Annotated in this window: 114 protein-coding genes, 2 tRNA genes, 2 pseudogenes and 2 riboswitches (2 of these 120 cut by a window edge); of the genes and pseudogenes, 68 read left to right on the top strand and 50 right to left on the bottom strand. The window is 56.9% G+C overall.

Translation table 11 applies throughout. The annotated features are described in order from the left end of the window. The 3 genes in view from ABGT66_RS12350 to ABGT66_RS12340 are tightly spaced (each overlapping or abutting the next) and all read left to right on the top strand, a layout consistent with a single transcriptional unit that may run on beyond the window. A protein-coding gene (locus tag ABGT66_RS12350; RefSeq protein ID WP_346691011.1) for a sugar ABC transporter ATP-binding protein crosses the window boundary here: on the top strand, positions 1 to 428 show its final stretch. It extends 1,084 nt beyond the left edge of the window; 428 of the gene's 1,512 nt are visible here — the last part of the coding sequence; its start codon lies beyond the left edge, outside the window; it ends in the stop codon at positions 426 to 428. After that, positions 428 to 1,456, top strand: a complete 1,029-nt coding sequence (locus tag ABGT66_RS12345) for an ABC transporter permease (RefSeq protein WP_346691009.1) — start codon at positions 428 to 430, stop codon at positions 1,454 to 1,456. The genes ABGT66_RS12350 and ABGT66_RS12345 overlap by 1 nt, the downstream gene beginning before the upstream one ends. Further along, positions 1,449 to 2,465 (top strand): ABC transporter permease, encoded by a 1,017-nt coding sequence (locus ABGT66_RS12340; protein ID WP_346691007.1) that lies wholly within the window; start codon positions 1,449 to 1,451, stop codon positions 2,463 to 2,465. Before ABGT66_RS12345 ends, ABGT66_RS12340 begins: the two co-directional genes overlap by 8 nt. Before the next feature lie 131 nt (positions 2,466 to 2,596). Here ABGT66_RS12340 and ABGT66_RS12335 read toward each other — a convergent pair whose 3' ends face one another. After that, positions 2,597 to 3,352, bottom strand: a complete 756-nt coding sequence (locus ABGT66_RS12335; RefSeq protein WP_346691005.1) for a methyltransferase domain-containing protein — start codon at positions 3,350 to 3,352, stop codon at positions 2,597 to 2,599. 151 nt (positions 3,353 to 3,503) lie between these two features. Beyond that, positions 3,504 to 3,623, top strand: a riboswitch (molybdenum cofactor riboswitch). Between the two features lie 78 nt (positions 3,624 to 3,701). On the opposite strand from ABGT66_RS12335, the gene ABGT66_RS12330 reads away from it, so the two are divergent. The 4 genes from ABGT66_RS12330 to ABGT66_RS12315 all read left to right on the top strand — a co-directional run bounded on the left by ABGT66_RS12330 (position 3,702) and on the right by ABGT66_RS12315 (position 9,177). Continuing rightward, positions 3,702 to 4,397 (top strand): response regulator, encoded by a 696-nt coding sequence (locus ABGT66_RS12330; RefSeq protein WP_294194905.1) that lies wholly within the window; start codon positions 3,702 to 3,704, stop codon positions 4,395 to 4,397. Positions 4,398 to 4,879: 482 nt separating this feature from the next. Continuing rightward, positions 4,880 to 5,029, top strand: a riboswitch (molybdenum cofactor riboswitch). Between the two features lie 121 nt (positions 5,030 to 5,150). Continuing rightward, a complete protein-coding gene (locus ABGT66_RS12325; protein ID WP_346691004.1) occupies positions 5,151 to 7,997 on the top strand; it encodes a molybdopterin-dependent aldehyde oxidoreductase in 2,847 nt (948 codons plus the stop codon). Positions 7,998 to 8,078: 81 nt separating this feature from the next. Further along, positions 8,079 to 8,522: a cupin domain-containing protein gene (locus tag ABGT66_RS12320; protein WP_294194903.1), complete on the top strand. Its 444-nt coding sequence runs from the start codon at positions 8,079 to 8,081 to the stop codon at positions 8,520 to 8,522. A 7-nt stretch (positions 8,523 to 8,529) separates the two neighbouring features. Then, a complete protein-coding gene (locus tag ABGT66_RS12315) occupies positions 8,530 to 9,177 on the top strand; it encodes an N-acetyltransferase (protein WP_346691002.1) in 648 nt (215 codons plus the stop codon). An 84-nt stretch (positions 9,178 to 9,261) separates the two neighbouring features. Here ABGT66_RS12315 and ABGT66_RS12310 read toward each other — a convergent pair whose 3' ends face one another. From ABGT66_RS12310 to ABGT66_RS12290, 5 genes are all read right to left on the bottom strand, one after another. Beyond that, positions 9,262 to 10,440, bottom strand: coding sequence for an MFS transporter (locus ABGT66_RS12310; protein WP_346691000.1), 1,179 nt, complete (start codon positions 10,438 to 10,440; stop codon positions 9,262 to 9,264). Positions 10,441 to 10,636: 196 nt separating this feature from the next. After that, complete coding sequence (locus ABGT66_RS12305; RefSeq protein ID WP_346690998.1) at positions 10,637 to 11,098, bottom strand: GNAT family N-acetyltransferase; 462 nt, start codon at positions 11,096 to 11,098, stop codon at positions 10,637 to 10,639. A gap of 9 nt (positions 11,099 to 11,107) precedes the next feature. Next, on the bottom strand, positions 11,108 to 11,626 hold the full coding sequence (gene gpt / locus ABGT66_RS12300) for a xanthine phosphoribosyltransferase (protein ID WP_346690996.1): 519 nt from the start codon (positions 11,624 to 11,626) through the stop codon (positions 11,108 to 11,110). 24 nt (positions 11,627 to 11,650) lie between these two features. Continuing rightward, positions 11,651 to 11,872, bottom strand: coding sequence for a hypothetical protein (locus ABGT66_RS12295; RefSeq protein ID WP_346690995.1), 222 nt, complete (start codon positions 11,870 to 11,872; stop codon positions 11,651 to 11,653). Next, positions 11,869 to 12,726 (bottom strand): ComEC/Rec2 family competence protein, encoded by an 858-nt coding sequence (locus ABGT66_RS12290; protein ID WP_346690993.1) that lies wholly within the window; start codon positions 12,724 to 12,726, stop codon positions 11,869 to 11,871. The genes ABGT66_RS12295 and ABGT66_RS12290 overlap by 4 nt, the downstream gene beginning before the upstream one ends. Before the next feature lie 47 nt (positions 12,727 to 12,773). On the opposite strand from ABGT66_RS12290, the gene ABGT66_RS12285 reads away from it, so the two are divergent. Then, on the top strand, positions 12,774 to 13,751 hold the full coding sequence (locus tag ABGT66_RS12285; protein WP_346690991.1) for an AEC family transporter: 978 nt from the start codon (positions 12,774 to 12,776) through the stop codon (positions 13,749 to 13,751). A 207-nt stretch (positions 13,752 to 13,958) separates the two neighbouring features. Beyond that, the gene (arcC, locus tag ABGT66_RS12280; RefSeq protein WP_346690989.1) at positions 13,959 to 14,954 is read left to right on the top strand and encodes a carbamate kinase; all 996 of its coding nucleotides are present in this window, start codon (positions 13,959 to 13,961) and stop codon (positions 14,952 to 14,954) included. Between the two features lie 168 nt (positions 14,955 to 15,122). On the opposite strand, the gene ABGT66_RS12275 is transcribed toward arcC, so the two are convergent. Continuing rightward, on the bottom strand, positions 15,123 to 15,623 hold the full coding sequence (locus ABGT66_RS12275) for a L,D-transpeptidase (RefSeq protein WP_346690987.1): 501 nt from the start codon (positions 15,621 to 15,623) through the stop codon (positions 15,123 to 15,125). Then, entirely contained in the window at positions 15,613 to 16,689 is a 1,077-nt protein-coding gene (locus ABGT66_RS12270; protein WP_346690985.1) for a DUF2157 domain-containing protein, read from the bottom strand. The genes ABGT66_RS12275 and ABGT66_RS12270 overlap by 11 nt, the downstream gene beginning before the upstream one ends. Positions 16,690 to 16,963: 274 nt before the next feature. Between ABGT66_RS12270 and ABGT66_RS12265 the strand changes: the two genes are divergently transcribed. From ABGT66_RS12265 to ABGT66_RS12235, 7 genes and pseudogenes are all read left to right on the top strand, one after another. Beyond that, positions 16,964 to 17,049 (top strand) — tRNA-Tyr (locus ABGT66_RS12265). Positions 17,050 to 17,089: 40 nt separating this feature from the next. Continuing rightward, positions 17,090 to 17,165 (top strand) — tRNA-Thr (locus ABGT66_RS12260). 228 nt (positions 17,166 to 17,393) lie between these two features. Then, complete coding sequence (locus ABGT66_RS12255; protein WP_346690983.1) at positions 17,394 to 17,654, top strand: helix-turn-helix domain-containing protein; 261 nt, start codon at positions 17,394 to 17,396, stop codon at positions 17,652 to 17,654. Beyond that, positions 17,654 to 18,277, top strand: coding sequence for a hypothetical protein (locus ABGT66_RS12250; RefSeq protein ID WP_346690982.1), 624 nt, complete (start codon positions 17,654 to 17,656; stop codon positions 18,275 to 18,277). The genes ABGT66_RS12255 and ABGT66_RS12250 overlap by 1 nt, the downstream gene beginning before the upstream one ends. Beyond that, positions 18,172 to 19,017: a DnaB-like helicase C-terminal domain-containing protein gene (locus tag ABGT66_RS12245; RefSeq protein WP_346690981.1), complete on the top strand. Its 846-nt coding sequence runs from the start codon at positions 18,172 to 18,174 to the stop codon at positions 19,015 to 19,017. Before ABGT66_RS12250 ends, ABGT66_RS12245 begins: the two co-directional genes overlap by 106 nt. After that, on the top strand, positions 19,014 to 19,883 hold the full coding sequence (locus ABGT66_RS12240; protein WP_346690980.1) for a hypothetical protein: 870 nt from the start codon (positions 19,014 to 19,016) through the stop codon (positions 19,881 to 19,883). The genes ABGT66_RS12245 and ABGT66_RS12240 overlap by 4 nt, the downstream gene beginning before the upstream one ends. A 125-nt stretch (positions 19,884 to 20,008) precedes the next feature. Continuing rightward, a pseudogene (locus ABGT66_RS12235) lies at positions 20,009 to 21,286 on the top strand (IS256 family transposase). Positions 21,287 to 21,478: 192 nt separating this feature from the next. Here ABGT66_RS12235 and ABGT66_RS12230 read toward each other — a convergent pair. Further along, a complete protein-coding gene (locus ABGT66_RS12230) occupies positions 21,479 to 21,946 on the bottom strand; it encodes an NUDIX hydrolase (protein ID WP_346690979.1) in 468 nt (155 codons plus the stop codon). 73 nt (positions 21,947 to 22,019) lie between these two features. On the opposite strand from ABGT66_RS12230, the gene ABGT66_RS12225 reads away from it, so the two are divergent. Then, complete coding sequence (locus ABGT66_RS12225) at positions 22,020 to 22,781, top strand: hypothetical protein (protein WP_346690977.1); 762 nt, start codon at positions 22,020 to 22,022, stop codon at positions 22,779 to 22,781. Between the two features lie 110 nt (positions 22,782 to 22,891). Here the strand turns inward: ABGT66_RS12225 and ABGT66_RS12220 are convergent, their stop codons facing one another. From ABGT66_RS12220 to ABGT66_RS12205, 4 genes are all read right to left on the bottom strand, one after another. Further along, positions 22,892 to 23,665 carry a hypothetical protein gene (locus ABGT66_RS12220; protein ID WP_346690975.1) on the bottom strand — a complete coding sequence of 258 codons (774 nt, stop codon included), beginning with the start codon at positions 23,663 to 23,665 and terminating at the stop codon, positions 22,892 to 22,894. Positions 23,666 to 23,738: 73 nt separating this feature from the next. After that, the gene (locus ABGT66_RS12215; RefSeq protein WP_346690974.1) at positions 23,739 to 24,467 is read right to left on the bottom strand and encodes a hypothetical protein; all 729 of its coding nucleotides are present in this window, start codon (positions 24,465 to 24,467) and stop codon (positions 23,739 to 23,741) included. Positions 24,468 to 24,929: 462 nt separating this feature from the next. Next, the gene (locus ABGT66_RS12210; RefSeq protein WP_346690972.1) at positions 24,930 to 25,145 is read right to left on the bottom strand and encodes a hypothetical protein; all 216 of its coding nucleotides are present in this window, start codon (positions 25,143 to 25,145) and stop codon (positions 24,930 to 24,932) included. Between the two features lie 14 nt (positions 25,146 to 25,159). Continuing rightward, the gene (locus ABGT66_RS12205) at positions 25,160 to 25,720 is read right to left on the bottom strand and encodes a hypothetical protein (RefSeq protein ID WP_346690970.1); all 561 of its coding nucleotides are present in this window, start codon (positions 25,718 to 25,720) and stop codon (positions 25,160 to 25,162) included. Positions 25,721 to 26,282: 562 nt separating this feature from the next. Here ABGT66_RS12205 and ABGT66_RS12200 point away from each other — a divergent pair. The 8 genes from ABGT66_RS12200 (at position 26,283) to ABGT66_RS12165 (ending at position 33,322) form a co-directional block, all read left to right on the top strand. Next, complete coding sequence (locus ABGT66_RS12200) at positions 26,283 to 26,840, top strand: hypothetical protein (RefSeq protein ID WP_346690968.1); 558 nt, start codon at positions 26,283 to 26,285, stop codon at positions 26,838 to 26,840. A gap of 7 nt (positions 26,841 to 26,847) precedes the next feature. Beyond that, entirely contained in the window at positions 26,848 to 27,585 is a 738-nt protein-coding gene (locus ABGT66_RS12195; protein ID WP_346690967.1) for a hypothetical protein, read from the top strand. Positions 27,586 to 27,655: 70 nt separating this feature from the next. Then, positions 27,656 to 28,228: a hypothetical protein gene (locus ABGT66_RS12190; protein ID WP_346690965.1), complete on the top strand. Its 573-nt coding sequence runs from the start codon at positions 27,656 to 27,658 to the stop codon at positions 28,226 to 28,228. Between the two features lie 33 nt (positions 28,229 to 28,261). Then, positions 28,262 to 28,882, top strand: a complete 621-nt coding sequence (locus tag ABGT66_RS12185) for a hypothetical protein (RefSeq protein ID WP_346690963.1) — start codon at positions 28,262 to 28,264, stop codon at positions 28,880 to 28,882. A 170-nt stretch (positions 28,883 to 29,052) separates the two neighbouring features. Next, a complete protein-coding gene (locus ABGT66_RS12180) occupies positions 29,053 to 29,745 on the top strand; it encodes a hypothetical protein (protein WP_346690962.1) in 693 nt (230 codons plus the stop codon). 36 nt (positions 29,746 to 29,781) lie between these two features. Next, positions 29,782 to 30,228, top strand: coding sequence for a hypothetical protein (locus ABGT66_RS12175; RefSeq protein WP_346690961.1), 447 nt, complete (start codon positions 29,782 to 29,784; stop codon positions 30,226 to 30,228). Between the two features lie 167 nt (positions 30,229 to 30,395). Beyond that, a complete protein-coding gene (locus tag ABGT66_RS12170) occupies positions 30,396 to 31,778 on the top strand; it encodes a DUF2130 domain-containing protein (protein WP_346690959.1) in 1,383 nt (460 codons plus the stop codon). A gap of 290 nt (positions 31,779 to 32,068) precedes the next feature. Then, the gene (locus tag ABGT66_RS12165) at positions 32,069 to 33,322 is read left to right on the top strand and encodes an ATP-binding protein (protein ID WP_346690958.1); all 1,254 of its coding nucleotides are present in this window, start codon (positions 32,069 to 32,071) and stop codon (positions 33,320 to 33,322) included. A gap of 133 nt (positions 33,323 to 33,455) precedes the next feature. Here ABGT66_RS12165 and ABGT66_RS12160 read toward each other — a convergent pair whose 3' ends face one another. The 6 genes from ABGT66_RS12160 to ABGT66_RS12135 form a co-directional block, all read right to left on the bottom strand. After that, positions 33,456 to 33,584 carry a hypothetical protein gene (locus ABGT66_RS12160; RefSeq protein ID WP_346690956.1) on the bottom strand — a complete coding sequence of 43 codons (129 nt, stop codon included), beginning with the start codon at positions 33,582 to 33,584 and terminating at the stop codon, positions 33,456 to 33,458. 69 nt (positions 33,585 to 33,653) lie between these two features. Next, positions 33,654 to 34,952 (bottom strand): RtcB family protein, encoded by a 1,299-nt coding sequence (locus ABGT66_RS12155; RefSeq protein WP_346690955.1) that lies wholly within the window; start codon positions 34,950 to 34,952, stop codon positions 33,654 to 33,656. 58 nt (positions 34,953 to 35,010) lie between these two features. Then, a complete protein-coding gene (locus tag ABGT66_RS12150; protein ID WP_346690954.1) occupies positions 35,011 to 36,690 on the bottom strand; it encodes an RNA-binding domain-containing protein in 1,680 nt (559 codons plus the stop codon). A 239-nt stretch (positions 36,691 to 36,929) separates the two neighbouring features. Then, on the bottom strand, positions 36,930 to 38,180 hold the full coding sequence (locus ABGT66_RS12145; protein ID WP_346690952.1) for an ATP-binding protein: 1,251 nt from the start codon (positions 38,178 to 38,180) through the stop codon (positions 36,930 to 36,932). A gap of 154 nt (positions 38,181 to 38,334) precedes the next feature. Continuing rightward, complete coding sequence (locus ABGT66_RS12140; RefSeq protein ID WP_346690950.1) at positions 38,335 to 39,360, bottom strand: PDDEXK nuclease domain-containing protein; 1,026 nt, start codon at positions 39,358 to 39,360, stop codon at positions 38,335 to 38,337. Positions 39,361 to 39,937: 577 nt separating this feature from the next. After that, positions 39,938 to 41,143, bottom strand: coding sequence for a site-specific integrase (locus ABGT66_RS12135; RefSeq protein ID WP_346690949.1), 1,206 nt, complete (start codon positions 41,141 to 41,143; stop codon positions 39,938 to 39,940). A 588-nt stretch (positions 41,144 to 41,731) separates the two neighbouring features. Between ABGT66_RS12135 and ABGT66_RS12130 the strand changes: the two genes are divergently transcribed. From ABGT66_RS12130 to ABGT66_RS11950, 37 genes are all read left to right on the top strand, one after another. Beyond that, a complete protein-coding gene (locus ABGT66_RS12130) occupies positions 41,732 to 43,072 on the top strand; it encodes an ATP-binding protein (RefSeq protein WP_346690947.1) in 1,341 nt (446 codons plus the stop codon). A gap of 154 nt (positions 43,073 to 43,226) precedes the next feature. After that, a complete protein-coding gene (locus ABGT66_RS12125) occupies positions 43,227 to 43,415 on the top strand; it encodes a hypothetical protein (protein ID WP_346690946.1) in 189 nt (62 codons plus the stop codon). Between the two features lie 85 nt (positions 43,416 to 43,500). Then, positions 43,501 to 43,707 carry a hypothetical protein gene (locus ABGT66_RS12120; RefSeq protein ID WP_346690944.1) on the top strand — a complete coding sequence of 69 codons (207 nt, stop codon included), beginning with the start codon at positions 43,501 to 43,503 and terminating at the stop codon, positions 43,705 to 43,707. A gap of 241 nt (positions 43,708 to 43,948) precedes the next feature. Continuing rightward, positions 43,949 to 44,890, top strand: coding sequence for a bile acid:sodium symporter family protein (locus ABGT66_RS12115; RefSeq protein WP_346690942.1), 942 nt, complete (start codon positions 43,949 to 43,951; stop codon positions 44,888 to 44,890). Between the two features lie 159 nt (positions 44,891 to 45,049). After that, positions 45,050 to 46,273, top strand: a complete 1,224-nt coding sequence (locus ABGT66_RS12110; RefSeq protein WP_346690940.1) for a M20 family metallo-hydrolase — start codon at positions 45,050 to 45,052, stop codon at positions 46,271 to 46,273. A 737-nt stretch (positions 46,274 to 47,010) separates the two neighbouring features. Continuing rightward, complete coding sequence (gene secA, locus ABGT66_RS12105) at positions 47,011 to 49,722, top strand: preprotein translocase subunit SecA (protein ID WP_346690938.1); 2,712 nt, start codon at positions 47,011 to 47,013, stop codon at positions 49,720 to 49,722. 20 nt (positions 49,723 to 49,742) lie between these two features. Further along, entirely contained in the window at positions 49,743 to 51,557 is a 1,815-nt protein-coding gene (locus ABGT66_RS12100) for a hypothetical protein (RefSeq protein WP_346690937.1), read from the top strand. 33 nt (positions 51,558 to 51,590) lie between these two features. Beyond that, positions 51,591 to 53,267, top strand: coding sequence for an arginine--tRNA ligase (gene argS, locus ABGT66_RS12095; protein ID WP_346690935.1), 1,677 nt, complete (start codon positions 51,591 to 51,593; stop codon positions 53,265 to 53,267). A gap of 21 nt (positions 53,268 to 53,288) precedes the next feature. Next, a complete protein-coding gene (locus ABGT66_RS12090) occupies positions 53,289 to 53,588 on the top strand; it encodes a septum formation initiator (RefSeq protein WP_294193992.1) in 300 nt (99 codons plus the stop codon). A gap of 28 nt (positions 53,589 to 53,616) precedes the next feature. Continuing rightward, complete coding sequence (rpsF, locus tag ABGT66_RS12085; RefSeq protein ID WP_346690933.1) at positions 53,617 to 53,961, top strand: 30S ribosomal protein S6; 345 nt, start codon at positions 53,617 to 53,619, stop codon at positions 53,959 to 53,961. 5 nt (positions 53,962 to 53,966) lie between these two features. Beyond that, positions 53,967 to 54,524 (top strand): single-stranded DNA-binding protein, encoded by a 558-nt coding sequence (gene ssb, locus ABGT66_RS12080; RefSeq protein ID WP_294193994.1) that lies wholly within the window; start codon positions 53,967 to 53,969, stop codon positions 54,522 to 54,524. A gap of 17 nt (positions 54,525 to 54,541) precedes the next feature. Beyond that, positions 54,542 to 54,781 carry a 30S ribosomal protein S18 gene (rpsR, locus tag ABGT66_RS12075; protein ID WP_294193995.1) on the top strand — a complete coding sequence of 80 codons (240 nt, stop codon included), beginning with the start codon at positions 54,542 to 54,544 and terminating at the stop codon, positions 54,779 to 54,781. An 81-nt stretch (positions 54,782 to 54,862) separates the two neighbouring features. Next, a complete protein-coding gene (locus ABGT66_RS12070) occupies positions 54,863 to 55,816 on the top strand; it encodes a DUF2232 domain-containing protein (RefSeq protein ID WP_346690930.1) in 954 nt (317 codons plus the stop codon). A gap of 2 nt (positions 55,817 to 55,818) precedes the next feature. Further along, positions 55,819 to 56,265, top strand: coding sequence for a 50S ribosomal protein L9 (gene rplI / locus ABGT66_RS12065; RefSeq protein ID WP_294193997.1), 447 nt, complete (start codon positions 55,819 to 55,821; stop codon positions 56,263 to 56,265). A 2-nt stretch (positions 56,266 to 56,267) separates the two neighbouring features. After that, complete coding sequence (dnaB, locus tag ABGT66_RS12060; protein WP_303146655.1) at positions 56,268 to 57,626, top strand: replicative DNA helicase; 1,359 nt, start codon at positions 56,268 to 56,270, stop codon at positions 57,624 to 57,626. Positions 57,627 to 57,645: 19 nt separating this feature from the next. Further along, positions 57,646 to 59,502 carry an O-antigen ligase family protein gene (locus tag ABGT66_RS12055; protein WP_346690929.1) on the top strand — a complete coding sequence of 619 codons (1,857 nt, stop codon included), beginning with the start codon at positions 57,646 to 57,648 and terminating at the stop codon, positions 59,500 to 59,502. Beyond that, the gene (locus tag ABGT66_RS12050) at positions 59,492 to 60,160 is read left to right on the top strand and encodes a type II secretion system protein (protein ID WP_346690927.1); all 669 of its coding nucleotides are present in this window, start codon (positions 59,492 to 59,494) and stop codon (positions 60,158 to 60,160) included. The genes ABGT66_RS12055 and ABGT66_RS12050 overlap by 11 nt, the downstream gene beginning before the upstream one ends. Next, entirely contained in the window at positions 60,147 to 61,049 is a 903-nt protein-coding gene (locus ABGT66_RS12045) for a hypothetical protein (RefSeq protein ID WP_346690925.1), read from the top strand. The genes ABGT66_RS12050 and ABGT66_RS12045 overlap by 14 nt, the downstream gene beginning before the upstream one ends. A gap of 24 nt (positions 61,050 to 61,073) precedes the next feature. After that, positions 61,074 to 62,270 carry a type II secretion system protein GspL gene (gene gspL / locus ABGT66_RS12040; RefSeq protein ID WP_346690924.1) on the top strand — a complete coding sequence of 399 codons (1,197 nt, stop codon included), beginning with the start codon at positions 61,074 to 61,076 and terminating at the stop codon, positions 62,268 to 62,270. After that, the gene (gene gspM, locus ABGT66_RS12035; protein ID WP_346690922.1) at positions 62,267 to 62,743 is read left to right on the top strand and encodes a type II secretion system protein GspM; all 477 of its coding nucleotides are present in this window, start codon (positions 62,267 to 62,269) and stop codon (positions 62,741 to 62,743) included. The genes gspL and gspM overlap by 4 nt, the downstream gene beginning before the upstream one ends. Then, positions 62,740 to 63,333, top strand: a complete 594-nt coding sequence (gene gspN / locus ABGT66_RS12030; protein WP_346690920.1) for a type II secretion system protein GspN — start codon at positions 62,740 to 62,742, stop codon at positions 63,331 to 63,333. Before gspM ends, gspN begins: the two co-directional genes overlap by 4 nt. Beyond that, positions 63,330 to 64,361: a type II secretion system protein GspC gene (gene gspC / locus ABGT66_RS12025; RefSeq protein ID WP_346690919.1), complete on the top strand. Its 1,032-nt coding sequence runs from the start codon at positions 63,330 to 63,332 to the stop codon at positions 64,359 to 64,361. Before gspN ends, gspC begins: the two co-directional genes overlap by 4 nt. A 4-nt stretch (positions 64,362 to 64,365) precedes the next feature. Then, entirely contained in the window at positions 64,366 to 64,842 is a 477-nt protein-coding gene (locus ABGT66_RS12020; RefSeq protein ID WP_346690918.1) for a prepilin-type N-terminal cleavage/methylation domain-containing protein, read from the top strand. A gap of 57 nt (positions 64,843 to 64,899) precedes the next feature. Beyond that, complete coding sequence (gene gspD / locus ABGT66_RS12015; protein ID WP_346690917.1) at positions 64,900 to 66,936, top strand: type II secretion system secretin GspD; 2,037 nt, start codon at positions 64,900 to 64,902, stop codon at positions 66,934 to 66,936. A 1-nt stretch (position 66,937) separates the two neighbouring features. Further along, positions 66,938 to 68,434, top strand: coding sequence for a GspE/PulE family protein (locus tag ABGT66_RS12010; RefSeq protein ID WP_346690915.1), 1,497 nt, complete (start codon positions 66,938 to 66,940; stop codon positions 68,432 to 68,434). 2 nt (positions 68,435 to 68,436) lie between these two features. Then, positions 68,437 to 69,510: a type II secretion system F family protein gene (locus ABGT66_RS12005; protein WP_346690914.1), complete on the top strand. Its 1,074-nt coding sequence runs from the start codon at positions 68,437 to 68,439 to the stop codon at positions 69,508 to 69,510. An 805-nt stretch (positions 69,511 to 70,315) separates the two neighbouring features. Beyond that, a complete protein-coding gene (locus tag ABGT66_RS12000; RefSeq protein ID WP_346691147.1) occupies positions 70,316 to 70,741 on the top strand; it encodes an O-antigen ligase family protein in 426 nt (141 codons plus the stop codon). 1 nt (position 70,742) lies between these two features. Next, entirely contained in the window at positions 70,743 to 71,045 is a 303-nt protein-coding gene (locus tag ABGT66_RS11995; protein WP_346690912.1) for a hypothetical protein, read from the top strand. A 49-nt stretch (positions 71,046 to 71,094) separates the two neighbouring features. Further along, positions 71,095 to 72,111 (top strand): glycosyltransferase family 8 protein, encoded by a 1,017-nt coding sequence (locus tag ABGT66_RS11990; protein ID WP_346690910.1) that lies wholly within the window; start codon positions 71,095 to 71,097, stop codon positions 72,109 to 72,111. A gap of 414 nt (positions 72,112 to 72,525) precedes the next feature. Next, positions 72,526 to 73,920: a glycosyltransferase gene (locus ABGT66_RS11985; protein ID WP_346690909.1), complete on the top strand. Its 1,395-nt coding sequence runs from the start codon at positions 72,526 to 72,528 to the stop codon at positions 73,918 to 73,920. Between the two features lie 260 nt (positions 73,921 to 74,180). Further along, complete coding sequence (locus tag ABGT66_RS11980) at positions 74,181 to 74,708, top strand: glycosyltransferase family 4 protein (protein WP_346690907.1); 528 nt, start codon at positions 74,181 to 74,183, stop codon at positions 74,706 to 74,708. Then, positions 74,705 to 75,064 carry a glycosyltransferase gene (locus ABGT66_RS11975; RefSeq protein ID WP_346690905.1) on the top strand — a complete coding sequence of 120 codons (360 nt, stop codon included), beginning with the start codon at positions 74,705 to 74,707 and terminating at the stop codon, positions 75,062 to 75,064. The genes ABGT66_RS11980 and ABGT66_RS11975 overlap by 4 nt, the downstream gene beginning before the upstream one ends. Positions 75,065 to 75,427: 363 nt before the next feature. Next, positions 75,428 to 76,264: a glycosyltransferase family 9 protein gene (locus tag ABGT66_RS11970; RefSeq protein ID WP_346690903.1), complete on the top strand. Its 837-nt coding sequence runs from the start codon at positions 75,428 to 75,430 to the stop codon at positions 76,262 to 76,264. Between the two features lie 24 nt (positions 76,265 to 76,288). Beyond that, on the top strand, positions 76,289 to 77,278 hold the full coding sequence (locus tag ABGT66_RS11965) for a glycosyltransferase (protein WP_346690901.1): 990 nt from the start codon (positions 76,289 to 76,291) through the stop codon (positions 77,276 to 77,278). Between the two features lie 156 nt (positions 77,279 to 77,434). Continuing rightward, positions 77,435 to 78,292: a hypothetical protein gene (locus ABGT66_RS11960; protein ID WP_346690899.1), complete on the top strand. Its 858-nt coding sequence runs from the start codon at positions 77,435 to 77,437 to the stop codon at positions 78,290 to 78,292. Between the two features lie 34 nt (positions 78,293 to 78,326). Beyond that, a complete protein-coding gene (locus ABGT66_RS11955; RefSeq protein ID WP_346690897.1) occupies positions 78,327 to 79,130 on the top strand; it encodes a hypothetical protein in 804 nt (267 codons plus the stop codon). Next, entirely contained in the window at positions 79,130 to 79,375 is a 246-nt protein-coding gene (locus ABGT66_RS11950; RefSeq protein WP_346690895.1) for a hypothetical protein, read from the top strand. The genes ABGT66_RS11955 and ABGT66_RS11950 overlap by 1 nt, the downstream gene beginning before the upstream one ends. Positions 79,376 to 79,385: 10 nt before the next feature. Here ABGT66_RS11950 and ABGT66_RS11945 read toward each other — a convergent pair whose 3' ends face one another. From ABGT66_RS11945 to ABGT66_RS11920, 6 genes are all read right to left on the bottom strand, one after another. After that, complete coding sequence (locus ABGT66_RS11945) at positions 79,386 to 80,210, bottom strand: hypothetical protein (protein WP_346690893.1); 825 nt, start codon at positions 80,208 to 80,210, stop codon at positions 79,386 to 79,388. A 141-nt stretch (positions 80,211 to 80,351) separates the two neighbouring features. Then, on the bottom strand, positions 80,352 to 80,504 hold the full coding sequence (locus ABGT66_RS11940; RefSeq protein ID WP_346690891.1) for a hypothetical protein: 153 nt from the start codon (positions 80,502 to 80,504) through the stop codon (positions 80,352 to 80,354). Continuing rightward, positions 80,498 to 80,971, bottom strand: coding sequence for a hypothetical protein (locus tag ABGT66_RS11935; RefSeq protein WP_346690890.1), 474 nt, complete (start codon positions 80,969 to 80,971; stop codon positions 80,498 to 80,500). Before ABGT66_RS11935 ends, ABGT66_RS11940 begins: the two co-directional genes overlap by 7 nt. 26 nt (positions 80,972 to 80,997) lie before the next feature. Beyond that, a complete protein-coding gene (locus tag ABGT66_RS11930; protein ID WP_346690888.1) occupies positions 80,998 to 81,993 on the bottom strand; it encodes an MBOAT family O-acyltransferase in 996 nt (331 codons plus the stop codon). 236 nt (positions 81,994 to 82,229) lie between these two features. After that, entirely contained in the window at positions 82,230 to 86,594 is a 4,365-nt protein-coding gene (locus ABGT66_RS11925) for an acyl-CoA dehydratase activase (RefSeq protein WP_346690886.1), read from the bottom strand. A 159-nt stretch (positions 86,595 to 86,753) separates the two neighbouring features. Then, entirely contained in the window at positions 86,754 to 87,128 is a 375-nt protein-coding gene (locus ABGT66_RS11920) for a hypothetical protein (protein WP_300260490.1), read from the bottom strand. A gap of 227 nt (positions 87,129 to 87,355) precedes the next feature. Here ABGT66_RS11920 and ABGT66_RS11915 point away from each other — a divergent pair, with 227 nt between their 5' ends. The 3 genes from ABGT66_RS11915 to ABGT66_RS11905 all read left to right on the top strand — a co-directional run bounded on the left by ABGT66_RS11915 (position 87,356) and on the right by ABGT66_RS11905 (position 91,345). Continuing rightward, on the top strand, positions 87,356 to 88,660 hold the full coding sequence (locus ABGT66_RS11915) for an NCS2 family permease (protein WP_346690883.1): 1,305 nt from the start codon (positions 87,356 to 87,358) through the stop codon (positions 88,658 to 88,660). 12 nt (positions 88,661 to 88,672) lie between these two features. Beyond that, the gene (locus tag ABGT66_RS11910) at positions 88,673 to 89,035 is read left to right on the top strand and encodes a VOC family protein (RefSeq protein WP_346690882.1); all 363 of its coding nucleotides are present in this window, start codon (positions 88,673 to 88,675) and stop codon (positions 89,033 to 89,035) included. A 225-nt stretch (positions 89,036 to 89,260) separates the two neighbouring features. Then, entirely contained in the window at positions 89,261 to 91,345 is a 2,085-nt protein-coding gene (locus ABGT66_RS11905) for a Synerg-CTERM sorting domain-containing protein (protein ID WP_346690880.1), read from the top strand. A 91-nt stretch (positions 91,346 to 91,436) separates the two neighbouring features. On the opposite strand, the gene ABGT66_RS11900 is transcribed toward ABGT66_RS11905, so the two are convergent. From ABGT66_RS11900 to ABGT66_RS11835, 14 genes and pseudogenes are all read right to left on the bottom strand, one after another. After that, complete coding sequence (locus ABGT66_RS11900) at positions 91,437 to 92,453, bottom strand: homoserine dehydrogenase (RefSeq protein ID WP_346690878.1); 1,017 nt, start codon at positions 92,451 to 92,453, stop codon at positions 91,437 to 91,439. A 150-nt stretch (positions 92,454 to 92,603) separates the two neighbouring features. Beyond that, entirely contained in the window at positions 92,604 to 93,986 is a 1,383-nt protein-coding gene (locus ABGT66_RS11895) for a V-type ATP synthase subunit B (protein ID WP_346690876.1), read from the bottom strand. A gap of 2 nt (positions 93,987 to 93,988) precedes the next feature. Next, a complete protein-coding gene (locus tag ABGT66_RS11890) occupies positions 93,989 to 94,987 on the bottom strand; it encodes a hypothetical protein (RefSeq protein ID WP_346691146.1) in 999 nt (332 codons plus the stop codon). Continuing rightward, a pseudogene (locus tag ABGT66_RS11885) lies at positions 94,891 to 95,742 on the bottom strand (hypothetical protein); the annotation flags it as partial. The pseudogene ABGT66_RS11885 and the gene ABGT66_RS11890, both read right to left, overlap by 97 nt. A gap of 64 nt (positions 95,743 to 95,806) precedes the next feature. Next, positions 95,807 to 96,274: a V-type ATP synthase subunit E family protein gene (locus tag ABGT66_RS11880; protein WP_346690875.1), complete on the bottom strand. Its 468-nt coding sequence runs from the start codon at positions 96,272 to 96,274 to the stop codon at positions 95,807 to 95,809. Positions 96,275 to 96,522: 248 nt separating this feature from the next. Next, positions 96,523 to 96,831, bottom strand: coding sequence for a V-type ATP synthase subunit F (locus tag ABGT66_RS11875; RefSeq protein WP_294193289.1), 309 nt, complete (start codon positions 96,829 to 96,831; stop codon positions 96,523 to 96,525). Positions 96,832 to 96,850: 19 nt separating this feature from the next. Further along, complete coding sequence (locus ABGT66_RS11870) at positions 96,851 to 97,084, bottom strand: ATP synthase subunit C (protein ID WP_346690873.1); 234 nt, start codon at positions 97,082 to 97,084, stop codon at positions 96,851 to 96,853. Positions 97,085 to 97,097: 13 nt separating this feature from the next. Beyond that, the gene (locus tag ABGT66_RS11865) at positions 97,098 to 97,280 is read right to left on the bottom strand and encodes a hypothetical protein (RefSeq protein WP_346690871.1); all 183 of its coding nucleotides are present in this window, start codon (positions 97,278 to 97,280) and stop codon (positions 97,098 to 97,100) included. Positions 97,281 to 97,352: 72 nt separating this feature from the next. Further along, positions 97,353 to 97,568 carry a hypothetical protein gene (locus ABGT66_RS11860; RefSeq protein ID WP_346690869.1) on the bottom strand — a complete coding sequence of 72 codons (216 nt, stop codon included), beginning with the start codon at positions 97,566 to 97,568 and terminating at the stop codon, positions 97,353 to 97,355. Beyond that, positions 97,568 to 99,100 carry a V-type ATPase 116kDa subunit family protein gene (locus ABGT66_RS11855; RefSeq protein WP_346690867.1) on the bottom strand — a complete coding sequence of 511 codons (1,533 nt, stop codon included), beginning with the start codon at positions 99,098 to 99,100 and terminating at the stop codon, positions 97,568 to 97,570. Before ABGT66_RS11855 ends, ABGT66_RS11860 begins: the two co-directional genes overlap by 1 nt. A 79-nt stretch (positions 99,101 to 99,179) precedes the next feature. Then, a complete protein-coding gene (locus tag ABGT66_RS11850) occupies positions 99,180 to 99,341 on the bottom strand; it encodes a hypothetical protein (protein ID WP_346690865.1) in 162 nt (53 codons plus the stop codon). After that, on the bottom strand, positions 99,332 to 100,429 hold the full coding sequence (locus ABGT66_RS11845; RefSeq protein ID WP_294193295.1) for a V-type ATPase subunit: 1,098 nt from the start codon (positions 100,427 to 100,429) through the stop codon (positions 99,332 to 99,334). Before ABGT66_RS11845 ends, ABGT66_RS11850 begins: the two co-directional genes overlap by 10 nt. 49 nt (positions 100,430 to 100,478) lie before the next feature. Next, a complete protein-coding gene (locus ABGT66_RS11840; protein WP_346690864.1) occupies positions 100,479 to 100,754 on the bottom strand; it encodes a hypothetical protein in 276 nt (91 codons plus the stop codon). Between the two features lie 53 nt (positions 100,755 to 100,807). After that, positions 100,808 to 101,425 (bottom strand): V-type ATP synthase subunit D, encoded by a 618-nt coding sequence (locus ABGT66_RS11835; RefSeq protein ID WP_294193299.1) that lies wholly within the window; start codon positions 101,423 to 101,425, stop codon positions 100,808 to 100,810. A 67-nt stretch (positions 101,426 to 101,492) separates the two neighbouring features. Between ABGT66_RS11835 and cobT the strand changes: the two genes are divergently transcribed. Then, a complete protein-coding gene (gene cobT / locus ABGT66_RS11830; protein ID WP_346690862.1) occupies positions 101,493 to 102,653 on the top strand; it encodes a nicotinate mononucleotide-dependent phosphoribosyltransferase CobT in 1,161 nt (386 codons plus the stop codon). Between the two features lie 121 nt (positions 102,654 to 102,774). Here cobT and ABGT66_RS11825 read toward each other — a convergent pair whose 3' ends face one another. The 8 genes from ABGT66_RS11825 to lysW form a co-directional block, all read right to left on the bottom strand. Then, positions 102,775 to 103,683: a hypothetical protein gene (locus ABGT66_RS11825; RefSeq protein ID WP_346690860.1), complete on the bottom strand. Its 909-nt coding sequence runs from the start codon at positions 103,681 to 103,683 to the stop codon at positions 102,775 to 102,777. Between the two features lie 103 nt (positions 103,684 to 103,786). Beyond that, positions 103,787 to 104,101, bottom strand: coding sequence for a hypothetical protein (locus ABGT66_RS11820; RefSeq protein WP_346690858.1), 315 nt, complete (start codon positions 104,099 to 104,101; stop codon positions 103,787 to 103,789). 128 nt (positions 104,102 to 104,229) lie between these two features. Further along, entirely contained in the window at positions 104,230 to 105,264 is a 1,035-nt protein-coding gene (locus tag ABGT66_RS11815) for a M20/M25/M40 family metallo-hydrolase (RefSeq protein ID WP_346690856.1), read from the bottom strand. Further along, on the bottom strand, positions 105,264 to 106,418 hold the full coding sequence (locus ABGT66_RS11810; protein ID WP_346690854.1) for an aminotransferase class III-fold pyridoxal phosphate-dependent enzyme: 1,155 nt from the start codon (positions 106,416 to 106,418) through the stop codon (positions 105,264 to 105,266). The genes ABGT66_RS11815 and ABGT66_RS11810 overlap by 1 nt, the downstream gene beginning before the upstream one ends. After that, the gene (locus ABGT66_RS11805; RefSeq protein ID WP_346690853.1) at positions 106,403 to 107,212 is read right to left on the bottom strand and encodes a uridylate kinase; all 810 of its coding nucleotides are present in this window, start codon (positions 107,210 to 107,212) and stop codon (positions 106,403 to 106,405) included. Before ABGT66_RS11805 ends, ABGT66_RS11810 begins: the two co-directional genes overlap by 16 nt. A 13-nt stretch (positions 107,213 to 107,225) precedes the next feature. Beyond that, on the bottom strand, positions 107,226 to 108,275 hold the full coding sequence (gene argC / locus ABGT66_RS11800) for an N-acetyl-gamma-glutamyl-phosphate reductase (RefSeq protein WP_346690851.1): 1,050 nt from the start codon (positions 108,273 to 108,275) through the stop codon (positions 107,226 to 107,228). A gap of 201 nt (positions 108,276 to 108,476) precedes the next feature. Then, positions 108,477 to 109,313, bottom strand: a complete 837-nt coding sequence (lysX, locus tag ABGT66_RS11795) for a lysine biosynthesis protein LysX (protein ID WP_346690849.1) — start codon at positions 109,311 to 109,313, stop codon at positions 108,477 to 108,479. Then, the gene (lysW, locus tag ABGT66_RS11790) at positions 109,313 to 109,480 is read right to left on the bottom strand and encodes a lysine biosynthesis protein LysW (protein ID WP_346690848.1); all 168 of its coding nucleotides are present in this window, start codon (positions 109,478 to 109,480) and stop codon (positions 109,313 to 109,315) included. Before lysW ends, lysX begins: the two co-directional genes overlap by 1 nt. Before the next feature lie 585 nt (positions 109,481 to 110,065). Between lysW and sdaAB the strand changes: the two genes are divergently transcribed. Both sdaAB and sdaAA read left to right on the top strand, forming a co-directional pair. After that, positions 110,066 to 110,728, top strand: coding sequence for an L-serine ammonia-lyase, iron-sulfur-dependent subunit beta (gene sdaAB / locus ABGT66_RS11785; protein ID WP_346690846.1), 663 nt, complete (start codon positions 110,066 to 110,068; stop codon positions 110,726 to 110,728). Next, positions 110,728 to 111,609, top strand: a complete 882-nt coding sequence (sdaAA, locus tag ABGT66_RS11780; protein WP_346690844.1) for an L-serine ammonia-lyase, iron-sulfur-dependent, subunit alpha — start codon at positions 110,728 to 110,730, stop codon at positions 111,607 to 111,609. Before sdaAB ends, sdaAA begins: the two co-directional genes overlap by 1 nt. A 67-nt stretch (positions 111,610 to 111,676) precedes the next feature. Here sdaAA and ABGT66_RS11775 read toward each other — a convergent pair whose 3' ends face one another. The 3 genes from ABGT66_RS11775 to ABGT66_RS11765 form a co-directional block, all read right to left on the bottom strand. After that, on the bottom strand, positions 111,677 to 112,261 hold the full coding sequence (locus ABGT66_RS11775) for a LysE family transporter (RefSeq protein ID WP_346690842.1): 585 nt from the start codon (positions 112,259 to 112,261) through the stop codon (positions 111,677 to 111,679). Positions 112,262 to 112,499: 238 nt separating this feature from the next. After that, on the bottom strand, positions 112,500 to 112,883 hold the full coding sequence (locus tag ABGT66_RS11770) for a RidA family protein (RefSeq protein ID WP_346690840.1): 384 nt from the start codon (positions 112,881 to 112,883) through the stop codon (positions 112,500 to 112,502). Positions 112,884 to 112,971: 88 nt separating this feature from the next. Next, positions 112,972 to 113,698, bottom strand: partial view of an EamA family transporter gene (locus ABGT66_RS11765; protein WP_346690838.1) — the 3' portion only. The gene runs 203 nt beyond the window's last position; only the last 727 of its 930 coding nucleotides appear in the window; its start codon lies beyond the right edge, outside the window; the stop codon is at positions 112,972 to 112,974.

The following is a 113,698-nucleotide window of genomic DNA, read 5'->3' as shown; positions in this document are numbered from 1 at the left end:
TCAAGAAGAGCAATGGGATTGTGGACTTCGATAAAGGACGAGCCGATTCTAAAAAGTGGGTTGCAGATCTGGGAATAAAACTTGATAAACTTGAAGACGGCATCCAGACTCTGTCTGGAGGTAACCAGCAGAAAGTGGTCCTTGGAAAATGGCTTGAAACTTCGCCGAAAGTGCTTATACTCAACGGGCCTACTGTAGGCGTCGACATCGGAGCCAAGTTCGATATTCATAATTACTTGAGGGCTCTGGCCCAGCAAAAGAATATGGCTATCATATTGATTTCGGACGATATCAGCGAGATATTAATGAACTGCAACCGTATATTAATTATCAAAAATGGAAAAATCGTCAGTGAACATAAAAATACAGACCTGACGGTGGAAACACTTCAAAACCTTATCACGGGTAAGAAAGAGGCTGTTCTGTAATGAAGACGCTACTTAGACGCAGCGAGTTTTATGTGACGCTGATAATCATAGCTCTTTCTTTCATAATACAGGCTAAGAGCGGACAGTTTTTTACTGCGAACAATCTTGTAGACTTAGTGAGGAGCCTTATAGTTCCAGGGATGATGGCTGCTGGATTGCTTATGGTTATCGCATCTGGGAATATAGACGTTTCGTTTCCTTATAATGCAATGCTCTGTATGTTCTTTGTTACAAAGTTGTTTCAAACTACCCACTATACCGGCCCAGTCGTATGGGGATTTGTACTCGCTGGGGCTATCGGACTGCTTCTTGGTGTGATAAACGGCGTGCTAGCCGCTTGGCTGAGACTTCCCACGCTTATAATCACACTTGGCACATGCAGTATATATCTTGGCTTTACACAAGGGGTGCTGAAAAGCAGGGTAATCTCGTCTCTGCCTGCACCGCTTGCCGACATGGCTGCGGCGAACCTCTTTTCGGTCAGGAGCGCGGCGACTGGCCTAGGCAGTTCGATGCATGTCAGTATATTCCTCTTGATAGCCGTACTCCTGATAGTGCATTTTATATTGAAGTATACGCTCCTTGGTAGAGGGATATATGCGGTCGGCGGAGACATGGTCGCTGCTGAAAGGGCCGGTTTCAATGTTGCTTTCATACGTATTTTTGTCTTTGCGTTCATGGGCATCATAGGCGGCATTGCAGGACTGACGCAGGTTACTCTTTCTGGAATATGTCAGATAAACTTTTTCGACGGATACGAAATGACCATCATTGCAGCTGTCGTGCTTGGCGGTGCAAGTATCTCCGGAGGAAACGGTACTGTATTTGGTACTTTTCTTGGCGTGCTATTGATGAAGCTTATCTCAAACAATTTGATACTGCTCGGCATACCGACGAACTGGAGTAAGTTTATGACTGGGATACTTATAATCGCGGGAGTGAGCATGTCCGCCTATAAGCTGCTTTCTGCTGAAAGAAAAGTCTCTGGCAATATATTAGAAAACAAAGAAGGTTCTGACCATGAATAAGAACAGTTCCAGCATGCGCGGTCTGCTGCAGAAGAACGCCAACAACGTTAAATTGATAGTGATGTTTCTGCTCTCAGTTGCGGTACTTTACATCGCTACGCATGGGGCGTTTTCTTGGGAACAGCTGGGACTCGTTGCATATCTTTTCCCAGAAATGGGCGTCTTGGCTTTGGGAATGATGTTGGCGATGGTCAGCGGAGGCATCGATCTAACCGTCGTAGCTGTGGCTGATTTGGCTGGTATAGTCGGCTGCATGTTTATGAAAGCCGTGATGCCGGAAGGAGCTTCATTACTCGTCCAGGTCGCTGTTCTTATAGCTACCGTCATGTTAAGTCTTTTGGTCGGAGCGCTTTGCGGAATACTATCCGGTAGTTTTATAGCCCGTATAGGTATTCCTGCAATGGTTGCCACGCTTGGTGCGTCTGACATAATTCTTGGCATGGCTATAGGTATAACGAACGGCTCATCAATAAGAGGACTCCCGCCGATCTTAAATCATGTCGTAAACTATAAACTGTTTGAGATAATCCCGGTTACCGCGTTAGTCTTTGCCGTCTGTGCATGCGTTGTCGCTTTCATATTGTATAAGACTTCTCTTGGGTTCAAAATTTATATGGTAGGTTCGAATAAAGTAGCGTCGCGTTTTTCCGGCATAAACAACACAAGAGTTATCACGCTTACGTATATGATAAGCGGTATGCTTTCTGCCGTATCAGGACTTCTTATGTGCGGCCATTTCAATTCTGCACGGTCGGATTTCGGTAAATCATACCTCATGCCGGCTATCCTTATATGCGTACTTGCCGGGGTAAATCCCAATGGCGGTAAAGGTAAGGTCATGGGACTTGTAATAGCTGTCGTGATCCTTCAGACGCTTTCCTCTGGATTTGCAATGTTCCAGAATATATCGGATTATTACAAGAATCTGATTTGGGGACTCGTGCTTATCGCTGTAATGATAGCAAATGTAGTTTCAGAAAGACGGAATAGTAAGAAAACAAATAGCTGATTACTAGACGATATATTCTAAATTTAAACTTAGCGCTCCTAGCTTATGTGGTCAGTTAGGAGCGCTAAATTGTTCTTTATACTATTATAATAGATTTATAATAGTATAATCATTGCTTTTGCCTCCGTCGGCTACTCCTCCGGCTTCACTGCGAGGAACCTCAGACGCACATAATCGGCATTCCAGCCGTTGGCGTCGCTGTAGAGCATCGGGCGGCAGTAGTCCTCGACTTCCTTATAAAAAGCTTCTTTCTCTTCCGACGTAAAGCCGTCGGTGTGGCTCGCGGAGAACACCTCGAGCCAGCGGCGCAGGCCGTGGACCAGCGGCGTCGGGCGGTCGATGCGCGCGATGAACTTCACCTGAAAGCCCTGGTTTTCGAGAATGTCGGAGAAAGTGCCGAGCTCCGGGAACTTCCACGGGTTGCGCGCCTTGTAGTCTATGCCGCGCTTGATCAGCGCGATCTTCATGCCCTCGCGTATGACGCGCACGCAGCCCTCGCCTCCGCACTCGGCGGCGAAGCGCCCGCCCGGCTTCAGCAAATTCCAGACGCGGCGCACGACGGCGTACTGGTCCGGCATCCAGTGCAGCGCGTCGTTGCTCAGCACCGCGTCGAACTTTTCATCCATCTTCAGCGTCTGCGCGTCGGCGAGCCTCGCGTCCACTCCCGCCGTGCGCGCAGCCTCGACCATCTCGGGGCTCGAGTCCGTCCCGACGACGGTGCAGCCCGCCGCGGCGAGCTCCTTCGCGAGCACTCCCGTGCCGCAGCCGAGGTCGAGTATCCTTTCTCCGGCCTTCGGCTCAAGCAGCTCTATCACGGCCCGCCCCATCTCGGGGACGAAGTCCGCGCTCTTTCTGTATTCCTGCGGATTCCATATCTGATTCGTCATAGAGGGCACCTCTTTCCATGAATTGAGCGAGCGGCTCTTATGTGCGCTTCTATTATATACAACTTGCCGCCGCGGCGCATTTGCGAATCGCGCGGCGGCGCGCGCGCTTGTTGACAAGTGCACCTCAGTTGTTATAATCAAAAGCGGTTAAAAGTGAATAATACCCCGAGCCTGCCGACCTGCGGAAGCGCGCTTCTATGGCGTCAGGCCGATGGGTGCCCGCGGAAACGCCGGCGCCTCCCGTTTGGAAAGGGGAAAAGGATTCATGACTGAGCGCCCGCGCGCCCTTTTCCCGTTCCCGTACCCGCGGGAGCCCCGGCACAAAATACACGAGAGGGGGAACGGAGCGTTGCGCAGCCTGAAAGTCCTCATAGCCGAATCAGACCCGCTGCTTCAAAAATTATATTCCGACGTGATCCTCAACGACACATCCTTCACGCTGCTGAAGAGGGTCGACACCGGGCCGCAGATGTTCGAGGCGATGCGCTGCGTCGACGTCGACCTCGTGCTGCTCGACCTCTACCTCAAGGAGTTCAGCGCCTTCGACGAAATCGACGAGCTGCGCAAGGAGTTCCCGCGCACCGACTACATCGTCGTCTCGTCTGGCGACAACCCGGAGCTCGTGCGCAAAGCGATATGCGCGGGCGTCTTCGAGTTTCTCGTCAAACCCTTCTCGTTCGACCGGCTGCGCGCCGCGCTCAAAAATTACCAGATCTACCATCATTCGCTGACCGGGCGCACGAGCCCGTGGCAGCAGGAGGACATAGACGCGCTCGTCGCGATGAAGACGCACGACCCCTCGTGGGCCAACAACCGCACGATACCGAAGGGGCTGCAGCTCAAGTGCCTCAACGACATCGAGTCCTTCCTCAAGGAGAACGAAGGAACCTTCTCCGCGCAGGAGGTCGGCGACCGCCTCGGCATCTCGCGCTCGACGGCGCGCCGCTATCTTGAATTTCTGACGCTCAGCGAGCGCGTGGTCGTCGAGTACGCCTACCGCCGCGTCGGCCGCCCCGAGAAACGCTACCGCATGGCGCTGCTCTAGCGCTGAATTTACGAAAATCCGATGACTTCACGTCCCGCCGCGAAGCTTACGCGGCGGGACGAATTTTATGCGCGCCTCAGAGCGCCGCGCCGCGCCATAAACGCGCGCCCTTCCCCGCACGAACTGCGCACGCGCCGGAAGCGCGGCAGTCCGCGCGCGCGCCGCGCCGCCCGGCAAACGCGCGCGGCCCGTGCGTAAATTACGCCTGCGCCGTGAGCGCCAGGCGCTTCCGCACGATATTCGTCCTCGCCCTGCGCCGCGCGTCCGCGCGTAAATTGCGCGCGCTTCGCCGAAGCCGCGCCCGCGGCCGTAATTTTGCGCAGCTTCCCCGTGCGCGCCGCTCTTTACAAATTTTCTCCGTGAATTTTAATAAACATAAATCGACCAGAAAGGCGCACAACATTCCTAATTTCAACTAAATATTGCTCATTATTGTGTACTTTCGTATGATTTGTATAGAAAGTTTTGACATTTGTTGCAACGATGTTGCAACCCCGAGCCTCGCCGCCTAAAGCGCAAGCCAAGGAGACGGGGCCAGCGGACGGAAGTCCGCGAGGGCGCGAGCAAAAGCTCCGCGCCTCCCGGGACGCCCGAGGGCGTCCAAATTGGAAAGGGGTACAAGGTCATCCGGCGCCGCCGTACGGCGCGTTTTCCTTCCTTCTTCTCCAATTCGCGCAAAATATCTGTGTTCTTTGGGATTCCCGCCGCGCGCGGGAAAATGGAGAAATTCTATCACGAGAGAGGAGAGCAAATATGGCGAAGGAAATCACAATTCCGGCCGAGGCCAGCTATCATGTCAAGAACCTGATCATCAACGGAGTGCCGAAACGCGTAATCGGCAAGCCCGACGTATCGCTTCTGACGGTGCTCCGCGACCAGCTCAAAATGACGGGGACGAAGCGCGGCTGCGACTGCGGCCAGTGCGGCGTCTGCAACGTAATACTCAACGGCAAGGTCGTCCGCTCCTGCATCACGCGCTGGAAGAACGTGCCCGAGTTCTCGCAGATCACCACAATCGAAGGAATAGGCACGCCGGACAACCTCCACGCGCTCCAGTGGGCCATGATAGTCTGCGGAGCGATTCAGTGCGGCTTCTGCACGCCCGGCTTCATCACGAGCGGCAAGGCGCTCCTCGACCAGAACCCGAACCCGACGCGCGAAGAGGTCCGCGAGTGGTTCAGCAAAAACTGGATGGCCTGCCGCTGCACCGGCTACAAGCAGATAGTCGACGCGGTCATGAAGGCCGCCGCCATCCTGCGCGGCGAGGAAAAAATCGAAGACCTCGCGAAGATGTACAAGCCCGGCGACTCCGTCTGGAACAGCAGCTATCCGCGTCCCTCCGCGATATACAAGGCGACGGGGCTCTGGGACTTCGGCGACGACGACAGGCTGAAGCTGCCCGAGGAATTCCTCTTCGCATATCCCTACGCGCTTGAGGGCGTCCGCCACGCGAAGGTCAACAAAATCGACGTCAGCGAAGCGGAGAAGATGCCCGGCGTATTCAAGGTAGTCACCTACAAGGACGTCAAGGGAACGAACCGCATCCGCGGACAGGTCGGCTGCGACTCCGCGCTCACCGACGGCTGGGAGCGCCGCATAATGGTCGAAGAGGGCGACAAGATTCGCCAGTGGGGCGACGTCGTCGCCATCGTCTGCGCCGACACCGAGACCAACGCGCGCGCCGCGGCGCAGAAAATCAAGGTCGATTACGAGCCGCTGCCCGAGCTCATCGACATCTACCAGGCCAAGGCTCCCGACGCGATAAAGGTCTACGACGACATCGACGGCTACGACGGAATGCCGAACGCGTGGAACAAGCGTATGTTCCAGAAGGGCGACGACCCGAAGGAAGCGCTCGACAACGCCGCCTACGTCGTCGACGACGAGTTCCTCAGCTCGCGCCAGCCGCACATGGTTCTCGAGACGGACTGCGGCTACGCCTATTACGACGAGAACGGCCTTCTCACGATAGCCTCGAAGTCGATATGCGTCTACCGCCACCAGATGATGATTGCGCGCGGCGTCGGCGTCCCGCCGTCGAGAATCCGCGTCATCCAGAACAACCTCGGCGCTTCGTTCGGCTACAAGGTCGCCCCGACCAACGAGCCGTTCCTCGCGATAGCGCTCATCGCCTGCGGACGCCCCGTCTACATGCGCGTCAACATGAAGGAGCACAACGTCCGCACGCCGAAACGCTCGCCGTTCCTCATGCACATCCGCATCGGCGCGGACAAGAGCGGCAAGATAGTCGGAGCCGAGCAGACCTACTGGGTCGACCACGGCCCGTTCAGCGAGTCCGCCAACGACCTCACCAACAAGGGCGGACAGTTCTTCATGGCCCCCTACGCCTACGACAAGATGCGCGTAACGGGCTACACCTGCTGGAGCAACCACCGCTGGAGCGCGGCATTCCGCGCATACGGAGCGCCGCAGACCTACTGGGGCGGCGAAACCGCGATAGACATGCTCGCGAACAAGTGCGGCATCGACCCCTTCGACTTCCGCGAGATGAACCTGCTCGAGTGGGCTCCCTTTACGGAGAACCCGCGCGGACAGTTCCCGTCGGGCTACGCGCCGGAAGTATTCCCGCTTCCCGAAATGATGAAGAAAGCGCGCCCCTACTACGAAGATATGAAAAAGAAAGCCGCCGAGCTCTCCAACGATAAGGTCAAGTACGGCGTCGGAGTCTCGATAGGCATCTACAACTCCAACGACGACGGAGCCGACGAAGCCGCGAGCAACATCGAACTCACGAAAGACGGCGTCACCATCTACAACACCTGGGAAGACCACGGACAGGGCGCCGACATGGGCTGCATAGGCACCGCGCACGAGGCGCTCAAGCCGCTTAACCTGCGTCCCGAGCAGATAAAGCTCGTCCTCTCCGACACAGCGAAGGCCCCGAACAGCGGAGCCGCCGCCGCGAGCCGCTGCCAGGTCATGGTCGGAAACGCCATCATCGACAGCTGCAACAAGCTCCTCGACGCGATGCGCAAGCCCGACGGAACCTACCGCACTTACGACGAGATGATAGCCGAGAACATCCCGACCTTCTACGAAGGCTACACGCAGGCCAAGATACTCCACGCCGACGGCTCGACGGAAGTCTGCTCCGGCAACGATAAGGACACCGGCCTCGGCAAGCCCTTCGGCTTCCACATGTTCGCCGTCAACCTCGCGATGGTCTCCGTCAACATGGACACTTGCAAGGCGCACTGCGAGAAATTCGTCCTCGTCGGCGACGTCGGCGTCATCAACAACTACCTCGTAGTCGACGGCCAGCAGTACGGCGGTATCGCGCAGGGCATCGGCCTCGCGCTCACCGAAGACTTCCTCGACGAGAACAAATACAACAGCTTCGTCGTCATGGGACTGCCCTACATCAAGGACGTTCCCGACGACCTCACGCTCGTCCACGTCGAGACGCCGCGCCCGCTCGGACCATTCGGAGCCGCGGGAACCGGCGAAATGCCGCTCGCCGCGCCGCACGCGGCAGTCTGCAACGCGATACACGACGCGTGCGGAGTCCGCATCAAGGCCATCCCCGCGAAGCCCGAAAAGATCCGCGCCGGCCTCGAAGAGCTCAAAAACGCGAAGTAAAATTCTGATATAATCAGAAACAGCCCGGCATTGCCAGAGACACCGGCAATGCCGGATTTTTATAAGGAGGGGAAAATTTTTATGAGCGAAACCGCGAAAAACTACGGCTCCATATACGACCTGCCGCTTCAGAACGCCTCGGCGCTCGCGCCCGAAATCGAAAAACGCACCGTCTACGGCCCCGAGGGCGGCGTCTGGAAAGACTACGTCATGCGCCACTTCATACTCCCGCCGCACCGCGGCATCCCCGCGCACGTACACGACTGGGACCACCTCATGTTCACCCTCTCCGGCGACGGCGTCGTCGAAGTCGAGGAAGAGCCCGGCAAGCGCACGCCCTACCTCATGAAGACCGGCTACTGGACGCGCGTCCCAGGCGGCCTCGTCCACGAATACAAAAACGACGCGGACATCCCGCTCGAATTCTTCTGCATAGTCCCCACCTGCGGCGACCCGCACGCAAAAAAATACGCGATGCGCGCCGAACGCGCCGCGCGCAAAGAAGCGGAGAAGGACGGGGAATAACGCGCCGGTGATAGAGATAAGCCGCGAGACGGAGGCCGAGCGTTTCGAGATGGAAAACGTCATGCGCGAAGCCTTCTGGAACTATTATTCGCCTGCGTGCGCCGAACATTACCTCGTCCACGTGATGCGCGGATGCCCAGCCTTCGTCCCAGAGCTGTGCCTCGCCGCCCGCGACGGCGGCAAGGTCGTCGGCGGCTCAATGTGCGTAAGAGCCCGCATCGACGGTGACGACGGAGTCCGCCGCGAGGTCCTTACGCTCGGGCCTATAGGCGTCCTGCCGGAATACCAAAGGCGCGGCATAGGCGGGGCGCTCATAGAACGCACTGCAGAAATCGCGCGCGGCATGGGATTCCGCGCGATACTGCTCTGCGGCGACCCCGACTATTACACGAGACGCGGCTTCGTCCCCACGGAAAGCTTCGGCATACGGAACGCCGAAAACATGTACGCCGACGCGCTCTACGCGCGCGAGCTGTACGACGGCGCGCTCGCCGGCGCGGCGGGAATATACTTCGAAGACGAAATCTACAACATAGACGAAACGCTCGCCGCCGAATACGACAAGCTCTTCCCGCCGAAAGAGGCCGTCGGCGGCACGGAAACGCAGAAAAAATTTGAAACGATGGTGAAAAGAGTAAGGCCGTACCGCGCGTGAGGCGTGCTGCGGAATGATAAATATAAGCGCCGCGGGGATGAACTATGTCCCCGCGGCGCTTGTTTTTGCTTTTGCGTGGATTTGTTACGCGCGCTGTTCCCCGGCTTCGTCCTCCGCGGGCTTCAGGAAGAATGAAGCCGTCAGCGGGACGACGGCGAGCGCCGCCATAGCGCAGAAAGCCGCGGAGAGGCTGAAACGGTCTGCCACCATGCCGAGCACGGGGGCCATTATGCCGCCGATGCTTATCGCGAGGCCGAGCGTGACGCCCGAGGCGAAGCCGACGTGGTTCGGAAGGTACTGCTGTCCAAGGACGACCATCGGGCTGTATGAGAAATAGAGCGAGGCGACTATCGGCAAGAGCAGCAGTCCGGCGAGGTAGAGGTTGTGCGTGAATACGAGCAGCAGAATTGCGGGGATGAAGAACGAAAGGCTTATCCTTATCATCCTGCGGCAGCCGAAGCGGTCCGCGAGCCTGCCGCCCAGCAGCGTGCAGATCGCGCCCATCGCGTAGTAGACGCTGAGCGCAGCGCTGCCGGCGCGCTCCGTCTGGCCGAGCTCGTGGATCCAGTAGAGCGCGAGGAAGGTGTTCATCCCGCACATCATTATGGAGCGGCCGAAGATCACGAAGCAGAGCCGCCCGAAGGCGCGCCAGTCGTCCGCGCCCGCCGCGCCGCCGCCGGAACCGGCACGCGAACGTCCGGCGCCGAGCTCGGACATGCTTTTATACTGCGAGAAGAATATCGTGCTCGACACCAGCGCGAGCGCGAGAAATACCGCCGTGCCGTGCATGCCGACGGCGAGGATGGCGGTCGAGACCAGCATCGGCCCAAGCGAGAAGCCGAGGCTTCCGCCGAACGAGAAGATGCCGATGCTGCGCGCCTTATTGTCCGCGTCTGAGGCGTAGTTGACGAGCTTGACCGCCTGCGGGTGGAAGAGCGAGACGCCGGTGCCGCTTATGACGACCGCTATGCAGAGGCCGAAGAAGCTCGAGGTGAAGCCGGTCAGCGCAATGCCGCTGCCCGCCATCAGCACTCCGGCGGGGATGGCCCACGTAGTGCTGCGCTTGTCCGAGAGATAGCCGATGAGCGGCTGCACGGCGGAGCCGACGAGGTTCGATATCATGACGAGCGAGGCCGCCGTCGCGTAGCTGTAGCCGTGCGCCGCGATGAGGAAGGGCAGCACGGCGGAGAGCGCCCCCTGGTTTATGTCGGAGCAGAAATGCCCGAGCGACATCAGATATTTATATTTAGTGTTCTGCTGCAAAGCGCCCATCTCCCCGCCGTAAATGCTTTTGCCGTTTAAGTAATATTGCTGATTCTAGCACTTTTTGTCGCGCCGCGAAACATCGGACGCGCGATATGTGCAGAAAAGCGAAACGGCGCGGAAGGAGCGCCGTTTTTTCATGTCTTGTTATTTTTCGCCGCGGCTATGCGCGCGCGTCCGCGCCTGTGAGGATGCGCTACAGCTCCATCCTCATGACGTTGACGATTTTTTTATAGCCCGTGCGTTCGTAGAGGCGGCGGGCAGCGGCGTTGGCTTCAAGGACGTTGAGCTCGAGGTATTCAAAGTTTTTCTCTCGCGCCCATTCTTCGCAGGCGGCGAGCATCGCGCTTCCTATTCCCCGGCCGCGCAGCTTTTCGTCGACGCATATGTCCATCAGGAACGCGTAGCGCCGCGGCGCGACGCCCGCGAGCTTCGCCGTCTCGCGGCCTTCGAGCAGGGCGAAGGCGAGCAGCCCGCCGTCCTCCTCGGCTACGAGGATTTCGGAGCTTTCGCATTCTATCGTCTTTTTTATAAATTCGTCCTCCTGCTCGCAGTCTACGCGGTAGAGCGGCGCGAGCTCGTAAAGGCGCGCGATTATCTGGCGGTAGAGCGGCTTTATGCGCGGAAGGTCGTCCGCCGTCGCTTTGCGTATCTTCATAGCCGCGCGCTAAGCCTCCGGCATCCCGCGCCGTATTTCGGCGATGGGCGGGACGAAGTCGGCGGCCGACGCGGCGTCCCACGGGAAGAGCACCCATGTGTCCTGGCTGACCTCGGTGACGAAACTGTCCACGAGCGCGCGGCCCCCGGGCTTTGCGTAGACGGTGGCGAAGTGCGCCGCGCCGAACATTTCGCGGACGATCTTCGCGGTTTTGCCGGTGTCTACGAGGTCGTCCACGACGAGCCACGTTTCGTCTACGCGCGCGAGGTCCGGGCGCTTTAATATCTCGGCGGAGGCGGACTGGTCGCGCATCGTGTAGCTCGATATGCAGACGGTGTCGACGAGGCGGATGTTGAGCTCGCGCGCTATGACGGCGGCGGGGACGAGGCCGCCGCGCGCGACGGCGACGATGCGGCTCCAGTCCGCGCGGATGTCTAGCAGCTTCCACGCGAGCGCGCGGCAGTCGCGCTGGAGCTGCTCCCACGATACGGGGTAATTTTTGCGGTATCTCGACGATGTGCCGGACATTTTGAAAATCTCCCTTCCAGGCCGCTACAGCGAGTCGCCGAGCGAATCGAGCAGCTTGTCGATGTCGTCCTTGTAGTCGTTCGCGGGCTCGAGCGAAAGGCGCATCGTCACGCCGTCGCCCTCGCGCGCGCCTTCCGGCAGCAGCGCCGCCGGAAATTCAAAAACGGCGCCGTCGAGCAGCATCAGCCGCGCAACGCCCGAATCCACCGCGTCTATGAAAAGCTTCAGCTCCTTCTGCGAACTCATTTGACCACTCTCTTTCTCTCGAATGTCACGGATTTGCCGTCGGTGCGCAGCTTGACGGGGCCGTCCGCCGTGTCGAAGCGCAGGATTTTTGCTTTGCGAATCGCCGCGACCGTCTCCCTGTGCGGGTGTCCGTAGCTGTTGCCGCGTTTGTAGCTGAGTATCACTATGTCGGGCGATACGTCGCGCAGCAGCGCCGCGTCGGTGCCGTTGGAGGCTCCGTGGTGCGCGGCCTTGAGCACCGCCGCGCGAGGCAGCGGCGAGACGGTCTCCTGTTCCTCCTTCTGCGCGTCGCCCATCATTAGGAAGGAGACATCGCCGTATGTGACGAGGACTATCAGCCCGTTGTTGTTCGCGTCGCTGCTCGTGCCCTTGAGCGGCCTCGCGGGGGCGAGTACCTTGAACTCAACGTCGCCCAGCTTCGCGGCGTACCCGCGCTTGGGCCGCCCGAAGGGGATTTTCTTGTCCTTTATCATCTGATAGAAGTCGCGCTGAACCTTAGAGCCGTGGTTGTAGCCCGAGTCCCATATTTGCTTGACGGGGATTTTCGACAGAAGCTCCTTCATGCCTCCGATGTGGTCCTCGTGCGGATGCGACGCGACGAGCAGGTCGATTTTGCGCACGCCGCACGATTTGAGGTAGTTGACGGTCTTTTTCGCGTTCGAGCGCGGCCCCGCGTCGAAGACTACGTTCCGTCCGTCGGGCAGCACGAAGAGCGAGCAGTCCCCCTGCCCTACGTCGAGCGCGTAATAGCGGAGCTGGCGCGCCTTCGCCGCCTCCGACGGCGATAGGAAGAGCGCGAGCGATACGACGGCCGCGAGCATAAGCGCGGCGAACGCTTTGAATTTTAATTTCATGGCATGACCTCCCGAAGGCGGGGCCGCGCCCCGCAATCTGCGCTATAATGGTACTTTATCAGGAGGAGAAAGGAAAGACGCCCATGTTTGGATTTTTGCTCGTAATGCCGCTGGTAATCATCATCGCGATGGGCAATATACTGAAGCGCCGCGGCTTCTACAGCGCCGCCGACATAGCCGCGCTTTCAAAGACGCTCTACTGGGTCATCCTGCCGCTGCTGCTGTTCCGCACGACCTACATTTCCGGCACGGAGGTGCTGGCGCAGCCGAACCTGCTTATTTCCGTCAATATTTGTTATCTTATGACCGTCGCGCTCTCGTGGAGCGGCGCGGCTTTATTCGTCCACAAGGGCGACATCCGGCGCGTCGCTGTCTCCGTCCTCTCCGGTTTCCGCTCGAACAACATCTACCTTGGATTCCCAGTCGTTCAGCTCGCGATGGGGGAGGCGGGGCTGCACCTTGCCTCCATTTATGTCGCTGTGTGCACGATATTTTTTCAGGTGATTTCGATAGGCGCGGGCGAGATTGCACTGAACGGCAGAATAACGCTGAAAAGCTTTGTTTCGATGGGGAAGCTCCTCGTCAGAAACCCGCTTGTAGTTTCATGCGTTCTCGGCGTCGGAGCGGCGCTCGCGCACGTCCCGATACACTTCGTCCTCGACGAGACGATGAAGCTCGTCTCCGGCGCGGCCACGGCCGTCGCGCTGCTCGCGCTCGGCGGCACGCTCGACATCCCGCGCATGGGCCGCGTGTTCGAGATAATCCGCCGCACATGGTTCGATATAATAATCAAGCTCGCCGTCAACCCGCTTATCATGTGGGGCGCGCTGCTGCTTTTCCCGGTCGACGCGGACCTTCTCAGGGTCACAGTCATGCTCAGCTCGATGCCCTGCGCCGTCAACTGCTTCATAATCGCGAAGGGCATGGGCATGGACGGCGAATACGCGGCGGACCTCGTCGCCTCGACGACGCTGCTCGGAATACTCTCCATCCCCGCGTGGGCCTACGCGCTCGGCATAGTGTAACGCCGCGCGCCGCAAATCCGTAAACTTTCCTCAAAGCCTCGGTTTCAGCAAAACGTGCGAAAAGCCGCGGCTTTCGCCGAATTTGCCAAAAATTCACGCTTCGGCAAATCGCATATTGAACTCTCGCGCTGTTTTAGTTTATAATATAGCTACTGTAACTCTTATATACGAAACGAAAAAATTTCATAACAAAGGGAGTGCGCTGCGATGATGGTACCACATTCACTACATGCGGAAAGAGACGGACACGCTACGAAGGTAGTAATAGCGCTCGGCGGCAACGCGCTGATGGAGGCCGGCACGCCTCCGACCGCGGAGGAACAGCTCAAGGTCGTCAAGAAAACCTGCGAGAACCTCGCCGACATCAGCTGCAGCGGCTACGAGATGGCCGTCGTCCACGGCAACGGCCCGCAGGTCGGACGCCTCGTGCTCCAGCAGGAAATTGCGGCGGCAGAGCAGCCCGACCAGCTTCCCGCCATTCCCTTCGACTGCTGCGGCGCGATGACCGAGGGCTACATAGGCTACCAGATACAGCAGAGCCTTCGCGACGCGCTGCGCAACAGAAACCGCAACGTCCCCGTCGTCACGCTCGTGACGCAGGTCGTCGTCGATAAGGACGACCCCGCCTTTGAAAAGCCGACGAAGCCGATAGGACGCTTCTACAACGCCGAAGACGCGAAGAAAATGGCCGAAGAAAAAGGCTGGACGATGAAGGAAGACTCGGGCCGCGGCTGGCGGCGCGTCGTCCCCTCGCCGAAGCCGAAGCGCATAGTCGAGCTCGACTCCGTCAAACGCCTCTGGGACACGACGATAGTCGTAACGGCCGGCGGCGGCGGAATCCCCGTAATTGAGAACATGGACGGCTCGCTCACCGGCGTCGCCGCCGTCATAGACAAGGACCTCGCCGCCGAACGTCTCGCCGAGGACATGGAGACCGACATACTCCTCATCCTCACGGAGGTGGAGAACGTCTACATCAACTTCGGCAAGCCCGACCAGAAGGCCCTCTCGCACATCACCGTCGCCGAAGCCATCAAATATATGGAAGAAAAGCAGTTCGGCGCGGGCAGCATGGAGCCGAAGGTCATGGCGGCCATCAAGTTCGCGCGCCGCTTCCCCGGCAAAAAAGCGATAATAACGTCGCTCGCCAAAGCCAAGGACGCGCTCGAAAACGGAGCCGGCACAGTCATCACGATGGCATAGCCGCAAAACCGCGCAAAAAGCAAAAAACAATCCCCGCGCCCTACCTCCCGCGCGGGGATCGTCTTTATATTTTGCTTTAGAAAAGCTATGCCGCGCCGCAAATTTTCCGCACCGGGCCTCGCGGCGGCATTTCGATTCTCGTTGCGGCTCCGCCGCGCGAAACCGCGGCTACGGCCTTATCACGATGCGCATACCTATTTTTATATATTTCTCCTTGAGCTTAGCGACGTCCTCGTTGCGGAGGCGGATGCACCCCTCCGTTGCGTCCGTCCCTATCGAGGCCGGGTCGTGCGTGCCGTGGATGCCGATGCCGCGCCAGCCCGTCTTGAGCCTGATGAACCACGGTCCGTACGCGCCTTTTATCTCTCCCTTTCCGTCGCCGAAATCGTGGCTCCACCACGAAGCGTCCTGAACTTGCTCTACGGTGAAGCTGCCTTCCGGAGTCCGCATATCGCCCGAGCGCCGTTTGTCTCCGGCGTTCTTTCCGACCGCGACGCCGAAAACCTCTAAAACCTCGTCGCCTGACATCACGCGCATAAGATGCTCGCCCTTTGAGATGTCGAGCCATATTTCCGCGCCGCCCTCCGCCGCGCGGCACGCTCCGGCAAAGAGTACGAGCGTTGCGAAAACAGCGGCGAAAACGCAAAACGCCCGAAATCTAATCGTCATCGTCAGCATCCTCCGGATCTACGCCGCGTCCGCGCCGCGCCGCGTTCCATATACGCTCCGCCTTCGAGCCGAGCAGCCACAGGCTCGCCCCCAAAATAAGGAAGAAAAGCCCCTTGTTCATCGCGTTCCAGAAATTCTCAAAAAATCTGGTATATACGTTGATTGCGAGAAACACGGCGCCGTAGCCGCGCAGCATCATATCGTCGCGCCTTATGCCGAGCCACAGCGAAACGCCCGCCGCAGCCGCGAACAGCGCGCACCAGAGAAAAAGCTCCGCGCGCCCTGCGGCGCGCCATTCGCCGTTAACGAGGCCGTCGTTGCCGAAAATCGACATCATCCAAAGGCTTACGAAAAGAAACAAAAGCCCCGTCGAAAGCGTAGGCCGCTGAAAGCCGGCGAAACGCGGAAAGCGCGCCATAAAATACTGCGCCGCGACTAGCGCGCCGCCGTAAAGCACGAAGCGCGCCGGGTAATTCATGCCCAGCCAATAGGCCCCCCATCCCGAGACGTAGCCCGTCTCCGCGCCCAGCCAGCTGCCGAGCGAAAAAAGCGCGAAAATCCACACCAGCGCGGAATTCATCGCGACGGCGATAACTGCATAGACGCCCGCCGCGAGCGCGAGCAGCAGCGAAAAATGGCGGCTCTCGCTTCCCAGCGCCGCACCGAGCCACGCGATCGACGACGCCGTCGAAAGCACGCCGAGCATCAGCAGCGCCTCGTTAGTAAAAACGCGCTCCGGCCTGCGCAGCCGCCGCCTGTACGCCGCGGCGTAGAAAACTGCGGCGAGCGCCGCGAAAAAGACGGACTTCACCGCCGGCGCGCTTCCGAAAATCCGCCGTATAAGCGCGACGAGCCACTCCGTCTGGAGCAGCGCCGCGATCCCGACTGCGAAACAGCAAAGCGCGAGAATCAGCAGCCATCGCGCAGCGCGCCGCCAGTCGAACGGAAGCGGCGAAACGCTGCCTCGCAAGCGCCGCGCCGTCTCCTTGTCCACAACGCCCTCTCGCTCCCAGACATCTATCATCTCAGTCACAACGGCGTAACGCCGCTTTGAAATCTCCGCCATAGGCCCGCCTCCTTCGAATTAGCGAAAATTCATAAAGCCACGCCGCTATTGTAAGCCACGCTCGAAAATTGAGCCAGAGCCGCCGATCCCAGCGGCGTGACGAAACCATGCGAGCCGCAGTCCGCCGCCGCGCGGACGCCCGCGCGCGGCCTTCGAAGCGCGATGTGACCCCGTAAAAAATTTGCGATGCGTAATCTGCCGCGCAGTATTGACCAAATCCTCAATATCATGTAAAATATCTGCTCGTAATGCCGCTGACGGCGGCGTTGTGAGTGCTAGGATGGCCGAGTGGTCAAAGGCAACAGACTGTAAATCTGTCGGCGAGAGCCTACGCTAGTTCGAACCTAGCTCCTAGCACCATTTTTTATGTAAAGCGTCCTTACCGCGCAAACAAACCAGCGCCGACTTAGCTCAGTAGGTAGAGCACATCCATGGTAAGGATGGGGTCTCCAGTTCGAGTCTGGAAGTCGGCTCCAGAAAACTCAGTAATAGCAAGGATTTCGCAGAGTTCGCGGCCTTGCTATTTTTTATTCCTTTTCCCATCAACCACTTATCAACCACTTCCAGATTCACCTCCTACTTTTCTGCGTCTTTTGTCCCCGCTCGTATCGCCGCAAAAAAAATTAAGCCCTACCCCACATTCATATACTCCATTTTAGACAGGGGCATTGACCTTGTAAATATTGACAGGAGGTTTTCATCGAATGACACAAGGGAAAGAGCTGACGAAGATATATCTTACAGAGGAACAGGCGGCGGAATTTTTGGGTGTTGCGGAGAGAACACTTCGAGACTGGCGATTTAAGGGGCGTCTTGATAAGAAAGGCACAAAGCCGCCACGGTCTTACGTGCGGGGCAAGCACATTTATTACTGTCAGGCCGAACTTATCGCATGGATAAAAGAGGGCGCAACCAACGCGGGGAGCGTTTCTGTTGTGTGTGCTAGGAAGAGGAGGACGCGCTAATGCAGACGTGGGAACTTAACGACCTTCCGGAGCCGCCAGAGATGGACGATGACTATGTAAACGACCTTGCACAGCAGTCCCTCGAGCATGAAATGAGCTGTGAGTATTCAGAATGCGAAAATGATGGATCTGGTATGGACGAATATACAGACAATTCCGACATCAATGAAGACGAGCAGGAAGAGTATGTCGAATCTGAAATAGCCAGGCACGCGGCTGGCACAACTGAAGTGTATGTGGACGAACTCGAGCTTGAGATGATGAATCAATATTGCGGTCAGGGCGAATATGCGGACGACTCCGACATGAATGAAGAAGAACTGGAAGAGTATGCTGAGCAGGAAATATCTAGGCATGCTGTCGTGGAGGAAGGCCTGAAATTGCAGACGTCTATGTTGAATCAGTTGCAGCAGGCCTCTTCCCTGCTTAGCGGCGTTCACCTGAAGCCGGCTCTCGCGGAGCTGGAGCGCCTGCCGGAAACACTTGAAAAATACAGCCATCCGGTAGCGACGGGATTTTGCGAATTGGACGAAAAACTGAACGGAGGGCTCCGCGGGCCATTTTGGGCGGACTCTCCGCGACGGGGAAGACCGCATTTGCGCTACAGATTGCCGACTACGTAGCGATGTCCCGGCCTGTATTGATATTCACGCTTGAAATGGCCCCGACTGAGCTGATATGCCGCAGCCTCAGTCGTTACGCGTTTGTCGATGAATGGCAGAAGATGGGAAAACAAATGGACTGGAACGGCGGGCCAAGCTTTACTGGCGTGGAGTGCGGATATACGACAGTCAGTCTGCTTACAACGAAATGTATTCCGTCTGGAGCGGGGTACGAACGGTACAGGACAAAAATCGCGCCCAACCTCTGCTTTATCGAGGATGCCCGCAATATTGCGGATATAGCGCGTACGGTCGTCACATTTATGCAAGAGCGCAGCATCAGGCCGTTCGTCGTAATAGATTACCTGCAAATTCTGGAAGAGCTTGACCCGCGCAGAGACAGCCGTCGAAATATCGACCTGAACGTAACTAACTTAAGGCGCCTTGTACGGGAGACAGACTGTTCGTTCCTGGTCATAAGCTCGCTCAACAGGGAAAATTATAAAGAAAGAATGTCTCTTGCTGCACTTAAGGAAAGCGGCGGTATAGAATACTCCTCGGACTGCATTCTTGGACTGCAATTCGCAAAAACGGGGCAAAAGGATTTCGACTTCGGGCGCGAAACGCGGAACGATCCACGTGCGCTTGAATGCGTGGTACTCAAATCCAGGACTTCAAAGGCATATGTTTCGGTCCCGCTATTTTATAAGCCTGCATACAACTTCTTTTGGTCGGGGAACGGAGGAAAAACGTGCATATGAGCCGTAGTTCGCAGCGCGTGGAGCATACACACGGAAAAGCGATAAGTGCTGACGGCGACAGGGCTTACATACCGCTGGCGCTCTTGCGGGCTCCTCTTTGGCCAATTACGGCATCCAACGCAAAGAAGCTGGAAGATGGGGAAACATACATACGCAGGCTGACAAACGCATACGGCGACCGAATCGCCATTCAATCGAACGCTATACTGCGCCCAAAACCAGACATGGGCGTTCTGTTGACGCTGACGGCCATGTTTCAAAAACGTATTTCAGGGAATCCGGCATACGATACCGGCCTGCCTGAAAATGAAGAGCGCATCTATTATGATTTTTCATGCCAAATAACGGAATTGATGCGGGAAACGGGGATCAGGCATGAGAGCCGCCTGACCGAATCGCTAAAACGTTTGGGGAGTGTACGGTTAAAATTCCAGCGGCAGAAAAGCGGCGCAGATTACGGGGAAACTTTCTTCGAAATTGACGGGATGTTTACGTTCCGCATAGAGCGGGTAGGCGGCGGAGAAAAGGCTATTAGGACCCATAAGGGCGACAGACTTGTAATTAATATGCATAGGGCATTTATCCCGAAGACAGATTACCTCTATCGTTCGGCGAAGCAGTGCAGGGCGCTGAGGACAGACACTGCGCGGCTAATATTCTGGGCGTTGTGCTCACGGCTGCATTTCAAAGGCACGGCGGAAGAATGGTATACGATTCTTAGCCCTGACACGAAAACGTACTGCGGGAAAATGCAGGAACAAGCACGGCAAAAACTGCAGTGGCAATGGGAAAATAAAAGTTTCAAACCGGCACTGCTGGAGTTAGCGAAAGCGGGCTTCTGCGAGAGTGTGAACAGAATTCTGTAAGTTGAAATCCATCCCACCCTGCTATGGTAGACTTGCTAGGAGGATGGTTTATTATGTCACGCATCAGCAAACAGCAGAGTTCTTCAGATGAGCCTAAGAAAACCAGGCGGCAGCGCCGTTCCGAGATGAGCCCGGAAAAGCGCGAGTTCCTCCGCAATTTCGTCGGTATGTACGATATCAAGACGGCGGCGGATCTCCAAGATGCCGTCAAGGACCTTCTCGGAGACACCATCAAGGATATGCTCGAAGAGGAAATGAACGAGCATCTTGGGTACGAGAAGTATAAACATTCAGACAACCCCGACAGCCGTAACGGATACAAATCAAAGGAAATCATGAGCAGCGCTGGCAGCATCACTATAGACGTTCCTCAGGATCGAGACTCAGCCTTTGAACCAAAGGTTGTGAAGAAGGGACATTACAAGCCGGCTGCGCGGAGCGCATTCAAAAATATCCTCAGCCGGCGCAGTATGCGGGGGCGTCTGCCGTAGAAGGATATCAACGCTATCGAGCAGAAGATAATCGCCATGTACGCACGAGGAATGACGACACGCAATATTTCCGACACTATCATGGATATATACGGCTTTGAGGTGTCAGAGGGATTCATTTCAGACGTTACTGATAAGCTTCTGCCTAAGATACAGGAATGGCAGTCACGTCCGCTCGAAGATGTATATCCGGTAGTCTTCATCGACGCAATTCACTACGCTGTAAGGGACGAGGTAGGCGTACGCAGGAAGGCTGCGTATATTGTTCTAGGCATATCTGCGAGCGGACACAAGGACGTTCTTGGCATCTACATTGGGGAGAACGAGAGCGCGAAGTACTGGCTTTCTATCCTTAACGAGCTTAAGAACCGAGGCGTAAAAGACATCCTTATCGTCTGTGCCGACGGCCTTACCGGCATCAAGGATGCCATAGAGGCGGCCTTCCCGCAGACCGAATATCAAAGATGCATTGTACATCAAGTCAGGAACACGCTGAAATATGTAAGCGACAAAGACCGCAAGGCGTTCGCGAACGACCTCCGCAGGATATACGGCGCACCCAGCGAAGAACTCGCCCTTGGCGAGCTTGACCGAGCCGCTGAGAAATGGCAGCAGAAATATCCTAACTCGATGAAATCGTGGTACAAGAACTGGGACGCCATATCTCCAATCTTCAAATTTTCGTCAGAGACAAGACGCGTCATATATACGACGAACGCCATAGAGAGCCTGAATTCCATATACCGGCGTCTGAACAGCCAGCGCAGTTCATTTCCCGGAGACCAGTCTTTACTCAAGGCGCTGTACCTCGCCACAATGGAAGCCACGAAGAAATGGAGGCTTCCAATACGCGACTGGGGCAAAATATACGGAGAACTGTCGATAATGTACGAGGGGAGGCTGCCTGAGTAGCCGTGACTTCATGCTAAAAAACGATACCGGCGTCAAATTGAGAAATTGACGCTTAGCGGCCTATACCCTATAGTAGAAACGTGACGGCGTCTGGCGAAAAGACGCCGCCACATCAAAATCAACTGCCACAGCAGCGGCAGTCTTGGATAACTTACAGAAAGAACTTCACAGGCTCGTGATTCTCGGAGGATACTATATAAGGCCGAGAGCAGTCAAGGCCTGTTTCACGACTCTTGCCCCGTCAGGGTTAAAATTGCTGTCAATATCGTCTATGCCGATATATTTGAATCCGTCGTTTTCCGGAAACGGAGATTCCCCCGGACGTAAATGGTTCTGTACTAATGACTTACAGATCATATCTTTTGTATCTACAGGGGTTGTTGTCTTATAGAGATAGACCACCAGGTCTTTGTCTATCTTGGCGCCGTTTCTGCCTTTCCTGTAATATTCAAATCTGCCTGCTTCCGTCAATTTTTGATAGTCTACAGTGACGTTAGTTTCTTCAAGCATTTCTCTGACAGCAGCTTTAGCTCCGTCCCCCATGTCGCTGTCTTCCATACGGCCTTTAGGCATACTCCAGAATTCTTCGTGCGTGGGGTGAACCACGAGAAATTTTTCTGTGTTGATATCCCAATAGATAACGGCATAAGAAATTTTCATAGAATTACCTCCTAATTTAACAATATACCGCTTATACAAAAGCAGCGCTACAATATACGAGGGTGATTTAGAAATGCACAGGAAGCATGTTGACGATATGTCTTATGTTCAAAAACTCCTTTCGTCTGATTTCAGTGAAGCGTTTCGGCTTTGGAAAAACGGAGTCCGACTTTATCGCTCGAGTGCAGACAACGGCATGGTCGATCTGGCAACGCCATTTTTCAGGACATCAGCCGGGACGGGAAACGAATACACTCTCCTTATTTCTGAGATTCTCCCCTCATGGCGGAACTATCCCAAAAGGAACCACTGTATTATCTGCGCCGGCAACAGATCTTCAGCGAAGGAATATCAAGAGCCCGGGAGAGCCATATATTGCGTCCTGCCAAAGAACGGCGCATCTATTGCGATTGCTCCGACTGCCGATATGTGGTACTCTTTTTCTATACTCAGAAAATACGAAATAGATACGCTTGATGATTTTAATCGGAAACTCGTCTCATTTCTCTCGTCCGCAAGCGGTATGCCGCAAAATGCAATAGAACAGATATTCCAAGATTCCGATGTGCCGGCAGTCCTTCAATTGTTTAAGGATATAGAAGCTGACGCCAAGACGCTAAAAAGGACTTCTTTGCCGAAATTTGAGGATTTTCTCGTTTCAGGACTTAACATAGGCGAGCCGCTGGCAATGCTGTTGGATAGGCTTCTTTCTCCCGACGCTAATGGATTCTCGGTCTGTCGTATCTCTGAGGTCGCAGAAGTTAAAACTGAAGCATGGACAAGTTCTGACTGTCTTTTCTTGGACGAAAAGATGCTTGCTCAGTTTTTAAGCTAGGAATTGTTAGGAACCAGCTTACTTGAAATATATACCATCATTCCAAGCGTCTTCCAAGGGCGTTGATTCTATCGTCCATTTGTTCCTTGACAATCTTCTCGCTCAAATTTCTAAGATATTGCTTCCTTTTCCGACTGCTCAAAAGATTTCTTCCTTTCTTCGATTACTTCCTTCGTGGGAATATAGCTTTCGGAGTTTTTGTCCATAGACTGGCGAATTATATTATAGTCTGGGTGGCAAAGAGTAGTCTCATCTTTTGCCTTTATAATTCGCTCCCGTCTGTTCCAGAAATCTTGTACGTACTTATCTAAATTGGTAATGGTGAGTTCATGCACGTCCAATGTCTGAGTTATGATAAGGCGTTTTCTTCCGGCCTTCACATCCATATTGCTATATATAGGCGGGAGCAGCTCGTCTATCTTTTCCCTGATATTAGGCCATATTTGAGCGTACATAAGTTCATAAAAAGACATAAAACCGAAGTCAGGATATATAGTCTTTGCAAAAAGTCTGGGATCAACAATATACCAGTCATTCTTTTTATCATACTTTGTTAGCATACGCAGTTCTTTTTTTCGTTGAGCTTTGCTTTTCTTATTGTCTTCATAAAATTCTTTGGAATCCTTATATCCTAGATATTGCGCTGTGAAATCCGCCATAATGTTCTCAAGCATATCCTCTGCTGTATAGTCTACTGTCCGAAGCAAAGCGACATAGCAGAGTTTCTTGTATCTTCTGGAAGGAAAATATATATCTTCCCAGACCAGTTTATCTCCTTGTTGGGCAAGATAATCCCAATCCGTCCATGTATACCACTCTACAGAGTCAGACCAACATCGCCCGCTTTTCATGAAACTGAAATATGCTTTCTTTCTGTAGCTCATACTTCTGTTCCAGACTGTCTTATGATGTCTTTTAATCATTATCTTTCCTACTTGTCTTCTGAAAAATTTAGTGCTAAAAGCATTCTTCCAATGCTTTGTCTATCTGTGCTTGACGTTGTTTGTTGGTAACAATCTGCATCATTCTTTGAGGGACGAATCCAACCCAGCCTGCAAAAGTTCTGATATAAAAATAATAACCGGCCTCGACATTATCCGACTCAATATTAAAGTTCTCTATCTTCTCATTAGAAGAGAAAGCAATATAATGATTTAAAACGTCTTTTAAAGCGCCATCGCCTACAAAAGGCTGAGTATAGGCAGATTCAAGTATATTTTGCTCATTCAGTTCACTGCCTTCTTTTTTGTATATCTCAAAATAGCAGGAAGTATCAGGCTCGTCAGAGTTTTCTTTCGGACGATAAATGGCCATAACTGTTTTTCCAATAATGCCTTTATCAATCAGCTCAGAAAGAGAAGAAAGCATCACTTGATTTTTCGTCGTCTTAAAATAAACTAACATATAAAGAGTATCTCTATTTGCCTTTTGGGATTTATAATCCTTCTCTCTCATATCTTTCCAAACAGAACTGATTTTCAGATATTCAATACTATTGGCATCAATATATTTCAGTAATTCAAACTCTTGATTTCTATCAGCCGGCTTAACTACAGCAAAAGGAATATGGCTGTAGAGCTTGATAACCGCTCTGCTAAGATCAGCCTTACTCAGTTCTATTTTTTCAAATTCATTATTTACGACACGCTCTCTTGTTCTCTGAATAAATGCTTCAGTCGGTACCATAAGAATTTCTCCTTTTTGTAGTTATTTAATAACAGCAGCTGTTTTTAGAGACCGAAGAATATACGAAGCGAGATTCCTCCTCGGCTTAATCATCCTGTGCCATGGCTGTCATCTGGCCGACCCATGGACGCAAAAAGCGGACGCAGCGTGGCTGCTCAACTGGTCGTGGATCTTTTGATTGTAGTAGTTGCGAAGACATTTATCTGTCAATTTCTTTTACTTTACTGTATAATGCCCTCTTTGTCATTTCTTTTATTTTGGGATGCTTGAGCAGAGTTATTTCATCCATTATACTCGTGTCTCCTTTTATAAATTTTGTTTGCTGACATTAGTGGAGGTATTACTTAAGCTGCAAAGATATATAAAGATGAATTTATCTATCGTACCGCATGTATTCAGCTGTTGAGAGCGCCAGCGGGCTTTATATCGCCCTATTGCCAGTTGCCCTTATATTTCCCCTGTTTAAATTGTTCTAGCCCCCCGCTTAATGACGATGGCGTCCTCTATTCCCAAATACTTATCTGCCGGGCTGTTTGCAATTTCTTTCACCGCCCATTCAATTTCAGCCCTAGAGGCGACAAAACCGCTGCGCAGCCTCACCCTTTCATATCCCCGTAATTTTTTTCTTACCTTTTTAAGATGGTTTTGTTCTATAGCCGTCAGTTGTTTATGTTTCATAATCTACTCTGCTGCTATCCTCTCTTCCTAATCAACGTATTGTCATCATCGACATCAAAGATTACCGTAACATTGCATTCTTTATCCTTATCAATATGAAAACGTGAGAAGTAACGCCTTTTCCCTTCTTTTTTAACATAAACACCACGCATAAAGGCGTCTTTCAGAAAATCTTTACGAGGTACTCTGTTTATGCAGAACTGGGAACAGTCACAATTACTGAGGAAGTCTCCCCTGTTTTCTATAATCTCAAAATCTGTAGTTTCAACATTTGCTATGACGTTATCAAGCTCATCTATTATGATAAATTCGTCGCAGCCGTCTTTTTCAAAGACTGCCTCCATAGTTATCCCCTTACGCCCTTTCTTCACATGGAGATTGCTGAAAGAGTATTTCTCACCTTGCCTGTCGAAGAAGGCTCTTTCCATAAACACGCTGCTTACACGCATTTTTTCTCTGAGCTCGTCAACGTCGATAAAGTAGCAATCAGCTTCCGGGCAATAATCACACTTCGCCCCTTTCACGACAGGGGCTCTGTCGTGGCTGACATAAACATTTACTTTCGGCCTCGGCATATCTATCATTCTCCTTTTACTTTTATCTGGCTTTGACAGTTGTTGGCTCGATCGTTTTATAATCACAAAAGGCATAGAATAGCTGTTTTTACTTACCAAGCGGCGTAGCGGCCTTTTTTAGGGCGTTATAAGGCATTTGCCATTCACTTCGATAAAGAAGTGTTTCCTTGCGGTAGATAAGCGACCAATAAATTTCTTAGCGCGGATATTATACACGCTCTTTCGATTTATATCAACACAAAATACATAAATTTCTCAAAAATCCATTGACATTTGCTGTTTATTCTGTATAATATGTCCTCGTCGTTAAACGACGTGTTCTTTTCAACTTATCAAGGTTAAACGATTGTCTGTTTTGTCAGTGTACGGCTTCTGCCGTCTGCTTAAAATAGAGAAAATCGGCAGTGTATGAACATGGATTTATGTTATGTGCAGCTGCCGCCGTGCAAAAATAGTTTTCTTGTCCCATGTAATTTTCTGTGTTGCCGAGGAATAAAAAATTTCAACAAGAAAGAGTGATATAGAAATGCAAAGAATGAAAGTTGCCATGTACTCTGATTTTATGACAGCAAAAATACTTTTTGACGGCATCAACTGCAACTATTCTCTGGCAGGGGACTATTTCTATATCGATGAAAAAGAGATTGCGGCCCATATTATGTTAAAAGAGCGTCATTTGAGATTTTGCTCTGAATACTTAAACTACACATATATTTTGAGACAAGGACGTAAATATCCATTCAGCAACGTATTGATAGAGAAAAAGTATAAAAACATGCTGGACTTCAAAATATATTATGAAAGAGAATGGGAGGATAAGTTTTATAAGCCTGAGAATTTTTACGATGCCGTCAGAGGCATAGACATTAACGACAAGAGATTTTTCCGTGAATCATGCGGCAGTGTATTCGTTACAATACCGACCACTCAGTTAGAAGGGCGAATGATACTCAAAGACACATTCGTCAGCGGCTTGTATATCCCCAGAGACGGCGAGAAATTATATTTTAGAAATGCAGAGATTGAAAAAGAAGGCGATTCAGCCTACCTATCCATCAGTTTTTCTTCGTTGGAAGAGGCTGGTTTTGTTCTGCATAGAGGCCTTGTGGATGAGGAGTAAGATGAACATGATGGACAAAGACAAAATCGTAAAAGAGCGTATCATCAACAACGAATACCCCAAGAAAGAGATACACGAAGTCGACCACTCTAAGCTGCTGGTCATGCTCTACAGCCATATCCCCTTCGTCCTTGCGTACATCAATCTCAGCAAAGAATCCGAGCTTCTTGATTTCATGAAAGCCAACCGTATGCAGTATATAAAGATAAGCTGCGTTTGGAAGGATATGAGGATCAAAGGCTATAAGGCTATGAAGGCGAACAGGGACGTTTTATATCTCATGGCCTTTGCCGAACATGCCGTGCATGACGAAGACGGGCTTCAAAAGATTATGCCGGTTATTGCTGAGATGACAGACGAAGAGCTGATAAGAAGCTCCTATATGATTCTCTATCGTGCGGAAGCTGAAGATAAGCCGGATATGTCCATACGATACGACATATACGACACAGAGGCCGATATGATGCCTATAAACGATAAGCACCTGATATACTCGGCCTCCATATATAACTTGTATCTGCGAGATGCATTAAAACATCTTATAGACGAATACATATCTGTATCACACGATATGCAGACGTTGGAAAAGGACGAATTTGGGGAACATGACGACATCCGTCTCAACGTCGACGGGCATTATTATGCATACCTCAGAGTACTGCCGTCCCTATTTTCTATTGTCGGCGGGGTTTTCCCGAGCAACATGATTCCTCTCACGTTTTACAACATAAAGGTCAAGTGGTGATATACAGGCAGGGACAGGCGTTAGTTTATCAGGGCAATGGCAAACAGTAATAAATAAAGGAGCGTTCCGTATGATAATCAATATCCACGGCTATAATGGAAAGGGAAACAATTCAAAATTTGAATGGCTGAAAGAACACTTTCCGGCAGAAACTATCATTTCTCCTACTTTGAATCATGGCGGCGGCATTACTCCGTCCCTGTCAAAGCTGAAATATGAGATGTTCATGCACGGATACGACAGGAAAGACGGCACGAAGAAAATACTGATTGCGACAAGTATGGGCTGTTTTGCCGGATATATTCTTCATACGAATTACGGTTTTGATAAAGCTATTTTTCTAAATCCCTGTTTTTTGCCGTTTCTGCACCTAAGCGGCGACGATAGAAAAGAATTTGTGTTAAAAGACTACGTTAAGCAATTTGAAAAAAATTTTTTCGATTGGGATGAAGGAGAAGATAAATTTATAAATAGAACCGTTCATATCGTATATGGCAGTAAAGATGAAAGAATCAATCACAAGATTGAGACCGTTCCTCTTATGCCGTATAACTTCAAGAACTGGCACGAAGTCGATACGTTTCATGATATTCATATTACAGGCGAAGTAGAAAAGACGGTTTTAGATATACTCAGCCAGTGACCTCAGGCAAACCCCAGAAAGGGGCTATGTACATTGGACAATACCAAGAAAATCATGACAGTCAAAGAACTAAAAGCCCGTATACCAGAAGTGATAAATGCGATCCCAAAAGATGAATTACAGGCTAAAGGGCTTACGCCCTATGTAGTATTCAGCTATATGGGGACAGACGGCAAAGAGCATAACGTAAAGCCCAGAAGGTGCGGAGGCGGTTATCTCTACGACGGTGCGTATCACCAAACGAAAAACAGGGTATTCAGGATTGAATACTGTATAAACGACTTGACGGATGCAAAAATAGTACTGGAAGGATTTGCGGAAGAATTTTTAACGATAGAAAGTCTTTTGACGGGGGTTAGCAAAAGCCTTATATTTTCATACAATATGCAGAACGCGCCCGTATGCTTCAGCCATAGAGAGTATGCCCATCAAGACAATATCCTCATAGGTATCTGTGACTGTGCTGTGGAAAACGATGAAGAAGGATATCTGGTATTAAAGCTCAAAGCGTCGGCAGATAAACGATATGACTTCGATTGGGATAATTTAAGCAAGGGGTCTGGATTTAACTTTGCTTTTTTCACCGAATATTGCGAATATCTTGAGTGGTTGGAAAAAAAGAAATCCGTTGATAAAAGCACAAATCTTGAATAATAGAAAAATCAAAAAAATAAGGCATATCTTTTTCTGAGAGGTACTCTTTCATCTTCTTAATAAAAAAGTGCCTGAAAATGCTAATTTTACACGCAAACAGGCTAAAAAACGACAGAAATCAACGCTAATTTATGCGTTTTTGACAAGCGATTGAAGAAAGGAAGAAAGCCATGTCCCTAACAAAAACTCTCCTGTTAAAGTCTATAAGTGAAAAAGAAAGATATTACTCAAACAAGATATTTGTTAAGCAGAATACCCAAGACTTTGAACGGCTGCTTGATACAAAATATGCAGGTAAGATAACCTACAAGCTCAACACGAGCAACCACAGCCGTTCAAACAATACCGCCTATTACGATGTTGATTTCGTTAATTTGGCAGATAACGATACGTATAAGAATGTGATAGTAAGGATCGGCGACTACCCTCAGGAGTTTGACGAATTTATGCCACACTGTAATACATCTAAAGCTATGTTCAGCATAGCGCCTGACGAAATTACCATTGACGAGCTGGAAGAACAGTTCGACAGGATACTGGGCAATGAGGAAATAATATCTGTAACAGCCAGAAAAATACTAGCAGGCGAAGAGAAAATAGAAGATGACTATATATTGTTATACCGGTTTGATGCCGATATTAAGGCGAGGGCAGGATATGTGACAGGAAGTTCCGATAAAGGCGTCAGCAGCGCCGTCAGAGATGCATTCAGCGAAGGCAATAAAGATAAATTTCCGACTCTCTCAACGAAAGAATACGGCGAGTTAGGAGACTGCATCCTCGGAATATTGCAGGAAGAGGCTGATAATATGAAAAAGAGACAAGATGATACGGATGATATGGAAATAATAACAATAGTCTGATTAATTGAGATAAAAACATAAAGGTGTAATAATGTAATGAGACTGACAACTAATATAACATTCGACTCTTGCATAAAAGAAAACGGTAAATACTTATATGAAATACATATAGACAATCCCTTGTTATCTGATATCACCTTTAAGTTTAGAACAAGTTTTTATATCAATGATGATTATAAAATAGAAATACACATATCAGATATACTCTATGATAGAGACAATATTGACGGTGTAATGACCGATATTCAAAGAGTATGGATCGAAGGCAGATACCTTGATTCTAATAGATTTTCTGCCAGATGTGCACAAATCGGAACCGGCAAAAAAGCAATGACGCTTGTTCGTCAATTCCCGGCTGAAATGGTGTATTGGTATAATAAAAGGCCGGAAGAAAAATTTGGCGCTATTGAATTGGTTATGACTAATAAAAAAGAGTTTGGTTTTCTTGTTGAAATTATACCTGTAGGTTTTGTAAGAATATAATATTTTAGAGATGACAATCTTTTCTTAGTAATACAAGCGAAATAGCAATTTATTCCGCCGGTGTTCTTAAAGGAACGATGCCTGCATTTGACTTATTGAGACTTAAGCAAAACGAAGCGTGTATAACATTGTTCTCGAAAATATAAAAGCTGAAGGAGTGTTTGAATATGCCGGAAATAAGATGTCCCAAATGCGGCGAGGTATTTCAGGTCGATGAAACAGGCTATGCCAAAATAACACAGCAAGTGCGTGACAAAGAGTTTGAAAAGGAGCTCGAACGTTGTAAAAAAGAACTGGCGGCAAGACAGGAGCAAGAACTTGAGGTGCTTCGCCTACAGACAGAGAAAAAACATGCAGAAAGTATTACACAAAAGGACGCAGAAATTTCTGCCAGAGATAAAAGGATTAGCGAGTTACAGTCCAAACTGGATGTGAGCGAAAAGGATAAAAAACTTGCTGTTGCGGAAGCTATAGTCAAGAAAGACGCAGAATTGGCAAAAGAAAGAAAAGAGTACTCAGAAAATCTCGCGCAAAAGAACTCGGAGATTTCAGATCTTGGCCAAGAGCTTACAAAACTGCAAACTCAGTTGGACGGCAGCGCAACAGAAATGAAACTCGCCGTAAAGGAAGCTGTCGAGAAGAAAAACGAAGAACTGTCCCAGAAAGCGACCGAGATTGTTGAACTCGAAGGAATGTTGAAGAACCAAGAAACGGAGAGCCGTCTGAACGAGAAAGCGCTGAAAGAGCAATTTGAGAGAGAAATCAAACGTATGACTGAGCAGCTCGAATACTACAGGGATTTCAAAGCGCGCCAGTCTACTAAGATGATTGGAGAAAGCCTGGAACAGCATTGCCTTACGCAATTTAACTCTATTCGGATGACTGCATTTCCTAATGCTTATTTTGAAAAGGACAATGACGCCCGGACAGGCAGTAAGGGGGACTTCATCTATCGTGAATATGGTGAAGACGGCACGGAATATATCTCCATCATGTTTGAGATGAAAAATGAGGCGGACGAAACATCGACCAAGCATAAGAACGAGGACTTTTTGAAGGAGCTGGACAAAGACCGAAACGAAAAAAACTGCGAATATGCAATTCTTGTCTCTCTGCTTGAAATAGATAACGAGCTTTACAACAACGGGATTGTTGACGTATCCTATAAGTACCCTAAAATGTATGTCATCCGTCCACAATTTTTCATACCGATGATTACCCTTTTGCGAAATGCGGCGCTGAACGCCTTGCATTATAAGCAAGAGCTTCAGGTTGTCCGAAATCAGCAAATCGATATCAGCCGTTTTGAGGAGAACATGGAAACGTTTAAGCAAGGGTTTGCCCGCAACTTCCGGCTGGCCAGTGAAAAATTCAAAAACGCGATCGATGAGATTGATAAAACCATAGAGCATCTGCAAAAGGTAAAAAACAATCTCATTTCGTCTGAAAACAATCTTCGTCTTGCGAACGAGAAAGCAGAGGATCTCACCATCAAGAAACTCACTAAAAACGCCCCTGCCGTTAAAGCAATGTTTGATGAGCTTAAATAAGAAGCCGTACTAATAATAGAAAAAACTATAATAAGCCCATTTGTAGTTAAGTACAGCGCCTTGCCGGCATGTCACGGCGTGCCAGCAAGGCCTGCGACCCATAAGCTATATCAGAATATTTCTTCGCAAGTGAAGGTGGCGGAGATCTACAGTAATCGGATGCATGGTAAAGATAAAGGCGATCTGGTGTCTGCCTAACGGCTCAACTAGCAAATGCTTCTTACGCGCTCTATATGGATTTATTTCGAGAAATTGCATATAATGCAGATAGTTCGAAATAGGAGGGCGCAATGGAGCAGATCAGACGCGATATTTACTTAAAGAGGCTGATTGACAGGAGAGAGAACGGGCTGATAAAGATCATCACCGGTATTAGGAGGTGCGGAAAGTCATACCTCCTCTTCAACCTGTATCGCCAATATCTGCTGGACTCCGGCGTCGATGCGTCAAGGATAATCTCCGTCCCGCTGGATGACGAAGATTATCTGGAACTGCATGACAGCGGGAAGCTGAGCGAATATATCAAACAGCGCCTGACCGAAAGCGGCATGTGGTATGTGTTTCTTGACGAGGTACAGCTCTGCAAGGGATTTGAAGCTGTGCTCAACGGGCTGAACAGGCGCGGCAACGTCGATATTTACGTAACCGGAAGCAACTCTAAATTTCTTTCTTCCGATGTCCTGACGGAATTCCGCGGGCGCGGGGACGAGGTAAGAATTTACCCGCTGGCCTTTTCCGAATATCTGCCGGCGTACCGGGGAGACAAGTATGACGCATGGCTTGATTACTACACCTACGGCGGGCTGCCGCTGATCCTCAGCAGGAACACCGACGAGCTGAAGTCGAAATATCTGATAGACCTGTGCAGGGAACTTTACCTGAAGGACATCGAAGAGCGGCACAACATACGCAACGACGAAGTTATGGCCGCGCTCGTAAATATTCTCGCGTCTGCGGTGGGTTCCCTCACCAACGCCAATAAACTTGCAAAAACGTTCGTCAGCAGCGGCGTCAACGCCAACGACAAGACGATCGGGGCATATATCGGCTATCTTCTCGACGCATACTTCATCAGCAAGGCGGAACGCTACGACATAAAAGGAAAGAAATACATTGCTTCCCCGTTCAAGTATTACTTTACCGACGTGGGCCTTCGGAACGCGCAGCTTAACTTCCGCCAACAGGAAGAAAACCATATTATGGAGAACATCATATACAACGAGCTCCTTTTCCGCGGTTTTAACGTGGACGTGGGCATCGTCGAATATTCCGAACGCTGCAGCAGCGGCAAATCGGTCAGGAAAAAGCTGGAAGTAGATTTCGTCTGCAACCGCGGCAGCCAAAGATATTATATCCAGTCCGCGTTCGCCATGCCCGACCAGGAGAAAATGCGGCAGGAACAAAAATCGCTTGTACATATCGGCGATTCGTTCAAGAAAATCATCGTCGTAAAGGACAGGATAAAACCGTGGCACAACGAACAGGGCATCCTGGTGATGGACGTTTTGGATTTTTTGCTGAACCCCAACAGCCTGGAGTTGTAAAACAAGCATAATGCGGCCGGCGAATAGAACGGTCTTTCGTCTGTTAAGGCATATAACGTAAATTCATTCAACGCCTGCTTGATACAGCCAGCCATACAGCTCCCGCTGCGTATGCGACTGGAAAGATTATGATTCAGCCGGGGGCTATCTCCGATTTTGGGCAAACACCCAAAGCGGTGCGAATAGGGCGGTATTCATTGTCCAGACCGTCCTCGATGAACTCGGCGATGGTTTCCCTGAACAAGTTTTGGATGTCGTCCATGCTGCTGATATTCGCCGTATGCAGCAGATCACGGATTTTCTCTCTTTTCCGAGCTGACGTTCTCGTCCTTTATTTGCGGCGCATGCCTTTCGGTTTCTCTGCGGCTTTGAAGTTGTATATCGGTCTTGCCGTTTCTATTATTTCCGCAGTATCTGAGATAGCCGCCATTATGGATTCGGCCGGCTTGTACGCCATCGGGGATTCGTCCAGTGTGTCTTCGCTGACCGAGGTCGTGTATATGCCGTCCATAGCGCTGCGGAAATCGTTCATGCTGAGGTTCTTGTGAGCGGACTTCCGAGACATCAGCCGTCCGGCCCCGTGAGGCGCGGAGCAGTTCCAGTCCGCGTTTCCCTTCCCGATGCAGATGAGTATCCCGTCGCGCATATTCATCGGTATGACGAGCTTCTCTCCGGCCTTTGCGGAGACGGCTCCTTTGCGCAGAATCATGCTCTCTATGTCTATATAGTTATGTACCGTCTCGACGGACTCGCCGAGTTTCCAGCCCATCCTGTCCGCTATCTCGCGGGCCATCGCGGCCCTGTTGAGGACTGCGTACCTCTGTACCGTCTCCATATCGGCGATATAGTCGTCGTATTCTGGTCCCTGCGACTTGTCCAGCCAGCAGAGGTCTTCGGGTACATCCGTTGCTTTAGTTCGCAGTTCCTTGATTTTTTCGCCGATCATCTTAGTCTTATCTTTGTACTGCTCTTTTATCGCGGCGACCATATCGTTATAGCTTCCGTAGTCTTCATACTTTCTCTGGGAGACCGCGAGCTCCTGATAGTGCGCCGCCGTCCCCGTGCCGAGGCTGCGGCTTCCGCTGTGGATCGCCAGCCATATCCGTCCTTGTGAATCCCTGTCCAGTTCGATATAGTGGTTGCCGCCGCCCAGCGAACCTATAGACTGCTTTGCGCGTTTCAAATCGACTTTCTTCGCGCAGCGCAGTTCGTCGAGTTCCGTCTCCTCGAAACCTGTAAGTCCGAAGAAATCGGGGCCGGATTTGCCGTCCGTATGGCTACTGCTCCAATGCCCGTCCCGAACGTCGAAGCCGGAGGGAATATAGGCGCGGATCGTTTCATCAAGTTTCTGAAGTTCCGGCTCATCCATATCGCCCTTCTCGTCGATAAGCGTCAAAAGCACCCCGCAGCCGATATCTACGCCTACGAGGTTGGGGACTATTTTGTCATGTATAGTCATAGTAGTGCCGATGGTGCAGCCCTTGCCGCTGTGTACGTCGGGCATTATCGCGATTGACGAGCCTTCCGTAAAAGGCTGGTTGAGCATACCCATGATCTGGCTTACGGCGTCTTGTTCCACAAGCTCGGCGTAAATCCTGGCCTCCGCGTATTTGCCAACTATCGTCTGCATCGTGACATATCCTTTCCTGGCTGTTCTATTATGGCATAAAGGGGCATGGCATTCATTCTTACACTTCAGGGCTGTTTAATTTGTACTTAGCATACCTGCCTTTATTGACAGGCTGTAGTATATTTTGTTTTACAAGTTGTCTGAGAAGAGTATATGCCTTAGAGTCGTTTACGTGCAAAAGATTCATAACGTCGGCGCGAGCTATGAATTCAGTTCTCTTTGCCATATCGACGATCATTTCGGCGTACCGAGCTTCGTCGATATCTTTTTGCAGTACGTATCCTGCTGTCTTATCCTTATCGTGGTATAGCTTATGCGACAGCATATAGGTGCGGCCTCTTCCTGCGCCGTATGCCTCAGCCAGCCCATCCTCGATAGATTGGTTCAAGACCGATTTGACGACAGATTCCGATAGATTTACGGTTTGACATATTTGCTTTATATCGCTGCGGGGAGAGTCCTTCAAGGCATTCAGCACCATCAGCAGGGTAATTGTCAAAGGCCTGCCCAGTCGGTTTTGTTCATTGGCAATCATACGGGACAACTGAACGTCCGGTTTACTGCGCGGAATAAACAGCGAAACCGTCGTTGGGGTGGTTCTTGAATAGTCGGGCAGCGCCCGCCCATAAATAAGAGAGCCCTCAAAAATCCTGTCTATCCCTCTTCCTGTTTTTTCCGCCAATCCGACACGCTTTAACGCATCCGCCAGCAGCTGGTTTCGCCCATGTGGTTCCGCCGTCAACAGGTTATCGATCGTGACTCCTTCTATGAAGCCTCCGGGATTAGTCACGGTAAGCCCTTCGTCTTCTATGGCGACGCGCACTCTTCCCATTACCGAATAATCGCGATGACAGAAAGCGTTGACGATTGCCTCGCGCAGAGCTCTGTTATCGAATTCCGGCGCTGGCATCCTGAATAGGCCGAGCTCCAATTCCTGTTGCGGATTCCATACTTCTATATAAGAGATGATTTTTTCAATAGCGGCGAGGATTGGAAGGTCATAGTCTTCGTTTACTCTCACGCTCGTGCCGGCCAACACTTGAAAAGATGACTTCGCCGTCGGCACGAACCTTTTTATGCTTTCTGTCTTTCCAAGCATCAGAATCCCGGCGACTGTAGGATAAACAACGCCGTTCTGTTCCCTGCTGAAGCCGAGCGCTTTCAGCAGCTCTTCGTCATTCAGCTCCAGCATCGCCTTGTCGCCGTCGTATGCAAGGATTATCCTACGCATCCGTTCTATTTCCAAAGGATCTATATCGGACAAAGTACCTTCTAATACGATCATAGTGGAATAATCCAACAGCCTTAAGTCCGATAATCTGGCGACAATTTCGATAGGGTACATTGGAATGTTTTCCGGCGTGTTGTCTATTTTCATCCTGCGCCGCAAAATTTTCCCAGCACGTGTAGCGGCAATGCCGCCGTAGGATTTAGGTACAGAAATCTTTAAGACGGGGCGATCTTCTCCGATAATTTCGCATCGGGTAGAAATCGGAGGGACGGTATTATTTGCAATATATGCCCCAAGTGTCACTGGATTAGCATGTTCTTTATGAACGCCGGTAATCGTCCCGTCATCCTCAACGCCTATAAACAGGTCGCCGCCTTCGGTATTGGCAAAAGCGACGACGTCTTCAAACAAATCCGTGTCGCCATATTTCTTCAGGTCGCTTTTGAATTCTACCGTCAATGTTTCTTTTGTGGGAATCAAGCGTTCTATAATACTCACCTCCAACATTTTTAACGCAATAATTCTAACGCAAATCTGCGTTGGAATAAAGATTTCAACGCAGATTCAGCGTTAACGCGATAGAAAAGCGTTAAATAATGCGTTAGGATGTGTTGAAGCCGCATTACAGTCAGGTCTTTGAGTGTTTAGAAGTAAGTCGTATTTCGAGAAAATGCATATAGTGCGGATAGTCCGAAATAGGGATGAGGCGATGGACGACGAAATTCTGCTGCCGTCCATGTTCCTCCCTATATCAGCCACGCAGGCACATACCAATTTTTTCCATCGACCGGCAGTAAGTCGCGCGCCATGCAGATTACATTGCCCGTCCCGATTTCAACCTTCAGCTCACGCATCGCGCCGAAACGCTCCGGCGTGCCGAGCGGGGAGAGCACTGAGAAATTCTTTACCGCGTCCCTGCCCGGGGATGCCGCCTTCTTTATCTCTATGGGGCAGACAGTGCCGTCCTGATACAGCAGCAGGTCTATCTCTTTCTGATCCTTATCGCGGTAATAGAACAGCGGCGGCTCCTTCCCCGCGTTCAGGTAACTCTTATAAATTTCCGAGAAAACGTAGCTTTCAAAGAACGCCCCGGCCATGATGCCGCGTTCAAGAACTTCCGGCCCGCCCCACTTAAGCAGATACGCGGCGAGCCCCGTGTCCAGAAAATGCAGCAGCGGCATCTTTACGGCGCGCTTCAATATATTGTTTGAATACGGCTGCACAAGCGCGACTATATGCGATGAAACGAGAAGTGAAAGCCATTTCTTTGCCGTAGGCGCGCTTACCCCCGCCGCGTTCGCAAGTTCTTCATAGACGACCGGCTTCGACGTATGCGCCGCGGCGGCGGTCATAAAATTGTAGAACTGCATCTCGTCCGCCACCTGCGACAGATCCCGAATATCGCGCTGAAGATACGTGTCGACGTACGAACGGTAGTAAGTCTCCCAGTCGGCCTCCCCAGCGTACAGCGCCGGCATTGAGCCCTTGAATATCCTCGCGTATATTTCGTTCAGCCCTCGCTCTTTTACAGCGCCGAGACGTTTCATCAGGCGTTCCGGTTCCGTGGTATAGGGTGCGCTGCCGTATCCGTATATCTCAGCGTCCGACAAACCGGGCAGATTGACGATGCCTACGCGCCCCGCGAGGCTCTCGCTCACGTTCTTCATAAGCCGGAACACCTGCGAGCCGGTTATCCAGTAATCGCCCTTATTGCCCGAACGGTCGGCCCCCATCTTGATATAAGACAGAAGCTCCGTAGCATACTGAATCTCGTCGATAAGGACAGGCGGCGTATACCTCTGCATAAACAGCGCCGGGTCGCGCTTCGCGAGATACCGCACGTCGGGGTCGTCCAGCGTCACATACTTGCGCTCGGGCCCCATCAGCTTCTGCAAAAGGGTAGTCTTGCCCACCTGCCTTGGCCCTGTCACCAGAAGGACGGGAAACATGCCCGACAGCCTCAGCACAGTCTCCTCTATAGCGCGCTTTATATACATGGCCGTCACCTCTCCATGGCTATTCTAAACTCATATTTTATTATAGACATAAATATAGAAATGCCAATGCGTATAGGCGATGCCGCGCCGAGATTGGGATCCCCATCGGCTTCCATAAGATGCACACACCTAAGCATCATGGTGCTGCTGTTAATTACAAAGGCGGTAATTTTGTGCTTTCCGGCAATACGGCGTTTTCAAGAGCGGAGTATTCCCTGTTCAGTTCCCGCAGCAGCTCTTCCTCCGACGGCAGGTATAGCTTGTAGCGCGACGCGAATATCTGTTTTTCATTCTCCGGAAGCGTGTACTTCACCAGCGATTCGCTCTTACTTGCGCACAGTATGATGCCTATCGGCGGGTTGTCTCCCTCGTTCATCAGTTCGCGCTCGTAGTAGTGTACGTACATCTGCATCTGGCCCAAGTCCTGGTGCGTAAGGTCGCCGACCTTCAGGTCTATCAGTACGAAGCACTTCAGAATGTAGTTGTAAAATACCAGGTCTATTCTGAAATGCCGTCCGTCGACCGTAAATCTCTTCTGGCGCGCGACGAAAGAAAAGCCGCGTCCAAGTTCGAGGAGGAATTTCTGAAGGTGGGTGATAAGCGCGCTTTCAAGGTCGCTCTCGTAAAAATCGGCGTTCGGAGAAATCCCCAGAAATTCCAGCACGTAGGGATCGCGTATAACGTCTTCCGGCATCCGTTCGGGTTCCAGTTTCTTTATCTCCGAAGCTACTCCTGCTTTATCCTTGCTGGAAAGCAGCCTCTCGTAAAATAAGGTGCTTATCTGGCGTCCCAGCTGCCTCGTGCTCCATCGCGACTTTACGCATTCGTCAAGATAGAAGCTGCGCGCCCTCTCGTTTTCTACGCGCATGAGCAGACGGTAGTGCGACCAGCTCAATTCGCTACGCAGTGCGTAGCCATTTGGAAATGTCAGATAGAACTGGCGCATATTCTTAAGATTGGCGATTGTGAAGCCTTTGCCGAAATCCTTCGTCATCTGTGCCGAGAGCTCTTTTATAAGCCCTGATCCGTATTCGGCCCTGTCTTCACCGCCCTGCCGTTCGACGATATGCCGCCCGATATTCCAGTACGCTTCCACCATGGCTGAGTTTGCGGCTGTGTATGCCTTCTGCCTGGCCGTCTCCAGAATGTGCTTTATCTGTTCATAAAACTGCCTGTCCATAGCGCGCCTCCGTCCGTACCAAGCCTGGGGCCACGTTCCACATCTCTCTATATTTTATAACATCACGACCGATAAACGGCAAAAAGCCGCCGTCACTGTGATTATCGGCGGCTCTGACGTCGTTCAGTGTTGAAATATCTGCCTTGTAGATCAATATAAATTGTGTGATTTACATTTGATTTTTATCGATGTTTACGCTGAATACGCCTATCTACTTGGGTCTTAACATTGTTTACCGCGCATAGGCCATGAGCGCGCCGTCTTAATCGCCGAGCAGTACATTCAGCACATCCGAGTAATCAACCAGCGGCACGAAGCCGAGCTCGCTGGCCCATCTTTCCGGCAGCCTTGGTAAAGATATTTATATCTAATTACGATTTACTAAAATATAACTTACTAACTTTATAACACACCACATATGCGACGAAGGCCAAGCACGCGCTGTGTCGCAGTGTGTACAGCCACTAGGCCGAGAATAAGTTCTCAAGCCTCTTGACGAGACGTTGAGATGCCGATTTTTTACGTCTTTAGCTTTGCGGCTGAAGAATGATAAAGCCCCCGCATGAGGGGGCTTCTGTCACGCCGTTGCTGCTGTTTTCTGAGAATCTCCGAAATTCAGCAGGTTTGCTACCTGCTTCTGGTGTTCGTAATCCGCATGGATATATTTCTGTGTAGTCCGAAAGCTGCGATGACACATCTGAATTTGAATCTCGACAGGGCTGGCTCCCGCGAGGTAGAGCGATGTCGCGTAGTTATGCCGCAGGCTGTAGGCACTGTACTTTCCAAGCCCAGCGTCGAGCAATAGCTTTTTTATCGATTTATTTATGTACTCTACGGTGTACGTTGTGAAAATTCTATCCGTCTCAGCATGACCGGCTTTATACAAGGTCCGTAAAACAGATGCCGCAGCCGCAGAGAGAGAAATATTCTCATCCTTGCGCGTCTTTATGCAGGCCGCGCGGATATGAAGTTCCCCGCCGTCCTCGTCCAGCCGCACCACGTCGCGCCATTCCAGCTGCACTAAGGATTTTATTCGGATACCGGTATTCAGAGCGAAAAGGACAATCGGACGTAAGTACGCTTTCTCCGGCTTTTCCTTAACCAGCTTATCCGTAGCGCCCAACAGCTTCTGCACTTCAACATCGCTCAAGTGGTCTGTTTTCGGAGAGAGCATCGCTTCGCTCAGCGCCTTCACGCCTTCCGGGTATTTAAACTCCTCGGAAAGAAGCCCTTGAGTTGACGCCCATGTATAGAGATACTTCAGTTCACGGAGATTCCTGTTGATAGTGCTGGGTTTGTTGCCTTTCTTCGTGCGCTCGTTCTTATAATTCTCAAGGTCGCGCGCCGTCAGAGACTCCGCTTTCTTTTTCTCAACATCGAAATATTGGGCGATAGCTCCTATCATATTCTTTGTCGTGATTCTATCTAGTTTCTGATCTTCCGCCCATTTTTCCCATTTCTTGTAAAGCTGCATCATCGTAAGCTTCGAGGCGCTCTTCTTCTTGGCATCAACCCTCAACGGGTCTCCGCCTTTTAGATATTCTCCAATAAGTTCCTTCGCACGGGTACGCGCGGCGGCTAAAGTCATGGACTCCACAGGCGCGAACGTCCGGCATTCGCGCCGTCCCTTATGCTGGAAGCGAATAATATATGACTTCGCCCCGGTAGACGTGACCTGCACGCCGAACCCAGGGAGCGCGGCGTCCATAATGTAGTCAAACCTCTTCCCAGCGTGGCATGACGCATTGTTTACAACTTTCTGAGTGAGCTTTTCTCTATCCATAGATTTATTTCCTCCGTTCCAAGTCTAGAGGTCAGCCATATGGAAAATTCCATCAACCACATATCAACCACTTTTTTCTGTTTTTGCTCGCCACATCTCGGTTCGTGGCGTCGCGTTTCGCCGATCGGCAGAGTGGCGTTTATGCGGTCTGCGGCTGCCTCTATCTTAAATATATAAGTCTGGAACGGGCTTAATTCAGAGCGGTGATTTTGGAGCTTTGGAGCCATGGTAAGGATGGGGTCTCCAGTTCGAGTCTGGAAGTCGGCTCCATGAATCCAATGATAGCAAGGTTTCGCAAAGTTCGAGACCTTGCTGTTTTTTATGCCTTTTTCCCGTCAACCGCGCGTCAACCACATCCTTGCGTCGCCTCCTTCGTATGCGAATTCCCTACATAAATATCGCCCCATAGAAATCAAGCCTGACATAAACCGCTAACCTTCATCACATCCATGCGGTTCCGCGCAGAGGCGTAAATATACTCTAAACCCATGGCTCTATGCCGGCGCTGTATGTCTATATCGCGCGATAATATATAATTATGTGATAGAATACACGTAAATATATATAATTATGTGAGATGATTTTTCTATGAAACGTCTGATCATGCAGCAGCTGATAAAGTGGAAGGATTCGCCTTACCGCAAGCCGCTTATCCTGAAAGGCGTGCGGCAGGTGGGCAAGACATGGCTTCTGAAGGAATTCGGCCGGCTCTGTTATGAGAACACGGCGTATTTCAACTTTGACGAGAACGAGGAGTACCGGCAGTTTTTCGAGACCACCCAAAGCGTGGAACGCATATTGCAGAATCTCATGCTGGCGAGCGGGCAGAAAATTCTGTCGGAGAAGACGCTGATAATTTTCGACGAGGTGCAGGACAGTCCGAAGGTCATCAATTCCATGAAATATTTCTGCGAGAACGCTCCGCAGTATCACGTCGCCTGCGCCGGTTCGCTGCTGGGGATAGCCCTTGCGAAGCCCGCCTCTTTCCCCGTCGGCAAGGTCAACTTTATGCAGGTCAATCCGATGACGTTCAGCGAATTCCTCCTGGCAAACGGCGACGGAAATCTCTCCGCGTTCATGGACAGTGTGGATGTCATTGAACCGCTGCCGGACGCCTTTTTTAATCCTCTGTGCGAAAAGCTCAAAATGTATTATGTGACCGGCGGTATGCCGGAGTCTGTGCTTATGTGGACGGAGGCCCGCGACGCAGAGGCCATGCAGACGGCGCTCTCCGACATTATAGACGCGTACGAGCGCGACTTCGCGAAGCATCCGAGCGTGAGCGAGTATCCAAAAATTTCTATGATATGGAAGTCCGTCCCGTCGCAGCTGGCGAGGGAAAATAAAAAATTCCTGTACAGGGTCGTAAAGGAAGGGGCCCGCGCGCGGGAGTACGAAGACGCGCTGCAGTGGCTCGTCGACGCGAGACTCGTGCATAAGGTATACAGAAGCTCCGCTCCTAAACTGCCGGTCTCCGCATACGACGACCTCTCCGCGTTCAAAATTTACCTTGCGGACGTAGGGCTTCTGCGCCGTCTGGCGCAGCTGGCCCCTACCGCCTTCGGGGAAGGCAATCGACTGTTCACGGAATTTAAGGGCGCTTTGTCGGAGAACTATGTATTGCAGTCGTTAGTGACACAGTTTGAAACAACGCCGCGCTACTGGAGCCGGGTTAATCCGCCGTACGAGGTAGATTTCCTGATCCAGAGGGAAAACGACATATTCCCCATCGAGGTCAAGGCCGAAACCAACGTCGGCGGCAAAAGCCTCCGTAAATTCAAGGAGCTGTTCGCGGAGCAGGTAAAGCTGCGGGTGCGGCTCTCGCTGGAAAATCTGAAGCTGGACGGCGACCTCCTGAATATTCCTCTGTTCATGGCAGACTATACGGACAGGCTGATAGGCATGGCGATGAAGCGGCTCGGTCGTTAAAAAACGTTTGCCGCGCGTTTTTGCTTTCCTCGGCATGCCGCTCATCCCGCGGATGAGAGCTGCTGCCTCGTATTTTTTAGAGTAGCGCAAGCTAACTAAATAGGATAAAATATAAACAGTAAGCTTAAGCTAATTTCTGTGGGGAGCTGATACGATGCACGGTTCGTCGGATGCTGTGAGTCTGTTGGTGAAGGGGCTGCTGCTCGGGATGTCGTTCGGCGCGGCGATATACGGAGAGGAGCGCGTCGGGAAGGCCGCGGCGGCGACGGGGCTGATGCGTGAGACCGCGAAGGCGCTGAGCCCGGCGCCGAGCGGGCGCGGACGCCGCGGGCGCAGAGGCTAGCCCCGCGCCGGTGTATCTTTGTGCGTTCGGGGAAACATAGTTTCCCGCGCGGGTGTATAATCTGGACGAAAGATATGCGGAGGAAGTGATTTCTTTGAAGAACTGGATGTCGGGCAAGCGCCTGGGGTTCTGCGCGCTCGCGCTTCTGCTTCTCGCGGCGGTCTGCGCCGCGCCGGCCTATTCGGAGGCCGCGGCTTCGATTGAGCCCGGAGAGACGTACACGGCGCACGGCTGCCACGGCGGCGGGCACCATTATTACGACTACCACCGCGGCCCGGGCTACTGCGGCTAGGTAATTTTCGGTAATATTGTAAAACTTAAAAAATTAGGAGGGCGGAGGCTGCGCCCTCTTTTTATTTGCCCAAAGCGCCGCCGCCCTGTACATTCTTCGCCGCGCGGCGCGAAACGCCTGTATTTGCGCCGCAGAGCGCGGCCCGCGCCGCGTTTGACGCACGGCCCCTTGATTCTTATAATACGTGGGCGTTATTTTTTAATATTTGCGCAATTTCGCGCGCGGAGGAGAGTTTTCAGTTATGAGGTTCCTTGAGAAATTAAGTGAGTTCGTCGGAAAGTACATGGCGATCATCGTCGTCATCATCGCCGCCATCGCGCTGTTCCAGCCGTCGGCGCTTATCTGGATAAAGACGAGTTGGGTCACGACGCTTCTTATGATAGTCATGTTCGGTATGGGGCTTACGATGAAGCCCGCGGACTTCGCCGTCGTCTTTAAGCGCCCGCGCGATATAATCATCGGCTTCATCGCGCAGTTCTCCATCATGCCGTTCCTCGCCTTCGCGCTCGGCAAGCTCTTCCAGCTCGACGACGCGCTGCTCGTCGGCGTCATCCTCGTCGGCACCTGCCCCGGAGGCACCTCGTCGAACGTCATGACCTACCTCAGCAAGGGCGACGTCGCGCTCTCCGTCGGTATGACGAGCGTCTCGACCATCTTCGCCCCTATCGTCACCCCGGCGCTCACCTATCTGCTTCTTAAAGAGACGGTCAACGTCGACATGATGTCGATGTTCATCTCGATAGTGCAGGTCGTCATCCTCCCGATAGGCGCGGGCTTCATAATCAATAAGTTCTTCAGCGAGACGACGCAGAAGGCGGTCAAGATACTGCCGCTCGTCTCCGTCACCGCGATAGTCATGATAGTCGCCGCCGTCGTCGCCGCGAACTCGGAGCGCATCATGTCGACCGGGCTGATAGTCTTCGCCGTCGTCATTCTGCACAACCTCCTCGGTTACGCGCTCGGCTACTGCGTCGGACGCGTGCTCGGCCTGCCGCTTTCCAAGAAGAAGGCTATCGCTATAGAAGTCGGCATGCAGAACTCCGGCCTCGCGACGAGCCTCGCCGCGACCTCGTTCCCATCGCTCGCGCTCGCCACGGTTCCCGGCGCTGTCTTCAGCGTCTGGCACAACATTTCCGGCGCTATCCTTGCGAACATCTTCTCCCAGATGAAGGACGAGAAGTAACCGAACGCGAAGCTCCGGACAAAAAATCGACACGAACGCGCCTCTTTCACAGGGGCGCGTTTTTTCGTGCCGCCGCGAAAAAACTTGAAAAAGCCCGCCGTTGTTATAAAATCATCATCGAGAAGCATCGTCAAAAACACTGAGAACGAGGTGTATATCTTGAAAGAAAAACTTTTTGCGAAGATAGAAGAGCTCGAGCCGAAGATGGTGCAGACCCTCTGCGACCTTGTCGCGATACCGGCGATAAGCCCCGCCGACGGCGGCGTCGGCGAGTTCCACAAAGCCGAGTATTTGATAAAGAAGCTCAAGGAGCTCGGCCTCCGCGACGTGAGCACCTACGCGCTGCCCGACCCGAAGGCGGCGGGCGGCGAGCGCCCGAATCTCGTCGTGCGCTTCCCGGGGCGCACCAAGCGCCGCCTCTGGATAGTCGCGCACATGGACGTAGTGCCCGAGGGCGAGCGATCGCTGTGGCACACCGACCCGTTCAAGGCCGAAATCAAGGACGGGCGCATCTACGGACGCGGAACGAGCGACAACGGACAGGAGCTCGTCGCGTCGCTCTACGCGCTCTGCGCGCTGAAAGAGCTCGGCGTCACGCCGGAATATGAGGTCTGCCTCGCCTTCGTCGCCGACGAAGAGATGGGCAGCGAATACGGAATATGCCACCTGCTCAAGAAAGGGCTCTTCGCCGAGGACGACCTCGTCGTAGTCCCCGACATGGGCAACGAGAACGCCGATTTCGTCGAAGTCGCGGAAAAGAGCGTCTGCTGGATGGAATTCACCGTCGAGGGCAAACAGGTCCACGGCAGCACGCCGCACCTCGGCAACAACGCCTGCCGCGCCGCGAACGCGCTCTCAGTCGCGCTCGACGAGGCGCTGCACGCGGCCTTCCCCGAGCGCGACGGCCTCTTCGACCCGCCCGAGTCGACCTTCGAGCCGACGCGCCGCCGTGCGAACGTCGCGAACATAAACACCGTGCCGGGCCGCGAAGTATTCAGCTTCGACTGCCGCGTCCTGCCCTCCGTGCCGCTTGAGGAAGTTACGAAAATCGTAGACGCGGAGGTAAAGAAGGCGCAAGAGAAATTCAAAGTCGAAATAACCTATAAATTCCCACAGATGGAACAGGCCGCCGCTCCGACCAAAGAAAGCGACGACGTCGTCCGCACGCTGCTCGCGGCCCTCGCCGAGGTCTACCCAGGAATGAAGCCGAAAATAGGCGGCGTCGGCGGCGCGACCTGCGGAGCCTTTTTCCGCCGCGCCGGAATCCCCGCCGCCGTCTGGTGCCAAGAAATCGACTGCGCCCACATGCCGAACGAGCACATCGAAATCAAACACATGCTGAACGAAGCGAAGGTCTTCGGGCTTATGATGATGGGGAAGTAAGGCAGAAAGTTTCGCGCAACAGCCGAAATTTATAAAGCGCTCCGTAATTGGGGCGCTTTTTTTGATAGTCGCGTGCCGGCGCATATTTTCACGGCTTTTCCCTCGCTCTGCAAAATGTTTGTAAAAGCTTCGCGCTTTCGCGCGTTGGGCGCGCGGGGCGTCTGCTTGGGCGGCGCGGCGGCGTTTGACGGCCGCGCCGCTGGGTGTGCGGAGCTTCGTATGTTTTACGAGGAGCGCGGCGGCTTTGCGTGGTTTTCCGGATTTTACGCGGGCGGCGGCGCGTTTGGGCGTGCGGGCACGCGCGTCGGGAAACGGATTTTTTCGTTTTCGCCGCGTTGGCGCGGTTTTTATCACGCGGGGAAGTTTTCGCGCGTTTCGCGCCGCGGCGTGAATTTGCCGTCGTTTTGATGGTGCGGCGCGGCATAATTTTTTTGACTTACATCCTTATATAAGTATATAATCAAAAACTATGGGGACGCATGACAAACGCGGCTGTTGCCGCGTACCGTGCGGACGGACGGGAGTTCGAATCCCCTAGGGACTGCCATCACCGCATATGCCGATGAGCTGGCGGCATCCCATTTCATGCGGCGCGCCGCTCGTGACGCGCGGGCTGGAAAATATCGCGGCAGGCGCGGGGCTTCGTTTTTCGCCGCGCCGCGCGGAAGCATATAAATCTAAACGGGAAAGATAATTTGCGGGGATTCCCCGTATTTTCGGAAAGGTGGAAGGTGTCAGTGGGATTTCTCAACGGAGTGATAAAGGCGCTCGGCCTTGACCCTAACGACAGGGCCGTCGCGAAATATGAGAAAAAGACGGAGATAATAGATTCGCTAGAGCCGGAGGTCGAGAAGCTTTCGGACGAGGAGCTCGCGCGCTCGGCTGAAATTTTCGGCGCGCGCCTCGAAAAGGGCGAGAGCCTCGACGACATACTGCCCGAGGTCTTCGCGCGAGTCCGCGAGGTCTCGAAGCGCACGCTCGGCCTGCGCCACTTCAAGGAGCAGCTCATCGGAGGCATGGCGCTTAACGACGGCAACATCGCGGAGATGAAGACGGGCGAAGGAAAGACCCTTGTCGCGACGCTCGCGGTCGCGCTCAACGCGATGACGAAGAAGGGCGTCCACGTAGTCACGGTCAACGACTACCTCGCCGCGCGCGACGCGGAGTGGATGGGGCCGGTCTACCGCGGAATGGGGCTGACGGTCGGCGTCATTTCGCCCTTCATGCCAGAGGACGCGCGTTTTGAGGCCTACCGCTGCGACATAACCTACGGCACGAACAGCGAGTTCGGCTTCGACTACCTGCGCGACAACATGGCGATACAGAAGTCGCAGCAGGTGCAGCGCGGCCACAACTACTGCATCGTCGACGAAGTTGACTCGATACTGATAGATGAGGCGAGGACGCCGCTCATCATCTCCGGCCCGTCGGAGGACGACACGGAGCCATACCGCGTCGCCGACGCCGTGGCTCGCGAGCTGGTCAAGGGCACGGATTTCGAGGTAGACGAGAAGGAACGCAACTTGGCTCTGACCGAGACTGGTATCGCGAAGACGGAGCGCATCATGAAGCTGCCGAACCTTTTCACCGATTTCGCCAACTCGTCGCTTGCGCACAAAATAGTCCAGGCGCTCAAGGCGCACCATCTGTTCCAGCGCGACGTGCATTACGTCGTCAAGGACGGCGAGATAGTGATCGTCGACGAGTTCACCGGCCGCCTGATGTTCGGCCGCCGCTACTCGGACGGGCTGCACCAGGCTATCGAGGCGAAGGAGCGCGTGCGCATAGGCCGAGAGAACCAGACGCTCGCGACGATTACGCTCCAGAACTACTTCCGTATGTACAAGAAGCTCGCGGGCATGACCGGCACGGCGAAGACTGAGGCCGAGGAATTTAAGGAAATCTACGGCCTCAACGTAATAGTCGTCCCGACGCACAAGCCCATGATACGCAAGGACAACCCCGACGCGGTCTACAAGACTGCCGAGGAAAAATACACCGCGGCAGCCGACGAAGTCGCGGAATACCACGCGAAGGGGCAGCCGATACTGGTCGGCACCGCCTCGATAGAGCATTCGGAGCGTGTCAGCAAGCTGCTGCGCGCGCGCAAGATACCGCACAACGTGCTGAACGCGAAGGTCCACGACAAGGAAGCCGCGATAGTCGCGCAGGCGGGGCGCTTCGGCGCTGTCACCGTCGCGACGAACATGGCGGGCCGCGGAACGGACATCGTCCTCGGCGGAAACGCGGAGTTCCTCGCGCGCGACGAGCTTGCGAAGGAGGGCAAGACGCCCGCCGACGATCCGCAGCTCTACGCCGAAATCCTCGAAAAATATAAAAAGATATGCGCCGAGGAGCACGACAAGGTCATAGCGACGGGCGGCCTGCGCATCATCGGCACCGAGCGCCACGAGTCGCGCCGCATAGACAACCAGCTGCGCGGACGCTCCGGACGCCAGGGCGACCCGGGCGAAAGCCGCTTCTACATCGCGCTCGACGACGACCTCATCCGCCTCTTCGGCGGCGACAGGATTTCGTCGATAATGGACAAGCTCGGCATGGAGAAGGGCGAGTCGCTCGACCATCCGCTGCTTTCCAAGGCCATTGAGAACGCGCAGAAAAAGGTCGAGGAGATGCACTTCGACATAAGAAAGCAGCTCCTCTCCTACGACAACGTAATGAACCGCCAGCGCGAAGCCGTCTACGCCGAGCGCGGCGAGATACTCGAGGACGAAAACATAGTCGAGCGCACGCTCGAGGTCCTCGAGGACACGGCGAACGCGCAGCTCGACAAGGCCTTCGCCGACAAGAACGCCGATACGCCCGACATAAAATCCGTCTGCGTGCGCCTCAACGCGCTCTTCTGGCCCGGCGTAGCCTCATGCCTCGAAGGCATAGATTCCGAGCACGCCTTTGAAGAAATGCGCCCGCGCATCATCGAGGACATACGCGCGCGCTTCCGCCAGAAGACGGAGGAGCTCGGCCCCGAGCTTTCGGCGCAGATATACCGCTACATATTCCTCGAAGTCCTCGACGCGAACTGGAAAGAGCACCTGCTTGCGATGGACGAGCTGCGCCGCGGCATCGGCCTGCGCGCGATAGGGCAGAAAGACCCGCTCGTCGAATACCAGTTCGAGTCCTTCAACCTCTTCCAGGAAATGCTCGTGCGCGTCCGCGAGAGCATCACGGAATTCGCGCTGCGCGTCTCCGTCGTGGCGCGGAACGAGGAGCGCCCCGACAACAGGAAGAAGTGGCGCGAAAGCCGCGACCCGTTTGAGATGCCCGCGGCCGCGCCCGGAAACTACAGCGACGACATGGAGAACCCCGGCGTGACCGCGACGGCGCAGAAGACGCAGCCGATCGTCAACGAGGTCAAGATCGGGCGCAACGACCCCTGCCCCTGCGGCAGCGGCAAGAAATACAAGCAGTGCTGCGGCAGGAACAAATAGCCATGAAGCGCGGACGCGGAATGAAAATCAGGGCGGCGGCTCTCGCGGCGCTTCTCTGCCTCGCCTTCGCGGGATGCGCCTTCGCCGCGTGGGACAGCGAACGCGAGATAATGCGCCTCAAGGACGAGGTGCCGTCGATGGAAATATACGGCAGCAACGACGCCGTAGTCTGGCTGCGCAACGACGAGTCGCGCCTCACCGCCTCCGGCTCCGTCGAAAGGCTGCGCGCGACCGTGATAATGATGGGCGAAAAGGTCCCCGAGGGCTGGAAGACGGTGCGCTATCCAGTCCCCGCGGGCGGCTCGCTCGCCGTTGAAGAGGCCGCCTGGTACAACACGATGACCGGCATGAAGGAGGGCGACCTGCCCGTAGAGGAGCAGACGCTTCCGGGCGGAGCCTCCGTCCGCGTCGTAACGGTGCCCGAGGACACTATCGGACGCGCCGTCGTCATAGTCGTGAAAGAGACGCGCGACTCGCGGAACGGCATCAGCGGCACAGTCAACATGGCGGGCGACCTCCCGATATGGGAGCAGAACGTCAGCGTCGAAGTTCCCGAAGGAACCGAGATATTCTGGTCCGGACGCGAAATGCGCGAGCCGACCGAGTCGATGAGCGGCGGCAGCGTGAAATACAGCTGGCAGGTGATGAACCAGCTTCCGTGGCGCGGCGAGGGCTTCGTCGTCAACGAAAGGCCGATGCTCAGCTTCAGCACGAACGTCGGCGTATTAGCAGGAATACGCGAGGCGAACGAGCTTGCCGCATCCGTGCCGCAGCTGCCCATGCCCTCAGGCATCCGCGGCGACGCGCGCGCGGCGGGCGGACGGCTTATCGCGTGGGTCAATTCTCCTGAGCGCACGCTCGCGGGCTACCCCGCGGGATGGGTGCGCGGCAGGGGCGAAATCCCCGCCGAAGGCCCGTGGACGCCGTGGGAGCAGGCCTTCCTGCTTCACAAATGGCTGACGGAACTCGGCTGGAATTCCAAGATTTGGTGGAACGCAAAGATGTACGCCGACGCCTCGAGCCCCGCGGCGGTCTCCCTCTTTGAAGGCCCCGTGCTCGAGCTCAAGGCCCCCGGCGCTTCGCGCTCAACATACTTTGCGCCCGGGATACCATATTCGTCGGGGCGCGTGCCGCTTTCACTCGCGGGCACAGAGCTCTACGGCGACGGCGAAAAGGAGCACAAGACCAAAAAGCTCTCCGACGGCTCCGCCTCGGCGAGCCGCCTCGCGCTCCTCTGGCGGCTCAAGCTCGCCGCCGACGGACGCGCCGAGGGCAAGCTCGAAGTGACAGTGACCGGCGGCTGGAACGCGCTGCTATCCGGCAGCGGTATGCCGAAGGTCGAGGAGGCCGCTGCGGTCGTCCTCGAAAAGCTGAACTTCGCGATGCTCGGGATGCACCTGACGCCCGTCGAAGTGAAGGAAGAAAAAGACGGCTACAAAATGGAATTCAGCGTCAGCTGCACGCCGGGCATAATCCACGGCGACAGCATGCTGCTCCGCCTGCCCGGCGGAGTGCCGATGCGCGTCAGCGAGATGATCGGGCAGGAGGACGACTACACGCTCCGCTTCCCGTTCATAATAGACCAGAAAGTGCGCATGTCGATGCCCGGCGGCTTCCGCCTGCTCCAGGAGCCCGCGCTGAAACAGCTCGGCGAAGGCTCGAAGGCTGTGCTGCGCGAATCGATAACGCACTGGCCCAAGCGCGGCGAGCTGCTCGCCGACAGCCTGTGGGTCGTCAAGACGCGCGAAGTAGAGGGAATAACGGCCCAGCTTCTCAGAGAAGAGCTGGCCGCCACTCTGAGATGGCCGGTGCTCGACCTGCCCTTCAGAAAATAAAAGTTTCCGGAACTGTATAAGGAGTGTTGTGTGATGCGGAACATGACCGATGAACTGAAGAAGCTGCTCGACGACGCCGTCCGCGCCGTCGCGTCCGAAAAGGGATACGAAATCCCAGAGGGCTTCCTCGTGCGCATAGAACGCCCGCGCCAGGAAGGCCACGGCGACTGGGCGACGAACATCGCGATGCAGCTCGCGAAGCCGTTCGGCGAAAAGCCGCGCGACCTCGCCGCGGCGATAATCGCGAAAATATCGGAGAACGGCGTGATAGAGAAAGCCGAGGTCGCGGGCCCCGGATTCATGAACTTCACGCTCAAATCCGACTGGGTCGCCGAGACGATAAAAACGGCGATAGAGAAGGACGCCGACTACGGACGCTCCGACGCTGGCAAAGGCCGCCGCGTTCAGGTCGAATTCGTCAGCGCGAACCCGACCGGACCGCTCCACATGGGCCATGGCCGCGGAGCCGCCGTCGGCGACATCACGGCCTCGCTGCTCGACTTCGCGGGCTGGGACGTAGAGCGCGAATACTACACGAACGACGCGGGCCTCCAGATGGAGCTGCTTGGCAAGTCCGCGCAGGCGCGCTACTTCCAGGCGCTCGGCCGCGCGGACGAAGCGCCGATGCCCGAGGACGGCTACCAGGGCGACTACATGAACGACATTGCGAAGGTTTACGTCGAGAAGTACGGCGACACACTCGCGCAGAAGCCGCTTGAGGAGACGCTCGAGTTCTTCTCGCAGGAGACCGGCAAGATGGTCCTCGGCATGATAAGGAAAGACCTTGAGGACTTCGGCGTCAAGTTCGACGTCTGGTTCTCCGAGAAATCGCTCTACGACAACGGCGCGGTCGAGCCCGCGATGGAGGCGCTCAAGGAGCGCGGCTACGCCTACGAGGAAGAGGGCGCGCTCTGGTTCCGCTCGACGCTCTTCGGCGACGACAAAGACCGCGTGCTCATCCGCTCCAACGGAATGCCGACATATTTCACATCCGACGTCGCATACCTTAAAAACAAATACGACCGCGGCTTCGAACGCCTCGTCTATGTCTGGGGTGCCGACCACCACGGCTACGTGCCGCGCATAAAATCCGTCAACAAGGCCTTCGGCTTCCCAGACGACGGGATCGAAGTGCTTCTGATACAGATGGTCAACCTTCTGCGCGACGGCAAGCCCGTCCAGATGTCGAAGCGAGCCGGCACGATAGTCACTCTGCGCGAGATAATGGACGAGGTCGGACGCGACGCGGCGAGACTCTTCTTCGTAATCCGCCGCTGCGACAGCACCGTCGACTTCGACCTTGAACTCGCGAAGAAGGCGTCGTCGGAGAACCCCGTATTCTACATCCAGTACGCGCACGCGAGGATATGCAGCATCCTGCGCGAGCTCGAGAGCCGCGGCGTCGCGATGCCGAAGCTCGACGAGCTCGACGTCTCGCTCATCGCTGACCAGTCGGAGCTCAACCTCGTGAAGGCCATCTCGCGCTTCCCCGACGAAGTCGCGAAGGCCGCCGCGGAATACGCGCCGCACCGCATCGCATACTACGCGAACGAGCTCGCCGAGGCCTTCCACGCCTTCTACAACTCGCAGCGCGTCTTGGGCGTCGAGGAGAACGTCATGAAGTCGCGCATACTTCTCGTCGAAGCGGCGCGCGTGACGCTGCGCAACGTGCTGCGCCTGCTCGGCGTCTCCGCTCCGGAAAAGATGTAAAATCGCGCGCGGGCGCAGCGGATGAACCCTCCGAAGCTTCGATGGGTCGCCTTCGGCGCGGCGGTGACGTTCCTCATCGCCGTGCTGCTGACATCCTTCTTCAAAGAGCTCGAAAAAATCGACGTGCTCGCCTCGGCGCTCGACAAGCGCATGGAGGAGCTCGTCGCCGAAGAGCGCAGGACGCAGAAGCTCAAGCAGGACATCCGCTACTACAGCACGCCGGAGGGCATCGAGCGCCTCGCCGTCGAACAGTTCAACCTCGTGCGCTCGGGCGACAGGATATATAAAATCGAGGTCACGCCGCAGGATAAATTGCAATAGCGGCGCGCGCGGTGTATAATACAAAACTGTGTTTCCCTGCCTCTTCCGCAGAGAAGAGGCCAAAGTCCAGAGGGAGGAGGTGAAGTACGTGCGGTCTTACGAAATGGTAGTAATATTCAAGGCTGACATCGAGGACCACAAAACAGTGTCCGACGAGATAGCTGAGATCGTGCGCGGACTGGGAGCTGAGGTTGAAAAGGTCGACCTCTGGGGCAAGAAGCGTTTTGCCTACCCCATCGAAAAGGAACTGGAGGGTTTCTACACTCTCTATACGTTCAAGCTCGACCCCGCGCAGGTTAAGGAAATGGAGCGTCTCCTTAGCCTCAAGCCGTCCGTTATACGCCACATGGTCGTCAACCTGGAGGAGAAGTAAGCCTTATGTCGAGAGGATACAACCGAGTCGTGCTGATGGGCAACCTGGCGCGCGACCCCGACGTGAGATTTACCCCGACTAAGCAGAAGGTTGCTCGAATCACTGTCGCGATAGGACGTCAGTGGAAGAACAAAGTCACGGGAGAGCTTCAGAGCCACACGGATTTCGTTCCGGTAGCCGTCTGGGGGCCGCAGGCCGACGTCTGCGAGCGTTACCTCAGAAAAGGCCGCCCCGTCCTCGTCGAGGGACGCATTTCGGTGCGCGACTTCGACGACCTGAAAACAGGCCAGCGCCGCTGGGTGACGGAGGTCGTCGCGGACAACATCGTCCTGCTCAGTTCAGGACGCAGGGACGACGACCAGCAGTACGGCGGAGGCTATCAGCAGCAGAGCTACGGAGGCGGACAGCAGCAGTATCAGCAGCGCGCGCCGCAGTCCGACGCGATGCCCGCGCCCGACATGGGCAGCCTAAGGAACGAGGCGGGCTTTGAAGACGAATTCCCGCTCGACTTCTCGGAGCTTAACGGACCGGATTCGTCCGGAGATGTAGAAATACCGTTCTAGAAAGAGGTGGATTACAGATGGAAAGCGCATTCAACCGCAAACGCCGCAAACGCAGGCCGAAGGTATGTCACTTCTGCGTCGATAAGGTGGAGCATATAGACTACAAAGACATCGACAAGCTCAAAAGATACATCACGGAGCGCAGCAAGATAATCCCGCGCCGCGTCACGGGTACCTGCGCGAAGCACCAGCGCCAGCTCACCCGCGCCATCAAGCGCGCGAGACTCATCGCGCTTCTGCCCTTCACGTCGGATTAAAATAACCGCGTGTAACTGTTATAATATCGGGAGAGCCTGCGGCTCTCCTTTTTTATTGATTGCGATATGCGGAGGTCTGACGTGAAAGGTAAACTGATGCTGGAATGTTTTTCGTGGACGGCGGCAAGCGTCGTGATGTTCGCGGCGGGGATACAGGTAGCCTTTCTCTCGCCGCTGACGGTTCTCGCCGCTCCCGTGCCCTTCCTTCTCTTCACCTGCCGCGCGGGGATAAAGGCTTCCATGCCCGGCGCGCTCGCGGGTACGTTCTTCGTATTCTTCACGATGGGCGAGGTCTCCGCCTTCATGTACCTCTGCGAATTCGCGTTGCTCGGCCTCCTGGCGGGCTTCATCATGCTGCGCGTGAAAAGCGGCGCCGACTATTTCCTCGCGGCGGTCGCAGCGTCCGTGGCGGTCAAGCTCTTCCTCATCGGCGCGTTCAGCTACGCCGCCGGCTTCAATCCGTTCATGATAACGCCCGAGGCCGCCGAATCGTTCATATCGTCGGTATCCGGGACGCTCTCGCACGGCGGCGTCTCCGTCTCTCCCGAGAGCGTAAAGGGCTACGCGCTGAATATGGTGAACACCGTCAGCCTGCTCATGCCGTCGATGATCATACTTTTCGCCGCCTGCGACACCGCCGCCGGCTATCTCGCCGCGCGCCTGTACGCGAAACGCGACGGCTCCTTCAGTGTGCCGGAGCTTCCGCCGTTCGCGAACTGGCGCTTCCCTAAAAATATATTCTGGGCGCTCCTCGCGGCGCTCATCCTCGACATGGCCTCGAAGGCCATGCCCGACGACCCGCTCTACAAAATGCTCTCGATGAACATGATGGAGGTGCTTCGCGGCGTCTTCCTGATAGAGGGGCTCTCGCTCGCATGGTACTTCATGACGGCCTACAGGGTCAACCGCGCGGTAAGGTGCCTCGCGGTATGCTTCGGACTATTCTTCGCGCCGGTCTCGTACGTTCTCTCGATGGTCGGCGTTTTTGACATATGGTATGATTTGCGCAAGCGTATCAAGCTAAGGGGGAAATAAATATGAAAGTTATTCTTAAACAGGATGTCGCTAAGGTCGGCAAAAAAGGCGAACTGATAGAGGTCTCGGACGGCTACGGGCGCAACTTCCTCGTGGGGCGCGGGCTCGCCGACGAGGCAACTCCCGGAAAGGTACGCGAGTATCAGGAACATCAGAAAACGCAGAAGGCCAAGGACGACAAGCGCCAGAAGGCCGCTGCGGAGCTTAAGAAGACGCTCGGGGGCAAGGTCGTCACCGTCAAGGCGAGCGCCGGCGAAGGCGGAAAGCTCTTCGGCAGCGTCACCTCGGCGCAGGTGGCCGAGGCGCTCGGCGCGCAGTTCGGCTGCTCCGTCGATAAGAAGGACATCAAGCTCGACGACTCCATCAAGCAGGCCGGAAGCTTCGCCTTCAAAATAAAGCTCTATCCCGGCATCGACGCCGAGATGACGCTTAAAGTGGAGACCGAATAATTTTGAACGACTCAGCGGGAATGGAGAGGATACCGCCCTTCAACCTCGAGGCTGAACGGGCGGTCCTCGGCTCCTGCCTTCTCGATTCCGAAGCGCTCAACACCGCGGTCGAAATGCTCGCCGCGGAGGACTTTTACGACCCGCGCCACAGACAGGCCTTCGAGGTCATAAAGTCCATGTCGGAGCGCAGCGTTGCCGTCGACGCGCTCACGTTCCGCGACGAGGTAAACAAGCAGAACCTCGTCAAAACGCTCGGCGGCCTCTCCTTCATCACCTCGCTCACCGAAGCCGTCACGACGACGGCCAACGTCGAATACCACGCGAAAATAGTCCGCGACAAAGCCGTACACCGCTCGCTGATAACCGTCGGCGGCGACATATCGAAGATCGGCTTCAGCGAGGAAATCGAGGTCGACGAGGCGCTCGAGACGGCGGAGCAGAAGGTCTTCGAAATATCGCGCACGGGCAGGACGACGAACATCCGCTCGACCAGCGACGTGCTCCGGTCCGCTATGTCGGACATCGAGAAGCGTCTCGCGGGCGGCCTCGCCATCACGGGCGTGCCGACCGGCTTCCCTGACTTCGACAAAATGTCCGCGGGGCTACAGCCCGGCGCGCTCTACATCGTCGCTGCGCGTCCCGCCATGGGAAAGACGGCCTTCGCGCTCAACATCGGGCAGTACGCCGCGGGCGAGGAGAACGTCCCCGTCCTCATATTCAGCCTTGAAATGTCCGCGGAGCAGATAGCGCAGAGAATGCTCTCCGCCGAGGCGAAGGTGAACCTCATCGAGCTCTTCGAGAGCCGCCGCCAGCAGAGCGAGCAGTGGGAGAGCCTCAAACGCGCCGCCCAAAAAATAGAAAAAAGCCCGATATTCATCGACGACAGCTCGCCGCTCAACACGCTCGAGCTGCGCGGGCGCTGCCGCCGCTTCTTCGCGAAGCACGGCGAGGGGCGCGGCCTCATCATAATCGACTACCTTCAGCTCATGATGGCGGCGCGGCGCATGGAGAACCGCACGCAGGAGGTCTCCGAAATCTCGCGCACGCTCAAGAGCATAGCGCGCGAGTTCAAGGTCCCCGTCATCGCGCTGTCGCAGCTTTCGCGCGACGTCGAGAAGCGCCGCGAGAACAACAAGCGCCCGATGCTCTCCGACCTTCGCGAGAGCGGCTCCATAGAGCAGGACGCGGACATGGTGCTCTTCCTCTACCGCGAAGCCTACTACGCGCAGGAGAACGACTCGCAGGACGCGACCGCCGAGGTCATCGTCGCGAAGAACAGAAACGGCCCGACCGGCAAGGTCGACCTCGTATTCTTCCGCGAGTTTGCGAAATTTGAAAACGTCTACGGCGCGTCGATGTAGCGGCGCGCCTTTTCTGAAAATGAAAGCTTTTGCAAAGAACGGCTCGACAAACGACGAAAGCACAGGCGGCGGCTTCGGCCTCTTAAACGGCGGAGCGCCGCGCGCCCTCGCGCCGCTCTGGATATTTTACCCGCTCGTCTTTATTTCACTCGCTCTTCCAAATCTTATATATTCCGGCGCGGACTGGTTCGACACGCTGCACATCATGAAATGGGCGTGGACGATGGTCCCCGTCGCGCTCGTGTCGCTTATAGGCGGCTTGATGCTCGCGCTCTTCGGCGCGGAGCGGATGGGCTTCCGCCTCGACCTCTTCGGCGCGGTCTGGCTCGGCCTGCTCGCCTTCGTCTCTTTGCAGCCCTTCTGGTGCGACATCTTCGCCTGGTCGACATACTTCAAAGAATGGTTCTTCTTCGCGTCGCTGCTTGCGGCCTATATTTTCTGCTTCAACCTCTTCGATTCGCAGACGGCGCTGCGCCGCGTCCTGTGGCTCGCGAACCTCAACGCCGCCGTGAACGTCGTCTTCGCCGAGCTTTTGATACGCGACATGAACGATATCTGCCCGCTCATTATGAACGTGCCCGGCAACTACATCGGCAACACGGGGCAGCAGGAGATGTTCGGCCTCTGGATGGCGATGGCGGCGATGAACGGAATATATCTTCACATGGTCTACTCGTCTCCGCTCTGCGGCTGCGCGCGGCGGAAGCTGCCGATGTGGGCGAACCTTTTCCTGCTCGCCTTCAACTCGTGGGGGCTCTGGAACTCGACGACGCGCGCGGGCATGCTCGCGCTCTTCACGGGCACTGCGGCGCTCGCGCTGACCGCGCGCCGCTGCCGCGAGGACGGGCGCGCGCTCGCGCGGCGCATCGGCGCGGCCTTCGCGCTCGTCGTCTTTATGCTTGCGGTCAACGTCTGCACGGCATACTTCGGCTGGAGCCGCGCATACGCGCTGATAAACAAGACGAGCGACATGCTGCTCAACACCTCGAACATCGGCGCGCGGCGCGAGATATGGATTACGAGCTGGAACGTATTCAAGCTGCATCCGCTCGCGGGCACGGGGCTCGGCCATTACAAGTGGCACTACCTCGACGGCCAGCGCGAGGCCTTCAAGACGCACCCGGAGCTTAAATGGCAGTTCACCTACTGGGCGCACAGCGAATATCTGCAGCTTCTCGCCGAGCTTGGAATTTTCGGCGCGGCGGCGCTTTTCGCGGCGGGGGCGTGGTGGCTTTGGAGCTTCGCGCGCGTCCTGACGCTGCGCAGGACCCTGTCGCCCGGAGCTATGTGGGGCTGCGCGATGCTCTTTCTGATATGGTTCGACGCGCTTTTCAGCCGCCCGTTCCACCGCATCGAGAACGCGATATGGATGTCGCTCGCCTTCGCGTGGGCGAACCGCGAGCTTTTTACGGCTGCGCCCTCGTGGCATGAGATTCGCAGCGATTTCGTCTACCGCGTGTTCGGTCTGTTCGTTGCGGTAGTCTCGGTCGCGGGACTCGTCTTTTTCTATAACGGCTGCCGCGCCGACAGGTACCTGCTTGCGGCGGTGCGCACGAAGGACGCGGCGCTCCAGGCGTCGTTCATCAACCGCGCGCGGAAGAGCCTCATGGAGCGCGACGAGGCGGGCGAGCAGCTGGCCTATCACATCATCGCGACAGCGAGGGCGACGAAGCGCCCCGAGGACCTTGAGGCGGGAATCGGCGTGCTTTACCGCAGCTTCCGGACGAAGCCGCAGGCGAAGCAGCTCGTCGAGCTTCTGCGCTACGCGCGCGAGACGAACGACCTCGCGCTGATGAGCGAGCTCGTCACATACCTTTCGCCCAGCTCGTATAAAAAAGTCCCCGCAGGCGGCGGAGCGTCCCGCGATGAAAAATAGCCGCGCGCGCGGATTCACGCTCATAGAGATACTTCTGGTCGTCGGCCTCGTCGGTATAATCGCCTCGGCGGCGCTCGCGCCGCTCGTCGTGACGGTGCGCTCGCTCGAAGAGGCGCAGGCGCGCTGGGGGCGGCGGCACAACGCGCGCGACGCGGCGGACGCGATGTACCGCGACCTGCGGCTCGCGCTGCGCAATCCGTCGTTCCAATCGGTCAGGATAATACACGAGGAGAGCCTCGGAAACGACGCGGACGACCGCCTCGTGATGTGGAGCGCCGCGCCGAAGTACGAGGGGAAGAGCGCGGGCGTCGTCGTCTACCGCGTGCTGCCCGAGGACTCCTTCAGCGACGACGCGCCGGGCCTTTACCGCTGGGTGATATGCGGGCAGCCGTCGCTGCACGCGCAGTCGGGCGACGTATTCGGCGCGGAGTCGGCGGACGTTCCCGAGCCGATGGCCATCGACCCCGACGACCTCGAGGCGAAGGACGGCGAGCTGATTCTCTCGACGGCGCGCGGCCTGCGCTTCTGGTTCCCGCACGGCGACGAGTGGGAGCAGGAGGACTACGAGGGCTGGCTTCCGCAGATTCTGCGCGCGGAGATAGTGCTCGCGGAGGGTTCCTACGTGCGCACGGAGAGGTTCGTCAATGCGGAAAAGTAGCGGCTTCATCCTCGTCTCGGTGATGATCGCCTCGGCGACGCTGCTGACGGCTGCGACGGCCTTCGCATGGTTCGCGCGCACGGAAGCGCGCGCGGAGGCTGCGCGCGAAAGGATATACCGTTTTCGGAACGCCGCGCAGATAGCCGTGAACATAATGAGCCGGCGCATAGCCGAGGATAGGAACGGCTATGACGGCCCGACTGAATCGCTGTACGATCCTTACGAACATGTAAAATTAGAAATAGGAGACTACACGGCGGAAGTACAAGTGCGCCCGTTAAATGATAAAATACCGATAAGCGGACTTTTGCTCCCGGACGGCGTGACGCCGCGCTCCGAATACGAGACGGCGTGGGAAAACGTCTGGGAGGCGCTCGAGCTTCCGCGCCTCGCGTGGGAGGTCGTCGACTTCATAGATGCCGACACGGACCAGAGGCTCGGCGGCGCGGAGCGAGAGACGAACATCAACAGGATGATTTCAGACCTGAGCGAGCTGCGCGCGATGCCGGAGATAACGGACGGCGTGCTCTGGGGCACGGATGAGATACCCGGCGGCCTCGCGCGGTACGTGACGGTCACAGGCGGCGAGAAGATAAACGTCAACGTCGCCGCGCCGGAGGTGCTGGCTGTGCTCGACGACGCGCTGACGCCGTCGCACGCGCGCAGCATCGCGGCCTACCGCCTCGTGAATCCGATAAAGGATATGGAAGGGCTGCGGAGCGTGCCGGGCTTTCCCGCGAGCCTCACGACGAAGCTCGCGAACATCATCGGCTTCGAGAGCACGCATTTCCTGCTTAGCGTCAAGGTCTCCGACGGGGCGGGAAACGTCAGGAACTACAGGGTCGTCGTCGAACGCGGCGGCTCCGGCGCGTACAGCTGGGAAGAATAGACTGCCGGGAGGGTGTGGTATCTGTTGCTGAAAGATTTTAGAGACAAGCTGAATTCCCTTATCCCGGCGGAGGCTCCCTCTTTTCACGGAAAGGTAAAATTTTATACCGCGGCCCGTCTCGCGGAAGCGCCGCTTTCGCCGGGCGAGCGGCGCGTCTGCTGCGTGCCGTTCCGCACCGCTGCGGCCTATCCTTTTTCGTTCCCGTTCGGGCGGAAGGTGGGGCTGCGCGGCGCGCTCGAGCTGAAATTCCGCGCGCTGACCGGCGCGGGGGCCGCGCTTTCCATGACGGCGCAGGTGACGGAGCGCGGCGCTTCTTCGACGCGCGGCGCGGCGTGGTTCGCCTCGCGCGCAGAGATAGAAGATTATGAAAAACGGCTCGGCGACAAGGCCGCCTTCATCCCCGCGCCGCTTGCCCTGCTTTCGGAAACGGACGGCTGCGGCCTCGTCGTCTGGCGCGAGGGGGGTTGCTCCTGCGCGCTGTGGGCCGAGGATTACGGGCCGAGGCTTTACCGCTGCTTCTCGGACGGCGAATGCGCTCCTGACGAGGCCGTGCGCTGGATGCGCGGCTACGCGCAGTCCGCGGGCGGCGAGATAGCCGCGGAAAACGTCAGGATTTTCGACGCGGACGGCATAGCGCCCGCGGAGCTCCAGCGCGCCGGCGAGGCGACCTTCGCGGCCTCCCCGTCGATTGCGGCGCTCGACTTTTCAAACAGCGGCGCTTCCGCGGCGGAGCGGCGCGAGAGCTTCTTCGCGTCGGCCTTCTCCGCTCTGCGCGCCGTCACGGCGGCAGGCGTCTTCTGCCTTGCGCTGTCGCTGCTGCTTCTCGTTCAGAACGTCTTTATGAAGGATTCATTTGCCTCCGCACCGTCGGAGATATATTCGCTCGCGCTCGGCGAGGAAAGCCGCGCGCCCCTGACCTCCGTCACGCGGCGGCTCCGCGCCGTCTCGGGCGGCGGCGTGCAGCTCTCGTTCGACGGCGTCCTCGCGGGCGTCGCCGCGGCGTGGAAGTCCGCGCCCGATACGATGCGCCTCGACGCGCTGCGCTACGGCATAGAGCGCACGGAGCTTGAAGGCCGCGCGCAGAAGACCGAGGAGATCCAGACGCTGCGCGAGGCGCTGTCGAAAAACGGCTTCTCCGTGCGGCTCGGCGACGTGCAGCAGATTCCGGGCGGCGGCATGCGCTTCAGCCTCCACCTCACGGAAGGGGGGCGCGCCAAATGATTCGGAACAATCTCGAAGAGCTTAAAAGCGCGCCGGAATTCCCGCGCTTCAGACGCTTCGCGCTCGCGGCGCTCGCCGTGTGGCTCGCCTTCTTCGCCGCGTTCGGCTTCGCGCTCTCGGCGAAGAGCGCGAACGAAGCGCGGCTGCGCGAGGCGGAGCTGGTGCTCCGGGGCGCTTCGGAGCTTCGCTCGTACCCCGAGCGCAGCGTCGTCTCCGCCGAGGAGCCGCTGACCGCCGTCTCCGCTATTCTGGACAAAACGGGGCTCCAGGCCAAGGTGGCGCAGCTTTCGTCGTCGCCCGCGGGGCTTGCGCTCCAGGTCAACAGGCTCTATCCCGACGAATTCGAATCGCTCGCCGACGAAATACGCAAAAGCGGCCTGACGGTCAAGACCGCCGAGGTGCGCCTCCTCGAGGCGCGGCGCGACGGGCGGCTGCTCAACGCCGCGCTGACGATAGAGGGGGAGACGGAATGAAAAAAAATCTTCTCCGCGCCGCCGCGGCCCTCGCCGGACTTATAATCGGAATCGCAATTTTCTTCCCGTGGGACGCGCTCGGCTCGTCACTCTTCGCCTTCGCCGCGAAGGAGGCCGCATCGCGCGGCGTCTACGTCACGGCCTCGTCCTCGGAAGTCTCCGGGCTTTTCAAAAAAACCTTCTCGTATAAAGGCGTGAACGCCGACCTTCCCGTCGCGCGCGCGAGCCTGCGCGAGGTCTCCGTCGAGCCGGACATACTTTCGTCGCTGCTCTCGGGCGAAAAGAGCGCGCGGCTGACCTTCGGACGCGGCAGCCTCGTGCCGGTGACGCGCCAGCCGATAGAGTGGAACTCCGGCAGCGCCTCCGTTCGCGTGACGGAGAATACAATCATAGTCGAAGACATATCCTTCACCGGGCCGACTTCGGTTTCCGGCTCGGCCGAGATCTCACCCTCCGCGATGCGGCTCGTTCGCGCGCGGCTGCTCGTCAAAGCGCCGCCCGAGCTCGACCGCATGTTCGAAATGCTGCGCATGACGAACATGCTGCCGCTCAAGAAGGTAAAAGAGGGCGAATGGAGGATCGAGCGATGAAGAAGCCGCGTTTCGCCGAGAAGCTCTCCGCCGCGCTGCGCCGCGGCAAAACCGTGCCGGCCTCCGAAAATTCCGCGCCGTCCGCCAAAGCGGCGCCCGCGCCCCGCAGCGGCGCTTCCCTCCCCGCGCGCGCGCTGCTCGCCGCGCTCTTCGCCTGCGGCATATTTGCGGGGTACTGCCTCTGCGCGGCCTTCGAGTCGGCGCTGATGTCCGCCGCGCTCGACGCTGACCTCGCCTCAGCGCGCGCAGTCGCGCGCCGCGCCCCGTCGTTCGCTAACGCGGGACGCACAGGCGGCGTAGACGAATTCACGAAGGAAAACCCCTTCGGCGCCGACGTGCGCGCCGTGACGAATACAGAAAAGCAGGCCGCGGCGAAGGCCTCGCCCGAAACGCTGAAATCGCTGACGCTGCGCGGCACCCTGCCCGGCGTCGGCGCGTGGATAGACGTCTCCGGAAACACGCGGCTCGTACTGAAGGGCCAGAGCGTCGAGGGCTTCACGCTCTCCGATATAAAATACAGCGAGGCGCTGCTCTCCGACGGAGCGGGCGAACATTCGCTCTACCTGTTGCTCTCGGGCGGCGGCGACAAAGCGGCAGCCTCCGGCGACCGCAGCCGCAGGCGCACGCGGCGCTCCAACGCGCCGCGCCGTCAGACGGAGCGGCGCGCGCCCGCGAAGCAGGAGCTCGACTTCTCGGGCCTCGAGCCCGCCTCCGAAGGTCAGGAAGGGGCGGTGCCGCGCGAGCTTGTGGACGCGCTGCTGATGAACCCCTACGACGAGCTCGCTAAGGTGCGCATGGTGCCGACGCCCGACATGTCCGGCATGAAGCTCGAACGCCTCGCCTCCGACAGCGTCCTCGCGCGCGTCGGCGTCGCGCAGGGCGACGTGATAAGCGCGATAAACGGCGTCAGCATCACGAACGTCGCCGACGCCTCGAACGCGCTGAACTCGCTGATGGCGGGCAGTCGCTTCGACGTGACCGTAATGCGCGGCGGAAAGCCCGTCGAGCTGCGCTATCAGGTGAAGTAGCGGCGTGCGGCGCGGCGGCTTTACGCTGATAGAGGTGCTCGTCGCAGTCGTGATACTCGCGACGGTATGCACCGCGGCGCTGAAGCTCGTGATATTGTCGCAGAACACGCTCGCCGAAGTGAGCGAACGAGAAAGGCTGCTCGACGAGACGCGCGAGATAGAGATAGGGATACTGACCGGCGAGCTTGACGAGCGCGGCACGAGCGGGGACATCCGCTGGGAGACGGAGGATCGCGAGGTGGAGATGTTCGGCGAGGACTTCGGGCGGCTCGACCTAGCGGGGCTGAACTTCGACGGCGCGGCGCGCTCGGGCGACGTTTCGGAGACCATCCGCGTGCGCTGGCGCGAGATAACGGTGCGCGACGCGAGGGACAACAGCCTGACCGTCTATCTCGAATCGGAAGAGGACGAGAAAAAGGATGCGCGCGCCCTGCGAAGCCGCGAGGCCGAAGAGGGGAACGCGGACGAAAAAGAAGACTGACGGCCCGCAGCGGGCGGCTTTGGGATAAAATTTCATCGTTAAACGGGAGTGACGGATATGCGGGTAAGGAAAGGTTTTATCTATATATTGTTGACGGCGGCGGCGATTTCGCTCTCGCCGTGCCACGCGGCGCGAGCGGCGGAGCCGGACCGCGAGGAGCTGAACCTCATGCAGGCGGCGAACGAGATGCGCGCCTCGGGGCGCGTCCAGCTCAACTTCAAGGACGTCGAGATAGTCAAATTCCTGCGCTTCATGTCCGAGCTTCTCGGCGAGAACATACTGGTAGACCCCGGCATAACGGGCACGGTCTCCGTCGTGTCGCCGAAGGCCGTCACGCTCAACGAGGCGCGCGAGGTGATGCTCTCCGTCCTCGAGATGAACAACCTAATACTCGAACAGATGGACGGCTACTCGAAGGTCACGCCCGCCTCGGGCGGCGCGGTGACGACCGGCTCCGTCGTCAAGAGCGACCGCAGCGTCGCGCCGGGCGAGGCCGTCATAGTGCAGGTAGTGCCGCTCAACTACGTCAAGGCGGGCTACGTCGTTTCGCCGCTCAAGACCGCGATTAAAGAAATACAGGTTTCGCCGGTCGGCAACGGCAGCTCCGTCCTGCTCGTCGGCAAGGCCTCGCTTTTGAACCGCGCCGTCAGCGTCATCCGCGCGCTCGACGCGCCAGACAGCATCCGCGCGATAAAGGTTGTCCCGCTCTCCTACGCGAACGCGAAGCTGCTCGAGGCGCAGATGAACGCGATGGGCAAGGACGCCTCGTCGAAGATGGCGGGGCTCATGGCCGTCGCCGACGAACGCACGGGCCGCATCGTCCTCATCGGCTCGGCGCAGGGGCTGCGCGAAGCCGAGCGTGTCATAAAGGAGCTCGACCTGCCCTCGCGCACCGAAAATTTCCACGTCTACAAGCTGCACAACGCCGACGCGAAGACCGTCGCGGAGCAGCTCTCGCAGATACTCGCGACCGCGGCGAAGCTCTCGCCCGACAAAGAGGGCGGCGTGCCTTCGACCGTCGTCCCGGACCTTCCGACGAACAGCCTCATCTTCACCGCCTCGCAGGAGCAGTACAACTCGCTTAAGTCGATACTCGAACAGCTCGACACACAGCCGAAGCAGGTCATGCTGCGCGGCCTCATCGCCGAGGTCAGCCTCAACAAGCTCAACAGCGCCGGCATCGACTGGGCGGCCTGGGGCGGCGACCTCATGGGAGACGCGGTAATCGCGGGCAACGTCCAGCTCGGCAACACAGGCGTGCCGTCTGATGTGCAGTCGCTGTATCAGAGCTTAATGACGCAGGAGGACGTTACCTACGACATGCAGGGCAACGCCGTCACCACGACCAACACCCAGGGCGCGGGCCTCATGTACGCCTACATCCGCCTGCTCAACCGCTTCGACGCGATAAACGTCCTCTCGATGCCGCGCCTGCTCTGCACCGACAACCTCGAAAGCTCGCTGCAGGTCGGGCAGGTCATCCCGCAGCTCACGGGCAGCCTGACGAACCAGGCCAACACCGACTCCGTAACCAACAGCTACGAATATAAGGACGTCGGCCTCATCCTCACCGTCACGCCGCACATCAGGAGCGGCAACCTCGTCGCGCTCGAGATAGAGCAGCGCATAGAGGAGCTTCAGACGACCACCAACAACGCGACGCCGATAACCTCGAAGCGCGAGGTCAAGACCTCCGTCCTCGTCGCAAACGGCCAGACCGTCATCATCGGCGGCCTCATCAAAGAAGCGGAGAAGGAGCTCAAGAACCGCGTGCCATTCTTCTCCTACATACCGCTCATAGGCAACCTATTCAAATCAACCGAGAAACAGCGCGAAAAGGTGGACCTCATGATATTCCTCACGCCCTACATCATCGAGACGCCGGAGCACGCCTCGCAGGTGACGGACCGCATAATCCGCGACGGGCAGGAGCTCAGCGAAGCCGAGCGCATACTGATACAGCGCAACAACAGCGACTACCAGAAGGCGACGCGCAAAGAGGGCGTGACGCGCGAGATGCTCGACCCGAAGGGGCTCATCTATGCGCCGCAGCCCGGCGACGAAGCGGAACAGTCCGAGCCGGCGGCGAAATAAAATGGCCGCGCGCTCGATAAGGGACTTCGACGTAAATCCCGAAAAAATCCTCGCGCTCGTCCCCGAGGGCGTGAGCCTCGACGTCCTGCGCGACCGCGGCGTCGTCCCGCTCTCGCTCGAAGGCGGCGTGATGACCGTCGCCGTGTCGGACTACGCGGCGACGCCCGACGCGCAGCTGCTCGCCGCCGCCGCGGGCGCGCGCGTCGACGCGGCGCTGCTGCCTCCCGCCGAGGTGCAGAGCCTCATACGCTCGCTCTACGACATAAAAAGCGGCGTCGGGCAGGAGACGCTCAACGCGATAGAAGAGGTCGACGACCTCTCTGAGCTCGCGCGCCAGGAGGTCATGAGCGACAGCGTAGACGCGCCCGTCGTCCGCCTCGTCAACGGCATACTCATGGAGTCGCTGCGAGAGCGTGCGACCGACATACACATCGAGCCCTACGAGGACCGCGTCGTCGTGCGCTACCGCGTCGACGGCGTGCTATCCGACCGTTACTCGCTCTCAAAGGGCCACCAGGCCCCCGTCACGAGCCGCATAAAAGTAATGGCGAACATGGATATCGCGGAGCGCTTCGTGCCGCAGGACGGGCGCATAGGAATCAGCATCGGCGACAGGCTCGTCGACATCCGCGTCAGCTCGCTGCCGACGCAGCACGGCGAGCGGCTCGTCCTCCGCCTTCTCGACAAGGCGCGCGGCCTGCTCACGCTCGAGGATTTGGGAATGAAGGCGAGCGAGCGCGAGCGCCTCGAAAGGCTCATCCGCCGCCCGAACGGCATGATACTCTTCACCGGGCCGACCGGCTCCGGCAAAAGCACGAGCCTCTACGCGATTTTGCAGGCGCTCGCGCGCCCCGAGGTCAACGTCATCACGGTCGAAGACCCGATAGAATACGACCTCCCCGGCGTAGGCCAGGTGCAGGTCAACGAAAAGGCCGGCCTCACCTTCGCGGGCACGCTGCGCTCGATTCTGCGCCAGGACCCCGACATCATAATGATAGGCGAAATGCGCGACTTCGACACCGCGCACATAGGGATACAGGCCTCGCTTACGGGCCACCTCGTATTCTCGACGCTCCACACCAACGACTCCGTCAGTGCCGTCACGCGCCTCACCGACATGGGCATAGAGCCCTACCTCGTCGCGGGTTCGCTGCTCGGCGTCGTCGCGCAGCGCCTCGTGCGCCGCGTCTGCCCGCACTGCAAAGAAAAGTTCGACACGACCGGCGTCGTCCGCAAAAACGGCGTCAAGCACGCGTGGCGAGGCCGCGGCTGCGAAGAGTGCGGCGGCACGGGCTACAAGGGACGCTTCGGCCTCTACGAGCAATTCGACGTGACGCCCGAGATACAGGAGGCGATAGCGCGCGGCGCGCAGCCGCACGAGCTGCGCGAGCTCGCGCGCAAGGGCGGCTTCTCGACGCTGCTCGAGCTCGGCCTCAAGGCCGTCAAGGACGGAGAAACGACGCCCGAAGAAATGCTGCGCGTCGTCGGCGAGGTCTAGCCGTGCCGCTCTTCCGCGCCGAGGTCTACACGAGCGGCGGCGAACGCAGAACAGTGCGCCGCGAGGCCGCGAGCGAGAACGACCTGCTGCGCGAGCTCGCCTCCGAACGCTGCACGGTAGTCTCCGTAAAAGAAGAAAAGCCGCGCGCGTGGAGCTTCGGAGGCAAAAGCCGCCGCAAAAAGCTCTCGCTCGAGGAGCAGCACCTGTTCTGCGCGACGCTCTCGTCGTTCATGCGCAGCGGCCTGTCGCTCACGGAAGTCCTGAAATTGCTCCAGAAGCAGACGCGCGGCAAAAACCTCAAGCCGATATACACCGAGCTGCGCGAGTCAGTCGAAGGCGGACGTTCGCTCGCCGTCTCGATGGCTGCGCTAGGCGTATTCCGTCCCGGCCTCGTCGGAATGGTCGAGTCCGGCGAAAAATCCGCGTCGCTCGGCGAAATCCTCGAAAAAGCAGGAGAACTCATCCAAAACGAAATTTCGCTGCGTCGCAAAATCCAGACGGCGCTCACCTATCCCGTGCTCATGCTCTTCGTCGGCATGGGCGTCGTCATATTCCTGCTCAGCTTCGTCGTCCCGCGCCTCACCGCGCTCGTCATAGAATCCGGCGCGCAGCTGCCGCTCATCACGCGGATGCTCATCTTCGTCTCCGACGCCGTCCGCGCGGGCATCGTCCCATTCGCCGCGGCGGCCGCGCTGCTCGCGCTCTATTTGCGCCGCAAGCATAAAAAAATCTCCCTGCCGCTCTTCCGCGAAGCGCGCGAAAACCTTACCTTCGCGCTAATTTTCAGCCAGACCGGCACGCTCCTGCGCACCGGCATCCCGCTCGTCCAGGCGCTCAAACTCACCGAACCGCTGGATCCCGTCAAGGGCCGCCTCTCAACCGTCACTGACTACATAAAAGAAGGCTACCGCTTCTCGCAGGCGCTCGAAAAAGAAGGCTCCTTCCCCGAAGAAATAACCACCGTAATCCGAGTAGGCGAAGCCGGCGGCACCCTCGCCGAAACCTCCGAACGCCTCGGCGCAAGCTGCTGGGAATACGCCCAGTCCTCCATGCAGAAATGGGCCACCCTACTCTGAGATAGCGCGTCTAGTCATGGGCCTGCTGGTAGGCTTCGTAGTAGTCGCCGTCCTGCTTCCGATATTCGACCTGTCGAGTTTGGCGGGGAGGTAGGAATGCGCTTTGTGAGCGCAAGATATTGAAAAATGTTTGCGCCGGTTATTAGAGGAGAGAAAATTTAAACATTCAACTGCGGCTGTAAACTGAAAACGTACTTTGCTACAAGTGTATGTTACAATGGATACGTTGACAACATAGACCGAGGAGAATCACAGCAAATGAAGTTTTCCAACGTTTCGTACGAAAGCGCCGCAAGATGCATTTACCTGACGTCGATAATCTTCACCATATTTGCTCCGGCCGTACACTATACAGGCTACGTCCTCACGCTCGGGCTGCTGGTCTATGGACGCATACGGCATAAAGAGCCTATAGTTTCCTTCAACGACAAAACATGCCGCGATATCTCCATAGCCCTGACAGCTTTTTTCCTCTGGAGCGCCTTCATCAACGTGTTTTTCATGACTGACTTTGAAACGTGGGGCAAGGGGGCTTCCGTCTATCTTGAACTTCTTGTGGGCTATTTCTTCGCCGTACGTCTGTTCAGCTCGGAGGAATCTCGCAAAACGTTCATCAGATTCTTCGTCCCGCTTACTACCTTTATTTTCTGCCTGATAATCATCAAAGCTTACGTGCCGCTCCCGTTCGCTCTTCCGAAAAGACTCACTATGAACGGCAACACGCTCGGTCTGTATCCTGTGCTCGCCGTCCCGTATATTTTCTTCTACAGCATGTGGATATGGGAAAAACGCTGCTTCTTAAAATATTTTTTCTTGCATCGTCAGCATGGTTACTCTGTTCATCTCTTTCGCCAGCGGCGCATGGCTCACTGTGTTCTGTATGCTGCCGTTCATTCTCTACTATGCCGTCCGTGCCGGGAAAATCAAGCTTATAAGCATCGGGGCCGGAATATTCGCCGGCCTGATGGTGCTTGTGGCATTCAACTACGTCTCCGGCGGAGCGATACAGAAGCGCTTCGAAGTCGAGCTACGTCAGATATCATCGGTTAAGGACGCGAATTCTCTGACTAACCACAGATCCGCTATATGGCGCATAGTCTCCGGCCTGGTTGCCGACAGGCCGATAGCCGGATACGGAAGAAAAAATCTGGAAGAGGTATACGGGCAGGCTCTGAAAGAAAACGCGGAGTATGCGAAAGCTCGATTTCGTGGCGCGCAGCCACGCGCATAATATGTACCTAGAGCTTGCGGTGTCCTCCGGCATACCGTCGATGCTGCTGTTCTTGGCGGCGCTTGCGATGATGCTAAAAAAATGCTGGCGCGGGCGCTTTCGTATTGAAAACGGCGTGCCGTGGTATTTGATTTTCCTTGTGATGCTCGGCGGGCAGCTGATTTACGGGCTTACCGGCGACGTGTTTGAGGCGCGGAGAGACTTGGCGGTCATTTTCTGGGCGTCGATGGGCATAATAGCGGCGCTTCCGTCTGCGGCTGAAAAAGAAAACGACTGCGTGCCGCATACGTTTTCTGCGGAGTGATATATTAATCTCCGCCGCTGTGATTCGTTGATGATAGGTTGAGGAGCAAATGAGGACAAACGATAAAATCCACGCAGCTCTTGCATTCTGCGACCCCAGAGGCACATACTGCCGTCACGCGGCGGTCACTATGGCGTCCATCTTCGCCAATACCGAAAGCCGCGTGTGCGTGCATATCGTTCACGACGACACACTGACACACGAAAACCGCGTTAAATTGGAGCTTCTGGCTTCGTTCTATGAACAGGAGCTAAATTTTATCAATGTAGAAAATCTGCTTGACACGGAGCGCATAGACGTAAGCCGCCTGACTGTCGACGGTATGCGCGGGACGCTCTTCCGTCTACTATTGCCGGATGTGTCAAGCGAGGACAAAATGATTTACCTTGACTGTGACATCGTCGTCAACATGGACATCGCGGAGCTGTGGAACGTGCCGCTCGGCGATCGCGCCGTTGCGGCCGTGCGCGACGTGTGGTCGCTTGATTATCTGAAAGGCAAACCGCTTCCGTGGCGGCTCGACAAGGCGTGGCGGCTGCTCGGCGTCAAGCGCGGCGAATACTTCAACGCCGGAGTACTGCTGATGAATCTGAAGAAGATGCGTGAGGAATACGATTTTTTAGATGCGGTCGGCGACTTCTATGCAAAATATAAAAAGTGCATCACGCTTGCGGATCAGGACTGCCTCAATCATATCTTTGCTAACGACAAACTGCTCATAGACGAACGATTCAACCATATTGACGCGGCCGGCGCCACAGAAGAAAGTCTCAAAGGCTCGATATGGCACATGGCTGGCGGAGCGGCGAAGCCGTGGGTGCTCTGCACTCGTCCCTACGTCGACGACCTGTACTGGCGTTACCTGCGCATGACTCCGTACTGCCGCGACGACAACGAGCTGATAAGGCTAATGCTCCACGACCTCTCTACGTCGTCATACGCGCATCTGCATTCGTCGGACTGCGTGAAGCGCATCAAAAAGCAGATAGCGGACAATATATTCCGAGGCCATATATGGACGCTGCCTCATATATTTTTCAAAAGGTTCTTCGGCGGCGAACGCTGAGTTTTATAGGTGGTGTCTTTCATGTATTCAGTCAGTGTCGTTATTCCGGTATATAACCTGGAGAATAGACTTGGCGATACCTTAAATTCGCTGTGCGCTCAAAGCTTCCGCGATTTCGAGATAGTCGTCGTGGACGACTGCTCGCGCGACCACTCAGCGGACTGTGCGGAGACTGCATTGAAATGTTCCGGCATTCCTTACAGAGTGCTCCGTCACGATAAAAACAGAGGCGTATCGGCGGCACTCTGAGATAGCGCGTCGGCTGCGCGTGGAAAATACGTCATATTCTTTGACGGCGACGATCTTGCGAAACCAGATTTCATCGCGCGCCTTTATGAGAGCGTTGCGAAGCACGACGGCGACGCTGCGTTCTGCGGTTATAAGACGCGTGAGGCGTCTGATGGAAAAGAAAAAATGTATCCGTCGCTTGCATGCGATGCGGAACTTGCGCAGGATGAGCTGCTTCGGCTACGTCTGCTGAATAAAATTACGGCTCTGCTGTGTTCGGCAATTTACAAACGAGATTTTCTGCTTGCCAGCAATATAGTATTTACTGAAGGGCGTATTGCAGGAGAAGACGTGGAATTTGTAACGAAAGTCATCGCCGCGGGCGCGAAAACGTCGTTCGTCAAGGACTGCCTGTACATATATCTCCAGCACGCCGATATGGGAACGAGGAAATCAGAAACGTCACGCGATGCGTCAATCACTCGTTACCTTCATCATACGGAGGCTCATTTCGACGAAGCGGACTTTATTTCAGAGCATATGGATACCAGCATTGCACATCACTTTGTGAACAGCTGCATTCTCCCGATAGGTTATCAGCGTATGCTTGCCGTCTATGCAGCGTGGAATTTACAAGAACAGTTCGATGCCATGCTGCATGACAGCAAAGTAAGGAAAATTTTGCTGCAGAGCTTCCGTTCATTTTTTGAAAAACCAGGCATTTTTATCAAATCGCTTTGGATCTTGCTTTTCCGAAGATATATTATAAAAATTATTATGTGCGTTTTAATAAGCGATAAGAAGTATTGTGTTGAAAATTATAGAAATCCTCCCCGAACTAGATATAGGCGGCGTAGAGCGTCACGTCATCGACCTGGCGAACGAACTTACTGCGCGCGGAAACGAAGTAACCGTGATATCGGCGGGCGGCAAAATGCAGAGCCAGCTGTCGGAACGTGTGCGGCATATCGATATGCGGTGCATAAGAAAAATCCCTTCACGATATGGGCATGCTCGCTCAAGATAGCTGAGCTTGCGCGGAGGGACAAAGTTCAACTCATCCATGCTCATTCGCGCGTACCGGCGTGGATTGCACGCTGGGCGGCGAAGAGCGCAGGCCTTCCATATGTTGTGACGGCGCACGTCGTTTTCGGCAACAAGTCGCCTTGGATATACGCTCCGTACCGCGACGCAGCGCGCGTGATTTGCGTCAGCAACGCGGTGCGCGAGGGCATGAAGGAGTGTTTTTACGACAATACCCAGGTCGTGCTAAATGGCCTCGACGAGCCGAAAGTACGCTGGAACGAGAAAAATCTTGAAGGCCCGGTGAGGTTCCTATTCGTCGGGCGGCTTTCGCCGGTCAAGGGACTGCACGACGCGCTGCGCGCGATGCCTGAGGATATGGAATGGACGCTCGACGTGCTCGGCGACGGCCCGATGCGCGCCGAGCTTGAAGAGATATCAAAAGAACGCGGATTCACGGAGCGCGTGATCTTCCACGGCTATTCCGACAAGGCTGACGACTTCATGGCGCGCTCGTCCTGTCTGCTCTTCCCTTCGTATACAGAGGAATGCCGCTGACGTTGGCGCGCGCGGTCCAGATAGGGATTCCAGTTATAGCCTCAGACATTCCGCCGGTCAGCGAAATGGCGGGCGGCTCCGCCAACTTGCTGCCGCCCGGCGACCTTCCGCGTGGCGCGAAGCCATTGCCTGTTTCATCAAAACACGCCGCGCGGAGTTGGATATCCCGCTATCGTCGGTTCCGACGCTTGAAAAGATGGTCGATGCGGACGAGCGGATATATCGCGAAGTCATCGCAGAATTAACGGAGGTGCTGAACGATGAAAGTCCTGCACTACGTCGACGAAAGCAACCTGGCATGGGGCGAGACGTGGGTGCAGCTGCTGTCAGAGCTCGCGAAACGCGGCGTGGAAAATTTCGTCGCCTGCCGCGATTACGGCACTCTTACGGGACGGCTCGAAAAGAACGGCGTCAGCTTCGGCGTCTGCCGCCCCATATCCCAGATGCTTCCGTTTACAAATACGAAGCTCGGCGGATTCATAGACGAATTCAAGCCCGACCTGATACATACGCGCCTCTCGTCCGCCGCGAAAATCGGCGGCTGGTGGGGAAAGCATAAGCGTATCCCAGTTTTACAGACGATAGATAAATACCCTAAGCTCAAATATCACCGCGACGGAGATTTCTTCGCCGCGTGCTCGACGTCGGTCAAGGATTATTTTATTTCCCTCGGCGTTCCCGAAACAAAAATCGCAGTCGTGCATAACCCGATAGACGTTTCAAAATACGCGCGCGACGAAGATGTGCGTGAAGAAATGCGGAAGGCCCACAACGTTGGCGGCGAGTGAAAATCATCCTCGCGGCGGGGCGTTTCGTGGACTGGAAGGGCTTCGACGTGCTCATCAAAGGTTACGACATGTACCTTTCAGAGCACGAAGACGATGCTGAGAAATCTGTCCTATGGATAATCGGCGACGGAGAGGAAAAAGAAAAGCTGACAGCGCTGGCATTCGGCGCGCGTTTCAGCGACAGAATAAAAATTTTCCCCTTTGCGCAGGACGTGCGCCCGTACATGTGGGCCGCCGACCCTCTTCGTACTTCCCTCGAAAACTCCGGAGCCCTTCGGCATAGTCCTGCTGGAGGCGATGGCCTGCGGTCTGCCCGCGATAGCGACAAGGGCCGGAGGGCCGCTCGACATTGTTGAGGAAGGCGTGAGCGGATGGTTCGCCGAGCCCGGCAGCGAAGTTTCTATGGCGGAGCGGCTCGCAGCGTTTTGTCGTGCGATTCGTTGGACGAAGCCTCGTCCGGCGCCTCTGCGCGCGCGGCGCAGTTCGGCGCGGATCGGATTGCCGCGGAGACGGCTGCGCTGTATACTCGTGTCGTAACAGATTATAAACATACGCTTTAGCGAAAAGGGCTCGGTATATTTCTAATCGGAGGGAACGACCTTGAGCGGAGAACGCAAAAAAGTATTGTTTTTAAGATTTTCCTCTCTCGGCGACATAATTTTCGCCAATTATTCCGCAATGCGGATAAAGGAAAAGCATCCCGAATTCACCTGACGTGGATGACCGATTCCATGTACGCCGGCATCGTGCGCGCGCAGCCGTGGGTAGACGGCGTAATAGAATGGGACAGGAAGAACACCGGCAACCGCGGCTATCGCGAAATCTTGAAAAAGGTCCGCCGCATGGGCTTCGACATCCTGATCGACATGCACGGCTCCGACCGCAGCAGTTTGTTTTCCCTCTTCTCAGGCATTAAAACTCGCTACTGCGTCATACATCGTTTTCCCTTCACTCATACAAATTTTGATTTTTCGGATCTATTGGATAAATCGCTTGAAATGTGCGGCTGTCCTTCATATCTTTGTCCGCCGCCCGCATCCGACGAATGGCCCGAGCTTTGCGGGCGAGAGGGTAAAAAGCTCGGCTTGGCCATAGGCGCGAGCGCGGCCGTAAAAAGATGGCCCGTGCAGAGATGGATAGAATTCTGCCGCCTCGCGTCGGACGCCGGATACGATATGTATCTCATGGGCAGCGGGGACGACGAAAAGAGAACCGCGCGCGAAATCTGCGGCGGAACCGCGTCGCCGCGCGTGAACGACATGGTGGGGCGTACTTCGATAGAGGGTTCCATTACGCTGACGTCAATGATGGATGCCGTCGTATCCGGCGACACTGGGCTTATGCATATTGCGCGCGCCCTCGGAAAACCTGTCGCCGGGCTGTTCGGCCCGAACTTCCCCGGCGCCGGCACAAGATATATGGACAGCCTCGGCGCCTGTTTCTTCTGCGGCTGCCCGAACAAGGGCTGCGAAAAGCTCGAATGCTCGCGCCAGTGCCTTGAAGATATAGACGCGGCGGAAGTGTTTGCTGCGGTCGAACGTTTGACGCAGCGCTGAAAATTTGAAAGGAGGCGCGCGACGGTGGAAAACGGCAAACTTTTAAGCATAATTATTCCAGCATATAACGTAGAAGATTATATAGAGCAGTGTTTGGATTCAATTTTTGACGGCATGTCCGAAGAGGCCGCGGAGCTGACTGAGGTTATTGTCGTCAACGACGGCTCAACGGATCAAACCGGCGAGATTTTGAAAAATTACAAACAAGATCTCTATCCTATCCTTGTTTTTGAAAAAGAAAACGGCGGTTTGTCATCGGCGAGAAATTTTGGACTACGCAAAGCGAGCGGCAGATATATTTTCTTTGTAGACAGCGATGATTATCTGACAGATAGTGCAGTAGACAAACTCATAGAATTTCTTGAACAAAACGACGCCGATATCATAGAATTCGATGGTTGCGTGGACGAAGACGGTGTGATAACGTCTGGTCATAGAAGCGCCAAATCAACGGAGGTTTCTGGTAACGGGCAGGATGTTTGGGTTCGTCAAGAAAAAGCATCATGCTTTGAAAACGTTGTTTGGCTTCGTTGTGCGTCAAGAAAGCTAATGATAGATAATAAAGTGTATTTCTATGAAGGCGTTAATTCTGAGGATGAGGAGTGGACGCCGAGATTATTTTCTTATGCGCACAAAATCGCTTGGTTTCCATCGTGTATTTACGTGTACAGATTAAGACAAGGCTCTATTACGCGCAGGCGAGAAACTCGCAGGGATTTCACAGACCTTATAAAAATTTCTGACTCACTCTTGAGATTTTCTAAATCGCCTCATCTCTCCGACGAATTCAGGAAAACTTTACTCGGCGTCATATCATATATATACTGGCGCAGCTTCCGAGGGATAAAGCTCGGTGGCGTATGGGACGAGGAACTTATTGCAGATATAGAAAAGCGTTTTTACATCATGGACTACAGCACGAAGTTCCACAGAAAGTATATATATCGTCCGTTTATTAGAATATTTGGCCTAAAAGCATACTATGCATTAAAATACGCACATAAGGGGTCGTAATTTTGCGCGGTGCTTTCGCCGCGCCACGAAAGCGGTGTAACTCATGCGTATTTCATTCTTCACTAAACCGCTTGCTTTATTTGAACGTTTCGCAAAAGACTGTGAGCGGCGCTTCAATTATTTGAAATATACGCTGCGCGGGAACGCGTACAAAGCGTGACTTGCTCTCATACACTCGGTGGGCATCAGGATCTCGTCGATTCGTTCATTAAAGGTGCGCAATATTTTCCGGATGTCGAACTTCTCGTCAATCCGCGGTACGAAGATGCGCGCGGAAGCATAGCCTATGTACCGTGCTCATGGCGCGTGCTGCGTGACGTAATAGCGATGAAACGGCGCGGCATTGTCGAAAAACTCATCGCCGGTCCGATGATATGCCACGAAGGACCGTCAGAACACGAATGGATTATTGCAGACGACGCGATAGACTGTTATTTGCTGGCTTCACGCTGGGTTGCTGACGCGTATTTGTCGGAATGCCGTGTCGCCGGACGCGTGCTCAAAAATCTTAACGTTTGGGCTGCCGGCGTTGATGAAAAAATTTGGTCGCCGCTCGACATGAAAGAAGGCGGCGCTGCGCATAGCGCGCTTTTATACGTGAAAGGCGAAGGCGCGGAGATGTCCATCCAGGCCGCGCAGATTATGAAGGAGCTCGGAATTGAAACGAAGATGCTGCGGTACGGCGGTTACGTGCCAGAGGACTACGAACGCTTGCTTGAGTGGTGCAATTTTGTCGTCGTCATGGGCGGGAGCGAGACCCAGGGACTATCGCTCACTCAGGCGTGGTCGATGAACCGTCCGACGCTTGTCTACGAATCCGAAAGCGTCATCGCGCGCGGACGCGACGCAGCGCCGTACATTACGCCGCAGACGGGAATGAAGTGGCATAACGTAGAGGAACTGCGCGAAGGTCTTGCCGCGATTCGTAATTGTACCCCGAGGCGCTGGGTGCTCGAAAATCAGACGAACGAAGCGGCATTCAGACAATTTCTTAGCATTGTGAAAACGTTGTAGCGTCGCGCTGCATTATGACTGGGAGCGGTGAATCATGGAGTCCTCCAAAATAAAAAGAGAATTAACAAGGCTGTGTTTACAGCTCACGACGAACTTCCTTATTTCTTTCCCGCATCGGGTGCGCGGCGGCGTTAAGAAACGTTGGAATAGGCTCCAGTATGAAGAAGGATTGACCGCAGCCGTACCTCCGCGTTCATGCCGCGACGGCGCGGCGCTTCTGGACTTGTCTATGACCTCTGGCCTTGGAGAGACGGTACATCCCGACGTAATATATGTGCCGGAAGGCTTCGGCGCTGGAAAATGGAAATATCTGATGGCTGTTACTCCGTTCCCAAAGGCTATTGTCTATTTCGAAAATCCTGAATTTCTTGTGAGCCACGACGGTGTCTCATGGCGTCTGCCCCAGGGCGGAAAATCTCCGGTAGTCGCGCCTCCTTCAGACTGGACCGGATACAACTCAGATCCGGCGCTGTTTTACGAAAACGGCACCGTTTTTCTGATATATCGCGAAGTGCGCGAAGAAAAGGGCTGCCTGATGATATCCGTCTATGTTATGGAAACGCGCGACGGAATCTCGTGGAGCGCACCGAAAGCGTTGATTTCACTGCGGAATCCGACAGACAGGGCCGGCGTGCTGATGTCGCCGTCCGTGCTGAGATTGGGCGAAAAATACTATGCCTGGTATGTAGACGAAGAATCCGGTATATTTGAAATAAAACGCGCCGAATGTCCCGAACTCTCTTCAATTACAAGTGGCGTCAAAGTCGAACTGAACGATATGCCGACGGACTTATGCCGTGGCACATCGATGTGGAGCAAGACAACGGACGACTGCTAATGGCGCTGTGCGCCAGGAATGGGGACGGCAGACATTCGATATTGTTCGCAGAGAGCCGTGACCTCGGCATAAACTGGCGGATAATCGAAGGAAAACGTCTTGATCCGATACGCGAATCCGGCGAGGACAGTCTGTATAAAGCCGCGCTGATTAAAGATGAAGAGCACAGCTGCTGGAAGCTGTACTATTCATATAAAGATCTTGAAGGACATTGGTATACGGTGGTTGAAAAACGGATGATTTAACGCTTTCGCTTCATTCTTTCATCAACCGAGTCCATGAATCTTCCTGGCTTGGCAGCGCCATCAGCTGCGCTCTGACTTCTTTAAGGTGTTCATCTATATTGTCTTGGGTGACATATACACCGAAATCTGCTGGGGGATTGCCAGTACCGAATATTCTGTCCAACACCCATTCGTTGACCTGTCCGATAGAATGACTTGGTTCTCTCCAATATAAATGGTTGGACGTAACAGAGTTCACATACATGAAATTCCAGACTCCGCCGAAGACTTCTACCGCATCGCGAATCATACGTTCATAATCGTCAATACGTCCTGGCGTTTCAGCTATGAGGCGCATCGTCAGCGTACCTTCCGGAGTGATGAACGGTTCTACTTCTGCTCTAATAGGCGGTTGCACTAGAGCTGAGATATCTTCTTTATATCGATCATTATATTGGAAAAATTCATAAATTTTCTTGAAGTCAAAGTAAAGCGTTCTGCCTACGTGCTTTTTATGCTCTATGTCTTCGATAGGTGGATAATAAGCACCCGCACCCATATGCCCGGCGCGGTGTTTTACATCAGCATATTCAATGCCGTCTTCTTTGATATTTATGTTTTTACGAATTAGATTAAAACTTTTCCTACTCAGTTCAATGCTTGACAACATTTCCATACGGTAAATAAATGCATTGTCGTCAAGCATCTGAAGTGTTGGAACAGCGCGATTTGCTTTAGTACCGTCCGCATAGGTAGTATTTGAGCCGAAGAAGTCCAGTCCTACAATAATTTTATTTGGGTAGTATCCTCGCGTTTTGTGGAAAATTTCCATCAAGATGGGGTATTCCATCGGCATTGCACGAACTTAAGCCTAAGTTGAAGGCACCGTCTCCGATTTTGTCAGTGTCCATCTGCATCACTCGGCTGCTGCCTATAATTAGCGTGTCTATCTTGTCTTTACGGAAGCGCAGCAAATTTGCCTTTTGTATTCTCTCGTCTATAAACTCCGCCATTCAGCGTACGGCGTTTCGTGGTTGAAGCACCACATCGGGTCGACGGCGTAGTTGAGCGTGACGACGGAGGCTGTAACGATGACGAATATCGACAAAAAGCAAAGCGTCCATCTTTTATATGATTTACGTTTCAACATATCCGGCGCACCATCCTAGAATTGGAAATAGAGAAATTCTGAAACCTGGTATAGCGAGAGCGATGCGTTAGGGCGAGGACGCTTACGACGGCGGCTGTGAGCCATTGTCTCTTTGTAAAATTTAGGCGCGACGTTATTTCGTATGCGTTCGGCGCGGCGGCGCAGGCGATGATGGCAAGCGCGATGTTCAGTATCTCGCGCCGCTCGAACGCCCACAGTGGCGTGTAGTCGAGCACGGATACGCCGAGCGACGAAAGCACAGAGGCGAGCCAGCCGGGGACGTAGTCGGCCGGGACAATGAAGCCGTTCATTCCTGCCATGCCCTTGAGTATCTCGACGGCCTGTCCCGCCGACTCAGCTCGGAAGAACACCCATGCGACGACGACGGAGAGGAAGGTCGCAAGCCAGCCGATGAACGACGGCAGACGCACAGGGCTGTGCTCGCGCCAGAAGTGGTTGACCGTCAAATACAGCCCGTGGAGTCCGCCCCAGATTACGAAGGTCCAGCCCGCACCGTGCCACAGCCACTCTGAGATAGCGCGTTCGCCATGAGGTTCACATAGCGCCGCGCCTTACCCCTTCTGTTGCCGCCGAGCGGGATATAGAGGTAATCGCGCAGGAAGGCGGAAAGCGTCATGTGCCATCTGCGCCAGAAATCTATGATTGACTTCGCCTTATACGGCGAGTTGAAGTTGAGCGGCAGCTTTATGTTGAAGAATGAAGCGAGCCCGAGCGCCATGTCGGAATACCCGGAGAAGTCGAAATAGAGCTGGATAGTGTAAGCGAGCGCGCCGCCCCATGCCTCAAGCAGCGTCAGCGGATGTTCGGCCTCGAAAGCGAGCGCCGTCCAGGGGGAAAAGGTGTCGGCGATGATGACCTTTTTGAACAACCCGATTGAAAAAAGAGTGAGCCCCACGCATATGCTTTTCCACGAAAGGCAGAATATCTTTTTGTCGGAGAACTGAGGATTTATTTTGTCAGCGAGAACTATAGGGCCTGCGATAAGCTGCGGAAAGAACGAAACGAATAGCGCGTAATGACGGAAGGGCATTACGCCGAGCTTCCCGTGATAAGTGTCGACTAGGCAGGCGATCTGCTGGAAGGTGAAGAACGAAATGCCGAGCGGCAGGAATATGTCGAGATTATGCCACGATGCGCCGAAGAGCGAGGCGACGTTTTCTGCGAAGAAGTTGGCGTACTTGAAGTAGCCTATGAGCGCCAGGTTGGCCGCGACGCCGGCGAGCATATAGCTTTTGGCCGAGGGCGACGGGCGCGATTGCGCTATTTTCTTCTGTATCACGAAATTCACTGCTATCGACGCTAACAACAGCAGAAGATACGGCGGGTTCCAGTAACCGTAGAAGAACAAAGAAGCCGTCAGCAGCCAGTATATCGCGGCGACGAGCTTTTTCCTGGCGCACAGCGCCCGCCATACGGCGAAGGTTATAGGCAGAAACAGAAAAATGAAAACATAAGAATTGAAGAGCAAGCGTCATAACCTCCGAAAGAATATGCGCGGCGATCGACGGGCGCGCAGGTTCTTTTATCTTCGTTTTAGTCTGACGCGGCGGAAAATGTATACTTTTTGCGCCGCTTATCAAGACTTTATAAATCAAAGCATAACGTACGGTAAACAGCAAATAACTCTTAATTTTGCCATGGATATTATTGTTGCAAGTACAATAAAAATCAACCCTAGCATTGCACAAAAAGTACGCTTTTTTCTCACGATGAATTTATTACATATATTGGTATACAGATGACGATAATGGATGTGTTTGTACATGCGCATGCGGCGCATGCCGCAGCAAAAAAGGCGGCGGCTTCCCTGGGGAGGAAAGCGCGCCGCCTGTGTACTCTGAGATAGCGCGTTTTTGCGGTGGCCATGAGGAGCTTTATTCTGTTGAGCTGGTTCGTGGTGCTGACGCTTGCGTCGTAGTCGAGCGGGAGGATGTTCGCGCCTTCGTAGCGGCGTTTGATCTCTTTGACGACGCCTTTGCCTGTGATGTGGTTCGGCAGGCAGGCGAAGGGCTGGACGCAGAGGACGTTTTTCACGCCGCTTTCGATGAGGGATATCATTTCGGCGGATAGCAGCCATCCTTCGCCGCCCTGGTTGGACTGCGACACTATCGACGAGCCGAGCTTCGCGAGCTCTTTTATGCCGTGGGCCTCGCCGAAGCGCGTGCCGCGTATCGCCTCGGCGATCGGGGCCTTGGCGCGTTCGAGCAGCCATACGGCGGTCTCGCCGCCGATTCTAGGCAGGAGGCGTCCGCCGAGCTTCTGGTGCGAATAGATGGTGTCGAACATGCAGTAGGAGAGGAAGTTCGCCATGTCCGGCACTACGGCTTCGCCGCCTTCGCTTTCTATCAGGTCGACGAGGTGCTCGTTGGCGTTCGCGTGGTATTTGACGAGGATTTCGCCGACTATGCCGACACGCGGGCGTTTGACGCCGTCGACGGGGACGGCGGCGAATTCGCGCACCATCTCGCGGACGTTGCGCTTGTATGCGCTCCAGCTTCCGTCGCGGACGTTTTCGCGCGCGGCTTCGCTCCATTTCTCATAGAGCGCGTCGGCCGCGCCCTTTTCCTTTTCATAGGGGCGCGTGCGGAGCAGCAGGCGCATGAGGACGTCGCCGTAGTTTATCGCCATGAGCGCGCGCCAGTAGGTGCCGAGCGGCACTTCGAGCTTTTCCGCGTCGCCGCCTTTCTGCTGGTTCGCGGCGAGGACGCGCACCTGCGGGTAGCCCGCCGCGTCGAGCGCGCGGCGCAGCAGGTGGACGTAGTTGCTGGCGCGGCAGGCTCCGCCTGTCTGCGCGTAGAGGCAGTCGGTCTTGTCCGGGTCGTACTGTCCGCTCTTGAGCGCCTGGATGAACTGGCCGACGACCATCATCGCGGGGTAGCAGACGTCGTTGTTGACGTAGCGGAGGCCGAGCTCGACGGTCTCGCGCGTGCCCTCGGGCAGTACGTCGAGGCGGATGCCGGCGCTTTCGAAGGCCGCGCCGAGGAACTGGAAGTGATAGTTCGAGAGCGGCGGGCAGAGGAGCACGCGGCCCTTCGTCTCGGTGACGTTCGGGCGGGCGATTTCCGTATGCGGCGCGTCGCTGACGGCCTCGGGGTTGTTTTTGCGCATTTTTATCGCGGCGAGCAGCGAGCGGATGCGTATCTTGACTGCGCCGTTGTTTTTGCCTTCGTCGATTTTTATCAGGGTGTAGAGCTTTCCGGCGCGCGTCAGGATGTCAGCCGTCTGCTCCGTGCTTATCGCGTCGAGGCCGCAGCCGAAGGAGTTGAACTGCACGAGCTCTACGTCCTTGAAGTCGGGATGCGATGCGACTGTCATCGCGGCGCGGTACAGGCGCGAGTGGTAGACCCACTGGTCGACCGCTCCTACGTCGCCGGGTTTTTCTATATCTTTAGCCATCCAGCAGACGGAGTCTTCCGTGAAGAGCGTCACGCCGTAGCTGTTGATCAGCTCTGGTATTCCGTGGTTGACCTCTGGGCTCAGGTGGTACGGGTGTCCCGCAAGGACTATGCCGACGCCGCCGCGCTGCTTGAGCTCGTGCAGCGCGTCCAGGCCGAACTGCTCTATGTCGCGCTTGTAGCGCGCCATCTCTTCGCGCGCCGCGGCTATCGCGGACTTTATCTCGCCGTCGGTGACGCCGAACTGCGCGAGCGAGGATTTGAGCGCTATCGCGACGCTTCTGTCGGACTCGATGAAGAGCTCCGGCTTGATGTAGTTGACGCCCTCCTCGCATATCCTGTCTATGTTGAGGCGCGCGACGTCGGGGTAGCCGGTGACCACGGGGCAGTTGTAGTTTTTCTGTGCACCCGCAAATTCCTTCGTCTCGCGCAGCATGACGGGGTAGAAGATGTTCTTCACGCCGTTTTCGAGCAGCTCCGTGATGTGCCTGTGGACGAGCTTCGCGGGGTAGCAGACGGTCTGCGACGGTATCGTGTCGATGCCGAGGTTTTCGTCCGGGGCCTTCGACGAGAGGCGGACGCTGAAGCCGAGCTTCGTCAGAACCGTGAACCAGAATGGGTAGTCCTCGTACATGTTGAGCACGCGCGGGACGCCCATCACGCCGCGCGGCGCTTCGGCCTCAGCGAGTGGCTTGTAGTGGTCGAAGAGGCGGCGGTATTTCTTGGCGAATATGTTCGTCGGCAGAGCGCCCTTCTCCGAGACGGAGGCGCCGCGCTCGCAGCGGTTGCCCGATATGTAGGTCTTGCCGTCGCCGAATTTCGTCAGGGTCAGCAGGCACTTGTTGCCGCAGCCGGCGCAGTGGCGCGTCGTGCTTTCGGCCTTGAAGTCCGCTATTTCTTCGCGGCCGAGCAGCGCGCTCTTCTCCGGCGCGTTGTCGCGCGAGATGAGCGCCGCGCCGAAGGCCCCCATAAGCTCGGATATGTCGGGGCGCACGACGTCGCGCTTCGTGACGAGCTCGAAGGCGCGCAGCAACGCGTTGTTCTTGAACGTTCCGCCCTGAACGACGATTTTCTCGCCGAGCTCGGACGGGTCTTTTATCTTCAAAACTTTGTAGAGCGCGTTTCGCACTACGGAGTAGACGAGGCCCGCGGAGATGTCCTCGATTGCCGCGCCCTCCTTCTGCGCCTGGCGGACGCGCGAGTTCATGAAGACGGTGCAGCGCGAGCCGAGGTCCACGGGGTTGCGCGACTGCTCCGCGGCGCGCGCGAACTCGTCCATCTCCATGTTGAGCGACTTCGCGAAGCTCTGGAGGAAGGAGCCGCAGCCCGAGGAGCAGGCTTCGTTGAGGAATACGCCGTCGATGACGCCGTCCTTGATGCGCAGGCATTTCATATCCTGCCCGCCGATGTCTATGACGAAGTCCGCGCCCGGAAGCACGAAGCCCGCGGCGCGCGCGTGCGCGACCGTCTCGACCTCGCCGACGTCGATGCCGAAGGCCGCCTGTATCAGCTTTTCGCCGTAGCCGGTGACGCCGCTCGACTTTATCGTGACGGTCTCGGGCATCAGCGAATAGAGCTCGGAGAGCACCTCGCGCACCGTCTTGACCGGCTCGCCGACGCCGTTGATTTTATAGCGCGAGAAGAGCAGCTCGCCCTGCGAGCCTATGAGCACGACCTTCGTCGTCGTTGAGCCGACGTCGATGCCGAGGTAGGCGTCGCCCTTGTAGGAAGCGATGTCCACGCGCTTCGCGGCGCACTTGGAATGGCGCTCCTTGAAACTGTCGAGCTCCGCATCCGAGCCGAAGAGCGGCGGCAGTATCGAGTGCTTCTCTTCCTTATGCGAGATGAAGAAATGCTCCGCGCGCTTCTGCAGCACGTCTGCGGCGACCGCGCCGTACTGCTTCGCGCTTATCGCCGCGCCCATCGCGACGAAGAGGTGCGGGTTCTCGGGGAAAATGCACTGCTCGGGCGGCAGCTTCAGCGTCTCGGAGAAGCGCTTGCGCAGCTCGGAGAGGAAGTAGAGCGGCCCGCCGAGGAAGGCGACGCGCCCCTGTATCCTGCGCCCGCAGGCGAGGCCGCTTATCGTCTGGTTGACGATGGCCTGGAATATCGAGGCCGCGATGTCGGGCTTTGACGCGCCGTCGTTCAAGAGCGCCTGCACGTCCGTCTTTGCGAAGACGCCGCAGCGCGAGGCGACGGGGTAGATCGTCTTGTAGCCCTTCGCCATCTCGTTGAGCCCCGCCGCGTCCGTGCCGAAGAGCGTCGCCATCTGGTCGAGGAAGGCCCCGGTGCCGCCCGCGCAGGTCTCGTTCATGCGCTGCTCAGCGCCCGCGGGGTCGAAGAAGGTTATCTTCGCGTCCTCGCCGCCGAGCTCGATGCAGACGTCGACGCCGGGCAGGAAGCGCGCGATGCTCGCCGTGCAGGCTATCTGCTCCTGCGTGAAGGGTACGTCCATGCCCTGCGCGAGCTCGAGCGCGCCCGAGCCCGCCATAGCGAGCGTGAAGCGCGAGCCGGAGAACCTGTCTCTCATTTCGTTTACAAGTTTGCTGACCGCCGCGCGGATATCCGCGAAGTGGCGGCTGTATCTGCTGAATATTATTCTGTCGTATTCGTCGAGGACGACGACCTTCGCCGTAGTCGAGCCTATGTCAAGTCCAGCGTGAAGAAGCTGCATTGTATCATTCCTCCTGACGAGAAGCTTCGCCGCCCGTCCCTGCACGCGGGGCGGAGGCCGGACGCGGGCGCGCCCGTTACGAGCGCAGCTGCGCGCTCATGCCGTTTGCCGGAATTTATTTGCCGAAAAGAGAATTTATGAGGTGGGGAAAGGGGACAGTTATTTCCTGAAAACCATGTCGGCGGACGCGCGCGCCTCCTGCGCCGCGCCTATCTCGGCGTTCCAGAAAGCCCACGCCGGAAGCCTGCGGAGGAACGCGTCGAGCCCTTCGGAGAATGCGTCGGTCAGCGGCCTCGGCTGGAGCGCCGCGCCGAACGATGCAAGGAACATGGCGAACCCCGCGCGCTGCGACACCGTCGCGTCGTCGTTGACGCTGCGGAGCGTCTGCATCATGTACATGCTCTGCACGTCGCGCAGATTGGGCGACACGGGCCCCGCGTCGGTCAGCATGATGAACGCCTGGAGCGCGATGTAAAAGGCCGTGAGAAGGGCCGCATAATATGACTTTCTTATTTGATTGGTAAAGTAGCCCATATTCTTCTCTCCTTCTACCGATATTATTATCGTGTTTACGGCGGGGCAAATGCAAGGGCGCGGACGCAAAATCAGTAATTTTACGAATAGGGCGCGTTTGTATTTTCCCGCGCGGCGGCGCTCGTTTACGGACGCTTTGCGGTTATTTTCGCGTAATAGATGTATAATAGTGCCGTATTTTTCGCCGCTTTTGCGGCGCGAAAAAATTTTTTTGGGAGGAATTTTTCATGAACTCTTGGTTTGAGAGGCAGTTCAAGCTCTCGGAACACGGCACCGACGTGCGCAAGGAGATCATGGCGGGCATCACGACATTCGTCACGATGGCCTACATCATCTTCGTCAACCCCGGCATACTCTCCGAGACCGGAATGCCCTTCGGCTCCGTCCTCGTAGCCACGTGCCTCGGCGCGTCGCTCGCGACCTTCCTTATGGCCTTCCTCGCGAACTACCCGTTCGCGCTCGCGCCGGGCATGGGGCTCAACGCCTTCTTCGCCTTCACGGTCGTCCTCGGCATGGGCATACCGTGGCAGGTCGCGCTCGCCGCGGTCTTCGTCGAAGGCGTGATCTTTATCGTGCTCACCTGCACCAAGGTCCGCGAAGAGGTCGTCAACTCGATACCCAAGACGCTCAAGATAGGCGTCTCGGCGGGCATCGGGCTCTTCATCACCTTCATCGGCCTCCAGGGCTCCGGCATCATCGTCGACAACCCCGCCGTCCTCCTCGGCCTCGGCAAGCTCAGCGGCAACGTCCCCGCGCTGCTCTCCATCCTCGGCCTGCTGCTCATGGTCACGCTCGAGGCGCGCCGCGTAAAGGGCGGCATCCTCATCGGCGTCGTCGTCGTCACCGCGCTCGCGATACCGCTCGGCGTCGCGAAGATGCCCGAGGGCATCGTCTCCATGCCGCCGTCGCTCTCGCCGATATTCATGAAGATGGACTTCTCGATGCTCGCGCAGCCGGCCTTCTGGAGCGTCACGCTCGCCTTCTTCTTCGTAGACTTCTTCGACACCGTCGGCACGCTCGTCGGAGTTTCGAGCCGCGCCAACATGCTCGACGAAAAGGGCCGCCTGCCCAAGGCGAGCCAGGCGCTCATGTCCGACGCTATCGGAACGACCGCGGGCGCGGTGCTCGGCACCTCGACCGTCACAACCTTCGTCGAAAGCGCGAGCGGCGTCGAGCAGGGCGGACGCACAGGCCTCACGGCGCTCACCGTCGCGGTGCTCTTCCTCCTCGCGATGTTCTTCAACCCGATAATCTCGATAGTCCCCGCCTGCGCCACGGCTCCGGCGCTCATCATGGTCGGCGGCTACATGATGATGGGCTTCAAGGAGATGGAGTTCAGCGACTGGACCGAATTCTTCCCCGCGCTCATCTCGTTCTTCATGATGCCCTTCGCCTACAGTATCGCGGCGGGCATCGAGTTCGGCGTCCTCTCTTACGTCGCGCTCAAGGTCCTCATGGGCCGCGGCAAAGAGGTCAACTGGCTGCTCTACGGCCTCGCCGTCCTCTTCGTGCTCAACAGGGCGTTCATGTAAGGAGCGCGCGTCATGGGCTTCCGCTTCAACCACTTCAACTTCAACGTCCTTGATTTGCAGAAGAGCCTCGATTTCTACGCAAAGGCGCTCGGCCTCACTGAGGCGCGCCGCGTGGAGCGCGAGGGCTTCACGCTCGTCTACCTCACCGACGGCGAGACGCCCTTCACGCTCGAGCTGACCTGCCTGCACGACCGCAAAGAGCGCTACGACCTCGGCGAATGCGAATTCCATCTCGCCTTCACCGTAAAGGACTTCGAGGCCGCGCGTAAGCTTCACGGCGAAATGGGCTGCGTCTGCTACGAGAATCCCGACATGGGCATCTACTTCATCGAGGACCCCGACGGCTACTGGCTCGAGGTAGTGCCGGAAAGATAACCGAAACCGCGGCGCGTGCCGCGAACCGGCAAAGCTGTACTAAGCTCACGAAGCGGCGCGAAATTCGCGCCGCTTTTTCGTATCTTCTCATTGTGCGGCTATTTGGAGAAATGGATAAAAATTCTGAAATTTTTTGAAATTATGTAGTATAATGTAGACACAGCGTCTCCGCATAAACCAGCGGAGGCGCGGAAGGAGAACGACATGATGAAAATTCGGAGCATAATGCTTCTTTTGGCGGCGCTCGCGATAAGCGTGGCGATGCCGCTGCGCGCTTATGCGGTAGACCTGACCATATTAGATGCAGATGGACTGCGCAGCTTCCGCGACGAGGTGAACGCCGGCAATGACTTTGCCGAGAAGACCATAATCCTAGCCGCCGACATAGATCTTGCCGGCGAGGATTGGGTCCCGATCGGTACGGACGAAACGCCCTTCGCCGGCAAATTCAACGGCGGGAATCATACTATAAGCGGTCTCCGCATAACGACGGAGGTAATGCGCGATTTGACAGTATCAGATATGAGGGGCAAAGGCGGCGGCCTTTTCCTGAACGTCGAGGGCGAAAACGCGCAGATAGCGAACCTTACAGTGAAAGGTTCGATAGACGGCGCGCCGTCCGGAAACGTGCTCGCGGCTGGAGGTATAGCCGCGCGCCTCGGGCCGGGTGCGGTCATATACAGATGCCTTAACAAAGCGACGGTCACGCTCGGCAGCACAGGGACTGAGCTCGGCCCCTACGCCTACGCCGGAGGCGTGGCCGGATACTCCGAGGGGCACGTCATATACTGCGTCAACGAAGGTACCGTAACGGCGCGCGCCAAGGCCGTCTTTGTAATGGCCGGAGGTATAGCCGGCTCGCAGCACGGAGGCGGAATTTTATTCTCCGACAACGACGCGCTCGTAGCGGTGCAGGAGGAAGGGAACGACCGCCGCTCCTACGCGGGCGGCATAGCCGGAAGCGTCGAGAGCTCATCCGTTTCCTGCGTCAGAAACCAGCAGGCCGTCTCCTCATACACGCTCGCGGGCGGAATCACGGCATTTGCGATGGATTCCGTTCTGCGCGACGCGGTCAACACCGCGCCTGTAAACTGCGAGGGGCAGGATGGAAGCGACGCGACGGCAGGCGGCATAACGGCCCAGCTCTACAACGGCTCCGCCGCCGTAAACTGCTACAACACAGGCAAAGTCCAAATAAGCGGCTCGTCATACTACTCCTACGCCGGAGGCATAGCGGGATGGAGCAACGCGGGCTTCTACTCGTCGAACAAGATATACAACTGCACTAATACCGGGGCGATAAGCGGCTCGGCCTCGTCGAGCGCGCGCACCGGCGGCATAGCGGGAGAGCTGGACAAGACGGAACTGTACTCTTCGGTCAGCTCCGGCTCAGTCTCCGCAGTCCCGTCGTCGGAGATCGGAGGGATAGCCGGCTACGCAAATCCAAGAGCCGTCGTCCGCGATTCGGCGTACTCTGGAGAGCTGCCGCCGGTCGGTTCCGGCGCGAGAAACGCAGAGAACGTGCGCCAACTCACTCAAGAACAGATAAGCGGCCTTGTTGTAACGTCGTTCCCGAGCCTTGATCCGGTCATCGCTGTAGTGAAATCTGGCGAAACGAAACAGATAAGCCTAAAACTCCGCTCGCATCCCGGCGCGCCGGCCGACGAAGGCTCGTACTACGCTCTGGACGAAGTCTACACAGAACCTGCTGCTCACGCCTCCGCCGCGATAAACGGAGATGAAATTACCGTAACGGGCGGAGAGCCCGGCGTCGCCCTCCTCGCCGCCTATATCGAGACCTACAGAAGCGGCGAAGGCGGCGCTGATGAATCCGACCCGTCGCGCTCGCTGGTCACCGCGCTGGTCTGGACGACGGAGGCGCAGAGCGAAGACCCCGTTCCTGAAATCCCGACCCCAGGCGGCGATGACGACGAACCTATAGACATCCCGGCAGGGCCGATTGAGATACCGAGGCCGGAAACGCCGGAAACGCCTGAAACGCCTGAGACACCTGAGACGCCCGAAACTCCAGAAACACCTGAAACTCCGGAAACACCTGAGACGCCAGAAACTCCGGAAACGCCTGAGACACCAGAAACGCCGGAAACGCCAGACGAACAAGAACCCGTCGTGCCTCCGCTCTGGCCCGACGGCGTCCTACCGCCCGAAGTTCCCGATGAGCCGGACACAGACAAGGATTGGGATGAACTCTACCCGCACTGCTCGGGCGGAGGAGGCGGCTGCAGCTACGGCTGGGGCGCGCTTGCCCTTTTAGCCCTCGCGCCGCTTGCGCTGAGAAGGAAGAAATAACTGAGATATAAACGATATACAATATGAGAGCCGCCGCGCTGGTCGTTCCAGAGCGGCGGCTCTCTATGTTCTAAGCGGCTTTATAAAGTTTCTACCTACTCATGCGTATCATGTCGCCGAGCAGGGCCTGGCCCGTCTCTTTACGGCCCGCGCCGGGGCCTATGAGCGTCACGTCGCCTAGGTTGTCGGTCGTCACTGTTATCGCATTTGTCGCGCCGTTTATCGAAGCGAGCGGATGCGAAGCCTCCACTTCGACGGGCGCGACGCAGGCACGCAGGCCGAATTTATCGTACGCGAGGCCCGCGAGCAGCTTTACCGCGCGTCCGTGCTTCTTCGCTGCTTCTATCTGCGCGGGCGTGATTTTCGTTATTCCCGTGCGTTCGACCCTATCGACCGGAATGTCCGCGCCGAAGAGGATTTTTCCCAGTATCGATACTTTCACGGCCGCGTCCCAGCCCTCGACGTCGCCGGTCGGGTCTGCCTCGGCGTAGCCCAGCGACTGCGCTTCGGCGAGCGCCGCGCCGTACTCGGCGCCTTCGGCCATCTTCGTGAGCATGAAGTTCGTTGTCCCGTTGAGTATCCCTTCCAGTTTAACGACGGAGCAGCCGGCGACGCCGTTTTTCATCATGTCTATAAGCGGCGTCCCGCTCATTACTACGCCCTCGTATGACAGCTTCGCGCCGTTCTTTTCCGCGAGCTCCGTAAGTTCGTCGAAGGCTACCGCTATCGGCCCCTTGTTGGTGGTCGTCACGCTGATGCCGCGCGAAAGCGCCGCGCGTATGTGCGTGAGGCCGGGCTCGCCCGTCTTGAGATTCGTCGGCGTGCCTTCGGCGAGCACCGTCGCGCCGGAGCGTTCGAGCAGCTCTTCGAAGCTCCCCTCCGCGCGCGGGAGCTTCTCAAAGGTGCGCGTCTCGCGCACGGATTCGAGCGCCGCGCCGAGGTCGAGCCCCTCCGGGTCCATTATGACGCCCTTCATCAGGTCGCTGACGAGGACGACCTTGTATTCGAAGCCGTATTTTTCTCTGAGCTCGTCTTTTTTCTCGTGGAGTATTTCAAGAAGTGCCGTCCCTACGTTGCCGCAGCCGGCGAGCGCTATTTTGTTTATCATCGGTCTGTCCTCCGTCTGTGCGAATGATGTGTCCGGTTAAAAATTATAGCACAGCGGCCCGCGCGCCGCCCGCGCCGCGGATTTCAGCGCGCAGCAAAAAAGCCCGCGCGCGGCGGGCTTTTCGCATTGCATCGTAATTTGACGGCGTGGCTACGCCTCGTCATTTTTCTTGATGTGTTCCTTGATTTCGGTGAGGCTGACGCGCGTGAGCTCAGATGTCGGCAGCGTGCCTAGGATGTCCCAGGCCATGTCGAGCGAGTAGCCTATCTCGCGGTCGTCCTCCTTGCCCTGCTTCAGGAAGCGCTCCTCGAATATTTTACCGAAGGCGAGGAAGGACTTGTCCGTCTTTGAGAGTTCGTCTTCGCCGACGACGGATGCGAGCGAGCGGACCTCCTGTACGCGGCTGTAGGAGGCGAAGAGCTGGCTCGACACGCTCGGATGGTCCTCGCGCGTGTAGCCCTTGCCTATGCCGTCCTTCATGAGTCGCGAGAGGCTCGTGAGTATATCTATCGGCGGGTAGATGTTTTTCGCGTCGAGGTCGCGCGAAAGGACTATCTGCCCCTCGGTGATGAATCCCGTAAGGTCCGGAATCGGGTGCGTGATGTCGTCGTTCGGCATCGTGAGTATCGGTATCTGCGTGACGCTGCCGCTCCTGCCGCGCACGACGCCCGCGCGCTCGTAGAGCGAGGCGAGGTCGCTGTACAGATAGGCGGGGTAGCCTTTGCGGCTCGGGACTTCGCCGGCCGCGACGCCGAGCTCGCGCAGCGCTTCGCAGTAGCTCGTCATGTCCGTCATGATGACGAGGACGTGCATACCGAGCTCGTAGGCGAGGTACTCAGCCGTCGAGAGCGCCATTCGCGGCGTCGCGATACGCTCGATGACGGGGTCGTCCGCGAGGTTGAGGAAGGTGACGATGTTGTTGCTGTGTCCGCGCGACGAAAGCTCCTGCGTGAAGTAGGCCGCGTCGTCGTGCTTGACGCCGATGCCCGCGAAGACGACGGCGAATTCTTCAGAGCCGACGACCTTCGCCTGCGTCGCTATCTGCACCGCGAGCTGGTTGTGCGGCAGTCCGTTGCCCGAGAATATCGGCAGCTTCTGTCCGCGGATAAGCGTCATCAGCGTGTCTATCGCGGAGATACCGGTGTGGATGAAGTCGCGCGGGTACTGGCGCGCCATCGGGTTCAGCGGCAGCCCGTTGATGTTGACGCGCTTGCCGCCGTATATCTCGCCGCAGCCGTCGCGCGGCTCGCCGAGTCCGTTGAAGGTGCGCCCGAGCATGTACTTCGAGAGATGCACCTCGAGCGGCTTGCCGAGGAAGCGCACCTTCGTCGTGTTCGGGATGAGGTCGCCGGTGCCGGTGAATACCTGCACGAGCGTAGCCTTTTCGCTGAGGGATTTTACCTGCCCGTGGCGGACCCTGCCGCTCGCGTCGCGGATGTCTACGAGCTCGCCGTAGCCGACGCCGGTGACGTTCTCTATGAGTATGAACGGCCCTTCTATATCTTTTACGCCAATATATTCAGCCTGCGGCATCGTTATTCACTCCTCAGCTTTTTCGTGCGCTCCGCGGCGACGCGGTCGAGGTGCTCCATGATGCGCCCGCGCACTCTTTCGAATCCGTTCTCGTCCTCGGGCGGAAGCTCGCGAAGGTGCGTGATCGCGTCCACGGACTCGTCCTCTCTTATAAGCGAGATGGGAATGTCCTTATGGACGAGGTCGAGAGCCTTGTGGTAGAAGTCGAGGATGACGGAGAGTATCTCGAACCCCTTGATGGGCGGCGAGTATGAGTCCGCCGTGAATGAGTTCTGCTGCAGGTATCCGTTCTTGATGAGGAAGGCCGTGAAGGCGACGAGCCTCTGGTCGTCGGGAAGGACGTCTTCGCCGACGAGCTTGATGACCTGCTGTATCTTGTTGTCCTCTGCGAGGATGTTGCGCACCTCGTCGCGCACCTCGCCCCAACGCGGGTCGACGTTGGCGCAGAACCAACCGTCGACCTCGGCGGCGTACTCGCTGTAGGAGTCCGTCCACGAGATGGCGGGGTAGTGGCGCGCGTTCGCGAGGTTCTTGTCGAGCCCCCAGAAGCAGCGGATGAATCGCTTCGTGTGGCGCGTGACTGGCTCGGTGAAGTCGCCGCCCGGAGGCGAGACCGCGCCGATGATGCTGACGCTGCCGTTTTCTCCGCCTATCGTGACTACGCGGCCCGCGCGCTCGTAGAATTCCGCGAGGCGGCTCGGAAGGTAGGCCGGGAAGCCTTCTTCGGCCGGGATTTCCTCAAGGCGTCCGGAGAGCTCGCGCAGAGCCTCGGCCCAGCGCGAGGTGGAGTCCGCCATGATGGCCACGTCGTAGCCCATGTCGCGGAAATATTCGGCTATCGTGATGCCTGTGTATATCGACGCTTCGCGCGCCGCGACGGGCATGTTCGATGTGTTCGCTATCAGTATCGTGCGTTCCATGAGCGGGCGGCCCGAGCGCGGGTCTTCAAGGACCGGGAACTGTTCGAGAGACGTCCGTTCTCGTTGCCGCGTTCGCCGCATCCGATGTAAATGACGACCTGCGCGTCGCCCCATTTAGCTAGCTGGTGCTGCGTGACCGTCTTTCCCGTGCCGAATCCGCCAGGGATGCAGGCCGTGCCGCCCTTAGCGAGCGGGAACAGCCCGTCGATGACGCGCTGCCCCGTTACGAACGGCTCGTTCGGCAGCAGGCGCTCGCGGTACGGGCGCGGCGTACGGACGGGCCAGCGCTGGATTATCGGTATCGTGATTTCACGTCCGAAGGCGTCTTTTATACGCGCGGCGTCGCTGCCGGCGCTGTGCTTGCCGGAGGGCGTTATCCACGTGACTTCGCCTTCAAGTCCGGCGGAACCATTATTTTGTGCACAAGCAGCGGCGTCTCCTGAATCGTGGCGAGCACCATGCCGCCTGCGACCATGTCGCCGACCTTGGCTGTAGGCGTAACGTCCCAGATCTTGTCGCGGTTTATCATGTTGACGGTGGTGCCCGGGGAGATGTACATGCCCTCGTGCTCGAGCAGAGCGTCGAGCGGGCGGCCTATGCCGTCGAAGAAGCTTCCTATAAGTCCGGGGCCGAGCTCAATCGAGAGCGGCTCTCCGGTGCCGGCGACGTCCTCGTAGATTTTCAGGCCGTCCGTGTCCTCGTAGACCTGTATCGTCGCGTTGTCGCCGTCCATCTTTATTATCTCGCCCATCAGCTTTTTCGGCCCGACATGGACGACCTCGCGCATACCGAAGTCGCGCATTCCGGCGGCCTTGATGACCGGGCCGTTTACAAATTCGACTGTGCCCCGATGGAGGGCGCGGCCGTTATTTTTCGTTTCCAAAAGCCATCCCTCCCACGCTAGAGCAGGGGCAGCAGACGCTCGGCGAGCGTGTCCGCGTGTTCCTGCGTGACGCTCTGCCAGTCCATGTCCACCTGCTTGTGTCCGTCCGCCGTGATGACCCAGCAGCCGCCGAGTATCGGCGCGGGGTCGGCGTCGGCGGTCATTACTATGTCGCCGTTGAAGGCCTGCGTCTTCGCTATGACCTCGGGCGCGAGGGCCGCGTCCATCGAGGCGAGGCGCAGCTTGAGCGGCGTCTTGACGCCGAGCATCTCGGCGGCCTCTATGCACATGCCGGCGAGTATGTCCGCGTAGTCCTCTCTGTCGCGGAGGCGCACGAGCTTGTCCTGGAGACGGCCCATCGCCTCGGAGAGGATTCTGTTCTGGAGGCGCAGCGTCTCCGTCGACTTGTCCCTCTCTGCGGAGAGTATCTGACGGCGGCGTATGTCTTCGGCGCGTTTGCGCGCGTCCTGAAGCACTAGGTCCACCTCGTGCTGGAGCTTCTCGTTCTCGCGCGCGAGCCACGCCTCCGCGTCCTTGTGGCCGCGGGCCAGGTTGCTCTTCCGCTCGTCGCCGGCCGGTTAAGGATTATGTCTCTGAGATTGTTGACTTTTTCTGCTGATACTTCGTTCATCTTCATTCACCTCTTGTGTCGGTCCGGCCCCGAAAGGGGCGAACTCCCGCGCGGCGCGCGGAGAAGCCCCGCCGGAAAACGAAACAGGCGGCGGGCCGCCGGCTACATCTTTACGCCGATGGCCTCCTGCACGTATTTCGTAAGAAAATCGGGTCCGCGCTTCGTGCCGAACCTGTCCGGTATCTCGACGACGAGCGGCAGCTCGCCGCGCTCGCGAAGCTGGCGCACGGCGTCCTCCGCCATTTCCGCCGCCTTCTCCGTTATCGCGAGAATCGCGAGGTCGCGGATTTTCAGCGCTTCGCGGATGGCGTCGTGCGTCTCTTCAGGCGTGTGTACAAGCGTCCCTTCGATGCCCGCGAGGCGCATGCCTACGAGGGAGTCGTGATTGTCGCTCACAAGGTACGCTTTCATCTGACCGGAGTCTCCGAGCTTAGAGCTTCTGGATTATCAGCAGCGAGACGATGACGCCGTAGATAGCGATACCTTCCGCAAGGCCGAGGTAGATGAGCGTCGTTCCGAGCATCTCCGGCTTCTCGCCGACGAGCCCCATGGCGGCGGAGCCGACGTTCGCGACTGCAAAGCCCGCGCCGACGCAGGCGATGGCGGTCGCTGCCGCCGCGGCTATGAAGCCGAGGCCCGCTCCGATGGAGACTTCCTTCGCCACAGCTGCGGCTTCCTCAGCCGCGACCGAGGTGCCGGAGAAGAGCGCGAGCAGCGCGCCGGTGAGCCACGAGCAGCGACGAAACGGCGAGCGCCGTCGTGTATATCTTCCTGCCGTTCTCCATACGCTTATTTCTGAGGACGAGCCCCGCCACTACAAGAGCCGCCACCGTACCGCCGCTTAACATCAGTCCAAACATTGAAATGCATCTCCTTCTTGAATTTTTCGTTTTTTATAAGTTCTGCCGCGCCGGACGAACGCCGCGCGGGTGTTACGATTTTAACGCGCCTATATCTCTTCGGCGCTCGTCTTGGAATATTTGCCGCGGTCGCGCTTTCCAGCCTACGGGCTTGAAGGCGCTGCCGCCGCCCTTGTAGAACTTGCCGAAGAACTCGTAGTATTCGAGACGCAGCGTCTGTATGAAGACTATGAGCCCTTCGAGCCCGACTATGATGAGGTTGCCGAGCACGAGCACGATGCCCTTCATCACGATTCCGCCGGCAGCGTGTGCACCATGTTCGAGAGCATGATGACCGCGAGCGAGAGTCCGACGTGGTTCAGCGCGAAGGCCGCGAGGCGGACGAACGACGCCGTGTTCGAGAGGAACGAGAGCAGGCTGTGGACTATCTCGAACATGTTGAGCACGGGCGACTCGCCCTCGCCCTTTTCATGCAGGAGGTAGCGCGCGAGCACGTCGCGGAATACCATCAGCACGAGCATGACGAGCGCGCCGCCCCACATGACGCTGGCGAGCGTGTCCGACACGGGCGTGCCGGTGATGTATATCATCGCGAGCGCGCAGAGCAGCCAGTAGAGCAAAAGCCCCGCCATTCCCTGCCCGTCGAAGAGCAGCCGTCCGAAGTCGTGCGCCCGGTACTGCTTGACCATGTTGAGCACGAGGCCGAGGCTTATCATGATTACGCCGACGCATATCGCTATCGCTATGAGCCTGTTGATGTCGTGCATCGGGCTGAGCCACACCGCGGGCAGCAGGTCCTCCATGCCGAAGATGCTGCCGTAGAGGAATCCGAATATGACCGACGATGCCGCCGCCATCTTCATGACGCGGCCAAGCGAGCTGCGCATGATGCCGCGCTTCACGAGGAAGGCCGAGCCGAGGAAGATCATCAGGCCGTGCCCGACGTCTCCGAACATAAACCCGAAGAAGAGGACGAACGATATCGCGACGAAGGGCGACGGGTCCATCTCTCCGTAGGACGGGAGGCTGTAGAGCGCGACGATGTCCTGGAACGAGCGGACTATCGCGTTGTTCTTGAGCTTTATCGGTATGCGTATGCCGAGGGACGAGATGTCGCTCGTGTCCTCGACGATGAGCGTCGTGCCCGGCGCTTCGGCGGCGACGGTCTCGCTTATCGCGGCGTAGGTGTCCGCCGGAATCCAGCCCGAGAGGACGAACATGCCGCTGACCTCGCCGTGGCCCTTGCATACGTCGTAGACGCGCTGCATCGTGTAGAGCTCGGAGAAGAGCAGCTCGTACTTCTCGCGGTGCTCGCGCAGCATCTCCTTCGCCGCCTTCGCAAGCCCGCGTATCGCGCGCTGGTGGTTGAAGATGCGCTTTTCGATGAGCTCGAGCGGGTTGTCGCTCTCGATCTGCGCCGCTATCTCCTTCAGCGAGAATTCCTTGAAGTACACGGCGTCGAGCAGCTTCTTCGTCGAATCGGCGTAGTCGGGCGAGGTGATGACGAGCGCCCAGGTGTTGCCCTTCGACGCGGTGAGGCTGTTGACGACTATCGGGGACTCCTCGGTGCTTTCCTGGAGGCGCTGGAAGTTGTCGTTCGTGAGGCATCCGAAGAAGGCCTTCGCAAAGCTGCCCTCCGCTAGGTCCATCGGCCCGAAGCGCGTGCCGTGCAGCGCTTCGACGAAGAGCTTCGCCGCCTGCAGCAGCTCTTCCTCGTCGACGAGCGCGCTGCGGCGCTGGTCCCATATCTGGAGCCTGTTAGAGGTCTGCTCGACGAGCATGCGCGCCTTCGTGAGCGTGAAGTCCTTCTTGATGGTCACGGGCTGCGGGTCGGGGACGGCCTCTCCCGCGACCTTCCATATTGCGGAAATTTTCGTGACTAATATGTCGTAGGGATTTTCAGTCTCGGTGGTCAGCTTCGAGCGCAGCGGACCTGTCGTTGATGAGCAGGTCGAGCGGCAGCGGCTGAAAGCCTCCCGTCAGGACCATCTGGCGGGCGACCGGCTCCATCTCGGACTGAGGCCCTATCATGGTCAGGGCGACCATTTTCATTACTGCCATGTGCGTTCACCCCCGTTGAATATCGGCCTGATGAGGTATTTGATCGCGACGTTGCGGTCGTAGTTGTATCGCACGTCTTCCACTACCCGAATGATGTCCGCCACTTCGTAGGCCTTGAGCAGGAAGTAGGCTATCGCCGTGTGGAATCCGGGGACGCCGCTTTTTAGTATCGAAAGGGCCTTGAGGTAGATGTACCTTTCTATCGACATGTCGAGCGCGAGCTCTTCGTCGTCTTCCTTCAGCGAGTTGGAGAATATCCTTCCGTAGACGGGGAACATCTCTTCCATCATCGCTATGCGTTCCTCAAGCCCCGCGCCCTTCGAGAGCTGGCGCAGGTGCTTTATCTTGACCTTGTACTTGACCGGCAGCATACGGCTTATCGTCTCTTCTATGCTCATGTTGTAGTAGCAGACGCATCTGTGGAAATAGTAGAGGTTGAGCAGGTCGAGGCGTTCGCCGAAGAGCGGCTCGAGTATCTCGCGCTCGTGCGCCGGGAGCTTGTTGATGTCGCTGTAGAGCTTCGTCTCCACGAGGTTGTCGATGGCGAATTCAAGCGCGAAGAGCGATTTTTCGCCGTTGATGAGGCGGCGCACAGGCTCGCGCAGCACGGCGTAGTACTGCGTGTTCACGAGCGCCTCGAGCACCTCGCGGTAGTCGCGGCAGTTGAGCAGAGCTTCGTATGGGAGCTTCGAGCTCGGGATGTGATAAAGGCGGCGGCGCATCTCGTCGCGGTCGAGCCTTTTCGAGTGAATCCAGCGGAAGATGCTCTTGAGCTGCTCGGCCTCGTACCAGCTGAGCCAGTCGAGGAAGAAGTCGCGCCACACGCCGAGCAGGTAGAAGAGGAAGGACTCCGCCTCCGCGAGCACGGACGAACGCAGCGCGTTCTCAAGGTCGATGCGGTGCACGTTGGCCGGGACGAGCGTCTCGAACTTGTCCTTGTAACCGGCCGTCTGCTTCAGGAACGCGGCTATTTCAGTTGTAGACTTGAGGCCGAGCAGAGCCCAGTACTCGTCCGCTTTCAGCAGCTGGCTGTAAAGCACGTGGGCCTTGACTCCGAGGGCCGTAGCCGAACCGTTCGAGAATGGCACTAAATTCCGCCTCTTTTCTTAGAAACGAAGCCGTCTACTATTTCGGATACTATCGAGTCGATGACCGTGTCGGCGTCTCCGCGAAGCGCTTCTGCATACGCTCGCGCTCCTCCTTGCCGAGGTTCACGATCTGCTCGGATTCGGTTTTTGCCGAGTTGAGGGCGGCCTCCATTAGATCCTTGGCCTGCCCGCGCGCGGCTGCCATGCGGCTCGTGCGCTCGGAGGAAAACTTCTCCTGCGCCGTCTGGAGCATAGACTCCGCCTCGTTCTTCGAGTCGCCGACTATGCGTTTGGCTTCCGACTCGGCCCCGAGCAGGACTGCCAAGACTTCCTGAAGAGTACTACTCTGAGATAGCGCGTCCTTTGAACTGCGGGATGCTAATCCTTTATCTTTTTCTGCGCGAGCTTCATTCTCGTGAAGTCCTCGCGGTCGCTTTCTTCGAGCACGTCCGTGATGAAACGTATCTCCGCCATGTCCTTCGGTATGACGACCTTCTCGAGCGCGTTAACGCGGCGGTGCGTCTTGCGTATCTGCACCGCGAGGCGGTAGACGCTCGTCTCGATCTCCGCGAGCTGCGCGAGCAGCACCATGACGCGGCGGAACTTCGCGTAGGCCGCGTCCATCGCGCCGGACGAGCCGTGGAAGGAGTAGCTCGGTATCGCCTCGCCGTTAAGCGGGTCGATGTCGGGAATTTCAACTCCCATTATCGAGTGCAGGCGCACCGTTATATCGGTCGTTATGGGAATGGATTCTGAAATGTCGCCGACGGTGTCGATGCCGAGCGAGACGTTCGCCTTCTGGAGCGCGTCGTAGGCGTCCTGGAATATCTTCGCCACGTCCTCCTGAATCTTCTTCGCGGAGTCTATGTAGCGGACGAGCTCCATCATAAGCACCTGGCGCTTCTGGTCCAGGAGGTCGTGCCCGGACTGCGCCATCGCCATATCCTTCGTGAGTTTAACGAGGTTGCCTCGTGTCGGGGCGAGCTTTGAAGCCACGGATATTCCTCCTCCGAAAGTCCGCGCGTCACTTACGCAGACCGCGCCGCCGTAATATAATCTCTTCATGCGCGTTTGGCGCGTAAACTGTGCGGCGCTGAATAATAAGAAGGTACTCCTCTGTCAGGGGGAACACCTATCGCGCATTGTAACACTCAAACCGTTGTTCCGTAAGGGGGAAAAATCAGCAATGTTTCTGTTGTTCATAGGCGAAACAGCGCTCGCAAGGATTCCCGGCCTCTCCGCCGCGGGCTCCAACGTAGACGCGCTTCCGTACACCGCGCCAGCCGACGCCGACATGCTCTTCTACGACCGCCCGAAGGTCGCGCCGACGCTGCCGTTCGACCCGTTCGGCCATCCGTCGCCCGCCGTCGTCACGCGCGCCGCTCTGCTCGAAGCGGGCTTCCCCGTGCAGACCGTGCGCGTCTGCACCTCGATAGCGCCAGCGTCGCCGCACGTGACGATAAGCGAAACGCCGGGGCGCGACATGCGCTTTGAGAGCGCCGTCCGGGATTACGAAGAAATCGCCGCGCGTTCGGCGGAGCTCGCGCGCTCGCTCGACGGGAGCGTAAAGCAGGTCGTCCTCGCGGAATCGGTGCCGGGCGGCACGACGACGGCGATGCTCGTGCTGCGCGCGCTCGGCTACCTCGGCACCGTCTCGTCGGCTGGGCCGGAGAACCCGCTCTCGCTCAAGGAACAGATATGGAAGGAGACCTCCGCGCGCCTCGGCATCGAAGCCGGCGGCATGAAGGGCATGGGGCTGCGCGTTCCCGCCGAGATAGGCGACCCGATGCAGATAGCTGTAGCGGCCTACGCCGCCGCGCTGCCCGAGGACGTGAAGATAACGCTCGCGGGCGGCACGCAGATGATGGCCGTCGCGGCAATACTGCGCGACATGGGCTTCACGCGCGACATACTCGTCGCCACGACGAAGTACGTCCACATAGACCCGACCAGTTGCCTTGAAGAGTACGCGGAGAAAATCGGCGTCCGCTGGTACGCCGCGCCGCTCGACTTCACGTACTCGCGCTTCCCCGGGCTCGCAGACTACGAGAAAGGCTTCATCAAAGAAGGCGTGGGCGCGGGCGGCGCGGTGTGGTACGCGCAGCAGCTCGGCGTCTCGATGGAACGCATCCAGTCGAAAACCGAGGAGCTCTACGAAAAAATGCTGAACGAGGGCCCGCTTCCCCCCGAGGTCGTAAGTTCGGTAGAAAGGCGCAGCGTTTAGTATTAACTGTTTTGATGTCGTTATAAAAATATAACTTTAGTTAGAAGTATAATTTTAATTTTCGAAACAATAAGAGCGGTACGGTCTATTATGCCGTGCCGCTCCTGTGCATTACTTGAATTTACAGAAATTCCTCCGTGCTTTTGACGATGCGGAAGCTGAATTTGTCGGACCATTCTTTGTACATTGCGGAGACTGACGCTACGTTGGGGCCGACGCAGCTCATGCAGTCTTCCATGATGAAGATTTCCGGGCGTTTCTTTTCTTTTTCCATCGCTTCGCAGATTTGCAGGACGCTCTGGGCGACGCAGTAGTCGCGCGCTTCGCCGGCTATTACGAGCTTGTCGCAGCGCTTCAGGTCGTCGAGCAGCTCGCGGTTCGCGTAGCTGCCGCCGGGGTCGTATTCGGGGCTGACTATGCCGTAGAACTCGGTCGCGGGCAGCGTGCCCTTGACGATTTTTTTGAGGCCGGCTTCGCGCGCGGCGGAGAAGAAGTGGATCATGTTCGAGAACTGGTTTTCGAGCGCGCAGCCTGACGTCCCCGCGATGCAGTGGTAGGGCCATATTACGAGCTGTTTCTGCCCGCCGGTCTCGAGGTATTCGAGATATTCCTCGCTTTTTTCTTTTTCGTAGAGCGGACGCCAGCGGCCTTCTTTTACGTCTTTGGCCGTGATTACGGTGAAGGGTGCGGGCATCTGCCCGTCCGCTCCGCGCCACCAGCACTGGTGGAATATCTGGCGCGGCGAGTGCGTGTCGAGCGAGGCGGCGATTTCGGTTATCTTCGTCATGTTTCTGTAGATGAAGCGCGTGAGTCGCTCTGTGTCGCCTACGGAGCCCGCGACGCCGAGCGGGCCGCCCTCTATGAAGTCGCGCTGCATGTCGACGCATAGGAGCAATGTGCGCGTTTTGTCTTTCGCGGCGCGCGGCAGCTCTTCGGCGCAGGCTTTCGCGAGCAGCTCGCCGAGCGCGAACGGGTTTTCGTCTTTGCCTATGTGTTCTACGCTTACGATTTCTTCAAACGCTGTCTTCATTTTATATAACATCTCCGGCTGTCGTTTTTTGACGCGCTGTGCGCGCATACGTAAAAGACAGGAGCGGCGCGCCGTCCTGTCTTTTTTATTTTTGCGGATGCTTTTACTTTATCGTTATTTCTTTGGTCGCCGTGCCCATTATGTTGCAGACGAGCTCGACGGAGAGCTTGTCTCCGGGCTTCACGCCGCTGAGCTCGACCGTGTCGGAGAAGCCTTCGTTCGTCCCCTGCGAGTCGTATCTCTCGGAGACGAGCTGGCCCGACGGGCCCGATACGGACATGCTCATGACGTAGTGCTTCGTCTTGTCGTTGACGCGGTGGTCGGCCGCGACCGAGAGCGTCTGTCCCGCGCCGTCCCAGCTCAGCTTGACGTTCGTCGGAGGATGGGCGGCGGCCTGTCCGGCGACTGCCACTGTCAATATAAACGCCAATGCCGCCAATTTTTTGATTGTCACCGCGATGGCCTCCTTTTCTCACGTTTATTATCTGGTAATGATTATACCTTATAATTGTGATTTTTTTGAGGCTGCGGCGCGGCGGATGTCCGCTATATAGCCGCCATTATCTTCGGCAGAGCTTTTTTTATGACCTCGACGCCGCGCAGGAATTCCTTGATTTCTATCTGCTCGTCGGAGCTGTGGTCGTAGCGCGAGTCGCCGGGGCCGTAGGCTCCCATCGGGCAGCCCCACGGCGAGAGGACGTTGAAGTCGCAGGTGCCCTGTTTGGCGAGGACGCGCGGCGGCTCTCCGCTGACTTCGCGTATCGCGTTGCGGAAAGCGCGTATCACGGGGTCGGATTTGTGGACCTCGTGCGGCGGCACGTACTCGATTATCTCGAGGCCGACCTCGAAGGCCGCGGCGGTCTCCTTGAGCATGAGCTCGAGCTCTTCCTTGTCCGCGCCGATCGGCGTGCGAAGGTCGAGCGTTATCGAGGCGGAGCGTTTGCCGGCCTCGTGGCCTTCCATTTCCATGACGGCGATGTTGTAGCCGCTGCCCATGTTCTTAGTTATCTGGATGAGCGAGGCGGCGGCGTTGACGGCGGCGGTCATAGGGCCGGGGCTGCCGGAGCGGTGCGCGCCGCTGTCTTCGGCAACGAGCGAGAAGAGTATGCGCCCGCGGTAGGAGAGCGCGACGCCCTGGCTGCCGGTCGGCTCGCCTATGACGAGCGCGGCTGGCTCGTGGAGCGGCATGCGGAAGCGCGCGCCGCGCGAGTCTATCTCTTCGCCGACGGCGGCTACGAAGGTGACGCGCCAGTCTTCGGGGATTTCGACCGCGCCGCCCGCGACGGCGAGCGCGCAGCATGGGCTTTTCGCGTCGACGGAGCCGCGCCCTATGATGCGGTCCTCGGTGACTGCGAATTTCGGCCCGCCGGGGACGGTGTCTATGTGGCTCAGGAGCACGAGCTCCTTGTCGCCGTTGCCGCGCGTCGCTATGACGGAGCCCGCGCCGTCGATGTGCGCCGTCTCCCAGCCGAAGCGCGGCAGGCGGTCGCAGAGCATGCGCGCCGCGTTTTCTTCCTGGCGCGTCGGGCTCGGTACGGCTACGATGTCGATGAGGAGGCCGACCGATTCGGGAAAGCGCATCAGGCTTTTCCTCCCTTTGCCGCAAGCTCGCGCATGGTGCGTTCGAATATTTCGACGCCCTCGGCGGCGGCCTCGCGCGTCACGGCGAAGGAGGGCAGGAAGCGCACGACCCTCGGCCCAGCGGGGAGCGAGAGGAGCCTGTTGTCCTGGAGCGCCTTGACTATGTCCTGCGAGGGCATCTCGCTTTCGACGCCTATGAGCAGGCCGTCGCCGCGCACGGCGCTGACGAGCGGGATGTTTCTGCTCTCTATTTCGGAGCGGATGAAGGCGCCGAGCTCTTCGGCGTGGGCGCAGAGGTTTTCGCTCTTGACGAGCTTTAGCGCCGCCGCCGATACGCGCGCGACGAATTCGTTGCCGCCGTAGGTGGAGCCGTGCGTGTGCGGCGGGAAGTCGCCGAGCTCGCTGCGCCAGACGACGGCTCCGGCGGGCAGTCCGCCCGCGAGCCCCTTCGCGACGCAGATTATGTCGGGCTCGAGGCCGTGGCGGTACGATGCGAAGAAGCTTCCGCAGCGTCCGAGGCCGGTCTGCACCTCGTCGGCGACGAGCAGCGTTCCGTGCGCGCGGCAGGCTTCCGTTATTGCGCGGCCTACTTCCTCCTGTATCGGGTAGACGCCGCCCTCGCCCTGCACGGGCTCGATGAATACGGCGAGCGTCGCGTCTGTGATTTTTTCGGGAATTTCTTCTGGCGCGTAGTGCTTCGCCGCGTGTATGAACGAGGCGAAGGGCGCGCGGTATTTCGGGTTGAAGGTGAGGCCGAGCGAGCCGCAGCTGCGCCCGTGGAATCCGCGGCGCGCCGCTATGATTTCGTCGCGCCCCTTGCGCAGCGCGGCGGCGAGCTTAAGAGCGCCCTCGATGGCCTCTGTGCCGCTGTTGCATAAAAATACTGTCGCGTCGCGTCCCATGCCCTCGGCGAGGAGGTTCGCCACCTCTTCGCGCACGGGCGAGTCGTAGCCAGCGCCGCAGCTCCAGACGCCTGCCTCGGCCTCTTTGACGGCCTCAAGCAGCGCGGGGTGCGCGTGGCCGAAGAGCGCCGCGCCGTGGCCGTTGAAGAAGTCGACGTAGCAGCGTCCCTGCGCGTCCCAGACGTACGGGCCGTCGCCGTGCGTCAGCACGAGGCCGCGTCCTCCGAAAAGCTTGCTTAACGAACCAGACATGTCGCGCGCCCCTCCTCGGCGTTCGCTATGGGCGACGGCACGCGCCCGTCGGCGAGATAGACCTTCGGCACGGAGAGCTCGAGCGCCTCTTTACAGGCGACGAGCTTCCTTTTCATGTTGCCTTCGGCGTAATGTTCTATTATGTCCCACTGGGCGAGGCGTCCCGAGGTGATGAGCGAAGCGGGGTCGTTGATATCCTTCATGAGGCCGGGGACGTTGGAGAGTATTACCATGAGCTCCGCGCGAACCGCGCCCGCTATCTGCGCCGCGAGGCGGTCGCCGTCGATGTTGAGTGATATCGAAAGCTCCGCGTCGAGCGCGAGCGGCGGCACGACCGGCGTGATTCCGGCGTCGAGCATCACGGTCAGCGAAGAAACGTCTATTTTGGTAACCGTCCCGCTGTAGTTGCCGCGCAGTATCCTTATGCGTCCGTTCACGCACTCGCGCAGGAAATCCTTGCGTTTTGCGACGGCGTATGCAGCCTGCTCCGGGTCCGCCTGCTCGGCCTTCACGCCGCGCTCGGCGAGAAGCGCCTTTATGCGCGCGCCGTAGGAGAGCGCCGCCTCGCGGAAGAGCTCGCGCTCCTTTTCGCCTACGAAACGGCTTCTGTATCCGCTCGGGCTCGTCACCATGCGTATCGCGACGCCGCGCTCGGCGCAGAGGTCGTTCATAACGCCGCTCGCGCCGTGTACGACTATCCAGCGCTCGCCCGCGGCGACTCTTTTCGCTACTTCGTCCATGAGCGGCTCGAGCGCGTTGCCCGAAGCGCCGCCGATTTTTACTACTCCTATCATAGTCACGCGCCTCCTACGCCGGGTAGACGGGCATCATGTCGAGCCCTTCTGTCTCGTCCAGGCCGAACATCAGGTTCGCGCACTGGACGGCGGAGCCCGCCGCGCCCTTCATAAGGTTGTCTATAGCCGAGGCCGCTATCATGCGGCGTCCGTCCTCCGCGAGCATGAAGCCCGTCAGCACGCGGTTGCTGCCGAGGACGAAGCGCGGGTCGGGAATGCGGAAGTGCGCCGGTTTCGCGGGCGTGAAGGAGACGAAGGGCTCGCCGTTCCACGCGGCGCGGTAGAGCTTCCATATCTCCGCCTCGCGCACCTGGCGGTTCAGCGTGACGTGCGCGAGGCACTGGATGCCGCGCACCATCTCCGCCGTCGTGACGCCCATAGTGAAGGCGCTCATCGGCAGCGAAAGCTCCTGCACGACCTCCGCCATGTGGCGGTGTACGAAGGGGCTGACCACGCGCATCGCGCGGCTGCGCATCGCGTGCGCCGAGCCTTCGTCCGCGTTCGCTCCGGCTTCGGACGAGCCGACGCGGCACTCGACGCGCGCTTCCTCTATAAGCCCCGCCTTCGCGAGTGGAAGCAGCGCCGTGATGACCGAGGTCGCGTTGCAGCCGACGCCCGATATCAGCCGCGCGTTCGCCATCTCCGCGCGGTGCAGCTCCGGCAGTCCGTAGACCGCTTCCGAGAGAAGCTCCGGCGCGGGATGGTCGACGCCGTACCAGTTTTTATATTCTTCGGCGCTGCGGAGGCGGAAGTCCGCCGAAAGGTCGACGACGCGCTCGCCCGCTTCGAGCCTGCGCACAGCCTCCTGCGCCGAGGCGCGGTGGGGCAGCGCGAGGAACGAAACGGCGGGCGAAAGCTGCGCGGCTTCCTCGGGCGAAATGAAGGTCATCTCGTTATATACGTGGCGCAGATGCGGATGCGCCGCGCTGACAGACGTGCCGGCCTTCGAGCGCGAAACCGCGCCTATCACTTCGAAATGCGGATGGCGCGCGAAGATGCGGAGCAGCTCCGCTCCGGCGAAGCCCGTCGCGCCCCATATTGTTACGGGAATCCTGTCTGACATGAAAAATTCTCCCCTTCGAAAAATTTATGAAAACTCAAAAATAAAGGCCCGCTTCCCTATGGAGCGAGCCGTGAATCCGCCGTAGAGCGCCCGAGCGCTAGAAACCTCCGGCAAAAATCCGCGTCCCGCCGAGCGAGCGCTTTATGCGCTTGCACTTTCCGCGCTTTATGAGCGTCGTGCGGGCCGCGTAAAAATTCATCTTTATCTTCTCTTGTTCCACGCCGCCTCGACCACCGCGCCTGGGATGTCCTTGCCGGTCGGGGCTATCGAGTTGCGGAACTCTCCGCCGTCGTTGACCTCGTTGACGAGCCAGCGTCCGTTGCTCTTGAAGAGGTCGACAGCGAGGAACTCGCCGCCTATCGCGCGGTGCACCGAGCGAAGCAGCTCGGAGACCTCGTCGTCGAGCGGCATGTTCGAGGCCGAGCCTCCGCGCGCCGTGTTCGTGATCCAGTGCTGGCTTGTGCGCGCGATGGCGCAGAGCGGCTCTCCGTCGACGACGAAGGCGCGCACGTCGAAGCTGCCCTTGTCGACGAACTCCTGAATATAGAAGGTGTTGTGAATCGCGCCGAGCATCGCCTTGTGCTCGAAGACCGCCTCCGCGCTCTCCCTGTCGTTGAGCTTCGCGAGCAGACGGCCCCAGCTTCCGGAGACGGGCTTGCAGACCGCGGGATAGCCGAGACGCTCGACAGCGTCGAGCGCGCCCTCCTGCGTGAAGGCGACGAGATACTTCGGCTGCGGCACCCCCGCCTGCTCGAGCACGCACGAGGTCGTCAGCTTGTTGCCGCAGACGCCCATGACGTGCGACGAGTTCACGACGCGGACGCCCTGAGTCTCGAGCATCTGCGCGACCGCCTCGTTCTGATTGTGCGAGACGCAGCGCGCGAGCACGACGTCGTCCTGCGAGCAGAACGGCTCGCCGCCGAATACGGTGTCCGAGACGAGCTGAAGCTCGCACGGAATGCCGAGGCGCTCCGCCGCCTCTTTAAGCAGCTTCTCCTCGGTGCGCAGGCGCGTGAAGAGAATGCGCAGGACGGCCATTATTCTCCCCAGTCTTCCTGAACCTGCGGTGCTTCCTCAAGCGTGAGCGGTTCGAGCGAAACTACCTCGAGCTCGGTCCCGCAGTCGGGGCAGATGACGAGCTCGCCTTCGCAGCAATCGTCCGGAACGGAGACATTGGCCTCGCAAACTACGCATACAGCTTTCATTAAAATAACCTCCAGTAAATTTTTTTATTTTATTAAACTTTCGCGAACTTTTTATTTTCTATTTATCTAATAATTTGCTTTCTACAACCTTGTCAGCGCCTGAAATTCTTACGGCGGTTCATAAATTGCTGTAGATTTAACTATTTAGATTGGATAAAATAATAAAAAGTTCATTTATCCTGGTGAGGTATGATACACCGAAGATTTTATTTGTCAAGTGCCGAATGCGGCGCGCAGCCGAGGAAAAACGATTTTTTCGGTTTTAGCTGATTTTGCGCCGCGGCGGCGGTTTCTCGCGCGCGTCCGTGCGCGGCGGCGTCTGCGCGGAGCCGGCGCGCGCGCCGCGATTTGAGGAAAAGTCCGGCGCGTTTGGGCGGCTTCGCGCGCTTTGCGCCGCTTTCGTAAAAGCTGCGGGAAATCCGCCGTTTCGCGCCGCCTCCGTGAAGCCGCGGCGCGCGGCTGCGCGTGAGGCGTGCGGCGGTGCGCCGCGGAACGTCCGCCGCGCCGCGCGCGCGTTTGTCATTTGCGCCCGCTTCATATAAGATAACCTCGTATCGCATAATCCTCTGAAATCGGGGTGATAGTATGCCGGTTTGGGAAATCATCGGGCCCGTCATGGTCGGGCCGTCGTCGAGCCACACCGCGGGAGCCGCGCACATCGGGCGCATCGTCCGCATGTGCTGGGGCGGCGAGATAAAAAAGGCTTCGCTCTACATGCGCGGCAGCTTCGCGAGCACCGGCGCGGGCCACGGAACGGACAAGGCGCTCGTCGCGGGGCTCATGGGCATGGCGCAGGACGACCCGGGCATAAGGCGCGCATTCGAGCTCGCGCGCGAGGCCGGGATGGAATTCGAGTTCCATATTGAAGAAGTTGCTGGCGCGCATCCGAATTCCGTGCGCGTCGTCGTCGAGGGCGACGGCCGCACGATGGAGGCGGTCGGCTACTCGATAGGCGGCGGCGCGGTGCTGCTGCACAAGCTCGACGGCTTCCAGGTCGACATATCGTGCGCGCTGCCCGCCGTGATAATAATGAACAAGGATGTCCAGGGCGTCGTCAGCGCCGTCACGTCGTACCTCTCGGCGCACGGCGTGAACATCGCGACGATGAGGCTGCACCGTGACTCGCGCGGCGGCCTCGCCACGATGGTGATAGAGCTCGATCCCGCTGGCGCGGGCGTGGACACGGAAGTGATGCGCAACATGCACCCGGGCATCGTCCGCGTGATAAAGATAGAGGGTGAAGACTGATGCTCAAGGCCGTTGAAAAAATCGTAGCGCTCGCGGAGGAGAAAAATATAAGCTTCCCCGAGGCCGTCCTGCTGCTCGACTCGAAGGAGAGCGGGATTTCCGTCGAAGAGATACGCGCGCGGATGCGCGAGCGGCTCGCGGACATGCGCCGTTCCGTGCGCGAGGCCTGCGCGAACACGATACCATGCCGCATAGAGGAGCCGATGGGCGCGAAGCTGCGCGCGCACGGCGGCGGAATGGCGGGCGAGTTCATAGCCGCGGCCTCGGCTACGGCGATGGAGGTCGCCTCGTACAACGCTGTCATGGGGCGCATAGTCGCCGCGCCGACGGCGGGAAGCTGCGGCATAATCCCGGGGATGATCTTCGCGTGGGAGTTCTTCCGCGGCGAGGGCAAGGATACGGACGAGCTTCTTACCGGCGCGCTCATCACGGCGGGTGCGGTGGGCGAAGTGACGGCCTTCCGGGCTACGCTCGCGGGCGCCGACGGCGGCTGTCAGGCGGAGTGCGGCGCGGCCGCGGCTATGGGCTCGGCGGCGCTCGTCTATCTCGAAGGCGGCTCTCCCGCGGCCTCGGCGCACGCGGCGGCGATGACCTTCAAATCCGTCCTCGGCCTCGCCTGCGACCCGGTCGGCGGCCTCGTCGAATGTCCCTGTATCAAGCGCAACGGCATCCTAGTCGCGAACGGAATCCTCTGCGCGGACATGGCGCTCGCGGGCATAGAGTCGGCGATACCGCTTGACGAAGTAATCGACTCGATGGGGCAGATAGGCCGCATGATGGCCCCCGCGCTGCGCGAAACCTCGCAGGGCGGCCTAGCCGTCACGCCCACGGCTGCGGAGATCGTCAAAAGAATAGGCGAGACGGGAAAGCTCGGCGGGTAGAGAAATTACAGAAGGTTTTTATGCACAGAGCTTCATGAATTGTACATGACGGCCAGCGGCCGAGCTTTCACCGCGCGAGAGCCGCGAGCTGCGAGAGGGCGCACCATACGAGCAAAAGCGCCATCGCGCCGTTGAGCAGCCGGCGGCGGGCGCGGAAGAATTTTTCGAGCGCCGCGCCGAAGGCGGCCCAGCAGCAGGCGCTTAGGAAGCCCGCGGCGGCTATCGCGAAGGCGAAGAGCGCTATTACTCGCGCGTCGTCGTGGTGGGGGAGTATGAATACGGAGAACGACGTGACGGCGCAGAGGATTACGCCCGCGTTGAGGAACTGCATCGCTATTCCTCCGAAGAACGCGCCGCTGCCGCCGCGCGCGGGTTCTTCGCCCGAGCGCCATACGCTCCATGCCGTCCACAGAATATAGGCGGCGCACAGGAGCGTCATCGCAGGCTGTATTTGCGGTATGAAGCCGTAAAGGAAAGAGCAGAAGAGTGCCGCGGCGCATTCTATGACGAAGGTGCCGAGGAAGAGCCCCGCGCAGAATGGCATCGCGCCCATGAAGCCGCCGCGCGACGCGCCGGACATCGCCGTGATTGTGTTCGCCCCGGGAGCGAATACCATTAAGAGCACATAGGATGCAAAAGCCGCGTAATCCATGACCGCGCGCCTCCTTCGGAAGTTTTTCGTAATTTCTGCGTCGACGGCGATATTATACGCGAGGCGTCGCACTCGGCAAACGGAAGATGGAAGGGAGAGCGGACGTGCTGCTTTCAAAGCGGAAGAATGTGCGGCGCGGCGCTTCAGTTTTGTAAGCGTGCGCGCAGAACCGAATGAACGGCAACAAAAAAGCGGACGCACCTGCGCGCCCGCTTTTCGTTATCTTTTATTCGTAGATTTACTTGCAGACCGCGATGGCCTCGACTTCGACGAGGACGTCCTTCGGAAGGCGACCGACCTCGACGCAGGAGCGCGCGGGGGCATTTTCGGCGAAGTACTTCGCGTAAACCTCGTTGACCGTCGCGAAGTCGTTCATGTCCTTGATGAAGACCGTCGTCTTGACGACGTCGGCGGTCGTGAGCCCCTGGCTCGCGAGTATCGCGGAGAGGTTCTTAAGCGACTGCTCGGCCTGGCAGCCGACGCATCCGGGGACTACCGTTCCCGTCGCGTGGTCGAGCGGGATCTGTCCCGATATGAAGAGGAATCCGCCGGCCTTGATCGCCTGCGAGTAGGGGCCTATCGCCGCCGGTGCGTTCGTCGTGCTTACTACTTCTTTTGACATTGAAATATCTCCTTTCGGTCTTTTATAAAATTTCAGAGCTTCGTCAAACTTCACGCTTATTTTACAACATTTAGGGCCGCGCGGGGAATCATTTCCGTTTTTCCCAGATCATGATGACGACGGAGGCCACGACGAGGGCCGTCGCTATCACGACGTTAGCGTGGAGCGTTTCTCCGCCGACGAGCCAGCCCATGATGACCGCGATGACGGGGTTGACGAAGGCGTGCGTGCCGACGCGGTTCGCGGGCTGGCAGCGCATGAGCCAGACGAACGAGGTGTAGCCCGCGAGCGAGCCGAAGAATATAAGGTAGCCGAGCGCGACGAGCGAGCGCATCGAGATGCCGCCGATGTCGGGGAACTCTCCGGTGCAGGCCGAGACCGCGAACTGAAGCAGCATCATCTGCGCGCCGCCGCATATCATCTGCATGCCGGAGACGGTCAGCGGGTCGTGGTGTATGCCCGGCGTCTTCGAGATGAACGCGCCTACGACCCACGTCACGCTCGCCGCGACGACGAGCAGCATCCAGAAGGTGTAGCCCGTGCGCAGCGAGAGGTCCGCGTTCGGGTCTCCCGCGATGAGGACGCAGACGCCGGCGAAGCCCGCCGCTATGCCGATGTAGTGGCGCGCCTCAGGCTTCTTGCCCTTGAAGAAGAGCCAGCCGAGCAGGCAGAACCACAGCGGCTCTATCGCGAGCAGCAGCGCCGCTATCGACGAGGGGATGACCGTCTCCGCGGTCGTGATGAGGCCGTAGGTTACGGAGAAGGGCAGAAGCGACGTGACGAACGCGACGAGCCAGCCGCGCGCCGTCGGAAGG

It is taken from the genome of uncultured Cloacibacillus sp., assembly GCF_963926575.1.
Classification (GTDB): domain Bacteria; phylum Synergistota; class Synergistia; order Synergistales; family Synergistaceae; genus Caccocola; species Caccocola faecigallinarum.
Note: the sequence above shows the minus strand (reverse complement) of the source record. Positions and strands in the feature narration are given on the sequence as shown.

What these genes read in the sequence shown, in the direction of transcription:
- ABGT66_RS11915 (WP_346690883.1), top strand. Translation starts at nt 87,356, where the DNA reads ATGAACTCTTGGTTTGAGAGGCAGTTCAAGCTCTCGGAACACGGCACC.
- ABGT66_RS12325 (WP_346691004.1), top strand. Translation starts at nt 5,151, where the DNA reads ATGGCGAAGGAAATCACAATTCCGGCCGAGGCCAGCTATCATGTCAAG.
- ABGT66_RS12205 (WP_346690970.1), bottom strand. Translation starts at nt 25,720, where the DNA reads ATGCCGAGGCCGAAAGTAAATGTTTATGTCAGCCACGACAGAGCCCCT.
- gspN (WP_346690920.1), top strand. Translation starts at nt 62,740, where the DNA reads ATGAAAAAAAATCTTCTCCGCGCCGCCGCGGCCCTCGCCGGACTTATA.
- ABGT66_RS12285 (WP_346690991.1), top strand. Translation starts at nt 12,774, where the DNA reads ATGGTACTTTATCAGGAGGAGAAAGGAAAGACGCCCATGTTTGGATTT.
- ABGT66_RS11900 (WP_346690878.1), bottom strand. Translation starts at nt 92,453, where the DNA reads ATGATAAACAAAATAGCGCTCGCCGGCTGCGGCAACGTAGGGACGGCA.
- rpsR (WP_294193995.1), top strand. Translation starts at nt 54,542, where the DNA reads ATGGAAAGCGCATTCAACCGCAAACGCCGCAAACGCAGGCCGAAGGTA.
- ABGT66_RS12270 (WP_346690985.1), bottom strand. Translation starts at nt 16,689, where the DNA reads ATGGCGGAGATTTCAAAGCGGCGTTACGCCGTTGTGACTGAGATGATA.
- ABGT66_RS12010 (WP_346690915.1), top strand. Translation starts at nt 66,938, where the DNA reads ATGGCCGCGCGCTCGATAAGGGACTTCGACGTAAATCCCGAAAAAATC.
- ABGT66_RS11770 (WP_346690840.1), bottom strand. Translation starts at nt 112,883, where the DNA reads ATGTCAAAAGAAGTAGTAAGCACGACGAACGCACCGGCGGCGATAGGC.
- ABGT66_RS11970 (WP_346690903.1), top strand. Translation starts at nt 75,428, where the DNA reads ATGACCGATTCCATGTACGCCGGCATCGTGCGCGCGCAGCCGTGGGTA.
- ABGT66_RS11940 (WP_346690891.1), bottom strand. Translation starts at nt 80,504, where the DNA reads ATGTTGAAACGTAAATCATATAAAAGATGGACGCTTTGCTTTTTGTCG.
- gspC (WP_346690919.1), top strand. Translation starts at nt 63,330, where the DNA reads ATGAAGAAGCCGCGTTTCGCCGAGAAGCTCTCCGCCGCGCTGCGCCGC.
- ABGT66_RS12100 (WP_346690937.1), top strand. Translation starts at nt 49,743, where the DNA reads ATGAAAATCAGGGCGGCGGCTCTCGCGGCGCTTCTCTGCCTCGCCTTC.
- ABGT66_RS12345 (WP_346691009.1), top strand. Translation starts at nt 428, where the DNA reads ATGAAGACGCTACTTAGACGCAGCGAGTTTTATGTGACGCTGATAATC.
- gspM (WP_346690922.1), top strand. Translation starts at nt 62,267, where the DNA reads ATGATTCGGAACAATCTCGAAGAGCTTAAAAGCGCGCCGGAATTCCCG.
- ABGT66_RS11990 (WP_346690910.1), top strand. Translation starts at nt 71,095, where the DNA reads ATGAGGACAAACGATAAAATCCACGCAGCTCTTGCATTCTGCGACCCC.
- ABGT66_RS12195 (WP_346690967.1), top strand. Translation starts at nt 26,848, where the DNA reads ATGATGGACAAAGACAAAATCGTAAAAGAGCGTATCATCAACAACGAA.
- ABGT66_RS11805 (WP_346690853.1), bottom strand. Translation starts at nt 107,212, where the DNA reads ATGATAGGAGTAGTAAAAATCGGCGGCGCTTCGGGCAACGCGCTCGAG.
- lysX (WP_346690849.1), bottom strand. Translation starts at nt 109,313, where the DNA reads ATGGCCGTCCTGCGCATTCTCTTCACGCGCCTGCGCACCGAGGAGAAG.
- ABGT66_RS11950 (WP_346690895.1), top strand. Translation starts at nt 79,130, where the DNA reads ATGGCGCTGTGCGCCAGGAATGGGGACGGCAGACATTCGATATTGTTC.
- ABGT66_RS12115 (WP_346690942.1), top strand. Translation starts at nt 43,949, where the DNA reads ATGAGGTTCCTTGAGAAATTAAGTGAGTTCGTCGGAAAGTACATGGCG.
- argS (WP_346690935.1), top strand. Translation starts at nt 51,591, where the DNA reads ATGCGGAACATGACCGATGAACTGAAGAAGCTGCTCGACGACGCCGTC.
- gpt (WP_346690996.1), bottom strand. Translation starts at nt 11,626, where the DNA reads ATGTCCGGCACATCGTCGAGATACCGCAAAAATTACCCCGTATCGTGG.
- ABGT66_RS12135 (WP_346690949.1), bottom strand. Translation starts at nt 41,143, where the DNA reads ATGGATAGAGAAAAGCTCACTCAGAAAGTTGTAAACAATGCGTCATGC.
- ABGT66_RS12275 (WP_346690987.1), bottom strand. Translation starts at nt 15,623, where the DNA reads ATGACGATTAGATTTCGGGCGTTTTGCGTTTTCGCCGCTGTTTTCGCA.
- ABGT66_RS12220 (WP_346690975.1), bottom strand. Translation starts at nt 23,665, where the DNA reads ATGAGCTACAGAAAGAAAGCATATTTCAGTTTCATGAAAAGCGGGCGA.
- ABGT66_RS11925 (WP_346690886.1), bottom strand. Translation starts at nt 86,594, where the DNA reads ATGCAGCTTCTTCACGCTGGACTTGACATAGGCTCGACTACGGCGAAG.
- ABGT66_RS12055 (WP_346690929.1), top strand. Translation starts at nt 57,646, where the DNA reads ATGAAAGCTTTTGCAAAGAACGGCTCGACAAACGACGAAAGCACAGGC.
- ABGT66_RS12200 (WP_346690968.1), top strand. Translation starts at nt 26,283, where the DNA reads ATGACAGCAAAAATACTTTTTGACGGCATCAACTGCAACTATTCTCTG.
- ABGT66_RS12160 (WP_346690956.1), bottom strand. Translation starts at nt 33,584, where the DNA reads ATGGACGACATCCAAAACTTGTTCAGGGAAACCATCGCCGAGTTCATC.
- lysW (WP_346690848.1), bottom strand. Translation starts at nt 109,480, where the DNA reads ATGAAAGCTGTATGCGTAGTTTGCGAGGCCAATGTCTCCGTTCCGGAC.
- ABGT66_RS11910 (WP_346690882.1), top strand. Translation starts at nt 88,673, where the DNA reads ATGGGCTTCCGCTTCAACCACTTCAACTTCAACGTCCTTGATTTGCAG.
- ABGT66_RS11775 (WP_346690842.1), bottom strand. Translation starts at nt 112,261, where the DNA reads ATGGATTACGCGGCTTTTGCATCCTATGTGCTCTTAATGGTATTCGCT.
- ABGT66_RS11995 (WP_346690912.1), top strand. Translation starts at nt 70,743, where the DNA reads ATGTACCTAGAGCTTGCGGTGTCCTCCGGCATACCGTCGATGCTGCTG.
- ABGT66_RS11865 (WP_346690871.1), bottom strand. Translation starts at nt 97,280, where the DNA reads ATGTTTGGACTGATGTTAAGCGGCGGTACGGTGGCGGCTCTTGTAGTG.
- ABGT66_RS12240 (WP_346690980.1), top strand. Translation starts at nt 19,014, where the DNA reads ATGAGCCGTAGTTCGCAGCGCGTGGAGCATACACACGGAAAAGCGATA.
- ABGT66_RS12090 (WP_294193992.1), top strand. Translation starts at nt 53,289, where the DNA reads ATGAACCCTCCGAAGCTTCGATGGGTCGCCTTCGGCGCGGCGGTGACG.
- ABGT66_RS11985 (WP_346690909.1), top strand. Translation starts at nt 72,526, where the DNA reads ATGTATCCGTCGCTTGCATGCGATGCGGAACTTGCGCAGGATGAGCTG.
- ABGT66_RS11955 (WP_346690897.1), top strand. Translation starts at nt 78,327, where the DNA reads ATGGAGTCCTCCAAAATAAAAAGAGAATTAACAAGGCTGTGTTTACAG.
- ssb (WP_294193994.1), top strand. Translation starts at nt 53,967, where the DNA reads ATGTCGAGAGGATACAACCGAGTCGTGCTGATGGGCAACCTGGCGCGC.
- ABGT66_RS12210 (WP_346690972.1), bottom strand. Translation starts at nt 25,145, where the DNA reads ATGAAACATAAACAACTGACGGCTATAGAACAAAACCATCTTAAAAAG.
- ABGT66_RS12130 (WP_346690947.1), top strand. Translation starts at nt 41,732, where the DNA reads ATGAAACGTCTGATCATGCAGCAGCTGATAAAGTGGAAGGATTCGCCT.
- ABGT66_RS12215 (WP_346690974.1), bottom strand. Translation starts at nt 24,467, where the DNA reads ATGGTACCGACTGAAGCATTTATTCAGAGAACAAGAGAGCGTGTCGTA.
- ABGT66_RS12335 (WP_346691005.1), bottom strand. Translation starts at nt 3,352, where the DNA reads ATGACGAATCAGATATGGAATCCGCAGGAATACAGAAAGAGCGCGGAC.
- ABGT66_RS12190 (WP_346690965.1), top strand. Translation starts at nt 27,656, where the DNA reads ATGATAATCAATATCCACGGCTATAATGGAAAGGGAAACAATTCAAAA.
- ABGT66_RS12140 (WP_346690950.1), bottom strand. Translation starts at nt 39,360, where the DNA reads ATGGACAGGCAGTTTTATGAACAGATAAAGCACATTCTGGAGACGGCC.
- ABGT66_RS12125 (WP_346690946.1), top strand. Translation starts at nt 43,227, where the DNA reads ATGCACGGTTCGTCGGATGCTGTGAGTCTGTTGGTGAAGGGGCTGCTG.
- ABGT66_RS12225 (WP_346690977.1), top strand. Translation starts at nt 22,020, where the DNA reads ATGCACAGGAAGCATGTTGACGATATGTCTTATGTTCAAAAACTCCTT.
- ABGT66_RS11815 (WP_346690856.1), bottom strand. Translation starts at nt 105,264, where the DNA reads ATGCGCTTTCCCGAATCGGTCGGCCTCCTCATCGACATCGTAGCCGTA.
- ABGT66_RS11825 (WP_346690860.1), bottom strand. Translation starts at nt 103,683, where the DNA reads ATGAAGACAGCGTTTGAAGAAATCGTAAGCGTAGAACACATAGGCAAA.
- ABGT66_RS12050 (WP_346690927.1), top strand. Translation starts at nt 59,492, where the DNA reads ATGAAAAATAGCCGCGCGCGCGGATTCACGCTCATAGAGATACTTCTG.
- ABGT66_RS11810 (WP_346690854.1), bottom strand. Translation starts at nt 106,418, where the DNA reads ATGTCTGGTTCGTTAAGCAAGCTTTTCGGAGGACGCGGCCTCGTGCTG.
- ABGT66_RS12340 (WP_346691007.1), top strand. Translation starts at nt 1,449, where the DNA reads ATGAATAAGAACAGTTCCAGCATGCGCGGTCTGCTGCAGAAGAACGCC.
- ABGT66_RS12045 (WP_346690925.1), top strand. Translation starts at nt 60,147, where the DNA reads ATGCGGAAAAGTAGCGGCTTCATCCTCGTCTCGGTGATGATCGCCTCG.
- ABGT66_RS12230 (WP_346690979.1), bottom strand. Translation starts at nt 21,946, where the DNA reads ATGAAAATTTCTTATGCCGTTATCTATTGGGATATCAACACAGAAAAA.
- ABGT66_RS11895 (WP_346690876.1), bottom strand. Translation starts at nt 93,986, where the DNA reads ATGCCGCAGGCTGAATATATTGGCGTAAAAGATATAGAAGGGCCGTTC.
- rplI (WP_294193997.1), top strand. Translation starts at nt 55,819, where the DNA reads ATGAAAGTTATTCTTAAACAGGATGTCGCTAAGGTCGGCAAAAAAGGC.
- ABGT66_RS11890 (WP_346691146.1), bottom strand. Translation starts at nt 94,987, where the DNA reads ATGCGGCGAACGCGGCAACGAGAACGGACGTCTCTCGAACAGTTCCCG.
- ABGT66_RS11850 (WP_346690865.1), bottom strand. Translation starts at nt 99,341, where the DNA reads ATGGCAGTAATGAAAATGGTCGCCCTGACCATGATAGGGCCTCAGTCC.
- sdaAB (WP_346690846.1), top strand. Translation starts at nt 110,066, where the DNA reads ATGCCGGTTTGGGAAATCATCGGGCCCGTCATGGTCGGGCCGTCGTCG.
- ABGT66_RS11860 (WP_346690869.1), bottom strand. Translation starts at nt 97,568, where the DNA reads ATGAAGGGCATCGTGCTCGTGCTCGGCAACCTCATCATAGTCGGGCTC.
- ABGT66_RS12295 (WP_346690995.1), bottom strand. Translation starts at nt 11,872, where the DNA reads ATGAGTTCGCAGAAGGAGCTGAAGCTTTTCATAGACGCGGTGGATTCG.
- argC (WP_346690851.1), bottom strand. Translation starts at nt 108,275, where the DNA reads ATGTCAGACAGGATTCCCGTAACAATATGGGGCGCGACGGGCTTCGCC.
- ABGT66_RS12150 (WP_346690954.1), bottom strand. Translation starts at nt 36,690, where the DNA reads ATGTTGGAGGTGAGTATTATAGAACGCTTGATTCCCACAAAAGAAACA.
- ABGT66_RS11905 (WP_346690880.1), top strand. Translation starts at nt 89,261, where the DNA reads ATGCTTCTTTTGGCGGCGCTCGCGATAAGCGTGGCGATGCCGCTGCGC.
- ABGT66_RS12250 (WP_346690982.1), top strand. Translation starts at nt 17,654, where the DNA reads ATGCAGACGTGGGAACTTAACGACCTTCCGGAGCCGCCAGAGATGGAC.
- cobT (WP_346690862.1), top strand. Translation starts at nt 101,493, where the DNA reads ATGCGCGTTTGGCGCGTAAACTGTGCGGCGCTGAATAATAAGAAGGTA.
- ABGT66_RS11980 (WP_346690907.1), top strand. Translation starts at nt 74,181, where the DNA reads ATGAAAGTCCTGCACTACGTCGACGAAAGCAACCTGGCATGGGGCGAG.
- ABGT66_RS11920 (WP_300260490.1), bottom strand. Translation starts at nt 87,128, where the DNA reads ATGGGCTACTTTACCAATCAAATAAGAAAGTCATATTATGCGGCCCTT.
- arcC (WP_346690989.1), top strand. Translation starts at nt 13,959, where the DNA reads ATGATGGTACCACATTCACTACATGCGGAAAGAGACGGACACGCTACG.
- ABGT66_RS12290 (WP_346690993.1), bottom strand. Translation starts at nt 12,726, where the DNA reads ATGAAATTAAAATTCAAAGCGTTCGCCGCGCTTATGCTCGCGGCCGTC.
- sdaAA (WP_346690844.1), top strand. Translation starts at nt 110,728, where the DNA reads ATGCTCAAGGCCGTTGAAAAAATCGTAGCGCTCGCGGAGGAGAAAAAT.
- ABGT66_RS12305 (WP_346690998.1), bottom strand. Translation starts at nt 11,098, where the DNA reads ATGAAGATACGCAAAGCGACGGCGGACGACCTTCCGCGCATAAAGCCG.
- ABGT66_RS12155 (WP_346690955.1), bottom strand. Translation starts at nt 34,952, where the DNA reads ATGCAGACGATAGTTGGCAAATACGCGGAGGCCAGGATTTACGCCGAG.
- ABGT66_RS12165 (WP_346690958.1), top strand. Translation starts at nt 32,069, where the DNA reads ATGGAGCAGATCAGACGCGATATTTACTTAAAGAGGCTGATTGACAGG.
- ABGT66_RS11875 (WP_294193289.1), bottom strand. Translation starts at nt 96,831, where the DNA reads ATGAAAGCGTACCTTGTGAGCGACAATCACGACTCCCTCGTAGGCATG.
- ABGT66_RS12175 (WP_346690961.1), top strand. Translation starts at nt 29,782, where the DNA reads ATGAGACTGACAACTAATATAACATTCGACTCTTGCATAAAAGAAAAC.
- ABGT66_RS12255 (WP_346690983.1), top strand. Translation starts at nt 17,394, where the DNA reads ATGACACAAGGGAAAGAGCTGACGAAGATATATCTTACAGAGGAACAG.
- ABGT66_RS12180 (WP_346690962.1), top strand. Translation starts at nt 29,053, where the DNA reads ATGTCCCTAACAAAAACTCTCCTGTTAAAGTCTATAAGTGAAAAAGAA.
- ABGT66_RS12170 (WP_346690959.1), top strand. Translation starts at nt 30,396, where the DNA reads ATGCCGGAAATAAGATGTCCCAAATGCGGCGAGGTATTTCAGGTCGAT.
- ABGT66_RS12145 (WP_346690952.1), bottom strand. Translation starts at nt 38,180, where the DNA reads ATGTATATAAAGCGCGCTATAGAGGAGACTGTGCTGAGGCTGTCGGGC.
- ABGT66_RS12320 (WP_294194903.1), top strand. Translation starts at nt 8,079, where the DNA reads ATGAGCGAAACCGCGAAAAACTACGGCTCCATATACGACCTGCCGCTT.
- ABGT66_RS11945 (WP_346690893.1), bottom strand. Translation starts at nt 80,210, where the DNA reads ATGCCGATGGAATACCCCATCTTGATGGAAATTTTCCACAAAACGCGA.
- gspD (WP_346690917.1), top strand. Translation starts at nt 64,900, where the DNA reads ATGCGGGTAAGGAAAGGTTTTATCTATATATTGTTGACGGCGGCGGCG.